Here is a 112,346-nt window from a genome sequence, read left to right as displayed (position 1 = left end):
TGGCCGCGCGCCGCCAGGAGGACGTCGAGGAGCTCGCGGCGTCGCGGGGTGATGCGGGCACCCCGTCGACGCCAGGTCGCCGCGATCCGCTCGGCGTCGGCGGCGTGGTCCTCCGACGGGATCGTCACGGCCGCCCGTCGGGCGCGACGTGCTCCCGGTGAACCGCGCGGAGGACCTCGCCGCGGGTGACGCCGCCGAGGCGGGCGACCTCCTCGAGCAGGATGCCGGCGAGCGAGACCTGGGCGAACAGCAGTCGTGCCATCGCCAGGCGGGGTCGGTCGGCCTCGGCGACGTCCCCGAGCACCCGGTCCATGGCGGCCACGAACTCCGAGGCGTCGCCGGGGGCCTCGGGCGTCCCCTCGGCGAGGTCCCACGCCGTCATGACCTCGATCGCGGTCGGCAGGACACCCCTCAGCAGGTCGTCGCGTCCCGTCTCGTTCATCAGTCGCCGCCCGTCCCATCGGAGGGGTGTGCCGCGTCACTCCATGCCGCACAGTCCCTGTTGCAGATCGCTGGCAACTACGACTCTTGTGCACAGCGACTCCGATCCGCAAGGAGGCGACATGGCCATCGAGCCGAACCAGATCTGGGACGCGCCGATCAAGGAGTTCCACCCGTTCCCGCGAGCCCTGCTGGGGGTGGGCGGCCACGAGATGGTCGGTGTCGAGGCCAAGGCCCTGGGCATGAGCCGGGTCCTGCTCGTCACGACCGGCCTGCGCGGCTCGGGCATCGTCGAGACGATGAAGGGGGTCATCGAGTACCAGGGTCTCGACTGCGTCGTCTACGACCAGGTCGAGTCGAACCCCAAGGACTACAACTGCATGGACGCCGCCGCTCTGTACCAGAGCGAGCGCTGCGACGGCATCGTCTCCGTCGGCGGCGGCTCCTCGCACGACGCCGCCAAGGGCGCCCGCGTGGTGATCGCCCACGACGGACGCAACATCAACGAGTTCGAGGGCTTCTCGAAGTCGACGAACAAGCAGAACCCGCCGCACATCGCGGTCTCGACGACGGCGGGCACCGGCTCCGAGACGTCGTGGGCCTACGTCATCACCGACACCTCGGACATGGACAACCCGCACAAGTGGGTCGGCTTCGACGACCCGGTGGTGACCAGCCTCGCCGTCGACGACCCGATCCTGTACTACAACTGCCCGCAGCACTTCACGGCCTACTGCGGGTTCGACGTGCTGGCGCACGGCTCCGAGCCGTTCGTCTCGCGCCTGGACTTCACGCCGTCGATGGGCAACGCGCGGGAGTCGATCCGCCTCGTCGCGGAGAGCCTGCGGGAGGCGACGTTCGAGCCCCGCAACTACGAGGCGCGCTCGAAGATGATGCACGCGCAGTACATCGCGGCGCAGGCGTTCAACTCCGGTGGTCTCGGCCTGATCCACTCGATGTCGCACGCGATCAGCGCGTTCTACGACTCCCACCACGGCCTGAACAACGCGATCGCGCTGCCCCGGGTCTGGGAGTACAACCTGCCCTCGCGCTACAAGCAGTACGCCGAGATCGCGCAGCTCATGGGCGTGGACACCCGGAACATGACGACGGTGCAGGCCGCGGACGCCGCGGTCGAGGCGGCGATCCGGCTCGCGCAGGACGTCGGCATCCCGGCCAACTTCGGCTCGGTCACCACCGACACCTACGACAAGAACCGGATGAACACCGGCAAGTACGCCGGGGCCGGCAACACCATCCCGGGCGACGAGAAGACGGTCCGCCGCATCTCCGAGCACATGATGGGCGACTGGTGCACCCCCGGTAACCCGCGGGAGGCGACGGTCGAGTCCCTGATCCCGGTCGTGTCGCACGCGATCAACGAGTCGTACTGATCCACCCTCCTCGGCGGTCCCGGGCTCCTCGCCCGGGGCCGCCGAGCCCGTTCGACAAGGAGCTCCGTGCCCGCGATCGAGTCGTTCCCCGACGCCGAGCAGGTCCGCGCCACCCTCGAGACCGTCGACTACGTCGTCGACCCCGACCTCGCCGTCGTCGTCCTGCTCGCCACCCGCCTGGACCGGCCACTGCTGCTCGAGGGTCCGGCCGGCGTCGGCAAGACCGAGCTCGCGAAGTCCCTCGCCGCCTCGACCGGGCGGACCCTGGTCCGCCTGCAGTGCTACGAGGGGCTCGACGACGGGCGCGTGCTCTACGAGTGGGACTACGGCAAGCAGCTGCTCCACGTGCAGATGCTCCGGGACCGGATCGGCGCGCTGGTGGCGGACGCCCCCGACCTGAACGCCGCGGCCGCGATCCTGCGCGAGCAGGACGCCGGGCTCTACACCGAGCACTTCCTCGCGGTGCGGCCGCTGCTCGAGGCGATCCTGTCCGAGGAGCCCGTCGTCCTGCTGGTCGACGAGGTCGACCGCACCGACGAGTCCGTCGAGGCGCTGCTGCTCGAGATCCTCGCCGAGGGCCAGGTGACGATCCCCGAGATCGGCACCTTCGTCGCGCGCAGCCGCCCCTGGGTCGTCCTCACCTCCAACGACACCCGCGAACTCACGCCCGCGCTCAAGCGGCGCTGCCTGCACCACCACCTCGACTTCCCGACGGCGGAGCGCGAGGCCGAGATCGTCGGTCGGCGGGCCCCGGAGGTCGATGCGACGACCGCGGCCGAGGTCGTCGACCTCGCGAACCGGCTGCGGGCGATGCCGCTGCGCAAGGCGCCGTCGATCTCCGAGGTCGTCGACGCGGCCCGCGCGGCGCTGGTGCTCGGCGGCGTGCCTGCGGCCGAGGACACCGACAGTCCGCTGCTCGCGACGCTGCTCAAGTACGGAACCGACCGGGAGGTGGCCCGGGACCGGCTGGGTGCACCTGCCGAGGACCCCGTTCCCGACGACGGGTCGGCGCCCGCGGAGCGCGCCCGGGTCGCCACCGCGCCCCGCAACACCACGACCGCCGCCTTCCGTGGGCACGGCGGGCGCGACCGGGGCCGCAGCGACAACGGCACGGGCGGGCCGGGGCGCGGGCCCGGCAGCGGCATCGCCGGGCTCCGGCGCCCGTGACCGCGCCGATCGCGAGCCCGGACGGGCGGGTGGGGCCGGTCGACGTGCTCGCGACCGTCTTCGCGGGCCTCCTGCGGCGCTGTCGGGTCGCGGTCTCGCCGGCGGAGACGATCGAGATCCGGCGGGTCCTGCTCATGCTCGGGGCGCACGACCTCGACGCCCTGCGTGCCGGACTCCGGGCCGTGAGCGCGAAGTACGGCCACGAGCGGGCCGGCTTCGAGCGGGCGTTCGCCGTGTTCTTCGAGGGGCGGACCTCCGAGGGCGCGGCGGACGGCGACCAGGCGCGGCCCGACGCCGACATCCCGGACGGTCGGCTTCCGGAGAACCTCGACCTGCTCGACGAGGGCGAGGACGACCCGCTCTCGCGGTTCACCGACTACAACCCGCGGGCCGCCGAGGTCGGCGACCTCATCGACGCCGACGAGGCGGAGAAGGGGTTCAACCCGCACTCCGACGACGACGACCTGTCGCTGTCGACCAGCGACTCGGACCTCTCGGTGCGCGACGGCGACGCCGGGCGGCGCGGGGTCACCTATACCGTCGAGCTGGAGCGGGCCGGGTCGGCCGTGGCGGGCGAGCTGACCTCGGGGGCGGCCGCGGCCTCGTCGGGAAGCCTGGACTGGGACGACCCGGCGGCGGTGCTGGCCTGGCTCGAGGCGGTGGACGCACGCAGCGTGTACCTCGACGGCGCGCCGGGCGACCGGGAGCACCTCACCGAGTCACAGCTCGGCAGCCTGGTCGCGGCCATCGACGCGTTCGTGGATGCGCTGGCGGCGCGGGCCGTGCAGGCGCCGGACGACGTGGACGGGGAGCCGGGGGACGCCGGCGAGTCCGCCCGGGACGAGCGGACCACCCTGCGGCGGGCCTGCCACGACCTGCTCCGGCGGATGCGCGGCGCCCCGCGCCGGGTGCCGGTCGAGCACGGACGGGGGCGGCTCGACGTCCGGCGGACCGTGCACGCCGGCCTGCGGACCGACGGGGTGCCGTTCCGGCTCATCACCCGCACCCCGCGCCCGGACCGGCTCCGCATCGTCATCGCCGTCGACGTGTCCCTGTCCGTCCGGTCGGTGACGGCGTTCGTGCTGCGGCTCGCGCAGGCCCTGCACGCGGACGCGCACACCTGCCACGTCGTGGCGTTCGTCGACACGCCGATCGAGGTCACCGACGTGCTCCTGCGTTCGTCCGGCGATCACGCCCTCGCCTCGGTGCTGTCGGCCCCCGGTCTCGATCTCGACGCGACCAGCGACTACGGCCGGGTGCTCGGCGAGCTCGCGGAGGGGCGGGGACGGGCGGGCGCCGTGCTCGACGCCCGCACGACCCTGCTCGTGGTCGGCGACGGCCGCTGCAACGGGCTGCCGCCGGGGGTGGAGCACCTGGAGGCACTCCGCCGCCGGGTGCACCGCATCGGATGGATCACCCCGGAACCGCGGCGGTACTGGCACCAGGCGTCCTGTGCGATGCCCTCCTACGAGGAGGTCGTCGACGGCGTCGTCGTGGCCCGCGACGGCGAGGAGTTCGCGGAACGGGCGGGCGCGCTCGGGCACGCCCTCGCGTAGGCCTCAGACCGCTCCATCGGTGGCCGAGCGGGCGCCCTGCGCGCGCAGCCAGGCGACGAGGTCGTCGGCGCCCTCCTCCTGCGCGGCGTCGAGCGGGGTGAGGTCCGACCACGGCGGGATCCGGTTCGGATCGGCGCCGGCGGAGAGGAGCAGCTCCGCGGTGCTGCGGCGGCCGCCGTGGCAGGCACCCCAGAACGCGGTGGTGATGTCCTCCAGCGTCGCCCCGTCCGCCAGTGCGGCCCGGACGCGGTCGTCGAGCCCCAGCGTCGCGGCGTCGATCAGCGTCGTCGTCGCACCGCGCTCCAGCAGGCGTCGGGCCGCCGCCCACTGCTTGAACCCGCGGGCGTCGGCGATCGGGGTGCCGCCGCCCAGCACCGCACCGGGCGCCTCGATGTCCGCACCCGCGTCGAGCAGGGCGTCGACCGCCTCGACGTCGTCGCAGCTCGCCGCCCAGTGCAGCGGGGTCTCCTCGTGCGGCCCGGCGAAGCGGGCGTCGACGTCCGCGCCGCGATCGACGAGCAGGGCGATGACCTTGGCGACCCGCGGGTGGTGCCCGGGCCAGTCGGTCGCCACGTGCAGCAGGGTGCGCGACATGGCTCCCGGGTCCGCCGAGCCGATCCGGGTCGCGGCGAGCCCGGGGTGCTCGTCCAACAGCCGGCGGAGCGCGCTCAGGTCGCCCTGCTGGACGGCCTCGGTCGCCGCGACCGCCGCCGGGTCGTCGGACGGGATCGTCGTCACGCGGTCAGCGTGGCACGCGGAGGCGCTCGCCGACCCTGCGGCCGCGGCGCGCCGTCGCGTTCTCGACGGCGGGTGCCGGCTCGCCCCGGCGGGCCGCGTCGGTGGCGGCGAGTTCGTCGGGATCGCCGAACGCCGCCATCACCGCGTCGAACGCGGCCTCGGCGGACGCGTCCCACGTGTGCGCGCGTCCCAGGGCGTCGCGCCTGGGGTGCGGCGGGAACACCGAGGCGACCGGGACCTCGCCGTCCGGGATCGGGTCGGTCGCGGCGTGGGTGCGGCGGTGGGCGAGCAGGTCGGGCAGCAGGTGCGTGTGGGGCCCGAGCGGGCTCTCGCCGTCGGGCGCCGGGATCGGGGTGGCGACCTCGATGCGGGCGATCGCGGTGCGGAACACCCGTGTGGCGCCGCGCGCGACGATGGCGCCGACCAGGTCGCCGTCGAGCCCGGAGGCGCGCGCACACCGGTCGAGCAGGGCCCGGTCCGTCGTCCGGATGCACGCCTCGAGGTGGCTCACCCCCAGGCCGAGGTCGACGAGGACACCGGGACCGACGAGCGGGTCGGGGTCGTCGCCGAGCACGGTCACCGCGGTCCGCCCCGGGCCTGCGGCGCGATCGGTTGGCAGGCAGAGGGCGACGGCGTGGGTCCAGTCGTCGGTGCCGATCGGACGCCGCCAGGTCCGCGGGGTCAGCGTGCCCTCGTGCAGGTCGAGCCGGAGCGCACCCTCGTCGCAGACCGCGGTGTGCCGGCCGGGGGAGTGCTCGACGGTCACGGTGGCCCCGGGCGGGTGCAGGAACTCCGCGATCGCACCGAAGGTCCCGACGGCGAACCCGGCGAGCGCGTCGTCGACCCACCCCGTGACGAACTCGTCCAGCAGACTCAGCACGTCCCAGGTCTACCAGGCCGATCACTGATACTTCACCACCTGCTGAGATGATGTCGTCTCGTGAGAGTCCTGGCACCCCTCGTCGTCGTGCTCGCCCTGCTGCTGTCCGCCTGTGGGGGAGCGGCGCCCGCCGGCGACGGCACCGTGTCCGTCGCCCTCCAGTTCCCGCCGCGCGCCGGGTACGCCTTCGACGCCGACGACGGCGGGCTGCTGACGAAGCTCGGGGTGGCCGAGCCGCTGGTGGCGCTCGACCGGCAGGGGAACCCCGTGCCGGGTCTCGCCACCGCCTGGGTGCAGGACGGCACCTCGTGGCGCTTCACGCTGCGCGAGGGCGTGACCTTCCAGGACGGCGCCCGGCTGGACGCGAACGCCGTGGTCACCGCGCTGACCTACGTCCTCGGTCGGCCGGCCCCGCCCCGCGCGATCACCGACATCGGCCTGCAGGTCGCGGCCGAGGGGCCGATGACCGTCCGGGCCACGACCACCGCCCCGGACCCGGTCCTGCCCCTCCGGCTGAGCTCGGGGTCCACCTCGGTCCTGTCACCCGCCGCCTATGCCACGGGTCAGCAGCCCTCGCCGGTGAACACGGCGACCGGGCCGCTGCGGATGACCGAGATCCGGGGGACGGAGGGCGCCACCCTGGAGCGCAACGACACCTACTACGGCGAGCGGGCGAAGGCCGCCCGGGTCGACGTCCGGTACGTCGCCGATCCGCAGACCCGCGAACTGGCGCTGCGCTCCGGCGACGTCGGGTTCACCGAGGGGCTGCCGGAGACCTCGCGGGCCTGGCTGCAGGCCGACCCCTCGGTCTCCTTCTCCGAGTTCCCCTCGGCCCGCACGATCCTGCTGCAGCTCAACCAGTCGGCCCCGCCCTTCGCCGACGTGCGCGTCCGGAGGGCCGTGACGGCGGCGCTCGACCGGAACGTCCTCGCGCAGGTGCTCGGCGGCTCCGCCCTGCCGGCATCGGACCTGTTCGGCCCGGCCGTGTCCTACGGGGCCACCCAGGCCCCGCCCGCGGCCGACGTCCCGGGCGCGCAGGCCCTGCTCGCCCAGGCCGGGTACGGCCCGGCGAACCCGCTGCGGGTGCGGTTGTGGACCTTCCCCAACCGCCCGGAGCTGCCGGTCCTCGCCCAGGCGATCGCCGCGCAGCTGCAGGCCGCGGGCGTCGCCACCGACATCACCGTCGGCGAGTACGACGCGCAGGAGCCCGAGGTGCTCGCCGGCCGCTACGACATGTTCCTGAACTCGCGCAGCTACCTCTCCGACTACCCGGACGCGGCGAGCACGCTGACCTCGGACTACACCTCCGGCGGCTCGTACGCGATCGACCAGTACCGCTCGCCCGCCTTCGACGCGCTCGTGGCGCAGCTGGGTACGGTGACCGACACCGCGGCGCGGGCGCAGATCTACCGGCAGGCCGCGGCGATGCTGGTCACCGACGCCGTCGGCGTGCCGATCGTGCACCCGCGCAACACGGCGGCCGAGCAGGGCGTGACCGGATTCGTCCCCGACCCGCTCGACCTCCGGCCGGTGCTCCCGGCCCTCGCCCCGGCCGGGTGACCGGACTCCTCCTCCGGCGCCTGGCGCTCATCCCGCCGGTCCTGCTGGTGGCCTCGGCGGTCGTGTTCTGCCTGCCCCGGCTGCTCGGCGGGAACGTGACGCGCTCGGTGATCCGGTCGCGCAGCCTCGCCTCGGCCCCCGACCCGGCGGCCGAGGCCCGGCTCGCGGCCGAGCTCGGCCTGGACCGACCGTTGCGCGACCAGTACCTCGCCTGGCTCGCCGGGGCGCTGCGCGGCGACCTCGGACGGTCTTTCACGACGAGGGCGCCGGTCGCCCCGGACGTCCTCGGCGCGACCGGGGTCTCGGCCACCCTCGCGCTCCTCGCGCTCGCGGTGGCCCTGGCGATCGGGCTCCCGGCCGGTGTCCTAGCGGCCGACCGGCCGGGGCGGCTCGCGGACCGCGCCGTCGACCGGGTGGGCGCGGTGGCGCTGGCCGTGCCCGAGTTCGTGGTCGGGCCGGCCCTCGTGCTGCTCGTCGCGGTGTGGGCCGGGTGGTTGCCCGCGCTGGGCTGGGGCACGGCGGACCGCGCGGTCCTGCCCGTGCTCACGCTCGCACTCTTCCCGGCGACCCTCGCCGCCCGCCTGGTCCGCGCCGAGACCCGCACCGCGCTCGCGCACCCCTCGACGGTCACCGCCGTCGCCAAGGGCCTGTCCCGACGACGGGTCCTCGGGGCCCACGTCCTGCCACGCTCCCTCACCGCGGTGCTCGCGGAGGCCGGGCCGTTCCTCGCCGGGACCCTGGGCGGGGCCGTGGTGGTCGAGGTGGTGTTCGACGTCCCCGGGCTCGGGCGGACGCTCGCCGAGGCCATCGGCTCCCGGGACCTGCCGACGATCCAGGCGGGGCTCGTCGTCGTGATCGCCGTGGCGATGCTGCTGACCCTGGCGACCGAGCTCGCGAGCCGGGCGCTGGATCCGAGGCTGCGGTGAAGCTCCTCGCGCTCGCCGTGGTGGTCGCCGTCGTCGGCGCGATCGAGTGGCCCGCGGAGGCGACCGACTTCGCGAACCGGCTCGACCCGCCGTCGGGACGGCACCTGCTGGGGACCGACCAGCTCGGCCGGGACGTGCTGGCGCGCGTGCTGGGCGGCATCCGGTGGACGCTCGGGCTCGGGCTGGGCGCGGTCGTCGTCAGCCTGGTGGTGGGGGTCGGGGTCGGTCTGGTGACCGGGTGGCTCGACGGGACCCGGGCGCGGATCGTGGCGACGCTCGTGCAGTCGGTGGTCGACCTCGTCGTCGCGGTGCCGACCCTGCTGGTCGGTCTGCTCGTGGCGGCGGTGCTGGGGCCGGGGCTGACGCCGGCGGTGCTCGCGATCGTGCTCCTGGGGTGGGCGCCGTTCGCGCGGCTGGCGCACCGGATGACCGTTGCCGCGCGGACCGAGGGCTGGGTGCTGGCGGCCCGCTCGCTCGGGGCCGGCCCGGGGAGGATCCTGCGCGTGCACGTACTGCCCGCGATCGCCGACCCGCTCCGTGCGGCGGTCACCGCCCGCTTCGTGGGCGCGATGCTGACCCTGGCGGGACTGTCGTTCCTCGGGCTCGGGGTGCAGCCGCCGACCCCGGAGTGGGGCGCGATGCTCGCCGAGGGGCGCACCTTCGCGTTCGTCGCGCCCTGGCTCGTGCTCGCGCCCGCCGGTGCGGTGGTGCTGGTGGCCGGACTGGTCGCGCGCGTCGGACGGACCCGCGCGTGACGACGGCGCGGGCGCGCCGCCGTCACGGTCGGGTCGGCCGGCTCGGATCAGGAGTTCCTGGCCTCCACCGCCGCCTCGACCAAGGCCCTCAGCGTCGGCTCGACCTCGGCGTAGCCACGCGTCTTCAGCCCGCAGTCCGGGTTGATCCACAGCCGGTCGTCGGGCACGGCGCGCCGGGCCTCGGCGATCAGCGCGGCGATCTCGTCCCGGGTCGGGACCCGCGGCGAGTGGATGTCGTAGACGCCGGGCCCGACCCCGCGGGAGTAGCCGACCTCCTCCAGGTCGGCGAGGATCTCCATCCGCGAGCGGGCGGCCTCGATGGTCGTCACGTCGGCGTCGAGGCCGTCGATCGCGTCGATGACGTCCCCGAACTCCGAGTAGCACAGATGCGTGTGGATCTGCGTCTCGTCGGCGGCGCCACCCGTCGCGAGCCGGAAGGATCCGACGGCCCAGTCCAGGTAGGCGCCCCGGTCGGCCCGGCGCGGTGGGAGCAGCTCCCGCAGCGCGGCCTCGTCGACCTGGATGATCCGGATCCCGGCGTCCTCCAGGTCGGCGATCTCGTCGCGCAGGGCGAGCGCGACCTGGTCGGCGGTGACACCGAGCGGTTGGTCGTCGCGGACGAACGACCACGCCAGGATCGTCACCGGGCCGGTCAGCATGCCCTTCATCGGCTTCGGCGTCAGCGACTGTGCGTACTGCGCCCACTCCACCGTGATCGGCTCCGGGCGCGACACGTCGCCGTGCAGGATCGGCGGCCGCACGCAGCGCGAGCCGTAGGACTGGACCCAGCCGAGCTTCGTCGTCGCGAAGCCCGGCAGGGTGTCCGCGAAGTACTGGACCATGTCGTTGCGCTCGGGCTCGCCGTGCACGAGGACGTCGAGCCCGAGGTCGGACTGCAGCCGGACGACGCGCTCGATCTCGTCCTGCATGCGCTTCGTGTAGTCGGTCGCGTCGAGCCGGCCGGCCGCGAAGTCGGCGCGGGCCTTGCGCACGTCGGGGGTCTGCGGGAACGAGCCGATCGTCGTCGTCGCGAGGTCCGGCAGGCCGAGCTCGGCCGCCTGGGCCTTGCGGCGCACGTCGTAGGCGCTGCGGGTGCGGTCGGCCGCCTCGACGGCGGCCACCCGGTCGCGGACGGTCTCGTCGGCCGCGGCGCGCCGGTTCGTGGACGCGTCGGCGACCGCCTGCCGGAGATCCTCGGTGCCCTCCTGGGTGAGCGCACGACCCAGCAGCGCGACCTCGGCGACCTTCTCGCGGGCGAACGCGAGCCGCGCGGTCACCGTCGGCTCCAGCGCGTCCTCGACCGAGACGTCGTAGGGCACGTGCAGCAGCGAGCAGGAGCTGGAGACGGCGAGCTCGCCGACGCCGCCGAGCACGGTCGCGGCCCGGGAGAGCACTCTCGGGAGGTCGGTGCGCCACACGTTACGGCCGTCGACCACCCCGGCCACCAGGGTCTTGTCGCGCAGGCCCGTGGTGGAGGGGATGCGGTCGACGAGGCCCGGGGCGGTCACGAGGTCCAGCGCCACGCCCTCGACGTCGGTCCGGGCGATCACGTCGAGCGCCTCGGCGGGGTCGCCGTAGGAGAACACCGTGAGGATGCTCGGGCGGGGGGACACCGAGGTCAGCCGCTCGTAGGCGCGCCGGAGCGCGTCGAGCTCGGCTTCGGAGCGGTCCTGGACGAACGCGGACTCGTCGAGCTGCACCCACCCGGCTCCCGCGGCGGCGAGCTCACCGAGCAGTTCGGCGTAGACGGCGACGACGTCGTCGAGCCGGCGAAGCGGATCGAAGCCCGCGGGCGCGCCGGCGGCCGCCTTGGCCAGCAGCAGGTAGCTGACCGGACCGACGAGTGCCGGGCGACCGTTGCGGACCCCGCCCTCGACGGCCTCGCGGTAGAGGTCGACCGGGGTCCTCTCGGCGAGGCGGAAGGTGGTGTCCGGGCCGATCTCCGGGACGAGGTAGTGGTAGTTCGTGTCGAACCACTTCGTCATCTCCATGGGCGGCGCGGACTCGGTGCCGCGTGCCATGGCGAAGTACTCGTCGAGGGCCGAGCCGCTGCGTCGCCCGTCGGGGCGGAAACGCGGGGGCACGGCCTCGAGCAGGGCCGTCACGTCCGCGACCTGGTCGTAGAACGAGAACGTGCCGGTGGGCTGCGAGTCGAGCGCGGCGAGGTCCGTGCGCGTCCCCGCGCGGATCTCCGATGCCACCGCCTGCAGGTCCTCGGCGGAGGACGTCCCGGCCCAGTAGGACTCCAGGGCCTTCTTGAGCTCACGGCGGGGTCCGATGCGCGGATATCCCAGGACGGTCGAGCCGATGGGGGCTGACACTCGCTCTCCTCCTCGTCGAGACGATGTCGGCCGGGAGGCACGGGGAGGTCACGACGACGGCGAGCAGTGGCAACCGACGCACCGTCGACCGCGACCTCCCCACGAGGCCACCGGCCACACGCGCCGGATCTCGGTGCGCGTACCGGTGGCAGGTCTTCGGACTCGTGGGCGTGGTCCTCGCTCCTACTGGCCGTCGCTTCCCGGACCGGGGTCCAGTGCTTCGTGACGGCGCTCGTTCCCACTCACCGCTGCGGGGCAGTCCCGGACTCGCACCGGGTTCCCTGTTGCCACGACCTCGGCTGGTGCGCCGAGGTCGAACCACCAGCGCCACGGACGCTAGCGACCCGTCGTCGCCCACGCATGTGTCCCAGCTCATGCCTTCCCGACGACAGGTGCGGTGACCTGCGATGCCACATCCGGCCACGTCGGGTGCGCCGGCTGCCAATAGTGCGAAGTCTCATCGTCTGGTGAGATGAAGCGATGGCGAAGACCTTCGCCGGTGCCCGTCTGCGTCGGCTCCGGGAGGAGCGACGACTCTCCCAGGTCGAGCTCGCCCGGCTCCTGGAACTCTCGCCCAGCTATCTCAACCAGATCGAGCACGACGCGCGCCCGCTCACCGTGCCCGTCCTGCTGCGCCTCACCGAGGCGTTCGGGGTGGACGCCTCCTTCTTCGCGGCGCGCGACACCGCGCGGCTGACCGCCGAGCTCCGGGAGGCGGTGGTCGACGAGATCGAGGCCGGCACGGTGAACGCCTCGGAGGTCGCCGACCTGGCCGAGCGGATGCCGGGGATGGCCCGCACCCTCGTCGAGCTCCGGGCGCGGCTGGAGCGGCTGTCGACGGGAGACGGAGCGCAGCGGAGCTCGACCACGGGGTCCGCGGTGGGGCGCGGGGACGACACCGTGCGCGATCCGACCTCCCACGAGCAGGTCCGCGACTTCTTCTACCGCCACCGCAACCACATCCCCGCGCTCGACGAGGCGGCGGAGCGGCTCGCCGGAGAGATCGGCGTCCGGGCCGGGGAGACCCGGGCCGCCCTCGTGCGTCGGCTCACCGAGCGGCACGGCATCCGTGTGCAGATCGGGGAGCTCGGCCAGGAGCTGCACCGTTACGACGCCGAGCGCGACGTCCTGCGGCTCGCCCCGCACCTGCGCCCCGGGCAGCGGGCGTTCCGGGTCGCCACGGTGATCGCCCAGCTGGAGTTCGCGGACCTCGTCGAGGCCGAGGTGGCGGACGCCGCCGAACTGGCCGATGCCGACACGCGGGCCCTGGCCCGGATCGGGCTCGCCCACTACGCGGCGGCGGCGCTGGTGCTGCCCTATCGCGCCTTCCACGGCACCGCCGAGCGGGTGGGGTACGACCTGGAGCGGCTGGCCGACCACTTCGGGGTGGGGTTCGAGACGGTCGCGCACCGCTGCTCGACGCTGCAGCGCCCGTCGCTGCCCGGCGTGCCCTTCGCCTTCGTCCGGGTCGACCGGGCCGGCAACATGTCCAAGCGGCAGTCGGCGACCGCGTTCCACTTCTCCCGTGCCGGCGGGACCTGCCCGCTGTGGAACGTCTACGAGGCGTTCGCCTCCCCCGGCAGGGTGCTCACCCAGATCGCGGAGATGCCCGACGGCCAGCGCTACTTCTGGATCGCCCGGACGGTCTCACGACGGCGGGGCGGCTGGCACACGCCGACCAAGACCTTCGCGGTCGGGCTGGGCTGCGAGCTGCGCCATGCCGAGCGCCTCGTCTACTCCGCAGGCCTCGACCTCGCCGACCGCTCGGTCGTGGAGCTCATCGGCAGCGGGTGCCGGACCTGCGAGCGGCTGGAGTGCCCGCAACGCGCCTTCCCGCCCCTCGGGCGCTCGCTCGACGTCGATCCGGACCGGTCGACCTTCGCGCCCTACCCGGTCCGACCGTGACCCCGCCTACGTGATCTCGCCGCGACGGCGCGCGCGGATCAGCAGAGCCAGGAGGAGCGGGGCCCCGCAGACGGCGGTGACCACGCCGACCGGGGTCTCGGCGGGGGCGGCGAGGCGGCGCGCGGCGAGGTCGGACAGCCCGAGGAGGGCGGCCCCGACGACGGCCGGGTCGATCAGTTCGACGCGCCGCCCGGCTCCGACGGTGCGAGTCCGGCCGACCACCTCTCCTCGATCCGGCCGAGACGCCAGACCGCGATCGCCACGATCCAGGTGAGGACGAACAGCCCGACGACCACGAAGCCGACGTCGTCGAGGTCCAGATCCGCGATCGCGGCGAGCGGCCCGGAGTCGATGCCGAGCTGGTCGGTGAGGATGGAGTCGAGTTCGATCACGCCGATCACCAGGGCGACGACGACCGAGAGCCCGGTGATGGTGATGTTGTAGAAGACCTTGCGGACCGGCTTCATGAAGGCCCAGTCGTAGGCGAAGCTCATGAAGACCCCGTCGAGGGTGTCGAACAGGGTCATGCCGGCGGCGAACAGGACCGGCAGGACGAGGATGGCGTACCAGGGCAGGGCACTGGCGGCCGCGCCGCCGGCGATCACCAGCAGGGCGACCTCCGTGGCCGTGTCGAAACCCAGCCCGAAGAGCAGGCCCACCGGGAACATGTGGACCGGCCTACGGACGGCCTTCGTGACGCCGCCGAGGAAGCGGTTGAGGAAGCCGCGATTGTTGAGCTGGTCCTCGAGGGTGGCCTCGTCGTACTCGCCCGAGCGCATCCGACGGAAGACCCGGACGACACCGACCAGCACGACCAGGTTGAGCAGCCCGATGAGGATCAGGAAGAGCCCGGACACGCTCGTGCCGATGAGCCCGCCGATCTGCTTGAGCGGTGATGCGTCATCGCCGATCTCGCCGGAGATCGCCCGGACGCCTGCGGCCAGGAGTGCCACCAGCACGAACACGACGGTCGAGTGCCCGAGCGCGAACCAGAAGCCGACGCTCACCGGCTTGCGGCCCTCCGGGGCCTCGGAGAGCAGCTTGCGGGTGGTGTTGTCGATCGCGGCGATGTGGTCGGCGTCGAAGGCGTGCCGCATCCCGAGCAGGTACGACGTCAGCCCCAGACCGAGGCCGAGGGTGCCGGAAGCGCCCAGGTCGTAGTGGGCCGGGGCGACGAGGAAGGCGAGCGTCGCCCAACCGACCGCCGTGATCACGACGATGACCGCCGCCATCCAGATCATCGAGGACGCTTCGTGGCGCGACACCCGTCGTCGGGGAGAAGTCGTCACACGGGCGTTGTCGGTGCTCACGGAGGAGCACTGTCGGGGTCGCGGCCACATATTTCAATGGTGCGAAATCTTCGCAACTGCTGAAGCGATGCGATTGGGCGACGGTGCGTCGAATGTCCGCTCGCCGGGTTGGTCACAGTCGACCGCGTGCTGCTCCGATCGGGTGCCGCCCGCCTGAGCCCACGTGCCCCGGGGCCACCCGCGGGATGGGGTCGGCGCACGGTGATGGCCCGGCGCACGACCGGCTCGACCCACCCCGACCCGGCGTCGTGCACCGGGGCCGTCACTCCCCGAGCGCGTCGACCGGTCGCCGCGGCGCGAGGTGTTCGAGTCCGTGGCGCCGGAGCAGGGCGCGGACGGCGGGTGCCCAGGCGGGGCCGAGCCGGGCGGAGGCGAGCAGCTCGAGGTCGACGAGCGTCTCGTCGGGGTCCCCACTGCGGAACGTGCCGTCGGTGACCACCGCGATCTCGTCCGCCCAGCGGTGCGCGAGGTCGACGTCGTGGGTCGAGAGCACGATCGTGGTGCCCGCGGCGTGCAGGTCGCCGAGCATCGCCACCGTGTCCTCGACCGCGGCGGGGTCCAGGCCCGCCGTGGGCTCGTCGAGCACGAGCAGCCGAGGGCGCATCGCGACGGCGCCCGCGATGGTGACCCGCTTCTTCTGGCCGGCGGAGAGCAGGTGGGGCGGACGGTCGGCCAGGTCGCCGATCTGCAGGGCGTCGAGCGCGGCGGCGACGCGGGCACGGACCTCGTCACGGTCCAGCCCGAGATTGATCGGCCCGAACGACACGTCCTGGGACACGGTCGCGGCGAACAACTGGTCGTCCGGGTCCTGGAGGACGAGCTGGACCTGCCGTCGGAGTCCGGTCAGCGCCCGCCGGGACCGGGACACCGGGCGGCCGAGCACCTCGACCAGCCCCCGGTCCGGCGTCAGCGCCCCGGCGAGCAGGCGGAACGCGGTCGTCTTGCCGCCGCCGTTGGGTCCGAGGACCGCGAGGCGGACGCCCCGGCGCACGGCGAGATCGGCTCCCCGCAGGACGGGGCGGCCGGGCTCGTAGGCGAAGTGCACGTCGGTCAACCGGCCGAGGACGTCGTCGCTCACGTGATCAGGGTGCGCAGCGCGAGGCTGGCCGTGATCACGGCTGCCAGCGTGGCGACCGTCGCGGCGAGGAACCGTGCCGAGACCGGCGTCGGGCCGACGTCCACCAGGAGGTGCCCGTCGTAACCGCGCAGGGCGAGTCCCTCGTCGAGGCGGCGGGCCCGGTCGAAGGCGCGGACGAAGACGGTGGCGGCCTGGCCGGCGGCGGAACGCATCGCCGCTCGCCACGAGACGAAACCGAGGCGCATGGCCTGCGCCTCCCGCATGGTCGCCGCGGTGTCGAGCAGGCCGAACACCAGGCGGTACATCAGGGCCGCGACCTCGGTGACCGCGGGTGGGACCCCGAGGCGCGTCAGGCGCGGGAGGACGTCGGCGAGCGGAGTGGTGGCCGCGAAGAGCAGGAGGCACAGCGTCGCCGCGATCGACCGCCCGGCGAGTTCGGCCGCCCGCGGCAGGCCCTCGGGCGCCCATCGCACGACGTCGGGCCCCCCGATCGACACCAGCAGCGGCAGCGAGCCGACCGTGATGAAGGCCGCCGGACCGGCCGCGAGTCCGAGGACCTGACCGGGGCCGACGCGGGCGGGTCCGAGGAGCAGGGCGAGGGCCACGATCCCGACGACGAGGGCCCCGGGCCACGGCGGGAGCCCGACCGCGCAGCCGAGCAGCCCGAGCCCGAGCAGTGCCTTCTCCCCGGGATGGCGACCTCGCCAGGGTCCGACCGCGGCGAGGGTGTCCAGGCGGCTCATGCGGCCCGGTCGGACTCCGGTGGCGTCGGGTCGTCGAGTCCGGGCCGCTCACCCTGCAGGCGCCGGCGCGTCCGGACGACGCCGAAGCAGTAGCCGAGCACCCCCGCCCCGAGGGCGGCCTGGAGCGCGAACAGGCCCGATTCGACCTCGCCCGACGGCGGCTCGAACACCGAGGAGAACCACGGCTCGTATCCGGGATCGACCTCGGAGATGCCGGACTCGGCCTGGGCGTCCGCCCCGGAGAACGGTTCCTCCCCGCGACCCAGCCCGAGCACCAGCGGCGCGGCGGCGATGATCACCACGAGGAGGACCAGCACGAGATTGACGCGACTGGAGCGACTCACGGACGGCTCTCCTGCGGGCTCGGGGGCGTGATGGTCTGGTCGCGGCGGCGCAGGACACCGAGCCGCAGCAGATCCTTGGGGCTGTTGCGGACGAGCAGGCGCACGACGAGGACGGTGAGCAGGCCCTCGGCCACGGCCAGGGGGACCTGGGTGAACGCGAAGATGCCGCCGAACTTCGCGACCGATCCCAGCACGCCGGAGACCGGGTCGGGGAACGCGAGGGCGAGCTGGAGGCTGGTGACGCAGTAGGTCGACAGGTCGGCCAGCATCGCGGCGAGGAACACCGAGACCGCCAGCCCGAACCTCCGGGTCAGCCGGTAGACCCCGTAGCCGATCCACGGGCCGGCGATCGCCATGGAGAAGGCGTTCGCGCCCAGCGTCGTCAACCCGCCGTGGGCGAGCAGCAGCGCCTGGAAGAGCAGCACGATCGTCCCGAGGACGGCCATGATCGGTGGTCGGAAGAGCACTGTCCCGAGGCCCGTACCGGTGGGGTGCGAGGACGACCCGGTCACCGAGGGGATCTTCAGGGCGGACAGCACGAAGGTGAACGCCCCTGCGGCTCCGAGGAGCAGCTTCGAGTCGGGGTCCTCCCGTACCTGCCGCACCAGGGCGCGCGCCCCGTGGACGACGAACGGCGCGGCGACGACGGTCCACGCCGCCGCGTGCACCGGTGGCAGGTAACCCTCGGCGATGTGCACCGGACTGACCTCCTGGGATCGGACGGGCGGGAGGACTGTAGGAACGACCACCCGGCAATCGCAAGTCTGATCAGACGATGAGATGTTCGGCGCACGACGGACGACGAAACACGGCGTCATCCGGACGCAGCCACCGCGAAACACCTGCTTGCCAGGGTCGGCGACGTGCCCGAACTCCCCGTGGTCGACGCCCACCGCCATCTCGGCGTGCTGCCCTCCTACCCGTTCTACGGCGGGCCGCCGGTCAACCCGGACATCGGCGCGCGGGAGACGATCGACCAGCTGCGCGAGGACCTCGACGAGGAGGGGACCGAGCTCGCGGTCGTGATCCCGAACTACGGCGTGCCCGACCCCGCGCCGTCGTTCGCGCTGAACGAGCTGGTGCTCGAGGCCGCGGCGAAGGACGAGCGGATCCGGGCCGGCATCTGGGCCTCACCCCGCCCGCAGGACGCCGCCGAGACCGCTAAGGCGCTCGAGCTGGCGGCCGAGGACCCGGTGCGGGTCATCAAGATCAGTTTCCTGCTCGGCGGCTCCGCGACCGATCCGGAGTGCCGCCCGCAGCTCGACGCGATCTTCGAGACCGCCCGCCGCCACGACCGCGTGGTGCACGTCCACACCTCGCCCGGCGCGGCCTCCGACATCGACCAGGTCGGCGAACTGGTCGAGCGCTACGCCGACGACGTCAAGCTCCACCTGGTGCACCTCGGCGGCGGCATGAGCGGACACATCAAGCTGGTGGGCGGCCGGTTCTTCGACTGGATCGCGGCCGGCAAGCAGGTCTACACCGACACCAGCTGGGCCATCGGGTTCGCGCCGCGGTGGCTCGCCGCCGAGATCGAGCGTCGGGGGGTCGGGCACGACCGCGTCCTGTTCGCCAGCGACGAGCCCTGGGGCGACCGGATCGGTGAGTTGGTGCGCCTGCAGGCGGCCATGGGCGACGGGGAGCTCGGCCGGCTCACGCTCGCGGAGAACGCTCGGGCGTTGTACGCGTAGGCACCCCGAGGACGGGCAGCTCGCCCGACCAGTGGAAGGCCGCGTCCCGCGCCTCCCACCCGCAGCGGCAGTGCCCGCGGGGGTCGATCCGGTGGCCCGGGGCCTCCTCGTGCACGTCCGCCGTCACGAGTGCCAGTACAGCGCTGTTGCCAGAAATGGGCAACTGGTCGGACGGTCAGGCCGCGTGCCGCCGGCCGGCGTCCTCGGAGAGAGGCTCCCGGCCGCCCGGGGCACGCGACGGCGGCCGGCCCGCCGACGGACGTGGGGCCGGGGCGGGCTGCCGGCCCAGGTAGAGCGCCAGCGCGAACCCGACGACGACGAGGCCGTGCGCGAGGATGCGGGCCGGCTCGACCCGGCCGGCGAGCAGGTCGACGACGCTGAGCGTGCCGAGCACGAGGATGAACGCGCCGAGCACCGGCAGGAGCCCGGCCACGTGCCGGACCCACCGGGCGCCGGCGAGGAAGGCGACGCCGAGGGCGAGGTTCCACGCCGCGGACTCGTGACCCATGTGCGCCATGTCCGCGCCCAGCATCGCGGCGTCCCCGTGGCCGGTGGTCCCGGTGAGGGCGAGGACCCCGAGCACGAGCTGCACGACCCCGACGACCGCGAGGCCGACCCGCGCCGCCCGCGGCCCGACGCGGCGCCGCGGTGCGGCCGGGAGGACGAGGGCGACGAGGTCGGGACCCGGGTCGGCCGGTGCGGTGCGCACCGCGCGGGTGACGACGACGGCGCCCTCCCGCCAGGCCCGGCACCCGGGACAGGTCCCGAGGTGGTCCTCGACGGCGGCGCGCCCGTCCGCGTCGCTCTCGCCGTCGAGGTCGGCCGAGATCTCCTCGCGGCAGTCCTCGCAGGTCATGACCGGGTCTCCCGCACGTCCGCGCCCGGGGCGGCGCCGAGCGCCTCGACGAGGTCGGCCCGGGCCCGGGCGACCCGCGACCGGATCGTGCCGATCGGGCAGTCGCACACCGCGGCGGCCTCCGCGTACCCGAGTCCCACGACCTGGGTGAGGACGAAGGCCTCGCGCCGGTCGGGGTCGAGGGCGTCCACCGCGGCGCGCAGCACCACGCCCTCGGCGACGTCGCCGTACCGCGCGCGGCCCAGCGGTTCGTCGGCGTCGTGCAGTTCGGTCGGCGTGGCGGGCCGGCGGGCGGCGCGCCGCAGGTGGTCGGCCGCGACCCGGCGGGCGATCGAGAGCAGCCAGGTCCGCGCCGGGGCCTCGCCGCGGTAGCCGGGCAGGGAGCGGAACGCCCGCTCGTAGGTCTCCTGCGCGAGGTCCTGGGCGACGCCGCGGTCGGAGAGGTGGGTGAGCAGCCGCCAGACCTGCTGCTGGGTGAGCTCCACGAACCGCGCGGCGGCCGCCCGGTCGCCGTCCCGGGCGAGCTCGGCGGCCCGGGTCACGGCGGCGTCGTCCACGACCTGCACGGTAGCCGGGCGCTCTCCGACCCCCTCACATCACCAGCAGCATGAGGGCCATGCCCGCGCTCATCACGAGGTGACAGCCGGCGTCGAGGCGCGGCCCGACCGCGGCGCGCACCGTGGCACGCACCGTGGCGACCGACGGGCGGGTCGCCACCGCGACCGGCCCCGACCCGGCGTCGGACCGGGCCTGCGGCGCGCGACCGCAGCCCCCGCCGGGGACCGGACGCACCACCCGGACCGACCAGAACGCCAGGGCCGCGAGCGCGACGACGGCGAGCACCTCGGTCACCCCCGTGACCCAGGCCGGGGTGCCGGCGGCGGTCGCGTCGCCGCCGTGGTGGTGGCCACCCGAGCCGCCCGGGGAACCGCTGGACGAGCCGCCCATCAGGGCGGGCATCGCCGCGACCATCCACGCCATCGCGGCGCACATCGCCGCGTGGTAGCCCTCGACCCAGCGCTCGTGTCCGGCAGGCGGCCGCACGACCCGGCGCACGAACCAGGCCGTGAGCACCGTGAACACGACGATCTGCAGTGCGCCGTCCGGGCTCGACGGCGCGCCGGTGAGGCCCCGCGTCATCGCGAGCATCGCGAGGCTCATCAGCAGGTGTGCCAGCTCGCCCACCCGGCTGCCGTCGCGGTCACCGGTGGAGAGCAGCGCGACCAGGCGCACGAGGGCGTAGCCCGCGGTCGCGACGAACGCGACCGTGAACAGCAGGGTCAGGGCGGGGGAGAACACGACAGGAGAGTCGTCGCGCCGGTCCCGGCGGTTCCCGGGAACTCCGGCGGTCCCGACGACGACCTGACGGTCGTGGACTGCGAGCGGTGTCGTACGGCGATCTCCGCCGGCCTGGATGGCGAGGCGGGCGCGCGGGAGACGGCGCGCGCCGAGGCGCACCTCGCCGGGTGCGCGGCCTGCCGGACCTGGGCCGAGCTGGCCGCCGTGGTCACCCGTCGCGTGCGCACCGGGCCCGCCGACCCGGCGCCCGACCTGGCGGCCGCCCTGCTCGGAGGGACCTGTGACTGCGCCGCGACCTGTGGCTGCGGGTGCCGGCAGGGGCTCCGGTGCCGGTGCTCCGCACAGGTCGCCTGACATCGCACGTGTCGGTCGGACGCACGGGCGGGTAGCACCGCCGACGGGTCGAGATGTCGGCCTGCCGATGTCTTCTGTTTCGGTTCACCGAAACCAGGGTGTCCTCACTTCGAAATCCCTGTTTAGGATGACCCGCGACCACTTCCGACGGACGGAGTCCACGTGACCGAGCGCCTCACGCGGGGAGCCCACCCCGGCGCGGGATCGGGAACCTGTCTCATGGAGCAGGTCGCCCTGACGGCGGGCGAGCCGTTCTCCGACCGCCCCCGGTGCACGTCGCCGGTCCTCGCCGCGCTCGCGCAGCAGGTCAACGACCGCGTCTCCGACGCCGCCCGGAACCGCCTCCTGCCGCTGGTCCCCGCCCTGGCGGCCGCGGGCGGTCGCGACCCCCGTGTCGCGTGGGAGCTCGTCGCCGTGTGCGCCCGGGCCGCCCTCGCCGTGGCGCCCGACGACGTGCTGTCGACCCGGCTGCTCGCGCGCGCCGGCCGCGCGCAGCGCCGCTGGACCCGGGTGCGCCTCGACGGGCTCGCCGGAACCGTCGTCGGCCTCCGCGTCCTGCCGCACCTCACGGCCGCGTTCCACCGGGCCGCGGTGCTCGCCGGCCCGGCCGGCTCACCCGAGCGGGACGACCGGCTCGTCGCCCTGCTCCACGACGCCGTCGGCGTCCCGCAGCGCGAGGTTGCCGCCGTCGCCTGATCAGGGGTCGGTCCGACCCGTCGTCAGGTGCTCGACGTGGAAGACGGCCTCGTCGAGCAGCTGGGCCACGTGGTCGTCGTGCAACCGGTAGCGGATCTGCCGCCCGACACGCTCGCCGACGACGAGCCCCAGGTGCCGCAGCACCCGGAGCTGGTGCGACACCGCCGACTGCTCCATGCCCACGTCGGCGACCAGCTCGCCGACCGTGCGCGGCGCACTGCGCAGCCGCAGCAGCAGATGGACCCGGCTCGGCGTCGACAGCGCGTGCATGGTGCGGGCCACCGCGTCGACCGCGTCGTCCGACAGCGTCCCGGTGCTGCCGTCGGTCCCGTGCCCCATGGCCGGAGCCTACTCACCTCAGCGGTTGGTCAGACATGAAAGTATGAACGCTCGTTCATTCGTGTGTACCGTGCGCGGACGTGACCGCTCTCGACGTCCGTCCCGTCACGCAGCCGACCCGCCCGCCGCGCCGCGCGCTCCTGTTGCGCCTGCCCGAGGCGCGCTGGGCCGCGCTCGCCCTCGCCGCGTTCGCCGTCGGCGCTCTGCTCGTGCTCCTCGGCGCGCCGGCCTGGGTGTGGGGGCCGGTCCTCGCGCTCTGCTACGCGGCCGGGGGCTGGGAGCCCGCCCTCGAGGGACTGCGGGCGCTGCGCGAGCGCCGGCTCGACGTGGACCTGCTCATGGTCGTCGCCGCCCTCGGTGCGGCGGCGATCGGCCAGGTCGTCGACGGCGCGCTGCTCATCGTCATCTTCGCGACGTCGGGCGCGCTCGAGGCCTGGGCCACGGCCAGGACCGAGGAGTCGGTCGGCGGGCTGCTCGACCTCGCCCCCGCCCGGGCGACCCGGCTCGTCGGGGACGGGACCGGCGGCGAGGAGGAGGTGCGCGCCGAGGACCTCGCGGTCGACGACGTCGTCCTGGTCCGGCCGGGCGACGGGATCCCCGCCGACGGCGTCGTCGTCGACGGGGCCGCCGAGGTGGACCGGTCGAGCATCACGGGGGAGCCGCTGCCCGTGCCCGCCCGGGCCGGGAGCGAGGTGTACGCCGGGACGCCGGTGTCCGGCGGCGCGCTCCGGGTGCGGGTCACCCGCCCGGCGGCCGAGTCCGTCGTGGCCCGGATCGCGGAGCTCGTGGAGGAGGCCTCGCGGACGAAGGCGCACACGCAGCTGTTCATCGAGAAGGTGGAGCAGCGCTACTCGATCGGCCTCGTCGTCGCGACCCTCGCGATCTTCGCGGTCCCGCTCGCTCTCGGCGCGACCCTCGACGACGCCCTGCTCCGCGCGATGACGTTCATGATCGTCGCGTCGCCCTGCGCCCTCGTGCTGGCGACGATGCCGCCCCTGCTGGCCGCGGTGGCCAACGCGGGGCGGCGCGGCCTGCTGGTGCGCTCGGCGCAGGTGATGGAGCGCCTCGGTGCGGTCGACGCGGTGGTGCTGGACAAGACCGGGACCGTCACGGTCGGCGCCCCGAGGGTCGTCGGGCCGGTGGCCGACGACGTGCTCGCCCTCGCGGCCGCCGTCGAGGTTCGCAGCGAGCACCCGCTCGGGCGGGCCGTCGTCGCGGCGGCACGGGGCCGTGGGCTCGCCGTCGCGGAGGTCGTCGACTTCGTCGCCGAGCCCGGCGTGGGCGTGCGCGGCACGGTGGGCGGCCGGCGGATCGGGGTGGGGCGGGCCGCCCCCGACCCGCGTGAGGGGAACATCCGCCCTGCCCGGCCGCAAGAGGGGTCCCCTCACGAGGGTGGGGCGGGCGAATCCTCCCCTCACGAGCACGCCCACGACGACGCCGCGATCACGTGGGTGGACGTCACCGACCTCGACACCGGCCGCGTGCTGGGCACCCTCGGGATCGCCGACGCCCTCCGGGACGACGCCGCCGCGACCGTCGCCGACCTCACCGCCCGCACCGCCGTCCCGCCGGTCCTCGCCACCGGCGACCGGGCGCACGCCGCCGGGGTCGTGGCCGGGCGGCTCGGGGTGACCGACGTCCGGGCCGACCTGCTGCCCGAGGACAAGGTGACCGTCGTGGAGGAGCTGCGGGCCGACGGGCGCACCGTCGCGGTGGTCGGGGACGGCGTCAACGACGCCCCGGCGCTCGCCCGCGCCGACGTCGGGGTGGCGATGGGGAGCCGCGAACTGACGGTGCGGGCCGCCGACGTCGTGGTGCTCGGCGACGACCTGCGGCGCCTGCCCTGGCTGCTCGACCTGGGCCGGCGCGCCCGACGGACCGTGGTCGCGAACCTGGTCGTCGCGGGGACGATCGTCGTGGGCCTGGTGACGTGGGACCTCGTCGGGCACCTGCCGCTGGCCCTCGGGGTGGCCGGCCACGAGGGGTCGACGATCCTCGTGGCGCTGAACGGCCTGCGGCTGCTCCGGGGGCCGCGTCGTCCCTGACGTTCTTCATGAGCGGGACGCGCCGTGTCGCGTCTGTAGTCTGTGATACAGATCCCTGCCCGATTCCTCCCGATACTGCGCGTGACAGCACGCTTGACCGGGAGGGACCCGTTGACCACTTCGGACCACACGTCATCACCGAGCGCACCACCGATGCGCCGCATCGCGCTCGCGAGCATGACGGGCACCGTCATCGAGTTCTACGACTTCTTCATCTACGGCACGGCCGCCGCGCTCGTCTTCAACAAGGTGTTCTTCCCGGAGCTCGGAGCGGCCGCCGGGACGGCGCTCGCCCTCGCGACCTTCGGCGTCGCGTTCGTCGCACGGCCCTTCGGCTCGGTCCTGTTCGGTCACTACGGTGACAAGCTCGGCCGCAAGCGCACGCTGGTCACCACGCTGCTGCTCATGGGTCTCTCGACCCTCGCGATCGGCCTGCTGCCCTCGACGGGCGTCATCGGCTGGGTGGCCCCCGCGCTGCTCGTGCTGCTGCGCATCCTGCAGGGCCTCGCGGTCGGCGGCGAGTGGGCCGGCGCCACGCTGCTCACCGCCGAGAACGCCCCGGCGAAGGTCCGCGGCAAGTACGCGCTCTACCCGCAGCTCGGCCCGTCGGTCGCGTTCGCCCTCGCCAGCGCCACCTTCCTGACGACCGCGCTGACGATGTCGAACGAGGCCTTCCTCGCCTGGGGCTGGCGCATCCCGTTCATCGGCAGCGTCGTCCTCGTCGCCCTCGGCCTCTACGTGCGCCTGGCGATCACCGAGACCGCCGCGTTCGCGAAGCGCAACGAGGCCCAGGTCGCGAAGAAGCTGCCGGTGGCCGACGTGCTCACCCGCCAGCCGAAGGAGGTCCTCCTCGGGGCCGGCTCGACGATGGCCGTGTTCGCCTTCTTCTACATCGGCGTCACCTACCTGACGAGCTACGGCACCCAGCAGCTCGGCCTGCCCCGCCCGACCGTCCTGGCCATGGGCATCGTCGGCGGCCTCGTGTTCGCCGGGACCACGATCGCCGGCGCGATCCTGTCCGACCGGGTCGGCCGCCGGAAGATGGTGATCATCGGCAACGCCGTGTCGGTGGTCGGCGGTCTCATCGCGTTCCCGATCATCGACCTGGGCACCGCGGCCTCGTTCGGCCTCGGCCTCGCGATCGTGCTCGGCGTCGTCGGCATCGCCTACGGCCCGATCGGCGCCCAGCTGCCGGAGCTCTTCCCGACCCGCTACCGCTACACCGGCGCCGGGATGGCCTACAACCTGGCCGGCGTCCTGGGCGGCGGCGTCGTCCCGCTGATCGCCACCGCCCTCGTCGCGACCTACGCGTCGAGCATGGCGATCGGGTTCCTGCTCGCCGGTCTCTCGGTGATCAGCCTGGCGTGCACGCTGCTGCTGCCCGACTCGGCCGACGAGACCATCAGCGCCGAGGCCCCCGCCCCGGTCGCGGCGGCCTGAACCTGGAAAGCGGTGGTCGTGCACGACTAATCTCCGTCCCGACCCGGGATCTCCGGGTCGGGACGGAGGTGCTCGTGGCGCAGTCGCTCGCCCGCGCGGTGCCCCGGGAGACCCCCGAGCTCGCCGTGTCCCCGTTCCTGCTCGCCGAGACCGGGCCCGTCGCGGTTCGGCTCGCCGCCCTCGGCGTGCCCCGGCGCCTGCGCGCCGGCGACCTCGTCATGCGACAGGGCGAGATCTCCGGCTCGCTCTACATCGTGGCGTCGGGCCGGCTGCGGCTCTCGCTGCTGCGTCCCGATGGCGGGGAGCGCGTCCTCGGGTACGCCGAGCCCGGCGCGAGCGTGGGGGAGACCGCCTGCGTCGACCGGGCCGCCCGGGCCGCGACGGCCGTCGCCGTGATCGACTCCGAGGTGCTCGCCGTCTCCCGCGAGGTCCTCCTCGCCGCCGCGCGCACCGACCCGGAGCTGCTCCTCGAGGTCGCGCGCCGCGTCGCGCACAAGCAGCACGTGCTGCACCTGCACCTCGCCCTGGACGCGTTGTCCGCCCGCGAGCGCATGGTCCTGCTGCTCACCCACCTCGCCGACGCCCACGGCGAGCCCGGCCCCGACGGCCTCGTCCGCCTGCGTCTGCAGCTCGGCGTCGACGACCTCGCGGCCATCGTCGGGCTCACCCGCGTCACCGCGTCGCGCGAGCTCTCCCGCCTGGTCGCCGAGGGCGTGCTGCTCAAGCAGCGGCGCTCGTTCGTCGTGCGCGACCGCCCGGCGCTGCGGCGGCTCACCGCCGCCGTCGCGGTGTAGGGGTCGCTCCGCGAGGTCCACACCGGGCGGCTCGATGGGCCTGCCGGTCTGCCTGGTGTGCGTCTCGCGAGCCGGTCGTTTGCCGACCGTCGCCCGCCGGGCTCCCCATCGGACGATCGCGCCCCCCGCGGAGCCGCCGCCGTCGGTGAGGTTTCGACGCCACCGGTTCGGGGTTGCCTGCATCTGTCAGCTGCAGCAAGATCGCAACAAGACTCGATCACCGAGGAGACGTGCGAGCGATGGCGGAGTACTCCCTGCCCGACCTGCCCTACGACTACGGCGCTCTCGAGCCCCACATCTCGGGCAAGATCATGGAGCTGCACCACGACAAGCACCACAACACCTACGTCACCGGTCTGAACACCGCGATCGACGCCCTCGCCGAGGCCCGCGAGAAGGACACGATCGGCACGACGGCGCTGCTGTGGGAGAAGAACCTCGCCTTCAACTACGGCGGGCACATCAACCACACCGTCTTCTGGCAGAACCTCTCCCCGGACGGCGGCGACAAGCCCACCGGTGAGCTCGCGTCGGCGATCGACCGCGACTTCGGCTCCTTCGAGCTGTTCCAGAAGCACTTCACGTCGGTCGCGACGACGATCCAGGGCTCCGGCTGGTCGATCCTCGGGTTCGACACGCTCGCCCAGAAGCTGCGCATCTTCCAGCTCTACGACCAGCAGGCGAACGTGCCGCTCGGGATCATCCCCGTGGTCATGCTCGACATGTGGGAGCACGCCTTCTACCTGGACTACCTCAACGTGAAGCCGGACTACGTGAAGGCCTGGTGGAACGTCGTGAACTGGGCCGACGCCGCCAAGCGCTTCGAGTCGGCGCAGGGCACCCAGCTCGTCTGACCCCCTGACCCGCGGTGGTCGTTCCGACCAACTCGATCCACCGCGCCGGCGACGGCCCCCGTGGGACTCCCGCGGGGGCCGTCGTGCATCTAGCGCAGCTCGCATGCAGAAGCTAGATCTTGTTCCTGCCACGAAGTGGTGATTACTGTCCCGCCCCGTGATCGCCGCCCGTTTCGTCCCGGTCGTCCTCGCGGCCGCGCTGGCCCTGCTGGTCGGCGCCTGCGCCGCGCCGACGTCCGGCCCCGCCGCCGATCCCACCAGCATGGTGCTGGCCGACGGCTACGAGCCCGACGACCTCAACCCGCTGATGGGCTACGGCGAGGAGGGCGCGTCGAAGATCTACGACGGGCTGACCGCGCTGGACGCGCAGCGGCAGCCGCAGCCCGCGCTGGCCGCGGGCGCGCCCGTCGCCGCCCCGGACGGCCTGTCGTGGACCGTGCCGCTGCGCCAGGGCGTGACGTTCCACGACGGCACCGCGTTCGACGCCGCCGACGTCGTGGCCACGTACCGGGCCGTGCTCGACCCGGCCAAGGCCGCCACCGTCGCCTCCGGTCTCTCGATGGTGCGCGACGTGGTCGCCGTCGACCCCGGCACCGTCCGGTTCGACCTCGTCCGGCCGTTCCTGCTCTTCCCGGGTCGGCTCACGCTGCCGATCGTCCCGTCGGAGGCGGTGGCCGCCCCCGGCCCGGCGTCGGACATGCCGCTGGGCACGAAGCCGGTCGGCACCGGCCCGTACCGCATGGTCGAGTGGCGGCAGGGCTCGTCGATGGTGCTCGAGGCGAACCCGGCGTACTTCGGGGGCGCACCCGCCGTCCGGAGGATCACCGTCGTCTTCGCGACCGACGACAACACCCGCGCGCAGCGGGTGGCCGCCGGGGAGTTCGACGGGACCGTCCTGCCGCCCGCCCTCGCGAAGGGCATCGCCGGTCAGGCGCAGGGCATGGTGCTGCGGGAGCACGACAGCGCGGACTACCGCACGATCACGATGCCGTTCGGCAACCCGGTCACGGCCGACCCGGCGATCCGGCAGGCCCTCAACCGCGCGGTCAACCGCCAGGGGATGATCGACGCGCTGCTCGCCGGCCAGGGCCGGCCCGCCAGCACCCCGATCCCGGAGGTGCTGCCCGAGGAGGTCGAGCCGAGCGCGCAGTTCGCGTTCGACCCGGCGCAGGCGAACGCGATCCTCGACGCCGCCGGCTGGGTGCGCGGTCCGGACGGCGTCCGGGCCAGGAACGGCCTGCCGGCGCGCTTCACCCTGATGTACGGCGCGAACGACACCGTGCGCCGCGACCTCGCGCAGGCCTTCGCCTCGGACGCGCGGGCGATCGGCGTCGACGTCCGGCTCGAGGGCCTCGGCTGGGACGCGATCGACCCGCGGATGGGCACCGACGCGGTGGTCCTCGGCGGCGGCAACCCCTTCGACACCGCCTTCAAGTCCTGGCAGCTGCTCTCGTCCGCCAACGCGGCCGACGGCTACAACAACCCGGGCTCGTACCGGAACGCGGCGGTCGACCAGGCCCTGGACGCGGCCCTCGCCGCCCCGGACCGCGCGACGCGGGCCGCCGAGCTCCGTCGCTTCCAGCAGGCCTACGCCGCCGACCCGGGCATGGTCTTCCTGACCTTCCTCGGCCACAGCTACCTCACCCGCGACCGCTTCGACGGCTACCAGCCCGTCGTCGAGCCGCACACCCACGGCACGACGTGGGGCCCGTGGTGGAACGTCGAGCGCTGGACGCCGCGCACGTGAGGGAGACGCAGCGGAGCGGAGCTCGACCATGAACCCGGCAGTCCTGCCGACGCCCGCCCGCCGCCGGGGCCGCGAGATCGGCATCCTGGTCGCCTGGCGCCTCGGGGTCGCCGTCCCGGTGGTCGCGGTGGTGGCCACCGGGGTGTTCCTGCTCGCCGCGTGGTCGCCGTTCGACCCGATCTACCAGTACTTCGGCGCGGGCGTGTTCTCCGCGAGCGACGCCACGATCGCGAACGCCCGCGAGCAGCTGGGGCTGAACGACTCGGTGTGGAGCCAGCTGGGCCGGTGGGCGGGCGGTCTGTTCGCCGGCGACCTCGGCCGGAGCCTGTCGTTCCGGCAGCCGGTGTCCACCGTGATCGCCCAGCGCCTGCCGTGGACGTTGCTGCTGGTGACGCTGGGCCTCGTCGTCGCCGTCGTGCTCTCCCTGGTCGCCGGGGTGATCGCGGCGTGGCGGCAGGGCGGCTGGGTCGACCGGGCGGTCACCGCGGTCGGCCACACCCTCGAGGGGCTGCCGCCGTTCGTCCTCGCGCTGGGGGCGATCGCGGTGTTCGCGGTCGCCTGGCCGGTGCTGCCCGTCGCCGGGCTGACCGACGCCGGAGCCGCACCGACCGTCGACCAGGTCGCCCGGCACGTGGTGCTGCCCGCCGTCGTGCTCGGGATCTCGCAGATGCCGTGGCTGGTGCTGCACGTGCGGTCGTCGCTGCTCGGCGCGCTCGACGAGGACCACGTGACCGGGGCGCGGGCCCGCGGGATGCCGGAACGGACCGTGGTGCTCCGCCACGCCCTGCCGACCGCCCTGCTGCCCTTCGTGACGGTGCTCGGCAACCGGCTCCCCGAGGTCGTCACCGGCGCCGTGCTCGTCGAGACCGTGTTCTCCTGGCCCGGCATCGCGGCCGCGGTCGTCACCGCGGCGCTCTCGGTCGACTTCCCGCTGCTCGCGGCCCTGACCCTGCTCACCACCGCCGCCGTGCTGCTCGGCGCCCTGCTCGCCGACGTCGTGGTGCTGCTGCTCGACCCGAGGGTGACCGCGGATGGCTGAGCTGACGACGACCCCGGCCCCGCCCGTCGTCGGGGACGCGTGGCGCCCGGCCGGGCGGCGGCGGCCGGGGACGCTGCGCGCGCGGGCCTCGTGGACGGGACGGGGACGCCTCGTCGCCGGGCTGGCCGGCCTCGCCGTCCTCGTGCTCGGCGCCGTGCTGATCCCGTGGCTCGGCGGTCTGGACCAGGGCGCGGTGGACTACACCGCGGTCCGGCAGCCACCCTCGCTCGCCCACCCGTTCGGCACCGACGCCGTCGGCCGGGACCTCTTCCTGCGCTCGTTCGCCGGGCTCGGGGTGTCGCTGACCGTCGCGGCCTCGTGCGCGGTGATCTCCACCGTGATCGGCACGCTCTACGGCGCCCTGTCGGGCCTGCTCGGCGGGTGGCCGGACCGGATCCTGATGCGTGCCGTCGACGGCGTGAACGCGGTGCCGCACCTGCTGCTCGGCATCGTCATCGTGGCGCTCTACCGCGGCAGCGTCCTCGCGGTCGTCGCCTCGATCGGGCTGACCCACTGGACGACGGTGGCCCGCGTGGTGCGCTCGGAGGTGCTCTCGCTGCGCGGCCGGCCCTACATCGACGCCGCGATCAGCGGGGGCGCGTCCCGACGACGGGTTCTCGGGCGCCACCTGCTCCCGGCGGTGGTGCCGCCGGCCGTGCTCTCCAGCGTGCTGATCCTGCCGCACGCGGTGTCGCCGGCGCGGGCGGCGAGCGCTGACCAGCTACCGGCGAGCTCGTCGTAGATCGTGGCGGCGGGGCGGGCGCGCTCGTCGAGGTCGGTGAGTTCGGCGAGGAACTGTGCTTGGAGGCGGCGGAACAGGCCGCCGCCGGTTCCGGCTTTCTCGATGAACACGGCGAGGGTGATCAGGGCGGTGTGCAGGTCCTGCTCGGATGTCTCCGCGGTGCGGGCGAGGACGTCGGGCCAGGCCTCGAGGTCGGCGAGGAAGGTGGCGACGCCGTCGAGTCCGTGGCCGGCGGCGTGCGCGCCGGGGGTCGTGACGGTGTCGTCGTCGGCGGGGGTGGTCATGGACTGTGCGGCCTGCGCGCAGGCGCTCGCGGCCGCGACGCGCTGGTCGGGCAGGGAGTCGGGGAAGCGCATCGGGTAGCAGGTGTGTCGGGTCGGGGTGGGGAAGCCGGTGGAGCTGCGGGCGGCAGCCAGGGCCGCGGCGGGGATGATCTGCGGTTCGGCGCGGTCGTTGTCGATCACGCGGACCTGGTGGCCGTCGGGTTCGTAGCCGGTGACGACGATGTCGTGGCGGCTCATCTGCATGCGGACCCGCAGGTAGGGCAGCTCGCTCATGTCCGCCCAGCACAGCAGGGGTCGGCCGGCGTCGAGTTCGCGATGCAGCCAGGCGCGGCCCTCGTCGGGGTCGTCGGTGTCCTGGGCGGCCCCGGCGATGCCCAGGCGCGCAGTCAGGGACTCGGTGAGCCCGCTGCCGCGGCCGACGAGGTAGAACGGGGAGCCGAGTCCTGGTCCCCGCAGGTAGCTGAAGCTCAGGGAGCCGCCGAGCCCGAAGACGGTGCCTTCGCTGAGTGGTTCGCCGCTCCAGGAAAGACCGGCCCACTCGAGCAGGTCGCGCAGCGCCCCGGAGCCGCAGTGCCCGGCCATGCGGTGCGGGTAGCCCTCGACCCCGATCCAGCTGTGCGCGTCCGTCGTCGTCATGGAGGGGGCTGACCTTTCACGGGGTCGGGTTCGTTGCTGTCCGCAGCCGGTGCGGGCGAGGCGTTGGCGAAGACGTGGGTGATCGACTCGGGGGAGCCGTAGCGCTGGAAGTGGGCGAGCGGGACGACGATGAACACGGCGCGGGCCTCGAAGCAGAGCCGGTCGCTGGGGTCGGTGCCGGTGGCGTGCATGTGCAGGCGTCGGCCGTCGCGGCGCTCGAGTCGGGCCCGGATGCGGTAGGTGGTGCCGAGGACGGCGGGGGAGTGGTAGTCGACCTGCAGGGAGCCGGTGACGGCCGGCTCGCCGACCACGTAGAGCAGGAACCCGAACAGGTCGTCGCAGGCGGTCGCGACCGCCCCGCCGTGCGCGAGCCCGGGTGCGCCGACGTGCCGGTCGGCGAAGGCGACGTCGCAGTAGACGGCGTCGTCCTCACGGAAGACGCGCATGGCGATCCCGGCCGGGTTGCCGGGGCCGCAGCCCAGGCATTGGTCGCTGTGCGGGGTCAACTCCCGGGCCCCCGCCGCCGGCGGCGATCCGTGGTCGGGATCGGTCTCGGTCGCTGAGCGCGCCATGCCCGGCCTCCGTCGAGGTGTGCTCGTGGTTCGCGGTTCGGTCATCCCAGCAGAGTCAGCGCGGCGGTGGGACACACCGCCGCGGCCGACTTGATCTGCTCGCGGTGCTCCTCGCCGGGGTGGTCGGTCTGGACGTGCACCACGCCGTCGCTGCCGACTTCGAAGACGTCCTCGGCCTCCAGCTCGCAGAGTCCGTGCCCGGTGCAGCGGTTGTAGTCGACCCGAACTTCGAGCATCGTGTCCTTCTCTCGCCGGTTCCTGGCTTAGTACCGGATGAGGCCGCGGATGTTTCGGCCTTCTCGCATGTCCTCGTAGCCCTGATTGATGTCTTCGAGGGTGTATTCCTGGGTGATGAGTTCGTCGAGTTTGAGCAGGCCGGTGTTGTAGAGCTCCAGCAGTCGCGGGACGTCGTGCTGGGCGTTGGACGACCCGTAGAGGGCGCCGCGGATTTGCTTCTCGTAGAGGGTCAGCTCGAGCAGGGACCCGGTCATGGTCTCCTCCTCCGGGTGGCCGATGGCGGTGACGACGACCCGCCCGCCCTTCCCGACCAGCGCCAGGGCCGGCGCGATGTAGGAGCCTTCGGCGACGTCGGTGGCGATGATGCAGGCCTCGGCGAGCTGCCCCCGGGTCAGTCTGCTGACGACCTCCCAGGCGGCGTCGGCCGACTCGGCGACGTGGGTGGCGCCGAACTCCATGGCGCGGTCCCGCTTGTAGGGCACCGGGTCGACCGCGACGACGTAGCGGGCCCCGGCGATGCGGGCGCCCTGGACGGCGTTCATGCCGATCCCGCCGGCGCCCAGCACCACCACGGTGTCTCCGGCCCGAACCTCCGCGGTGCGCACGGCGCTGCCGTAGCCGGTGGGGATACCGCATCCGACGACGGCGGCTTTGTCCAGGGCGGTGCCCTGGTCGACCTTCACCACCGACGCGGTGGGGACCACGGTGTACTCGGAGAACGTCCCGAGCAGGCACATCTGGCCCAGGTCCTCACCGCGGGCGTGGAATCGGTGGGTCCCGTCGAGTTGGGGTCCCATCATCAGCGCGGCCCCGAGGTCGCAGAGGTTGGTCTTGCCTCGCACGCAGTAGGAGCACCGTCCGCACGAGGGCAGGAAGGTGAGGACGACCGAGTCGCCGGGCTCGATGTCGAGGACCCCGCTGCCGACCTCGACGACCGTGCCCGCACCCTCGTGGCCGCCGACGACCGGCAGCGGGAACGGCAGGTCGCCGGTGACGAGGTGCTCATCGGAGTGGCACAAGCCGCTGGCGGCGAGTTTCACCAGCACCTCCCCGGCGCCGGGAGGGTCGAGATCGACCTCTTCGACCTCCCACTTGCCTCCGAGCTCCCAGAGCACTGCGGCCTTGGTCTTCACGGGTTCCCCTCTGCGTCTTGGGTGTCAGGCTTCGAGAAGGTCGTGGCGGCCGCGTTCGGCGACCATCGCGCGATACTCGGGAAACAGCTCCTTGGCGGTCGGGATGAGCTTGAGCAGCTTCGGGACCGGTCCCTTGGCCCGCACGGTGCCCTTCGCCATCGCCATCGCCAGGTTGACCTTGCCCAGCCAGAAGCGGTTGCCGGTGTCCGCGGTCATGTGCAGCTCCACCGTCGGGGTCGCCGTGGACGCGGACCCGGTCTCCACCGACCGCGACTCCATGTCCACGGTCACCACGGCCTCCGGATCGGTGTAATACACCCGCAGCACGACACCGGACGCGGCCAGCTTGTCGGCCAACCCGTCCTTCTTCGTCGCGACCTCGAAGATGCCGCCCAGGTACTCGTAGACCTCGGCTTCGTCAGCGAAAACACCCATAACGACAGAACCCCTCGGTCGAACCGTCGGAACTCGGAAAGCATGGTGGGAAGAGCGGTCCCATCGCCCGAACGGGAGAGGGGCACGGGACCGCCTCCTCCCCTCTCCCCCTCGAGACATCCCCTCCCTCCAGGGAGGTGGCCCTCTCTCGAAAAGGGGGGATCGGGAGACGATCAGCCCTGGCGCCAGCAGGGCAGGCGCTTGACGACGTTGAAGAAGTTGCCCGGGGTCAGTTCGGGCTCCCCGACGACGAGGTCGGGCACGCGGGTGAGCAGCTCGGTGAACAGCGCCTTGAGCTGGAACCGCGCGAGCTGGTTGCCCAGGCAGTGGTGGATGCCGCCGCCGCCGAAGCTGATGTGCGGGTTCGGGTGGCGGGAGAGATCGAACTCGTGGGGGCGCTCGATCCGGGTCTCGTCCCGGTTGGCCGAGCTGTAGAACATGACCACCTTGTCGCCCGCGGTGATCTGCTGGCCGGCCAGCTCGCAGTCGCGGGCCGCAGTGCGCCGGAAGGTCATGATCGGCGTCGCCCAGCGCACCATCTCCTCGACCGCGTCGGGCATCCGCCCCTCGAGGTCGGCCAACAACCACGAACGCTGCTCGGGGAACTCGGTCAGCCCGAGCAACCCGTGGCTGGTCGATTGCCGAGTGGTGTCGTTGCCGGCGATGGTGAGCAGCACGAAGAACGCGCCGATCTCGTGGTCGGTGAGCTGCTCCCCGTCGATCTCGGCCTGCGCGAGGGCTGTGATCAGGTCCTCGGTGGGGTGTTCCCGCCGCTGGCCGGTCAGCTCCGCGGCCAGGGTGTGCATGTAGGCCATCGCCTGGAACAGCGCGGTGAAGACCTCTTCGCGGGTCTCGCCGACGAGCTCGGGGTCGTTCCAGCTGGTCCCGACCTTCATGTGGTGGGCGGCTTCCTGCCGCTGCCCGTCGGGCACACCCATGATGTCGTTGATGTTGTGCATCGGCAGGAGCTCGGCGCACTCGGCGACGAAATCGGTCCGGCCGCCGTCGCGCTCCAACGCCTCGATCAGGTTGTCGACGACCTTCACCGCATTGGCCTGGATGCGGTCGTTGATCCGGCGCATCTGCTTGGGAGTGAAGGCGGCCGCCACCAGGCGACGCAGCTTGGTGTGCCGGGGCGGGTCCATCCCGATGATCGACTGGCCGGCTTCGACGAACTCGGCCGGCAGGTTCTCCATGAGAATGCCCGGCCCGGACAGGAAGTCCTGGTGCCGCTTGGTCACCTCCACGAGATCGTCGTAGCGGGTGACTGCCCAGAACCCGAAGTCCTGCTCGTCCTCGAGCAGCTGCTCCTGGAACGGCGGGTGCCAGGTGACCGTGCCCCGCTCGCGCAGCAGCGCGAACGTCTTCTCCCGCACGTCGGCCGAGGTCGACCAGAACGCTCGGGAGGAGATGTCCACGTCGTCGTAGGCACGGTCGGGATTGCCGCTGGCTGAGCGGGTGACGTGTTCGGTCATCGCTGACTCCCTCGTCGCGCGAACCTCGGTCGAGAGTACGACTGTCGAACAAGAATACTGGACGTGAACGGGGTCAACGTCAAGACGCAGATGCTAGGCGTGTCCATTTCTGCTTGCGCGAGTCTGGCTCGGGTGCGAGGCCGGGCAGCCCCGTGAGCGCCCTACATCCCGTGCATCGTGGCGATGACGCGCAGCATCACCTCGTCGGCGCCGCCGCCGATGGAGGTGATCCGCATGTCACGGAGGAAGCGGGCGGTCCACGTCTCCTCCATGTAGCCGATCCCGCCGTGGTACTGCAGGCAGGTGCGCGCGACGTCCTCGCAGAGCCGCCCGACGGCGAGCTTGGCGATCGTCGCGAACCGGGAGGTGTCCTCGCCCCGCTCGTAGGCCTCGGCGCAGGCGTAGTTGTAGTGCCGGCACAGGTCGACGCGGGCGTAGAGCTCGGCGAGCTGGTAGGCGAGGTACTGGTTGTCCATCAGTGTGCCGCCGAAGGCGCGGCGCTGCTTCAGGTAGTCGCGCGTGCGGTCGAGGGCGCGCTCGCAGGCCCCGACGCGGCCGTAGCAGGCGACCATCCGCTCGTTCTGGAACTGGGCCATCTGCTGCTGGAAGCCGCGACCGATCGTGCCGATCGTGTTCGCCACCGGCACCCGGACGCCGTCGAAGGCGAGCTCGGCGGTGTCCGAGCAGCGGTTGCCGAGCTTGTCGAGCGTGCGGGACACGCGCAGGCCCGGCGTGTCGGTGGGCACCACGATCTGGCTCATCCCGCGCGCCCCGCCCTCGTCGGAGGTGCGGGCGAGCAGGCACAGCCAGTCGGCCTGGACGCCGTTGGTGATGTAGAGCTTGGCGCCGTCGATGACCCAGTCGTCCCCGTCGCGGGTGGCGCGGGTGCGCAGGCCGGCGACGTCGGACCCGGCGTCGGGCTCGGTCACCGCGATCGCCGCGACCATCTCGCCGCGGATCGCCGGCGCGAGGTAGCGCGCCTTGAGGTCCTCGGAGCCGAAGCGGTGCAGCGACGGCGTCGCCATGTCGGTCTGCACCGCGATCGCCATGCCGACCCCGGCCGCGTCGCAGCGCCCGATCTCCTCGGCGAGGACCACCGCGAACCGGTGGTCGGCGCCCTGGCCGCCGTAGGCCTCGTCGTACTCGAGGCCCAGCCAGCCGAGCGCGCCGAGCTTGCCGAACAGCTCGTGGGTGGGCATTCGGCCGTCGCGTTCCCAGGCGTCGACGTACGGGTCGATCTCCCGTTCGACGAACGCCCGGACGGACTTCCGGAACGCGGTGTGCTCCTCGGTGAAGGTGACCATCAGCCGTCCAGCCCCAGTCGCGACGCGATGACCTCGTCCATGATCTCGTTCGTCCCGCCGCCGATGCCCAGGATGCGGGCGTCGCGGTAGTGCCGCTCGACCTCGACCCCGTGCAGGTAGCCCGCACCGCCGTGGAGCTGGACGGCCTGGTCGACCACCCAGTCGCACGCCTCGACGGCCTGGTTCTTGGCCATCGCGAGCTCGGTGACGACGTCGTCGCCGGCCTCCCAGCGCAGGAACACGTCACGCACGTAGACCCGGGCGACCGTCGCCCGGCGCGCCATCTGAGCGATCCGGTGCCGGACGACCTGCCGCGTCGCCAGCGGCGCCCCGAACGTCTCGCGCTGCCGCGCCCAGGCGATCGTCAGGTCGACGCAGCGCTGGGCGGTGGCGGCCGCCTGGACCGCGAGCGAGAGCCGCTCGGACCCGAACCGCTCCATGATCTGGCGGAAGCCGCTGCCCTCCGCCCCGACGAGGTTCGACGCCGGGACCCGGACCTCGTCGAGCGAGATCGTGGCGGTGTCGGAGCAGTGCCAGCCCATCTTGCGCAGCGCGGTGCGGTGCACGCCGGGGCGGGCGGTCTCGATGACCAGCAGCGAGATCCCGCGGTGGCCGGGGCCGCCGGTGCGCACCGCCGTCGTCACGAAGTCCGCGCGGGTACCGGAGGTGATGAAGGTCTTCGCTCCGGTCACCACGTAGTCGTCGCCGTCGCGCACGGCGCGGGTGGTGACGGCGGCGACGTCCGAACCGGTGCCCGGCTCGGTGATGCCGAGCGAGCCGATGAGCTCGCCGCGCAGGGTCGGGCGCACGAAGCGGTCGACCAGCTCCGGCGAGCCGTGCAGCGCGATGTGCGGTGCGGCGATGCCGTGGGTGAACAGGCTCGCGACCACCCCGCTCGACCCGCCCGCGAGGATCAGCTCCTCGGTGGCGATCGCCGAGTCGAGGTGCCCGCCCTCCCCGCCTGCGCCCTCCGGGAAGCCGAGCGCCAGCAGGCCCAGCTCCCCGGCCCGCCGGTGCAGCTCCCGCGGCATCGCGCCGGCGTCCTCCCACTCCGGCAGCGACGGGACGATCTCCCGCTCGGTGAAGCGGCGGACCAGGGCCCGCAGCTCGCGGCGTTCCTCGGTGTCCCACACGGAGTGGGTGAGCGTCGCGGTCACCGCGCCACCGCCGCCGCGGGCGAGTCAAGCGATCCGCGGCCGGGATCTTCGCGTCCTGGGCGCAGCGGAAGCTGGTCGAGTCCACGGAAGGACAGGGCGCGTCGCCATCGCGGCGGCCCTGCGGGAGTCAGGTGGGGGAAGCGGGACAGGAGCCGGGGGAACAACTCGGCGGCTTCCAGCCGGGCCAATGAGGCGCCCAGGCAGAAATGGAGGCCGCCCCCGAACGAGAGCGGTGGGGCCTCCCGCCGGCCCACGTCCAGCTCGGACGGTCGAGTGAAGACCGCAGGGTCATGATTGGCGGCGCCGAGCAGGAGCAGCACCACCTGCCCGGCGGGGATGTCCAGATCGCCGATACGGGTGTCGGCGAGAGCGGTGCGACCGTCGGTTTGCACCGGGGCGTCGAATCGCAGCAGCTCATCGACCGCGGTCGCGACCAGACCGGGGTCTCCGGCGAGGCGGTGACGTTGCTCGGGTGCCGCGAGCAGCGCGGCCAAGCCGTTGCCCACCAGGTTGGTGGTCGTCTCGAAACCGGCGGCGAAGAGCAGGATCGCCGTACCGACCATCTCGTCGTCGTCGAGGCGGTCGTCGCCGTGAGCGGTCGCGAGCCGGCTGAGCAGGTCGTCATCCGGGCGTCGTCGTTTCACCTCGAGCAGGTCGGCGAAGTAGGCCGCCAGCTCGTCCTCGGCCTCGGCGGCCTCGCGGACGGCATCGACGTCGGCGCTGGGCTCCAGCGGTGCCACCAGAGCGCGCACCCGCGGTGCGGTCGCCACCAGGTCCGATCCCGGCACGCCCAGCAGATCGCCGATCACGCCCACTGGCAGCGGCAATGCGAGGTCGGCGACCGCATCGACCTCGTCGCGACCCGCCCAGCCGTCGAGCAGCTCGTCGATGCGCGCGACGACCGACGGGCGGAGCTCCTCGACGTGGCGGGGGGTGAATACCTGCGCCACGAGGCGGCGCAGACGTCCGTGATCGGGGGGATTGCGGAACAGCATGGTGCGCCGGAAGCGCCGCAGCGCCCGGCGCTGCAGCTGCTCGGGCACGGCCGCGAGGGCGAAGCCCAGCGACTCGTCGGCCTTGCCCAGCGCACGATCCCGCAACGCCGCCGCGCAGTCCTCGTAACCGGAGAGGACGACCAGCCCGGACCCGGTCCGCAACCGCGGCGCCCGCTCCCGCAGCCACCGATACGCCTCGTAGGGCCCGGCCGCACCGTGATCGCTGAGGAGGACCTCGAGCAACCCCTGCTCCAACGCGGCGTCGGCTTCTCGGGCTGCCCCAGCGGCCGAGCTCACCGGGCGACCCAACTCTCGGCGGTGCGGTAGCCAGGGACCTGAACTCGGACGGCCCACCAGTGGACATCAGCCATAGGCGCACCATGGGCGCAGCGCCGCCACGTGTCAAGACGCACAGTCGCCTCGTGTCCAGTTCTGGACGAGATCAGTAGACTCCACAGATGTGAGGGCTCCGGACGACAGCGGACGACGACAGACCATCGAGGCCGCCTTGTCCGCTGCCGCCGAGGAAGTGGCCGCCCACGGGTGGGACGGCCTCCAGATGCAGACCGTCGCCGCTCGCGTCGGCGTCAGCCGCCAGACCCTCTACAACGCGTTCACCAACAAGCACGGACTCGCCCAGGCCCTCGTCCTACGACTCACCGAACAGTTCCTCGCCGGTGTCGAGGACGCCCTCACCCAAGCCGACGACGTCATCGGGCAATGGCGCGCGGCCGTGCTCTACACCCTCGAAACAGCCGCAGCCGACCCACTGCTCAAGGCCGTCCTCACCGCCGAAGGCCGCGACGAACTGCTACCCCTGCTCACCAGCGACGCCGGCCCGGTCATCAACGCCGCCCGCCAACGACTCGCCGGAGCAATCCTGACCGCGCGCCCCGACGTCGACCCGGACACCGCCCGCCACGCGGCCGAGACGGCCACACGACTGGCCATCAGCCACATCGTCCTCCCGCTCCACCCCAACGACGAGGTCGCCACACTCATCGCGACCATCGTCGACCGCTTCATCGGATCGCCAACAACGCTCGAGTAGGCAGATGAAGTATCGAACCGCAAATATCCAGAGGCTGCGTGCGTGGCGAGTCCAGAAGCGGCCGCAAGAAGGCTTGAGCAGCTCATGGCCCCCGCGAACACCGCGATTCTGAGGGCGACTCCGAGGACAGGACGGTCCTCCTCTATCACCGCCCGGAGCCGCCAGGACACCGGGCAGTGCACCTGACTCCGCGAATTAGTGCAGTCGTCTTCAGCAAGTGACAGCGCCCACCCGGGCGGCGCACCGCACCCCGGCGTCGAGCAGCCGCTGCGGGTCGCCCGGGATCGACACGATCGCCGACCCGGTCTCCGGCAGGTCGAGGCCGGCCCGCAGCCGCGCCGCGAGCCCGACCCCGTGGGCGTGCACGGCGGTCCGGTCCAGCCCGGCGAGCCAGGGGAGCGCGACGGCCGCACCGGCGAACGACGACCAGGCGGGGGAGACGTCCAGCCGCCGGGCGGTGCCGGCGAGCCGCAGCGGCAGGCCGTACACGGCGCTCCACCGGTCCTCGCCCGCGTACCAGCCGGCCGCGCTCGGCGTCACCCGGTCCACCGCCCGGTCGGAGAACGCGCCCCACGCGCACCCGCGCGGCGAGAGCAGCCACTTGTACCCACCCGCGACGACGACGTCGGCCCACGACAGGTCCGCCGGCAGCCACCCCAGCGACTGCGTCGCGTCGAGGACGACGAACGCGCCCGACGCCCGCACGGCGTCGAGGTCGACCAGCGCGCCGTCGGCGGACTGGGCGACGCTCACCGCCACCACGTCGTGCTCGGCCGCCCGCGCCCCGACGGTGTCGACCGGGACCTCGGTGACGTCGTGCCCGCACGCGGCGAACGGGAAGCTCACGCTGGTGAACTCCCCGGTCGCGGTGAGCACCCGGGTCCCGGCCGGGAACGACGCCGCGACCGGTCCCAGCAGCCCGGAGACGACGGACCCGACCGCGACGGCCGTCGTCGGGAAGCCGGTGAGGGCCGCGAAGGCAGCGCGCGTGACGTCCACCGGCCCGTCCATGGCGGGCGCGGAGATGCCGCCGGTGGCCCAGTCGTCGGTCCACGCGCGGACCGCGTCGACGACGTGGCGGGGCGGGACGCCGACCGACGGCGTGTTCAGGTACCCGGGCCCGACGTCGAACCGGGCGCCGAAGGCGGTGATCACGCACGCGACGCTAGCCCGACGACGGTCCCCGGGCGCCTGGCACCCGCGCGGCATTGGCAGGTCCCGGCGCCACCGCCTGCAGGGTGTAGCTCAGCGGGAGCCGCTCGGGGTGCTCGACGAGCCGGAACTCGCCGTCGTCGTCGCGGCGCATCCGCCCCGGCAGCGCCTCCCAGGGCACGCTGCGGTGCTCCTCGAAGCCGGTGATGCGCAGGCCGCGGGTGAGCAGCGCCGTCATCAGCTCGCCGAGCCCGTGCGCCCACTCGTGCGTGGTCGTGGCGGTGAGCCTGCCCTCGGCGGCGACGTAGGTGGTGTCGTCGTCGAACACGAGCGGCTCGGGCGTCTCGAACCACGGGTAGCCGACGACGAGGGGCCCCGGCACGGTCTCGTCGATCGCCCCGAGGGCCGGGTGCATCTCGCGCAGGAGGAGTCGCCCGCCGGGCGCGAGCAGGGCGGTGACGACGTCGGCCCACCGCTCGATGCTCGGCAGCCAGTTCAGCGCCCCGATCCCGGTGTAGACGAGGTCGAACGTGCGGCCCGACAGGGCCTCCGGGGCGGTGTACACGTCGCTGACCAGGTACTCGATCGGCACGCCGGCCCGGTCGGCGATGGTTCGGGCGTGCTCCACGGACACGGGGGAGAGGTCCACCCCGACGACGTCCGCCCCGAGCCGGGCGAGCGAGAGCGTGTCGGTGCCGATGTGGCACTGCAGATGCACGCCGCGCAGGCCGGTGAGGTCGCCGAGCCGCGAGCGGTCGAAGGCGACCACGTCGGAGATCGCCGTGGGGTCGGCGACGAGCCGGTCCACCGCGTAGTCGGGGCTCGTGACGTGCAGGGCCGCGCGCTCGTCCCAGTTGGCGCGGTTCAGGGTCAGATGGTCGTCCACGGGCGGTGACGATGTGGCTTTCCTGCCACTGGATGCAAGCAACGACGCTTCGCTGTCACACAGCAGGAACGAGAGCGAGCGCCACCGACCCCACGACCGACACCACCGCCAGCGTCACCGCCACCACCCGGGCGCGCGGCGCCACCGGGTCGCGCAGCACCGGGTCGCCGGCGGAGAACACGGGCGCGACCCAGCGCAGGTAGTACACGAGGCTCGCGACGGAGTTGAGCACCACGACGACGCCGAGCCACGCGGCGCCGCCGTCGAGGGCTGCGGTCAGCACGCCGAGCTTGCCGGCGAAGACGACGGTGGGCGGGGTCCCGACGAGGCCGAGCAGCCCGACCGCGAGCGCCACGGCCAGGCCGGGGTGCCGGCGGGCCAGGCCGCGCTGCTCGCCGATCTCGAGGGCCTGCGGGCGGGCGGCGAGCACCGCGAACACGGCCAGGTTGGTGACGGTGTACGCCGCGAGGTAGCCGAGCAGGGTCGGCAGCGCCAGCGCGGTCTCCCGCGCCACCGCGACCGGCACGAGCAGGTACCCGACCTGGCTGATCGTCGAGTACGCCAGCAGCCGCCGCAGCGAGGTCTGGGCGAACGCGGCGAGGTTGCCCAGCGTCATCGACGCGACGGCGAGGATCGCGACGAGCAGTGGGGTCGGGAGGCCCGGGACGGCCGTCGTCAGGCGCCACACGGCCACGAGCGCGCCGATCTTGGCGGTCGTGGTGAGCACCGCGCCGGTCACCGGGGAGGTGCCGTCGACCGCGTCCGGCACCCAGAAGTGCGCGGGGACCGCGCCGGCCGCCATCAGCAGCCCGGCCAGGACCAGGATCATCCCGACGGCGGAGGCCGGTCCGGTCAGGCCCGCCAGCGCCGGGTAGGCCGTGGCTCCCGCGAGCCCGAGCAGCAGCGTCGTGCCGGTCAGGGCGAGCAGGCCGAACAGCGCGGAGGTCAGGAAGTACTTGAGCGCCGCCTCGGTGGCGCGGCCGTCCCGCCCGAGTCCGGCCAGGGCGGCCAGCGGGAGCCCGGCGAGCAGGACCGCCGCGGCGAGCAGCAGCAGGTCGGTCGCCCCGCCCAGCAGCATCGCGCCGACGGCGGAGAGCTGGAGCAGGACGGCGAACGCGGTGTCGACGCGGGCCGTCAGCGGTGGCCCGCCGTCCTCACCGGTCGTCGGCCGTGGCCCACCGCCGACGTCCGGGTGGTCGCCGGCCAGCACGAGCGTCACGACCACGGCGCCCGCCACGACCACCCGCACGACGGTGGTCGCGAGGTCGACCAGGTACGTGCCGTCGAACGACGGCCCCTGCGGACCCACCAGGGCGGCTGCGATCGCGGCCAGCGCGAACAGCACCCCGATGCCCCGGACCGCGCCCTCCCGCCCGGGCGGCAACCACGTCCCGACGGCGAGGCCCAGCACCGCGCCCAGAGCCAGGAGGGCCTCCGGCGCGAGCACCAGGACGTCGGCGGTCACCGCGACACCAGGTCCACCACCGTCGACGCGGCGGGCGCGATCGTCGCTGTCACGAGCCCGGGCGCCAGCCCGATCACCAGCGAGGCGGCCAGGAGCAGGCCGACCGCGGCGGTCTGCGACACGCGCAGGTCGGGCGACACCGGTCGCCGGAACGCCCCGGTCCGCGGGGGCACCCGCTCGGCGGCGCGCGGGAGGTGCCGGTCGCCCAGGAGCATCGACTGCAGGGCCCGCACGAACAGCGCCGCGGTCACGGCGAGGCCGAGGGCCGCCACCGCCGCCGCGACCGGCACCGCGGCCAGCGACCCGGCGAGGATCGAGAACTCGGCGACGAACCCGGACAGCCCGGGCAGGCCCAGCGAGGCGAACGCCGCCACCGCGAACGTCCAGGAGAACCGCGGCATCGGGCCGGCGACGCCCGACCACGCCGCGATCTCCGAGGTCCCGCCCCGCTCCCGCAGCACACCGGCCAGCAGGAACAGCGCCCCGGTGATCAGGCCGTGGCTCACCATCTGCACCGTCGCGCCGGTGACCGCGAGGCCCCGGGCCTCGGGACCGGTCGTCAGGAACCCGGCGGCCCCCAGCGCGAGCAGGACGTAGCCCATGTGGTTCACCGAGGTGTAGGCGACCATGCGCTTGAGGTCGCGCTGCGCGAGGGCGACGAGCGCGCCCCAGAGCACCGAGACCACGCCGAGCACCACCGCGACCAGCGCCACCGACCGCCACGGTCCGGGCAGCAGCGGCAGCGCGATCCGGACGAAGCCGTAGGTCCCCATCTTCAGGAGCACGGCGGCCAGCACCGCCGAGCCCGCGGCGGGCGCGTCGGTGTGCGCGGGCGGCAGCCACGTGTGCACCGGCCACACCGGGGTCTTGATCGCGAGGCCGACCCCGATCGCGACGACGGCCAGGATCCCGGCGGTCCCGCCCAGGGGGCTCGCCGCGAGCGTCGGCACGTCGAACGTCAGCCGCGGACCGGACACCGCCAGCGCGAGGAAGCCGAGCAGCATGACCAGCGAGCCGACGAACGTGTAGAGGAAGAACTGCAGCGCCGACCGCGCCCGCCCGCCGGTGCCCCACCCCGCGATGACGAAGTACATCAGCACGATGGACACGTCGAAGAACACGAAGAACAGCACGAGGTCGAGCGCGACGAAGACCCCGATCGACACCGCCTCGAGCCCCAGGAACAGCAGCACGAACCCGCGGGTGCGGCGCGGGTCGGTATCCCCGTCCTGGGCCGGGTCGACGCGCAGCGAGTACAGCGCGACGGCGAGGAACACCAGCGCGGTCATCGCCACGAGCGGCGCGGACAGCCCGTCGAGCCCCACGTGGTAGCCGACCCCGAACGCCGGGATCCAGGGCACCGCGACCTCGTGCGCGTAGCCCGACCCGGTCACCGCGCCCCACGCCAGGCCCGCGAGCACCACCTCGAGCAGGGCCAGCGCGATCCACGCCCCGAGCAGCACCTCACGGCGCGTCACCGGGACGAGCAGCAGCGCCACCACCAGCGGCGCGACCCACATCGCGGTGAGCATCAGCGCACCCCCGCCGACACCACGACCACCGCCACGGCCGCCAGCACGCCGATCGCGATCACCCCCTGCGCGTAGTACTGGTGCTGCTGTCCGGTCTGCGGCCGGCGGGCCAGGTCGCCGAGCCGCCGGACACCGGCGGCGAACCGGTCGACCGCGGCGGCGATCCGGCGCTCGCCGTGCCGCTCGACCCCACGGGCGACCACCAGGACGGTCGCCACCGCCCGCGGCACCGCCGCCCCGAGCGCCGCGTCGGCCCGGTCGAGCAGCCCGGCCAGCGCCAGGACGGGCCTCTCGACGACGGCTCCGGTCAGTGCCTCGAGCCCGAGCCACCCCCGCACCCGGGCGGCGGCCCGACCCCACAGGGACGACCGCAGCCGGACCGGGCGGCTGTGCAGCGCCCAGGTGGCCGCGGCGGCGAAGAGCACGATCACCCCGGTGGTCAGGAGTTCGCCCGGGTCGGCGCCGGGGACGAGCCCGACGGCCACCCCGACGGCGCCCAGGGCCGCCGCCGGCACGGCGAGCACCGCGAGGGCGGCGGTGATGGCCACGGGCACGTGGCGCCGGGCGCGACCGGGACGCTCCGCACCGCGCCGGATCGACGGCGAGCGCACCGGCCGCCAGACGAACCACGCGGCCCGGGTCGCGGAGACCGCCGAGAGCGTCGTCGCGAGCAGCGCGGCCACGGTCAGTCCGCCGTCCCCGAACGGGATGCCGGTGAGCACCGCGTCCTTGGTCCACCACAGCGACAGCGGCGGGACCCCGGCCAGCGCGACCGCGCCGATCGTGAACGGCACCCCCACGGCCGGGTGGCGCCGGGCGGCGCCGCGCAGCGCCGGGAGGGCGCGCGTGCGCAGCACCGCGAGCCAGCCCCCGGCGGCGAGGAAGAGCAGCGCCTTGACCGCGGCGTGGGCGACGAGCAGCCCGGCCGCGCCGGCCAATGCGCCGACCCCGGCGCCCAGCACCATGAGCCCGACCTGCGAGCACGTCGAGGCCGCGAGGAGCTGCTTGAGGTCCCGCTGGCAGCACGCGATCAGCCCGAGCAGCACGGCGGTCAGCGCCCCGACCCACGCGACGGTGGTCGCGGCCCAGCCGGTCGTGGCCAGCAGCGGCGCGGAGCGCAGGAGCAGCACGGCGCCCGCGGCGACCATGGTGGCCGAGTGCAGCAGGGCCGACACCGGGCTCGGCCCGATCATCGCCCCGGACAGCCACCCGGAGAACGGGAGCTGGGCCGACTTGCCCAGGGCGGCGACGACGAGCCCGGCCGCGATCAGTGACGTCCACGCCGGGTCGGCGGTCGCGAGATCGGCGAAGGCCAGACCCGGCACGCCCGCGGCGAGCGCGGCCCCGGTGGCGACGTAGAGACCGACGTCGGCCGATCTCGTCGTCAGGAAGGCCCGTCCGGCCGCGGGACCGACCGCCGGGTCACGCCGGTCGTGGGCGATCAGCGCCCAGCTCGCGGCGCCCATCACCTCCCACGGCGCGAGCAGGGCGGGCAGCGTCGCAGCGGTGACGGTGGCCAGCATGGCGCCGAGGAACACCAGCACCGTCCCGACGAAGCGGCCCCGGCGCAGGCGTTCCTCCCCGGCGGCCGCGAGCAGGACGAGCGCGCCGACGACGGCGACCGTCACCGCCAGCACGGCGCCCAGGCCGTCGACGGCGTAGGTGAAGGTGATGCCGGGCACGAGCGGGACCACGAACAGCGCCGTCCCGACGACCGGCCGGGCGGTCGCCAGCTCCACCGCGAGGACGGCGGTTACGACGGTGGCCACGCCGCCGGCCGCGACGACGGGGGCGCCGGTCGCGCGGGGGAACGCGGTGAGCAGGACGAGGCCCGCGAGGACGGGGACGGCGAGGAGCAGCGCCAGCAGGAGGGTCATCCGGCGAGCTCCGCGGCGTCGTCGGTGAGGTCGACCTGGCGGGCCCGGTACAGCGCGAGCGCCACGGCGAAGCCCATCGCCATCTCCACGGCCATCACGGTCACGAGGACGACGATCAGCACGCTCGCGACGACCGGGGCGCCGCCGGCCCACCAGAACGCCCCCGCGGCCAGGAGCAGGCCGTTCACCACGAGCTCCAGCCCCATCATGATCATGACGACGGACTGCTGGGAGAGCGCGCCGTACAGTCCGGTGGCCACCAGGGCGGCGGCCGCGGTGAGGGCGATCCGGAGCACGAGCTCGGTCGTCGTCACCGGCGGCTCACCGCCACCGCGACCGTCCCGACGATGGTGGCCAGCAGCGCGAGCCCGAGCGCCATCATCGTCAGCATCTGCCCGCCCATGAGCGCGTCGCCGAGGGCGAGGGTCGGATCCCCGGCCGCGGCAGGACCCCTCGTCGGGAAGGGCGTTAGCCAGACCCCCGCGACGAGGAGGCCGAACACGACGAGCGCGACGGCCCAGGAGCCCCGGCGGTTGTGGACCATCGTCATCGGCATCAGACCGGCCGGGTTCATCATCAGCATGACCATGAAGACGACCATGATCATCATCTCGATGGTCATCATCAGGATCACCACGGTCCCCAGGTAGCCCAGGCCGAACCCGATGAGCACGACGGCGACGGCGACGAACGACGCGAGCAGCAGGAACGTCGCGCGCGCCATCGAGTTCACGGTGAACACCAGCAGCCCGGTGACCACGGCGACGACCCCCAGGGCGGCGACCAGCGCGATCACGCCAGCACCACCAGCGTCACGACGAGCGCCTGGGCGACGGCGAGCGGGGTGAGGACGACCCAGGCGAGGGTCGCGAACCGGGACATCCGCAGCATCGGCACGGCGCGGCGCAGGGCCAGGAGCAGTCCGAGCACGACGACGAGCTTCACCGCGAACCACAGCGCGGGCAGCCCGGGGAACGGGTCGGGGCCGGTGATCGGCGGCGGTGCGCCCCCGCCGAGGAACAGCGGCACGGCCATCGCCGCGGCCGCCGTGAGCAGCATCCAGCGGCCCGCGAGCAGGAGCAGGCGGTCGAGCCCGGCGTGCTCGGCGGCGGCGCCCCCGGCGAGGTCCCGCCCGAGTGGCGCCGCGAACGGTCCCCAGAAGGCCATCGCGGCCACCGAGAGCAGGTAGAGCAGGAAGGCCGCCGGCATCCACACGGCGTACCAGAGGTCGTGCTGGGCGGCGGCGATCGCCACGGGTGACAGCGAGCCGGCCGCGATCGCCGGGGTGATGATCGCCAGCATGTGCGGGATTTCGTAGGCGAGCCCGAGCGGTAGCACGCGGTAGCCCCCGGCGAGGCTCGTCACCGCGTTCGGGCCCCACCCGGCCACCCACACCGCGAACCAGGCCACGACCTCCATCGCGTTGAACCAGACGACGCCGACGTCGAGGTCGACCGGTGCGAGGTCGCCGAGCGGCACGACGGCGAGGGCGAGCACCGCCGCGACCGGGAGGACGGCGAGCCCGATCCGGGCGAGGCCCGGGTCGTCGGCCGGGGTGCGGCGACGCTGTTTGGCGAGCAGGCGCAGGGTCTCGACGAGCGGGGTCGCGGGCGACTCGCCGGCGGTCACGGCCTTGGCGCCCGCCGCGAGTCCGGCGACGGCGACGAGGCCGGGCGCGAGGACCGCCAGGACGACCAGCTCAGTGGTGGTGATGGGTCACCTCCGGCGGCGCGAAGGCGGCGACCGGTCCGGCGCCGAGGGTCGTGTCGGGGTCGAGCGCGGCGAGCACGAGCCGGGCGGCGCCCAGCTCGAGACCGATCACGGCCTGTACGGCCTTCTCCGCCGTGGGACGGACCGGGGGTGGGAGGCTGCCGCCGAGGGCCCCGGCGAGGTGGGCGACCCGGTCGGACAGCGTCCGCTCCTCGACCGCGCCGCCGACGAGCGGCACGTCCCGGACGGCCCACCGCAGCGGGCGGTGGCGCTGCAGGCGACGGCCGAACGCGGTGAGCTCGCCGGGTTCCGGGTCGTGGTCGCGGAGGTGGCGGGCGCGGGCGGCGAGGTGGTCGGCACCGAGGAGGCCCAGGACGCGGGTGAGGACGTCGAGCCGCGTGCGGTCGGGCCCGAGCGGCGAGCGGCCGCGGCTGCCCGGGCCGACGCTCGCCGGCACGTCCAGCACCTCGGCGCGGGCGTCGGTGACGAGGTCGCCCGCGAGGGTCAGGTGCGCCACGAGCCCGGCCGGCCAGTGGGGGAGGACCGGCCCGAGCGCCACATGCAGGGCGTCCAGGGCGAGGCCGTCGCGGTCGTAGAAGGCGAGGTCGGCCATCTGGGGCTCGGGAGGCACGTCCCGTGCCAGCAATGCGTCACTGCTTGCACTGGACGCCAGGAACTCCACATCGTCGGGCTCAGCGCGTCCCGGCTCCGACGGTGCGGCGTTGCTGTCACTGGGTGCCAGCAGTGACGCATTGCTGGCACCGGAGGTGCCCCGGCCCGCCAACCGGGCCGCCGCGTCGTCGAGCACCGACCGGAGCGCAGCGCTCGTCGGGACCGCCGCCAGCACCCGCGGCGTCGGGACGCCCGCCCACACCGAGCGCACCACCGCCGCGAGCCGCGGACCGGGCGACCCGAGCACCAGCACCACGTCGGTGTCGGCGGGCGACGACGCCGCGGGCCAGCGACGGCGGGCGAGCTCGGCCTCCACGGCGAGCCGCAGCCCGGCCTCGACGGTCGCAGGCGTGATCGTCAGGACGTGCGGGCGGCGGGCGATCAGGGACCTCAGGACCACCGGAAGGCGCCCTCCCGCCACGCGTACCCGACGCCCACCAGCAGGATTCCGAGGAACACGAACATCTCGACCGCCGCGCCCGCCCCGGACCGCGCCACGACGAGCGTCCACGGGTACATGAAGAGCATCTCCATGTCGAAGGCGAGGAAGACGAGCGCGAGGGTCGTCCACCGCACGTGCCAGCGTGACACCGCGTGCTCCACGACGGGCATCCCGCCGGCGTGCGGCGCGGCGACCAGCGGCCGCCGGACCCCGTTCGCGGTCCGGAGCACCCACGACACCGCGACGACGAGGCCGACCCCGAGCAGGGCCACCCCGCCGACGACGGCCAGGGCGAGGAAGCCGCTCACCGGAACCGTCGCAGGCGCAGGCTGTTGCCCACCACGAACACGCTGGAGAACGCCATCGCCGCCCCCGCGACCATCGGGTTGAGCAGGCCCACCGCCGCCAAGGGGATCGCGGCGACGTTGTAGGCGAAGGCCCAGAACAGGTTGCCCCTGATCGTCGCGAGCGTGCGGCGGGCGAGCCGCAGCGCGTCCGGCACCGCACGCAGGTCCTCGCGGACCAGGGTCACGTCGCCCGCCTCGATCGCGACGTCGGTGCCGGTGCCCATCGCCAACCCGAGGTCGGCCCGGGCGAGGGCCGCGGCGTCGTTCACGCCGTCGCCGACCATGGCGACCGCGTGCCCCTGCGCCTGCAACGCGGCCACGACGTCGGCCTTCTCCTCGGGCAGCACGCCGGCCCGGACGTCGTCGATGCCCACGCCCGCCGCCACCGCCCGGGCGGCGGCCTCGTGGTCGCCGGTCAGCAGGACCGGGCGCACGCCCAACGCGCGGAGCTCGCGCACCGCGTCGGCGGAGGTCTCGCGGACGGTGTCGGCCACGGCGAGGACGGCGCGCGCCGCGCCGTCCCACCCGACGACGACGGCCGTGGCCCCGTCGGCCTGCGCGGCCTCGAACTCCGCGGTCAGCGCGGGGGAGAGCGGCATCCCGCGCTCGGCGAGCAGCGCGGGCCGGCCGACGAGCACCTCGGTACCGTCCACCGTCCCGCTCACCCCCAGCCCGTCGATCGTCCGTGCGTCGGTCGCCGTCGGGAGCGCGCCGCGGGCCCGGCCCGCGTCCGCGATCGCCCGGGCGATCGGGTGTGTGGATCCGTCCTCGACCGCCGCGGCGTACCGCAGGGCGGTGTCCGGAGCGTCCCCCACCAGCCGCATCCGTCCGGTGGTCAGGGTGCCGGTCTTGTCGAGCACCACGGTGTCGACGCGCCGGGTGGACTCCAACACCTCCGGGCCACGCAGCAGGATGCCGAGCTGGGCACCGCGGCCGGTGCCGACCATCAGTGCGGTGGGCGTGGCCAGCCCGAGGGCACACGGGCAGGCGATGATGAGCACGGCGACGGCGGCGGTGAAGGCGCCGCTCAGGTCGCCCGCGAGCAGGAGCCAGGCCACGAAGGTGAGCACGGCGACCGCGACCACGACGGGCACGAACACGCCCGACACCCGGTCGGCCAGCCGCTGGACGTCGGCCTTGCCGTTCTGCGCCTCGGCCACCCGGCGGGCGATCCGGGCGAGCTGGGTGTCCGCGCCGACCTTCGTCGCCCGCACCACCAGCCGCGAGCCGACGGCGACGCAGCCGCCGACCACCTCGGACGCGGGGGACACCTCGACCGGCACCGACTCGCCGGTCACCGTGCTCGCGTCGACCGCGCCGACCCCGGAGACGACGACCCCGTCGGTCGCGACGCGCTCCCCGGGCCGGACCACGAACTCGTCGCCCACGACGAGCCGCTCCACCGGGACGCGGGTCTCCGTCCCGTCGACGAGCAGGGCGGCGTCCTTCGCGCCGAGGTCGAGCAGGGCCCGCAGCGCAGCGCCCGCCCGGCGCTTGGCGCGGGCCTCGAAGAAGCGGCCGGCGAGCACGAACGTCGTCACGGCGGCCGCGGTCTCGAGGTAGATCGCGTCGCCGGGATCGGCGGTGAAGGAGAACTCGTGGGTCATGCCCGGCATGCCGGCGTCGCCGAACAGCAGGGCCCAGACCGACCACAGCAGGGCGGCGAGCGTGCCCAGCGAGATGAGCGTGTCCATCGTCGCGGTGCCGTGGCGCAGGTTGACCGCGGCCGCCCGGTGGAAGCGCCAGCCTCCCCACACGACGACGGGCGCGGCGAGGACCAGCGAGATCCACTGCCAGTCGACGAACTGCCACGCCGGGACCATCGCGAGGGCGACGACCGGCACGGTGAGCGCGGCGCTGACGAGCACGCGGTGGCGGAGCTCGTCGGCCTCGGTGTCCCCGTCCTCGTCGTCCGGGGTCGACGCCGGCGGTGCCGCGCCGTAGCCGAGCTTCTCGACCGTCTCGACCAGCGTCTCCGTCGTGACCCTTGGGGGGTGTTCGACGTGCGCGTTCCCGGTCGCGTAATTGACGCTGGCGGTGACGTCCCCGAGCCGGTTGAGCTTCTTCTCGATCCGCATCGCGCACGACGCACAGGTCATGCCGGAGATGGCGAGCTCGGTGCTCGTGCGCGGGTCGGTCGTGGTCGCCATGGTCGTAGTGATACCCCCGAGGGGTATGGACGTCAAACGGGAGCGGCATACCCCGCCCGGGTATCATCGCACTCGTGAGCGAGCACCAGCACGGCTACTCCCCGCACAAGGACGCGCACCTGCGGCGCCTGAAGCGCGTCGAGGGTCAGGTCCGCGGCATCGCGCGCATGGTCGAGGAGGACAAGTACTGCATCGACGTCCTCACGCAGGTCAGCGCGGTCACCGGGGCGCTGCAGAACCTGGCGCTCGCGTTGCTCGAGGAGCACATGGGCTCCTGCGTCGTGGACGCCGCCAAGGCGGGGGACGCGGAGGCCAAGGAGAAGGTGGCCGAGGCCTCGGCCGCGATCGCGCGGCTCGTGCGTTCCTGACGACGGCGCGGGTCCCGGAGGCGGGAGACCCCGCCGCCCCGGGGGGAGGGGCGACGGGGTCGGTCCGGTCACCTCGGGGGGCAAGGGACCGGCGACGAGACTGTCCCATCTTCATCTAGTTGCGCGCAATGTGACCGAGCCCGCCGACGACGACGACCGGCCCACCCGGGCATGACCGAGGCCACGCCCCGCTGCGGCCTCGCCGCGGATGCTCCCCGGCTATCGCGACGTTGACCCTGATGCCGCTCCGACATCGTCCCGGGACCGGGACGCGAGGCGGCGGATCCGGGCAACGGCGCCCGGGGAGGAGGACGTCGTGGGACGTCGTCAGGCACCCGTACTCATCACCGACGCGGCGGTCTCGTTCGAGCAGGAGTTCGCCGCCCGTCGTCGTCGCTACTCGCTGATCATGGCCATGCGCATCCCCTGCCTCGTGCTCGCCGGCGTCCTCGGCATCGCGTTCGGCTGGACCTGGGTGGCGGTGGCGCTGATCGTGGCCTCGGTACCGCTGCCGTGGGTCGCCGTGCTCGTCGCCAACGACGCACCGCCGCGCAGGGCGGAGAAGCCGGCCCGCTTCCACGCCGACCACCGGCAGCACCAGCTGGAGGCCTCGACGCACGAGGTCATCGAGCCGACCGAGGTGCTCGGGGCACCGGTCGACGACGAGGACCGGCGCGCAGCCTGAGCCCGCGTCCGTCCGGGGTCGGGATCCGAGGTGATTCCTCCGACCCCGGACGGGTACCGGTGGACCCATGAGCGACGCGACCGACGACCGGCTCGTCATCGCCCTGCGCGGCGCCGCCACCGAGCTGCTCGGGCATCGGAGCATCCGGGACCTCGAGAACCTGCTGGGCCAGGTGATCGCGTCCGCCGTGGAGACGATCCCGGCGGTCGACGCGGGCAGCATCTCGATGGTCGAGCAGGGCCGCGTCGAGACCCGCCACCCCACCAGCGAGCTCATCGGGCAGCTCGACGACACCCAGAGCGAGCTCGGGGAGGGGCCGTGCCTGAGCGCGATCCTCGACCCGCCGGAGAGCGGGGTCGTCGTGGCCCAGGACCTCGCGGGCGACGACGCCCCGCGGTGGCCGCGGTTCTCCGAGGCCGTCGTCCGTGCCGGCTTCCGCGGCCTGCTCTCGGTCCAGCTCACCACGCAGGGCGGCGTGCGCGGCGCGCTACACCTCTACGCGGAGCGGCCGAACGCGTTCGACGAGCACTCCCGCACGCTCGCGGGCCTGTTCGGGGTGCAGGCCGCGGTCCTGCTCTACGGCGCCAACCAGGCCCACCACCTGCAGCGTGCGATCGACTCGCGTGACCTCATCGGCCGCGCGAAGGGCATCCTCGCCGAACGCTTCGCCATCGACGACGAGACGGCGTTCCAGATGCTGGTGAAGTCCTCGCAGGACACCAACCTCAAGCTCACCGCCGTGGCCCGGTGGGTCGCCGAGAGCGCATCCGCACGCCAGGTGAAGCCGTCCTGACGAGGAGTCAGCCCAGCGCCGCCACCCGGGAGCGGAGCTCCGCGGCGAGGTTCTCCACCCCGCCGAAGCGGCGGTCGACCACGAGCTGGCCCAGGCAGGACAGCAGCACGGCGGGCCACTCGACGAGGCCGAGGATTCCGGCGCCGAGGAAGAGTCCGTACATCAGCAGGCTCTCGGGCTCCGGGACGTGCGCCGCGATCCAGGCGCGCACGGCGGCGTCGTCGCCGCGGTCGAGCGCGGCCAGCAGGTCCGGGGCGTGCAGCGGGTCCCCGTGCTTCTCCGGCGGCAGCGCGGGCGCCGCCTCGGGACCCGTCGGGACGCTGGTTAGCACGCGGTCGGCCATGCGACCCGACGCTACCCGTCGTTCATCACCCTGTCGCCGGATCGCCGCGTGACGTCCCGATGACGGTCCACCGGGACGGTCACGCCCACCGTCGGTCGGGGGACACGCCGTCGGGAACCCGCGTCGACGACCGGGGGTGGTGGACGGCGGAGCGTGATCAGTAAGACTGCCTATGTGAGCGGTGAAGCAGTGGGCCCCGGTGAGACGGGGCAGATCGACCGGCTCCGGACGATCGCCTCGCAGGTCCTGGCCGAGGTCGAGACCTGGGTCGGCGGCGGGCTCGGCCACGACGTCGCGCTCGCCCTCGTGCAGAACGCCCTGCCCCTGGTCGAGGGCTCCCTCGACGCCCTCCCGCAGCTGCAGCGCCGGTCGCACGCGCAGGTCCTCACGGGCCTGCTCCTGCTCCTCGACGACCCGGTCGCGGGGGCGCTCGGGACCGGGATCGTCGAGGTCCTCCGGGACGACGTGCCGCAGGACCGCGTGCTCGCCGGCTAGGTCACCCCCAGAGCGCGCGCAGCGCTGCGCGCCGCTCCCCGCGGTCGAGCCCGCGCAGGTCGGCCACCCCGTGCTCGGTCACCACGACGTCGACGTCGTGGCTCGCGGTCGTCACGGGCCGCGAGAGCCGCTCGACCATCGTCGGCTGCCCGCGGTGGGTGGAGGCGAGGGCGATGACCGACAGGCCCCGGCGCGACCGCGTGGCGGCCGCGGCGTAGTCCGGGTGCCCGCCGATCCCGCCGACGATCGCCGACGCCGGACCCTCGACGTTGACCTGACCGTCCGGGTCGACCTCGACGGCGGTGTTCACCGCGACCAGCGGCGGGTCGGCGGCCAGCCGGTTCGGGTCGTGCGTCACCTCGACGCCGTGCAGCACCGGGCGGCCCGCACGCCCGTGCGCGTCGGCCCACCCGTAGAGGCGCGGGGTCCCGACGAGGTAGGTCGCCGTGGGGGTCGACGCGAGCAGGCCGGCCTCGTCGAGGTCGACCACCGGGTCGCCGAGGAGCCCGGAGTCGGCGTGGACCGGTCGTCCGCGCTCGAGGAGCCCGCGCACCACCGCCTGGCCGAGCTGCCCCGGGGCCCACTGGACCCGGGCGTCGTCGGGAAGGAGCCCGGCGACGAGTTCACCGATCCGCCGGTGCTCCGGGCTCGGCTCGGGGGCGACGGGCACGACCGCCGGCCCCGTCGAGGCGTGTCCGACGACGAACGTCCGGTCCTCGGGCAGGGGTGGGCCTGCCGCGGCACGGGGGAGCGCGTCGTCGAGGACCACCGCGAGCGGCACGCCCGCGTCGATCACCGCCCGGACCCAGGACACCTCGCTGCCCAGCACCGGCCCGGTGGGTCCCGGCGCCGCCGCCACCACGAGCAGGTCGGGGCGCAACGGCCCCGCGAGCAGCGCGGGCGTCGCGGAGAGCCGGGCCGGGACGGCGTGCACGTGTCCGGCCGAGACCCCCGCCCGCAGGCCCCAGCCCGGCATCACGGTGCGGGCGTCGGCGAACGCGGCGAGGTCCAGCCCGTCGACCGGGGCGGGCATCCACCCGAGGACCAGACGGACGTCACCGCGCTCGCGGGCGAGGTCGGAGAGGGCGGCGAAGGCCGCCTGCGGGGCGCCGCACCCGTCGGCGACGGCGATCCGCGCCCCCGGCCGGACCAGGGACGCGAGGGCTCGGGTGTCGATCTCCGCGCTCACGATCGGTACTCCTCGGACGGGTGGTCGGTGGCCGTGTGGTGATCATGCCGGACGGGTCGGCCGACCCCCGGGTGGTCATCGGGACACCTGTGGGTGACGGGGTGTTTCGCGACCCGGCCGCGCCCCGCCCGCTTCCTAGCGTTCGCCGCCATGGAGCACGCACGCCGGCGGCGGACCCTCGCCGCGCTGACCGCGGGTCTGGTCGCCCTCGTCGGGTTCACCGTGGGGACCGCGGCGGTCGCCGCGCCGGCGGAGACCGGGTCCTGGGCGGTGCAGCGCGCGGCCACGACGAAGATCGCCGACCTCATCGGCGCCGGGTCGATGAACGACACGGGCGCACGCTACGGGGTCGAGGGCACCGACCTCGGACACATGTTCATGGTCGGGCCGCGGATGGCCATGACCTTCGGCGACACCTTCGGGGCGCCGGCGGCGAAGGACTTCTTCTCGGTGGCGCACACCGACTGGCGCTCCAACGTCATCGCCTCGATCGACCCCCCGGCCTCCCCGGCGCAGGGGCTCGCGTTCAAGGGCATGATCACCGACCGCGACAAGCACGCCAAGGAACTGATCCCCTCGCAGAAGAAGAAGGGGATCGAGGAGACGGTGATCCCGACCTACGGCATCGCGACCGGGGCGAAGAACACCACCATGAACCTGCAGTACATGTCGGTGAAGAGCTTCGACGAGCCCGGGCACTGGCGCCTGACCGGCTCCGGGATCGTCACCTCCACCGACGGCGGCACCACCTGGAAGGACTCCGGCGCGCGCTGGCCCGCGGACTCGAAGTTCGGGCAGGTCGCCTACGTGCGCCCCGGCGGTCCCGACGACCCCGCGTCCCCCGTCGCCGCGGGCGTCGCGCCCGGATCCGAGATCTACGTCTACGGCATCCCCGGCGGTCGCTACGGCGACCTGTCGCTCGCGAAGGTCCCGGCCGACCGGCTGACCGACACGTCCGCCTACCGGTACTGGAACGGGACGACCTGGGTGGCCGGCGAGGCGAACGCGGTGGCCGTGATCAAGGGTCCGGTCGGCGAGCTCTCGGTCCGCTGGAACAGCTTCTACCAGCGGTGGATCATGATGTACCTGGTCGACGACACCGGCGAGATCGTGCTGCGGACCGCCACGGCCCCGACCGGCCCGTGGACCCCGGCGCAGGTCGTCACCACGACGAAGGACTTCCCCCAGGCCTACGCGCCGTACCTGACGCCGCGCTGGAACGACGGCCCCGACGTCTGGTTCACCATGTCGCAGTTCACCACCTACCGCGTCGAGCTGATGAAGACCCGGCTTGCGCCGCTGGCCGCCGGGGCCGCGTTGCCGGCCGCCGTGGTCCCGCAGTCCGGGCCCGCCCGGCAGGCCTCGCTCACCGCCCCCGCCTTCCGGACGCCGGGTCCTGCCGCGCCAGGGGCGACCACCTCGGCGCCGTCCCCCGCGACGACCCCGACGACCCCGACGACCCCGACGACCCCGACGAGCACCGCGGCTCCCGGTCCGGCAGCGGCGACGACGACCGCGCCGTCCACGATCGACACAGCGTCGCCGGAGCCCGAACCCGCTACGACATCGTCGCCCTCGGGTTGAGCCGACCGAGGGAACCTCGACCACTGACCGTCGCAACTTCCTGCCGTCCGCTCGAACACCCGTGCTAGTCCTCGTAGCGGGACTTACGGAACGGGGGGGACGACGGTGATCGAGTCGTGGATGGTGATCGCAGCGGGCGGAGGGTTCGTCGGCTTCTTCGTCGGGCGCTGGACGGCGGAGATCCGGCGGGCCCGGTACGACGGTCGGCGCCTGTGGGCGCAGCGCAAGAACTACCGGTTGTAGGCCCCGACTTCCCGTCGGACCGGTGATCGCGACAGGATCGTCGCGAACCGAGCACGCCGGAGGACGGGATGCGCTACGACGACGACGCCCAGCTCAACGCGTCCGAGGTCACCGACCAGCGGGGCCGCTCCGGCGGCTCCGGCGGGCTCGGCGGCCTCGGCGGCGGGGGAGGCGGCGGGGGCGGGCTGATCGGCCTGGTCCTCGGGCTGCTGCTGCGCGGCCGGGGTGGCAAGGCGAGCCTCGGGGTCATCGTCGTCGCCGTGATCGGCTTCCTCGCCGTGCAGTTCCTCGGCGGCGGCGCCGGCACGACGACGGGGGTGGCCGGCGGGTTCGGCGAGCCCGGCGGTCCGGCGCAGGTCGGCACGAACGACCTCGCGAGCGAGTGCCGCACGGGGGCCGACGCGAACTCCAAGCTGGACTGCGCGATCGTCGCCGACATCAACTCCATCCAGGGCTACTGGGCGGGCGGCGGGTACGCGCGGGCGGCGTCGGCGGTGCGCGGCGCGCAACCGACGTACGAGCGCGTCGACACGGTGTTCTTCACCGGCGGGGTGCGCACGGCGTGCGGGTCGGCCGACTCCAGCGCCGGGCCCTTCTACTGCCCGGGCGACAACCTCGTCTACATCGACCTCAGCTTCTACGACCAGCTGCAGCAGCAGTTCGGGGCGCAGGGCGGGCCGCTGGTCAACGCCTACGTCCTCGCCCACGAGTACGGCCACCACGTCCAGGCGCAGCTCGGCACCGAGGCGAAGGTCCGCTCCCGGCAGGGCGCGACGTCGGACTCGGTGCGCCTCGAGCTGCAGGCCGACTGCTACGCGGGGGTGTGGATGAACCACGCGACCCAGCCGGTCGGCGGTCGGCCCGGGCTGATCCAGGACATCACCCCGGCCGACCTGAACTCCGCCGTCGACGCCGCGCAGCGGATCGGGGACGACTACATCCAGGGCAAGCTCGGCGGCGGGACGGTCAATCCCGACACCTTCACCCACGGCTCGTCCGACCAGCGCAAGCGCTGGCTGACCACCGGGTACCAGTCGGGCGACCCGACGCGCTGCGACACGTTCGCGACGAACGCGCTGTGACCTCCGGCCCGCCCGGCCCGCGAGGGTGACGCCAGGCATCCTCCGCGGGCCGGTGGCCTGCGTGGTGTCACCCTCGCGCGGGGAGCGCCGGGTCCGGCGTTCGCGAGGGCGACGCCAGGCATCGTCGCGAATCCCGCGTCCTGCCTGCCGTCACCCTCGCGGAGCTCGCCGGGCAGAGGGCAGCGTCAGCGCACCCCGCGCATCGCGCGGCGCACCCACGGCGCCAGGGCGAGCAGGACGCCGCCGAGCACGAGGGCCGCGATGCCGATGACGGAGAAGTACGTGCCCTCCGTCGACGGGTCGTAGTAGCCGGCCATGGTGCCCGCGAGGGTCGAGCCGAGGGAGACCGAGAGGTAGAACAGCGCCACCGACTGCGAGCGGAACGCCTCCGGCCCGATGCGGGTGGACAGCGAGAGCCCGACCGGCGACAGGTTCATCTCGGCCAGCGCGAACACCAGCATGATCAGCACGATCGCCAGCACCGGCGTGGTGTTGCCGGTGCCGCCGGCCCAGGGCAGGAAGAGCAGGAACGCCACGCCCATGCCGCCCGCGCCGATCGCGAACTTCACCGGGGTCGACGGCGCCCGCTCGCCCAGCTTCGTCCACAGCACGGCGAACAACGGCGCCAGGATGATCACGAAGAACGGCTCGAGCGAGTTCACCCACGCGATCGGCATCTCCCAGCCGCCCAACATCCGGTCGAGGCGCTGGTCGGTGTAGAGGGTGACCACCGTGAACTGCTGCTGGAACAGCGACCAGAAGACCACGCTCGCGAGCCACATCGGGATGAACGAACGCACACGCGACCGCTCGTCGGCGGTCACCTTCGGGCTCGTCAGCAGCAGCGTGAACAACGCGATCGCGATCACCGCCACCACGATCGCCACCGCGGTGGACAGGTTCTCCGCGGTCAGCACGCCGAGCACGAACAGCAGCACGACGACGACCACCGCAGCCACGACGATCCCGATCGGACGCTGCCAGGCGCCCGGCGTCAGGGGCGTGGGCACCACGTTCGCGGAGGCAGGGAGGTTCTTGCGGCCGGTGACGTAGATACCGAGACCGAGCGCCATGCCGATTGCGGCGAGGCCGAAGGCCCAGTGGAAGCTGACCTCCTGCTGCACCAGTCCGGTCAGCAGCGGCCCGACCAGCGCGCCGATGTTGACGCCCATGTAGAAGATCGAGAACCCGGCGTCCGCCCGCGGGTCGTCGCGCCGGTACAGCGAGCCGACCACGGCCGTGGCGGAGGTCTTCACGCCGCCGGAGCCGAGCGCCACCAGGATCAGGCCGACGACGACGCCGGGCAGGCCCGGGATCAGCGCCAGCGCGACGTGGCCGAGCATCACCGTGCACGCGGAGAAGAACAGCGTCCGCTCCGCGCCGAGCACCCGGTCGGCGATCCACGCGCCGCCGACGCAGGCCAGGTACACCATCCCGCCGTAGGCGCCGATGATGCTCGTGGCCGCTTGTTCAGGCAGGCCGAGTCCGCCCTCGGCGACCTGGGTGTAGAGGTAGTAGGCCATGACGGCCTGCATGCCGTAGAAGCTGAACCGCTCCCACAGCTCGACGGAGAACAGGTTCGCCAGCGCGAGCGGATGGCCGAAGAAGCGTCGGTCGCCGGAGAAGTCCTGGCCGGGATCGGGTGTGTCGGCCGTCGTCACCGCTCCGTCAGCGGGATCGACCGCCTTCGGGTCGTCGGGGTTACCAGGGGTCGTGGTCACGAACCGACACTGTGACAAACCTGAGAGGTCCGCACCAGTAGGTGACCAACATTCCGTCACGTGAATTCCGCGTGGAGTGTTCGGTCCCGAACGGGGTACTACGCGTGGCAACTCGGATACCTCGCCGACGAGGAGCAATCGCCCATGTACGTACAGCAGTACGCCCCGGTGCTCGGCTCCCTGGCCTGGAGCTCGCTGGTCGCCGCCCTCCCGCTCCTGGTCCTGTTCGTGCTGCTCGGCGGGCTGCGCGTCCGGGCCTGGCTGGCCTCGATCGTCGCCCTGGTGATCTCGTTGCTCGTCGCTGTGCTCGTCTACGCGATGCCGGTCGGCCAGGCCCTGCTCGCCGGCACCGAGGGTGCGGTGTTCGGGTTCTTCCCGATCCTCTGGATCGTCATCAACGCGCTGTGGATCTACCGGATGACCGTGCGCACCGGGCACTTCGACGTGCTGCGGCGCTCGTTCTCCTCGGTCTCCGACGACCAGCGCGTGCAGGCGATCATCATCGCGTTCGCCTTCGGGGCGCTGCTCGAGGCCCTCGCCGGCTTCGGCGCCCCGGTGGCCATCTGCACCGTCATGCTCATGGCGGTCAACTTCCCGCCGCTCAAGGCCGCCGTGGTGGCCCTCGTCGCGAACACCGCCCCCGTCGCCTTCGGGGCGATCGCGGTGCCGATCACGACCCTCGCCCAGGTGACCGGCCTCCCCGAGGACGTCCTGGGCGCCGTCGTCGGTCGGCAGACCCCCGTGCTCGCGATCTTCGTGCCGTTCGTCCTCGTGGCCCTGGTCGACGGGATGCGCGGCCTGCGCGAGACGTGGGGCGTCGCCCTCGTGGGCGGCGTCGTCTTCGCCGTCGCGCAGTTCCTGACGTCGAACTTCCTGTCGGTCCCGCTGACCGACATCGTGGCCTCGCTGCTCTGCGCGGGCGCCGTCGTCCTCGCGGTCCGGGCCCGTCGCGGCTCGGCCGACCGGGTCCCGGTGGCGGCCGGGGGAGGGGACGTTCCCGACGGTCCCGCCGCCGGGTCGGCGCCGGTCCCCGAGCGCGACACGACCCGGGACTCGACCCGCGACACCGTCCTGGCCTACCTGCCCTACGTGATCATCATCGCGCTGTTCTCGATCCAGCAGATCCCGCCCATCAAGGCTGCGCTGGACGCGACGACGGTCAAGTTCCGGTGGCCGGGGCTGGACGTGCGCTCGCCGTCGGGCAGCCAGGTGTCCTCGACGAGCTTCACGCTGAACTGGCTGGCCTCGGCGGGCTCGATCCTGCTCATCGCGGGCCTGATCACGATGCTCGTGCTGCGGGTCGCCCCGCGGACGGCCGTGAGCTCCTACGGCCAGACGCTCACCGAGCTGCGCACCGCGATCGTCACGGTGATGGCGGTCCTCGCCCTCGCCTACGTCATGAACCTGTCCGGGCAGACGATCACGATCGGCCAGTGGCTCGCCGCGACGGGCGGGTTCTTCGCCGTCCTCTCGCCGGTGCTGGGGTGGCTCGGCGTCGCCGTGACCGGGTCGGACACGTCGTCGAACTCGCTGTTCGGTGCCCTGCAGGTGGCCGCCGCCGAACGGAGCGGCCTCGACCCGGTCCTGCTCGCCGCCGCCAACACCTCGGGCGGCGTGCTCGGCAAGATGATCTCGCCGCAGAACCTGGCCATCGCTGCCTCCGCGGTCGGCATGGCCGGGCGGGAGGGCGAGATCTTCCGGCGGGTCCTGCCCTGGAGCCTGGTCTTCCTCGTCGGGATGGCGGCGCTGGTCTACCTGCAGTCCACGCCGGTGCTGGGCTGGATGCTGCCCTGACCGGCCGCTCGGCGGACGTCGGTGAACGCCGTGACGGCCGGAGCGTCGAGCACCTTCTCGACCTCCACCAGCACCGTCTGCGCCACCGGTGCCTGTCCCAGCCGCGAGGACCCGGAGTCGGCGGTGACCACGTTCGGCGTCCCGTGCTTGTCGGGCGTCCCCGGCACGGCGGGATCGGCGGGGTCGTACCAGGCGCCGGTGGCGATCGACAGGACACCGGGCACGAGGTCGTCGGTCACCCGGGCGCCGGCGTGGAAGGCGCCGCGGGCGTTCCACACCCGCACGGTGTCGCCGTCGGCGATCCCGCGCGCCGCCGCGTCGGCCCGCGCGATCCGCAGCGGCTCGCGCCCGTCGATCTTCGTCGCCCGGCTCCCCGACGACGGATCGAGCTGGCTGTGCAGCCGGGCGGCGGGCTGGTGGGAGAGGAGGTGCAGGGCCCCCGGAGCGGCGTTGCCGAGCCACTCGTCGGGCTCGGACCACGTCGGGTGTCCCGGCTGGTCGTCGTACCTGAATCCCGCGACCGTCGGCGACGTGATCTGGATGCGCCCGGACGGGGTGTCCAGCGGGTGGGCTTCGGGGTCGGCGCGGAAGGCGGCGAACAGCGGTGGCGCCGCCGGTGCGGGGAAGTCGCACCGGCCGGTGGTCCAGAACTCGTCGAAGTCGACCGGGGCGTAACCCTCGGCCCGGGCCCGGTCGGCGGCGACGTCGTAGAGGTGGCGTAGCCAGCCCATCTCGTCGCGGCCCTCGTGGTATGCGGCGCCGAACCCCTGCCGGTCGGCCAGCTCCGCGAACACGTCGAGGTCGTTGCGGGCCTGCGCGTACGGGGGCAGCACCCGGTACATCGCCCGCCACTCCGGGGCGAACTCGGTGGCCAGCACGTCGTTGCGCTCGAGCGTGGTGGTGGCCGGGAGCACGATGTCGGCGAGCCGGGCGGGCGGGTTCCAGAACTGCTCGTGCACCACGACGGTCTCGAGGCGCCGCCACCCGGTGAGCAGCCGGTTGAGGTTGGCGTTGTGGTGGAACGGGTTGCCGCCCGCGGAGTACACGAGGCGCACGTCGGGCAGGGTCATCCGGCCGCCCGCGTAGTCCAGCTCCTCGCCGGGGTGCAGCAGCAGGTCGGCGAAGCGCCCGACGGGGACCGCGACGTCCACGGGGTTGTGGCCCAGCGGCAGCGTGGGCCGCGGGACCGGCACGGTGCGCGGGAGGACGTTGCCGCGGATGCTGCCGAACCCGAGACCGAACCCCTGCCCGGGCAACCCGATCCCGCCGAGCATCGCCGCGAGCACCACCGTCATCCACGGCGGCTGCTCGCCGTGCTGGGCGCGCTGCACCGACCAGCTCGTGGTGACCAGCGTCCGGTGGGCCGCCATCCGCCGGGCGAGGTCGCGGATCCGGTCGGCCGGGACGCCGGTGACGCCCGCGGCCCAGCTAGCGTCGTGCCCCGCGAGGGCGCGCTCGAACGTCTCGTACCCGTCGCAGTACCGGGCGAGGAACGCCCGGTCGACCGACCCGTCGTCGTGCAGGGTGTGCGCGAGCCCGAGCATGAGCGCGACGTCGGTGCCCGGCCGGACCGGGATCCACTCCGGGTCGACGGCGGCCGTGAGGTCGTCCCGCGCGGGGCTGACGTTGACGAACCGGACCCCCGCGGCGTGCGCCCGGTCGAACCAGTCGGCCCCGGAGTGCCCGAGCGCCCCGCCCGGGTCGACCGCACTGTTCTTGAGGTGTGCTCCGCCGAACATCACGACCAGCTCGGTGTGCTCGACCACCTCCGGCCAGGTGGGCGTCAGGTTCGGCACGTCGGCGCGCCCGAGCACGTGCGGGAGCACCGCCAGCGCGGCACCGAAGCTGTGGTTGCCGACCTTGTCGACGTAGCCGCAGTCGAGCGCGAGGAACCGCTTGAGCGTGCTCGGGGCGTGGTGGAGCCGCCCGGCGCTCGCCCAGCCGTAGCAGCCGCCGTAGACCGCCTCGTCGCCGTGCTCGGACCGCACGCGGGTCAGCTCGTCGGCCACCAGCTCCAGGGCGGTGTCCCAGTCCACCGGCACGAACGCCTCGGCGCCGCGGTGCTCGCGGTCCCGCCGGCGCAACCACCCCTCGCGCACGTGCGGCCGGTCGATCCGCAGCGGGGAGTGCACCAGCTCCGGCAGGCCGTCGACGAGCGCCGACGGGTGCGGGTCGGTCGGGTCCCCGTGCACCCCGGTGACGCGCCCGGCCTCGGTGTCGACGTCGTAGACGCCCCAGTGGGACGCGGTCCTGCTCATGGCCGGGACCGTAACCCGGGGGTCCGACGGTGTCAGGGCTCGCCGACGCGGTGCAGGGCGAGGACCCCGTCCGCGGCCCCCGTCTGCGTCCAGGTGCCCGAGGCCGCCGTCCAGGTGCGCCCGTCGTAGGTCACGCGGTCGACGGCGAGGCGCGTCGAGTGCCCGACCAGCCACGACGCGATCGCCCACCCGTTCTCCGCGCTCTGCGGCCCGGACAGGCGGGCGCTGCCGAGCTCGTCACGGGCGAGGCTCGCGACGGCGTCCGCCGGGGGCTCCGACAGGTCGAGGTCGGTGCAGGTCAGGCCGCCCGGGTTCTGGCCGAGGAAGGCCACCGCGAGGGTGCGCGCCTCGGGTTCGTGGTCGGCGTAGGCCTCGGGGAACCCGCTGCGCTGCACCCGCTGCGCGGCCTCGGTGACGTCCATGCCGGCCCAGCCCGGGGTCGCGAGCAGCGCGTCGTAGAACTTCGTCGACGACGTCACGGTGTCGAGCAGCTGGGGCACCGTGCCCCAGCCCTGGGACGGCCGCTGCTGGAACAGACCCACCGAGTCCCGGTCGCCGCCGCGCAGGTTCGCGAGGGTCGACTCCTGGATGGCGGTGGCGAGCGCGATCGTGATCGCCCGGTCCGGGGCGCCGAGCTTGCGCCCGACCGCCGCGATCGTGGCCGCGTTGTCCATCTGCTCGGGCGACCCGCTCCAGCTCGACCGCAGGCCGGGGGAGTTCGGCGGCGCGGTCACGGTGCAGGTCGGTCGCGCCGCCGGACCGTTCTGCGCCACCACGATCACCAGCACCACGAGCGCGAGGAGCACCGCGGTGCCCAGGGCCGCCGGCACGAGCCAGCGCGGCCGTTCCTGCGAGAACTGCGCCACATCGACCAGCATCCCATCCACGCCGGTTTCGTCCGGGTGACGCCCGGGAAGAATGTCTTGGTGACCAAGACATCGGATGCCGTCCGCGCCATTGCGGTGCTGGTGACGGCCATTGCCCAGTTCGTCCTCGGATCCATCGGCGGGTCGGGTGCCCTCGGGCGGCCGATAGGAGAGGTGTCCGCCTCGCTCGAGACCCCGATCGTCCCCGCGGGCGGGGCCTTCGCCATCTGGGGCCTCATCTACCTCGGCGTCCTCGTGCTGGCGATCCGCCAGGTGCTGCCCTCGCAGTGGGCCCGCCCGGTCCACCGCGCCACCGGCTGGTGGCTCGTGGGCGCCGCGATCGCCAACATGGCGTGGATCGTGCTGTTCTCCCAGCCGCTGCCCGGCTGGGCGGAGGTCGTGATCATCGCGCTCCTCGTCAGCCTCGCCGTCGTCCTCGCGCGCCTCGCCACCTTCCCGACGACCGGGGCCGACTTCTGGCTCCTCGCCGTGCCGGTCGCGTTCTACGCCGGCTGGGTCAGCGTCGCGACCGTCGTCGGGACGGCCGCCACCGGCGTGTGGGCCGGCCTGCCCGGGACCGGCGGCGTCGCGATCGTGCTCGGCGTGGTGATGCTCGTCGTCACCGGCCTGATCGCGGCCGCGGTGGCGACGGCGGGCCCGGCCCCGGTGGCGTACGCGGCCTCGGTGCTCTGGGCGCTCGGCGGCATCGTCGTGGCCGGGCGGCCGGTGGCGGTGGTGATCGCCGCGCTCGTGGCGGCCGTCATCGTGATCGCCGCCGTGGTGCGCCGCCTCGCCGTCGGTGGCACGTCCCGCGCGCGCGAGCGTCGACCGTCGCGGGTGGCCTGACCCTCCGGCCACGAGCGTGATCGCGACGCGCCGAGCGATATGCTCGCTCAGCGAGCAGATTGCTCGGCGCATCCCGATCGTGAGCCGCGCCCGGCCGCCCGCGCCCGGCCGCCCGCGGTGACGATGGCGCGCTGCTCCCGCCGGACGCGTGCAGCGGGACATCGTCGACCAGCACGGCCGTCCGCCTTGCGCACAGGCGCCGCACAGGGACCGCCCAGCGGACGGCGAGGAACCGGGGTGATCGTCAGCGCCCGTGACCGCCACCCTCGCGCGCCCGGCCGAGCCCACCCGTCGTCGGGAACGGACCTGGTTCCGACCCGCCTTCGCGGGCCTGCTCGTCCTCACCGCGCTGATCGACCTCTGGGACCTCGGCGCCCAGGGCGACGCCAACCCGTTCTACGCGGCGGCCGTGCAGGCCTCGACGCGCAACCCCGTCGCGTGGTTGTTCGCGGCGGTCGACGCGCCCGGGTTCATCACGGTCGACAAGCCGCCGGCCGACAACTGGTGGATGGGGCTCTGGGCGAACCTGTTCGGGTTCTCGCCCTGGTCGATGCTGATCCCGCAGGCGCTGCTCGGGATCGGGTCGGTGGCGCTGCTCGTGCTCGCCGTGCGCCGGTGGAGCGGGGACGTGGCGGCGATCGGGGCGGGCGCCGTGCTCGCGGTGACGCCGGTCGTCGTGATCATGTCCCGCTTCGACGACCCCGACCCGATGCTGACGTTCCTGCTGGTCGCCGCCGCCTACACGCTGGTCCGCGCGGTCGACGCGGGCACCCGCGCCGCCACCGCGTGGATGGTCGCGACCGGTCTGCTGATCGGGCTCGGGTTCCTGGCCAAGATGGGCGTCGCGCTGCTGGTGCTCCCCGCGTTCACCGTGGTGGTCCTGGTCGCGGCGTCCGGATCGTGGGCGCGGCGGGTGGGGCAGCTCCTGCTCGGCGGGGTCGGGATCGTGGTGGGCGCCGGGTGGTTCCTCGCGCTCGTCGCGCTCTGGCCGGCCTCGCAGCGGCCCTGGATCGGGGGGTCGGACGACGACTCGCTGCTGCAGCTCGCCGTCGGCTACAACGGGCTGTCCCGCCTGCAGGGCCACGGGGGCGGCGGCCGTCCGGGCGGCTTCGGCGGTGGTGACGCGGCCGGCCTGTCGCGGTTGTTCGGCGGCCAGTTCGCCGGTCAGATCGCCTGGTTGCTCCCCGCCGCGCTCGTGGCGCTCGTGGCGCTGCTCTGGGTGACCCGCGCGGCCCCGCGCACCGACCGGCTGCGCGCCGCGACCCTGCTCTGGGGCGGCTGGCTGCTCGTCAGCGGGGCGGTCTTCTCGTTCATGGCCGGGACCGTGCACTCGTACTACACGATCGTCATGGCGCCGGCCGTCGCGGCGCTCGTCGCGATCGGCGCCCACGTGGGGTGGCAGCGACGGGAGACGACCGGCGCACGGGTGCTGCTCGCGGTCGGCGTGCTGCTCACCGCCGCGTGGTCGTTCGTCCTGCTCGACCGCGCGCCGACGTTCGTCCCCTGGGTGCGCTGGCTCGTGCTGGTCGCGGGTCTGGTCGCGGCGGTGGTGCTGCTCCTCCCGACCGGGCTCGCCCGCCGGGGTGGCGTGGTGGCCGCCGTGACGCTCGGCCTGGTGGGTGCCCTCGGCGGGACGACGGCGTGGGCGGTCGACACGGTCGTCAAGCCGCACACCAGCGCCGACTCCCCGGGCCCGACGGTCCACGACGCGCGCAGCGACCGCGCCGCGGCGGCCCGACACGGGGCGCCGGGCGGCGGCGCCGGCTTCGGCGGCCGCACCGACCCGCAGGTGGCGGCCCTGCTGCGCACCGCGACGACCCAGTGGTCCGCCGCGACCCCGACGACGATGGCGGCCTCGAGCCTCGAACTCGCCAGCGGTACCTCGGTGATGGGCCTCGGCGGCTTCTCCGGCAACGACCCGACGCCGACGCTCGCCGCCTTCGAGTCCGACGTCGACCACGGCCTGATCCGGTACTACGTCGTCCCCACGGCGCTCGAGCACGGCGACGTCTCGCGGCAGGGCGGCTTCGGCCGGGGCAAGGCGATCGCGCCGATCCAGCAGTGGGTGACGTCCCACTACGCGGGCCGGCAGGTCGGCGGCGAGACCGTCTACGACCTGACGGGGTCGCGACACTGATCACCCGCACCGGCCGGGGCCGACGGGCGAAGATCGCAGCGTGACGATCGCCCGTGTCGCCCTCGGCCTGGTCGGGGTCGCGGCCGCCCTGGCCCTCGCCGTCGTCGTGGTGGGCACCTTCCTGCCGCGGCTGCCGGTGCTCGGGTTCCTGGGGTCGTTCGTCTCCGGCCAGTACCCGCTGCACGCGGCCCTGGGGGCGGTCACGACGACGGCGGTCGGGCTCGGGCTGCTCGCACTCGGAGCGCCCCGCCTCGGCGGGGTCGTGACGACGGTGGGCGCGCTCGCCGTCGTCGGGACCCTCGTCGTCCTCGCCACCCAGGCGGCGTCGGCCCGGGCGGCCGGGGTGCGGATCGACTGGGCACTGGCGCTCACCGCGGTCGACCAGCGCGGCGCCCCGCCCGACCTCACCGTCGAGTACCGCCCGGGACTCGACCTCGCCGTGCACCTGCCGCCGGGGCCCGGCCCGCACCCGGTGCTGGTGTGGGTGCACGGCGGCAGCTGGGTCCGCGGCACCGCGGCCGACCGGGCGCGGGCGAACCGCTGGTACGCCGACCAGGGGGTCGCCGTCGTCGCCGTGCGGTACCGCCTACCCGGTGACCCGCCGTGGCCCGGCGCGACCCTCGGCGAGGCGCAGCGCGGCGACGTCGCCGCGGCCCTGGCCTGGGTCCGCGGCCCCGGGGCGGCGCACGGGCTCGACCCGGAGGCGGTGGTCCTCGGCGGCCAGTCCGCCGGCGCCACGCTCGCCCTCACGACGACGGCGGCCCTGGCCGGGGTGCCGCGCGCGTCCCTGCCGGGCGGCGCCACCACGCCCCCGCCGCGCGCGACCGTGGCGTTCTACCCCGTGGTCGACATGACACAGATCGCGCCGGGCCTGCAGGACGCGGTGTTCGGCGGGCCCGCCTCGGCGCGCCCCGCCCTCACCCGCGCCGCGTCACCCGGCGACCTCGTCGACCCGCGCCTCCCGCCGACGCTGCTGGTGCTCGGGAGGGCCGACAACTTCATCCGCGCCGACCTCGTGCGCGGGTACGACGCCGAGCTCCGCGCCGCCGGGGTCCCCGGACGACTGGTCCAGGTGCCCTACGCCGACCACGTCTTCGATCACCCGTACGGCTCACCCGGCGCCCAGATCACGCGGCCGGCGGTCCTCGACTTCGTCCGCGAGCGGATCTCCGACCCGTCCGGCCGCTGACGCCGGCGCGCGTGACGCGTTGCATGGGTCCCGTGACGGAGCGTGGACAGGACGTGCACCGGGTGTTCCACGACGTGGAGCGGGCCGCCTCCGCCCGGCCGGCCGTGGAGTTCCTCCGGTCGGTGGAGGCGGCGCCGACGACGCTGGCCTACCGGACGCGGCTCGCCGAGCACCTCGCCCCGGCGGCGGGGGAGACGGTGCTCGACGTCGGGTGCGGCACGGGGCACCACGCCGCCGCCATCGCGGCCGCGCGGGCGGCGGCGGACGCGCCCGGACCCGTCGTCGGGATCGACCGGCCCCGGATGCTCGAGGAGGCGGCCGCCGCGCACGGGGACGCCGTCCGCTGGCTGCCCGGTGCGGGGGAGGCGCTGCCGCTCGACGACGACAGCGTGGACGCGGTCTACGCCGAGCGGGTGCTGATGTACGTCGACGACGCCGCGGCCGTGGTCGCCGAGATCGCCCGGGTGCGGCGGCCGGGCGGGCGGGTCGCGCTGTTCGAGCTGGACTACGCGTCGATGGCGCTCGGCGGGGACGCGAAGACGGCCGAGGCGGTGCTCGAGGTCGTGTGCGGCACCGTCCGCTGCGACCGGATGGGGCGCACGCTGGGTCGGCTGCTCACCGACGCGGGCGTGGTCGTGGTGGACCAGACGCCGTACGCGCTGCCGATCCCGCCGCCGGTGTGGGCGTCGGCGGTGCGCGCCCCGGTCGAGGAGGCGGTCGCAGACGGGCGGCTCGACCCCGAGCGGGTCGCGGACTGGTTCGCCGAGCTCGCCGCGCCCGGCGCCTGGCCGGGGTCGGTGACGGGGGTCCTGGCCTGCGGGCGGTGACCGGACGGCTGGGACGATGATCGGGTGCGCCGATCCCTGCCCGCCGTCCTCGGCGCCGTGGCCGGCCTCGTCGTCGCCCTCGCGGTGCTCCTGCCCGGGTACGTCGGGCTGGACCGCATCACCCCGTTCGTCCAGCTCGCCGCCCTGACCCCGCTGCTACTCGTGGTGGTGATGGCCTCGGCCGTCGTCGGCCGGTTCGCCGGGGTGCTCGTCCGCCGGAAGGGACCCCCGCTCGCCGAGCGCCGACCCCGGCTGTTCGCCGCCGGCTTCGCCGCGCTGGTCGCGGCCGCGCTGGTGGCGCTGACCGCCGCGGGCGTCGTCGGGAGCCGGCTGCTCGCCGACGACGCGCCCGTCGGGTCCCGCGGCCCCGTCGTCCTCACGCTGAACACCGACGCGGGCCGCGCCGACGTGGGCGCTCTGGCCGCGCTCGTGCGCGAGCGGGCCGCCGACGTCGTCGTCCTGCCGGAGGCGGGGAACCTGTACCGGGCGCGGCTCACGGCCCTGCTGCCCGACTACCGCGGGTGGAGCGCGGATACCCCCTCGCCCGACGACGTCGCCTCGACGTCGCTCCTGCTCGGCCCCCGCGTGCCGGCCCCGCAGATCCGGTCGGTCCCCGGTCGGCTGTTCGGCACCCTGGACGCCACGGTGTCCGGGGTGCGGGTCGTCGCCGTCCACGCCGCCGCACCCGTCCCGCCGAGCCAGGTGGGGCTGTGGCGCGACGACCTGGCGCGGCTCGTCGCACCGGTGTGCGGGGCGCGGCCGGCGGGCCCGACGATCGTCGCGGGCGACCTCAACGCCACCGCCGACCACAGCGTGTTCAGGGCCGCGACGGCCGGCTGCACCGACGCCCTGCCGTCCGTGGGGTCGGGCACGGTGGCGACCTGGCCGACCGACCTCCCGCGGTGGTTCGGCCTCCAGATCGACCACGTGCTCGTCGGCGGCGGGCTGGGCGTGGCCGACGCGGAGGTCCTCGACGTCCCCGGCACCGACCACCGGGCGGTGCTGGCCCGCCTCGTGGTGGGCTGACCGCGGGAGCAGAGTGGGGTCATGACCGTCCTCGTCACCGGCGCCCGCGGCGCCGTCGGGTCCTCCGTCCGCGCCGGCCTGCTCGCCGCCGGGGTCGACGTCCGCGCCGCCGGGCGGGATCCCCAGGTCCTTCCCGACGACGCCTCGGCGCGGGTCCGGCTCGACCTCGCCGCCCCGTCGTCGTTCGGACCCGCCCTCGAGGGCGTCGACCGCGCCTTCGTCTACGTCACCGGGGACCTGCGGGCGTTCGCCGACGCGGCGGTCGCCGCCGGGGTGCGGCACGCGGTCCTGTTGTCCTCGGAGGCGGTCGCGGCCGACGCCGATCCCGAACCGGGCGGGATCGCGGCGCACCACGCCGAGGCCGAGGCCGCCCTCCGCGAGGCGGGGATCCCGACGACGGCGCTGCGCCCCGGCGCCTTCGCCGGCAACACCGCGCAGTGGTCGCGGGGGATCGCGGCGGGCGTCGTCGAGCTGCCCTACCCGAACTCCGCGACCAGCCCGATCGACGAGCGCGACATCGCCGACGTCGCGGTCGCCGCGCTGCTCGCCGAGCCGGCCGACGAGTCCCCGCGGCTCTCGGGGCCGGAGTCGCTCACCCTGGCCGAGCAGGTCGGTCTCGTCGCCGAGCGCGTCGGCCGGCCGATCGAGGTCCGCGCCGTCGACCCGGAGCGGGCGCGCGAGCAGATGGCCCGGTTCGCGCCGGCCGGGGTGGTCGACTCCCTGTTCCGCTACTGGCGCGAGGGCGACGGCGTGCCGGCGACGGTCACCGACGAGGTCGAGCGCCGCACCGGCCACCCGGCGCGGAGCTACCGGACCTGGCTGCAGGAGTGCTTCACGGCACCGTGAGCAGCGTCGGGGCGAACGGGAGCAGCCCCGTCGTCGGAACGCAGTTGACGTACTCGAAGCGGGCGCTGCGGGGGAGCACCACGACCTCGTGCCAGGTGACGACCGACCGCGCGTCGCCCCAGTGCCGCTTGGCCTCGATCGCATGCTCGTAGATCGCGAGGTGCGTGTGGTGGCTCGCGGCCCACTCCTCGAGCTCGCCGAGGGAGTGGAAGTACCCGAGGACCGAGGTCTCGCGGCGCGGGGCGAGGGAGGCCGCGTCGAGCGAGGTGAGGATGCGCAGCGAGAGCGTGCCGGTGTCGGTCGGGTGCTCGCGCAGGTGGTCCATGCCGGTCAGCAGCTTCGACTGCAGGTTGTGCTCGTAGTCGACCAGCTGTTCGCCGTCCGCAGGCTCCCAGAACTGTCCGGAGCGGATCACCGTCGTGTGGTGCGAGGTCTCTGCCCGCAGCCGCCGTCCCCGGGAGACCACGTCGGTGCGCCGGACCTGCTTGCCGACCGCCTCCAACGGGTCGATCGCTGACACCGGGAACCGGTCGCGGGCCGCCCCGAAGTAGCCGTTGGTCGTCATGGGCTCGCGCGCGGTCCCGGCGCACCCGCCGAAGCCGAACGTCCAGCGCGGGTCGGAGTAGATCGTCTCGAAGCGGTCGGGGTGGACCTGGAGCACCTCGTGCCACGCGCCGACGGTGGCCGCCGCCGGGTCGAGCCGGTCGAACCACGCGGGCAACGGGGCGTCGTGCAGCCAGCGCTCGTGGGCGGTCGGGTCGAGGAAGTACGCCAGGTGGATCAGCTCGATCGTGCCCTCGGGGCCGGTGGCGACGAGCAGTTCGGTCGAGTCCGCACCGTCCGCGCTCGCCCGGGCCAGCGCCAGGAACTCCTCCTCGGCCGGCCCGCCGCGCTCCGGCAGCTGCACGGCGAGGTAGTCCGCGGTGAGCAACGACGTCGGGGTGTCCAGCACGAGGGTCCAGCGCGGTGCGCGCGGCTCGTGGCCGGGCGGACGACGCTCGGGCAGGACGCGGGGGTAGTCGACCGTCCAACTCACCCGACGACCTTCGCAATCGTGGGTCCACCCGACAAGGTGGTCCTCGATCGGTCCCGACACCCGGGGTCCGTGCTCGCCGGTGGCTGCTCCCGTCCGCCGAGGCGGCGTCAAGTGCCCGACCAGGGAGAACATGCATGTGGGTGACCGACGGTGCGTGAACGACGCCCGAACGGCGGGCGAACGACGTCGTTGACAGGGCCCGCGGGCGGAGTACCTTCGGAGGGGTCGATGTGGTCCCGATCACAGGGTACAGAGCAACCGACGAGCGCCCCGTGGATCGACCTACAGCGGCACGACCGTAGTTCCGAGTGGAGGCAGGTGATCGTCTGATCGCAGGGACCATCCCGCACCGGACCGGCTCGTGCCGCTCAACGGACACCGGCCGCCCGTAGCCCCCGAGGCACGGCGCGGCGACGCCGAGAGAGCGCAGACCCACGAGCGGTGAGCCGCGACCAGGACGTGAGTCCGAGGCGGGTCCCGATACCGAACGTTCCTCCGAAGCCCACGGCGGCGTCCCTCCCGAACTCACGGGGGTGGCGCCGCCGCGGCACGTCCGGCGTCAGTGGTGGCCTCAGTAGTGCACGACCCCCGGCTGACCACCGCCGGCCCCGAGCGAGTCGCCCGTCACCGCCACCGCGCGGGGCGAGGCCAGGAACGTCACGACGTCGGCGACCTCGGCCGCCGTGATGACCCGGCGCAGGCTCGTCGTCGCCTCGAGGCCCTCCCGAGCCTGGGCCTCGGTGATCCCGCGCTTCTCCGCGATGTCGGCCAGCATCCCCGGCGTGCGCTCCGTGTCGGTGATGCCGGGGTGCACGCAGGTGACGTTGACGCCGTGCGGCCCGAGTTCGTCGGCGAGGTTCGCGGTCAGGGCGGCGACCGCGACGTTCCGGATGGTCCCCGCGATCGACCCGGTCCTCCGCGCGTTCAGCCCGCTGATGTTGACGATCCGGCCCGCGCCCTGGGCGATCATCGACGGTGCCACCGCGCGGGCCGTGCGCAGGTAGCCCATGACCTTCGTGTCGAACTCGACCTGGACGGCGTCGTCGGTGAGGTCGGTGAGCCTCGGGATCGGTGCGCCACCCGCGGGTCGTGCGGCGGCGTTGACGAGGACGTCGACCCCGCCCCAGGCGTCGACGACCTGCTGCACCGCCGCTCGCACGGCGGCGTCGTCGGTGGTGTCGGCAGTCAGCCGGAGGGTCTCGCCGTCCACCTGCCGGGCGGCCGTCGCGAGGTCCGCCGCCGTCCGTGCCACGAGCGCCACCCGGGCGCCCTCCGCCGCCAGCGCCTGTGCGCACGCCAGCCCGATGCCGCGCGACGCCCCGGTGACGATCGCGCGTGCTCCACCCAGTCCGAGGTCCATGGGCGCTGCCTTCCCCGCCGCCCGGGCTTCCATCCCTTCCCGACGATCGGCGTGGTCGCCGACCCGTCGTGAGGGGAGGATTCGAGCGCCCCAGCAGCATGAGGGTTCCCCTCACGCGGGTGGGGACTCGGCGGTCGGGAGCAGCAGGGTGATCGTCGTCGGGGAGGCCGAGCGCAGGCGGAGCCGCCCGCCGTGGTCCTCGGCGAGGCGCCGGGCCAGGGCGAGACCGATCCCGTGGCCCGCGGTGGGGGAGCGGGTCGCGAACAGGGCCGACCCGTCGTCCGCCAGCGACCCGGCGTCCGCCACGTCCACGGCGACCGCGGGGCCGGCGTCGCGCACGGTCACCGTCACGGGCGCCTCGCCGTGCACGCGGGCGTTCTCCAGCAGCACGGCGAGCACCTGGCGGACCGCCGCCTCCGAGCCCGAGATGAACGAGCGGTCGTCGGGAACCTCCAGCTCCACCGCCATCCCGTCCGCGCGCACCTCCTCGACCACGCGCCGCGTCAGGGTCGCCACGTCCACGCGCGAGCGCCGCGCACCGGCGGGCTCGCGGGCGAGGGCGAGCAGCTCGCTCACCGTGCGGTCGAGCCGGTCGGCCGACTCCAGCGACCCCTCCACGGCCTCGGCCACCCCCGGCGCGCCGGGCGGCAGCGACGCGGCCTCCTCGAGCCGGAGCCGCAGCCCGGCGAGCGGGGTGCGCAGCTGGTGCGACGCCTCGGCGGAGAACGCCCGCTCCCGGGCGAGCAGGTCGGCCAGGCGGGTGGCGGTGAGCGAGAGCGAGCGGTGGACGGCGGCGACCTCGGGGACGGCGTCGTCGGCGGTGTCGGCGGAGACGGTGAAGTCGCCCTCGCCGAGGCGGCGGGCATCGTCGGCGAGGACCTCGAGCGGGGCGGCGAGCCGGGTCGCGAGCCGCCCCGCCACCAGGCGCGTGCCCGCCACCGCGGCCACGCCCAGCACGAGCATCACGGCCCACGTGATCGCCGTGCGCTCCACGGCCTCGCCCTGCGGGCGCTCGGCGCGCAGGACGCCGACGCGGCGGTCGCCGTCGAGGACCGGGACCGCCACCAGGAAGGCCCCGTCGCGTGAGGTGCGCACGACCCGTCCGGAGAGCGCCCCGGTCAGGGGCGGGGCGAGCAGGTCGGGGCCGTCGCCGGTGATCCGTCGGCCGTCGAGCGCGTACACGGCGGCCGGGCTGTCGGCGGAGACGGGGGAGACGGCGGTCGGGACGTCGCCGGCGGCGAGGACGGGGCCGATCCCGTCGGCGGCGACCTCGGCGTCGCCCTCGAGGTCGGACTGCTCGTCGACGACGTAGTAGCGGGCGGCGCCGACGGCCATCGGCAGCCCGAACACGGTGATCGCCACCATCGACACGATCACCGCGAAGCGGACGATGCGGGCGCGCATCAGGCCTTCTCGAGGCGGTACCCGTGGCCGCGGACGGTCGCGATCGCGGGCTCGGCGCCCAGCTTGCGACGCAGCGCGGCGATGTGGACGTCCAGGGTCTTGGTGGAGCCCGACCAGTGCTCGTCCCACACGTCGCTCATCAGCGCCTCGCGGGTGACCACGATTCCGGGCTCGGCGGCGAGCCGCGCCAGCAGGTCGAACTCCTTGGCGCGCAGGGGGAGGTCCGCGCCGTCCCGGGTCACGCGCCGCGCCGCCAGGTCGATCGCGAGGGTCCCGACGACGAGGCGTGCCCCCCGGTCCTCGGGCACGGCGGCCCCCGCGCGGCGCAGGTGGGCGCGCACCCGTGCGGCCAGCTCGGTGAAGCGCACCGGCTTCGTCAGGTAGTCGTCCGCACCCGCCTCGAGGGCGACCACCACGTCCATCTCGTCGTCGCGCGCGGTGACCACGACCAGCACCGCATCCGGGTGGGTGACGCGCAGCCGGCGGCACACCTCGGTGCCCTCGAGGTCGGGCAGGCCGAGGTCGAGCAGCACGAGGTCGGGCGCGGGGAGCGCCCGGACCAGCGCCGACCCGCCGTCGGGAAGGGCCCGGACCTGGTGTCCCTCCGCCTGCAGACGGGAGCTCAGCACCCCGCGAATCGTGTCGTCGTCCTCGACGACCCACAGCTGCGCCACAGCCGATCACCGTACGGTCCGCGCCGTCGGGTCTCCGCCTGCGCGTCGTCTTGCCGACCGTTAACCCGACCGCGCGCACGATCGTGCGTGTGACCGACAGGCTGCCGCCGCGTGCCCGACTGGCCGTCGCCGCCGCGCGGAGCGTGAGCGGGATGGCGCGCCGGACGGGGCGCAACGGGTCGGTGATCGGCGGCCGCGTGGCCACGGTGCTCGACCGTCGCGTGCTGGCACGGCTCGCGGTCGGGCGCACGGTCGTCCTGGTCACCGGCACCAACGGCAAGACCACGACGACCTCGATGATCGCGCGGGCGCTGGGCGGCGACGGCGAGGTCGCGACCAACCACCTCGGCGCCAACATGCCCGACGGGATCACCACGGCCCTGCTCGACGCCCCGGACCGGCGCCTGGCGGTGATGGAGGTCGACGAGTCCTACCTCGGCGAGGTCGCCGCGGCCACCGACCCGGCCGTGGTCGTCCTGCTCAACTTCAGCCGCGACCAGCTCGACCGGGTCGGCGAGGTCCGCACCGTCGCCCGCCGGGTCGGTGACGCCGTGGCCGCCCATCCCCGCGCCCGGGTGGTCGCCTTCGCCGACGACGTGCTGTGCGCGGGCGCGGGGCTCCGCTCGGCCGCGCCGCTCTGGGTGTCCTCGCCGTCGTCCTGGACCGGCGACGCCGGCGTCTGCCCGCGCTGCGACGGCCCCGTGACCCACGCGGGGCTGCGCTGGTCGTGCGGCGGGTGCGGGCTGGAGCGTCCGCCGGGGAACTGGGCCCTCGTCTGCGACGACGGCTGGTCCGCGCGGGGCCCGGACGGGGTCGAGGTGCCGCTCGAGATCGCGTTGCCGGGGCACGCGAACCGGCTGAACGCGACGTTCGCGATCGCGGTCGCCGCCGAGCTCGGGGTCGCGCCGGCCGTGGCCGCGGCCCGGCTGCGGGGCCTGGAGCAGGTCGAGGGCCGGTACCGGACGGTGACCCGCCCGGGCGGGACGACGCGCCTGCTGCTCGCGAAGAACCCGGCGGGCTGGGCCCAGGTGCTCGACCTGCTCGACGAGGGCCCGGGCCGACCGGTCGTCGTCGCGGTGAACTCCCGCGAGGCGGACGGCCGGGACGTGTCCTGGCTGTGGGACGTGCCGTTCGAGCGGTTGGCGGGCCACCCCGTGGTCGCGGCCGGCGACCGGGTGGCCGAGCTGTCGGTGCGCCTGGCCTACGCCGGGCTCCCGCACCGCATCGCCGACGACGCCGTGGGCGCGACCCGCGACACCCTGGGCGCGGTCGACCTCGTCGGGAACTACACCGCCTTCCACGACGCGGCCCGGGTGCTCGCATGAGCGCGCAGGTGGTCCTGCTCCTGCCCGAGGTGCTCGGGACCTACGGGGACGCCGGCAACGCGGCGGTCCTCGCGACGCGGCTGCGCTGGCGCGGGATCGACGCGCACGTGCACACGGTGGGCTGGGACGACGCCGTCCCCGAGGGCGGCGACGTCTACGTCCTCGGCGGCGGGGAGGACGCCGCGCAGCTGCTCGCCGTCGACCGGCTGCGGGACTCGGTCGGGCTGCGGCGCGCCCTGGAACGCGGCGCGCCGACCCTCGCGGTGTGCGCCGGGCTGCAGATCCTGGGCCGGTCGTTCACGGTCGCCGACGGCACGTGCGTCGCGGGACTCGGGGTGCTCGACGTCGAGACGGTCCCAGGCCGGGGCGCCCGGCGCATCGGGGACGTGTCGGCGGACCCGCTGCTCCCGGGGCTCACCGAACCGCTCGTGGGCTTCGAGAACCACGGCGGGGTCACCACGCTCGGTCCCGACGCGGCCCCGCTGGCGCGCGTCCGCGGCAACGGCGCCGGGAACGGCACGGGTGACCGGCTCGAGGGGGCGGTGGGCGGCAGTGGCGACAGCGTCGTCGGGACCTACTTCCACGGGCCCGTGCTCGCGCGGAACCCGGCGCTGGCCGACCTCCTGCTCACCCGAGCCGTCGGGGAGCTGCCGCCGCTCGAGGTGCCGGAGGGCCTGCCGTCATCGACCGCGCGGCGCCTCGGTGCCCGATTTCCCGGCGCGCTCACCGCAGCCGTCCGGCGACGTGCGGGGGCATGAGGACCGCCCGACGGGCGAGCAGCGCGACGAAGCGTGAGGTCAGGGCGTCGGGTTCCGGGCCCGTCGTCGCGGCCAGTTCCCGCGTGAGCGCCGGTACGGGCCGTGCGATCCGTCCGGCGAACGACGCCGGGACGATGCCGGCGGGCACGAGCGCCGGCCCGAGTCCGGCCTCGACGAGCAGGGGCGCCATCGCGGTCTGTTCGGTCCGCACGGCGGCGCGCGGCCGGAACCCGGCGTCGCGCGCCGCGCGGTCCAGCTCCTCGGCGAGCCCGTGGCTCGGCGCGTACTGCACCCACGCGGCGTCGGCCAGGCGCTCGATCGCCACCTCGCCGTGCCGGACGTCCGGCGGTCCCTCCGCGGGCAGCAGGACGACCAGTTCCTCGGTGCCGAGCACCCGGACCCGCCCGCGCCACCCGGGCGGCGTCGGCCCGACCGCGACGTCGGCCTGCCCGGCCTGCATCGCCGTCGTCATCGCCTCGGTGGTGCGGTGCTCGAGCAGGCGGACCGTGACGTCCGGATGCTCGGCACGCCACCGCGTCAGCACGGCCGGGAGGACGCCGAGCCCGGTCGAGTAGACCGTCGCGATCCGCAGCTCCCCGGCGTCCGTCCCGACGACCGCGCGGGCCGCGGTGGTGCCACGCGCTGCGGCGTCGACGGCCGCCCGGGCGTGGGGGAGCAGCGCGCGTCCGGTGGGCGTCAGCGTCACGGTCCTCGGCAGCCGGCTGAACAGCGCGGAGCCCAGTTCGCCCTCCAGCGCGGCGATCTGCTGGGACAGCCCGGGCTGCGAGACGCCCAGCAACCCGGCCGCGCGTGTGAACGAGCCCTCGTCGACGACCGTGAGGAAGGACTCCAGCTGGCGCAGCGTCGGCATCTGACCAGTATGGACAAGCTGAGCTTATCGACTCCCACGTGTCGGTTCTTCGACTTATGGCGCGGACCTGCCAACCCTGGATCGCGTCGTTGCTGGATCGATCCCGTTGGAGAACCCGCCGTGATCCGTCGTCCCACCGCAGGGCTCGCGCTCTTCGCCCTCGCCGTCGGCACCTTCGGCATCGGCACCACCGAGTTCGTGATCATGGGCCTGTTGCCCGAGGTCGCGGCCGGGCTCGGGGTGTCCGTGTCCGAGGCCGGCCACCTGATCTCGGCCTACGCGCTCGGCGTGGTGGTCGGGGCCCCGTTGCTCGCCGGAGCGGGGGTGAGCTTCTCCCGCCGCCAGGTGTTGATGGCGCTGATGGGCACGTTCGCCGTCGGCAACCTGCTCTCCGCGCTGGCGCCCGAGATGGGCTCGCTCCTGGTGATCCGGTTCCTCACCGGTCTCCCGCACGGCGCGTTCTTCGGTGCCGCCTCGGTGGCCGCGGCCTCCATGGTCGCCCGGGACCGCCGCGCCACCGCCGTCGCGCGGGTGTTCCTCGGCCTGACGATCGCCAACGTCGCCGGCGTGCCGCTCGGCACGCTGCTCGGACAGGCGCTCGGGTGGCGCGCCACGTTCGCCGCGGTCGGCGTGATCGGCGTGGCCGCCGTCGCCGCGGTGTGGGCGTTCGTGCCCGAGGCCGCTCCGACCGGCGGGGGCCGGGCCGCACTGAAGACCGAGGTCTCGGCGCTGCGCCACCCGCAGGTGCTGCTCTCGCTCGGCGCCGTGGTGTTCGGCTTCGGCGCGATGTTCGCCTGCTACTCCTACGTGACGCCGATGCTGACCGACGTCGGCGGGTTCGCCCCGACGACCGTCACGCTGCTGCTCGCCGTGGTGGGGCTGGGCATGACGGCCGGCTCGGTGGTCGGCGGCCGCCTCGCCGACCGGGCCCCGCTGAAGACCCTGTGCGGCTGCCTCGTCGCCCTGGCCGTGGTGCTCGCGACCTTCCCGCTGACCGTGGGGACCCCGCTGCTCGCCGTGGTCTCGCTGTTCGGGGCCGGGATGTTCTCGCTGGCCCTGGGCCCGGCCATCCAGACCCGCATCATGGACATCGTCGGCGACGCCCCCACCATGGCGTCGGCTGCGATCCAGTCCGCGTCGAACGTGGCGAACTCCCTCGGCGCCTGGCTCGGCGGCATCGTCATCGCGGCCGGGTTCGGGCTGCTCGCCCCGGCCCTCGTCGGCGCGGTGCTGGCCGTGGCCGGACTGGCCGTGCTGCTGGTGAGCGGTGGTCTGCAGGTGCAGGCGCGCCGGGAGGCTCGTCGGGTCGAGGGTGCGTTGGTGCCGGCCTGACGGTCGTGTCGCCCCGGTGCTGAGCGAGGGGCCCGTCGGTCGGTCACCCCGACCGGCGGGGCCCTGTGCGTCGCCCTACCGGCGCGCCTGCGTTGCGGGGAGCACACGGTGGGGCCGGGTCGTCCTGCGGGCCGGGCGTGTTGCGGGGCGCACCCGGTCGGCCCGGGTCGTCCTGCCGGCCGCGCGTGTTGCGGCGCGCACCCGGTCGGCCTGGGCCGTCCTGCCGGCCGCGCGTGTTGCGGCGCGCACCCGGTCGGCCCGGGTCGGGCCCGTGATCGCCAGGTCGGGAGCGACACGCCCGACCACGGCGGCGACACGCTCACGACGTCCACGCAGCCGACCTGACCCCCCGCCCACCGTGTGCGCCCCGCAACACTGCGGAACAGCAGGGTCCTTCGCTCCAACCGTGTGCGGCACGCAACGCGAGAGCGGGACAGGGCCGGCGGTCACCACTGTGTGCGCGCCACACATCGGGCCGATCGACGATGTGGCGTTCCTGCCGCTGGATGTAAGCAACGACGCTTCGCTGCCACCCGGGGGAGGGGGCTCAGGACGCGGTCCAGCCGGACCACCGCGTCACCGCCACCTCGATGACCGGCCCCTCCGGTGGGTCCGCCGCGTGCTGCGGATACCGCGCCGCGAGGGCGGCCCGCGCCTCGTCGAGCACGTCCCACCGCACGGAGGCCTCCCCGTCGGCGCGGACCCACCAGAGGGTCGACCAGTCGTCGGAGTACTCGTCGGCGAGCAGGGACACGGCGGGGTTCGCCTCGATGTTCCGCAGCCGCGCGAGGTCCCGGGTCCGTTTCGGCTTCTGGTCGATCGCGATCAGCACCCGCGCGTCGACCGCGGCGAACACCACGGGCACCAGGTGCGGCGCCCCGGAGGGCGTCACCGTCCCGAGCCGGGCGACGCGCGCGGCGGCGAACCGGGCGCGCGCGTCGTCGGGCCCGAGCGTGGGCATCAGTGCTGCTGCACCAGGGGCGCGAGCGCGTCGAGCTCCTTGAGCACCGTGTCGCGGTCGGCGCTGGACACGCCGTAGATCGCGCGGTCGAGCCCGGCGCGGTGGTAGCCGTCGAGCGCGGCCTGCGTGGTCTCGGCGCCGAACAGCGACATCGGGATCCGACCGCGACCGGCGTCGGCGGCGCGCTGCTGGAGCTTCTCGGCGCGCTCGATGAACTCCTCGAGGTTGTCCGGCCCGACGCGCTGCGGGAGCCACTCGTCGCCGAACTCCAGGATGCGGTCCTCGACGGTCGGACCCATGCCACCGACGATCACCGGCGGGTGCGGCGAGGTGACCGGCTTGGGCCAGGCCCACGACGTCTCGAAGCGGACGAACTCGCCGTCGTAGGAGGCCTCCTCCTGCGTCCAGAGCGCCTTCATGGCCGTCACCTGCTCGCCGAGGCGGCGCATGCGGGTCTTCGGATCGGTCCCGTGGTCGGCCATCTCCTCGCGGTTCCACCCGCCGCCGATCCCGAACAGGAAGCGCCCGCCGGAGAGCCGGTCGAGCGAGGCGACCTCCTTGGCGGTGTGGATCGGGTCGCGCTGGATGAGCAGGCAGATGCCGGTCGCGACCTTCAGCGTCGTCGTCGCGGCGGCGGCGAAGGACAACGCGACGAACGGGTCGTAGGTGTGGACGTACATCCGCGGCAGGTCCCCGCCGCCGGGGTAGGGCGACTGCCGGGACACCGGGATGTGGGAGTGCTCGGGGAACCACAGCGAGTCGAACCCGCGGTCCTCGACCTCCTTCGCCAGGGTCGCCGGGTCGATCGCGTAGTCCGTCGGGAACATCATGATGCCGTGCTGCACGCCCACGGGTTCCCCACCGTGACGATCAGCCATGCCGCACGTCATCATGCGCGTCGTGTCGTGGGAAGAGACGCTCACCGAGCAGGAGAAGCGGCGTGCCCGGGAGCAGCTCGAGCAGCTGCTGGAACGGCAGGCCCGGATGGGGCACGCCGACGTCGTGACCTACTACCCGCCGGAGGCGATCGCCCAGCGCGACCTGTTCGCCCTCGCGGGCACGCACGTCGACGGGACGCAGTGGGCGGTGGGCGACTGCGACCACCGCTTCCCGCTGCAGTCGATCTCGAAGGTCTTCACCTACGCGCTGGCGTTGGAGGACAACGGGCGCGAGACGACCTTGACCCGGGTCGGCGTCGAGCCCAGCGGCGACCCGTTCAACGCCCTCGAGTTCGACTGGAACAACCGCCGGCCGCACAACCCGATGGTCAACGCGGGCGCCCTCGTGGCCGCCGACATCCTGGGCGGCTCCGACGTCGACGAGAAGATCGGCCGGCTCCTGGAGCGGATGAGGATCTACGCCGGGAACCCGAACCTCGAGGTCGACGAGGACCTGCTCGAGTCGATGCTCGCCGAGGCGGACCGCAACCTCGGCATCAGCTACTACATGCGCTCGCTCGGCATGCTCGTCGGGGAGGTCGACGAGATCCTGCGGGTGTACCTCGCCGCGTGCTCCGTGCACGTCAGCACCGCCGAGCTCTCGGAGATGGGCTCCACGCTCGCCAACGGCGGCGTCAACCCGCGCACCGGGGAGCGGGCGATGCCGCGCACCTACGTCCGCGACGTGATCGGCGTGATGTTCACCTGCGGCATGTACGACGCGGCCGGGCAGTGGGCGAACGACGTCGGGATCCCGGCCAAGAGCGGGGTGTCCGGCGGGATCATGGCCGCCATCCCGAACCAGGTCGGCCTGTCGGTCTTCTCGCCCGGCCTGGACATGCACGGCAACTCGGTGCGGGGCATCAACGTGTTCCGCGAGCTGTCCGACCGCTTCGGCCTGCACATCTTCGCCGACCCGGAGGAGACCCAGCTCGGCCGCCTCGGCGGCCGCGTCTGGCCCGAGCCGGCGCCGGAGCCGGAGCCGGGCGCGCTCGACCCCGAGCCGCGGGAGGAGATCGCGGACGACGGCGCGGCGCCGGCGGCGATCGAGAACGCCCGGGTGTAGTCCGCGCCCGGAACTGGCTACGGTGCCCGCCGTGGGCATCCTCGATCGTTTCCGTCTCGACGACCGCGTCGCCGTGGTCACCGGCGCCTCCTCCGGGCTCGGCGCGGTGTTCGCCCGGACCCTGGCGGAGGCCGGCGCCGACGTGGTGCTCGGCGCCCGCCGGGTCGACCGGCTCGACGAGACCCGTGCCGCCGTCGAGAAGGCCGGGCGGCGTGCGCTCGCCGTCCGCACCGACGTGGCCTCGCCGGAGGACTGCCAGGGCCTGATCGACGCCGCGACGGCCGAGTTCGGCCGGGTGGACGTGCTCGTCAACAACGCCGGCATCGGCACCGCGGTCCCGGCCACGAAGGAGACCCCGGAGCAGTTCCGCGAGGTGATCGACGTCAACCTCAACGGCTGCTACTGGATGGCCCAGGCCGCCGCGAAGGTGATGGGCGAGGGGAGCTCGATCGTCAACGTCTCGTCGGTCCTCGGGCTCACGACGGCGGGACTGCCCCAGGCCGCGTACTCGGCGTCCAAGGCGGGCCTGATCGGCCTGACCCGGGACCTCGCCCAGCAGTGGACGCCCCGCAAGGGCATCCGGGTCAACGCCCTGGCGCCCGGGTTCTTCACCTCGGAGATGACCGACTCCTACCAGGACGGCTACCTCGACGCCCAGCTGCCGCGCGTGCTCGCCGGTCGCATCGGCGACCCCGAGGAGCTGGCCGCGGCGCTGATCTTCCTGGTCTCCGACGCCGGGTCCTACTGCACCGGCATCACCCTGCCGGTCGAGGGCGGCCTGCTCACCAGCTGAGGGACCCAGGTCCCTCGACGGGCCCGGGGGACGGGGTGTGGGATCGCCCGGTGAGCTGGGACCCCGAGCTGGCCGCGGCCCTGCCGGCGCTGCCCGACCTGCACATCGCCGACCTCGACACCGCCCGCGCCCGCGTGCGCGACCTCACCGCCCGCGCCCCGGCCCCACCGCCGGGGACCGTCGTCGAGGAGTCGGCGCCGGGCCCCGACGGTCCGGTCCGCGTCCTGGTGGCGCGTCCACCCGGCCCCGCGACGACGAACGTCCCGGGCCTGCTCGTGTTGCACGGCGGCGGGTTCGTCATGGGCTCCGCCGACATGGCGGCGGCGCTCGCGGCCGACCTCGCCGCGCAGCTGGGCGCCCTCGTCGTCGTGCCGGACTACCGGCTCGCCCCGGAACACCCCTACCCGGCCGCGCTCGACGACTGCGCCGCCGCGCTCGACTGGTTGGCCGCGCGCCCGGAGGTCGACCCCGCACGGATCGCCCTGCACGGCATGAGCGCCGGCGGCGGGCTCGCGGCGGCGTTGACCCTGCGCGTCCGCGACCACGGCGGCCCGCGCGTGTGCTTCCAGGTCCTCGACGCGCCGGAGGTCGACGACCGGCTGGACACCCCGTCGATGCGGGCGTTCACCGACACCCCGCTGTGGAGCCGGCCCGATGCCGAGCTCAGCTGGCGGCACTACCTGCGCGGGACCGACGGGGAGGCGCCGGTGTACGCCGCGCCCGCCCGGGCCGCCGACCTGACGGGCCTGCCCCCGGCCTACGTCGTCGTCTACGAGAACGACCCGCTGCGCGACGAGGGCCTCGCCTACGCGTCCGGGCTGCTCGCGGCCGGGGTGGGCGTGGAGCTGCACCTGTTCCCGGGGACGTTCCACCGCTCGGTGATCCTCGCCGGGGCGGCCGTCTCGCGGCGCCAGGCCGCGGAGACGGTCACCGTCCTGACCCGCGCGCTCAGGTCGTGAGCACCCGCAGCGCGCCCGGCAGCGTCGTCGCCGCCTCGAGCAGGCTCGGGCCGTACCAGGTCAGCAGCCGGCCGCTGACGAGGGCGGCGGGCACGTCGAAGGCCTCGGGCCCGTCCTCGGCGGTGAACCGGTAGGGCTCGTCGGGCAGCACGACGAGGTCGTGGGCCGGGAGGTCCGCGGGGTCGAAGCGGGGGTAGCGCTCCGCGGTCGGCCCGCCGTCGGCGAGCACGTTGTCGACGCCGAGCCGGTCGAGAAGGGCCCCGGTGAACGTGTCGCAGCCGACCGCCATCCACGGCTTGCGCCAGATCGGCACGACCGCGTTGCGCCGCTCGTCGTCGGGGACCCGCTCGATCTCGCTCCACGCCTTCTCCGCGCCCTCCAGCCAGGCCGGCCGCTCGAGACCGCAGGCGGCGAGCATGCCGTCGAGGCTGGTGAACGCCCCGTCGACGGTGCGGATGTCGGTGACGTACACGGCGAGGCCGCGGGCGCGCAGCTCGGCGACGTGCTCGGGCTTGTTCTCCTCGTCGTTCGCGACGACGAGGTCGGGCTCGAGGGCGACGATCGCATCGAGGTCGGGGTTCTTGGTGCCGCGGATGCGGGCGGGCGGGGTGACGACGAGCTCGTCGAGGTCGGTGGGGTGGGTGCACCAGTCGGTGACGCCGACGAGCAGGTGCGGGTCGGAGACCCCGATCGCCTCGGTGAGGGAGGGGACCAGGCTGACGACACGACGCACCTTGTCGGGCACCGGCACGGTCGTCCCCTGGTCGTCGATCGGCGTGGCGCTCATGGTCACCAGTCTGCCGGGTGCGGCCGTGCTGCGACTCCGCTCACCCGGTACCGTGCGTACCTCACACTTCCGGAGGGGTGCGATGGACCGCTGGGCGTCCGGGATCGACACGGCGTGGTTGCAGCTCGAGCAGGAGACCAACCGGATGGTCGTGCACGGGGTGCTGTTCTGCGACGGGACGGTCGACCTCGACGACCTGCGCACCCGCATCCGGGAGCGCTGGGTCGACGTCTACCCGGGGTTCCGGCAGCGCCCGACCTGGCCGACCGGCCCGATCGGGCCCGCCTGCTGGGTCGACGCGCCGCCGGACCTCACGGTGCACGTCACGACGATGGCGCTGCCCGCCCCCGGGGACGACCGCCGGCTGGCCCGGCGGATCGGCGAGCTGATGTCGACGCCGCTGCCCACCGACCGGCCCTGGTGGCGGGTGGAGGCGATCACCGGCTACACCGGCACCGCGGTGCACGTCGCGATCCACCACGGGATGGCCGACGGCGTGGCGCTGAACCACCTGTTCCACGCCCTCGCCGACCCGGTGTCCGACCCGCGCACGCCCGCCGCCTACGTCGAGCCGCCGCGCCGCGCCCGTCCGGTGCACGACGTCCGGCTGTTCCGCCGCGAGGTGCGCGAGCGGGCGTCCGCGCTGTGGTCGACCGTGAAGCGCGCCCGCACGCCCGAGGGCGCGGCCGAGCTCGGCGCGACCGGGCGCGCGGTCAAGAACTCCGCGTGGCTGCTGGCGAGCCCGCCGCGCGAGGCGCCGTCGCCGCTGCAGGGCCGGCCCGGCGTCGCGAAGGGGGCGCGGTGGACCCGGGACGTGGAGCTCGACGTCGTCAAGGCGGCGGGGAAGGACGCGGGCGGCAGCGTCAACGACGTGCTGTGCGCGGCCATCGCCGGGGCGCTGCGCACGCACCTGGGTCCGGACGTGCCGCGGCTGCGGGCGGTGATGCCGACCAACCTGCGCCCGCTCGACCGGCCCGTCTCCGACGACCTCGGCAACGAGTTCGGGCTGGTGCTGCCGCCGCTGCCCACCGACGAGCCCGACCGGGCCCGGCGCGTCGAGCGGATGCACGCCTCGATGGCCACCATCAAGCGCACCAACCAGGCCCTGGCGAGCTTCACCGGGATCGCCGCGGCCGGGCTGGGGACGCCGGCGCACACGCAGGCGCTGGTCGCCCGCTACGCCCGCGCCGGGTCGCTGATCATCTCCAACGTGCCGGGGCCGCTGGAGGAGCTGACGATCGGGTCGGTGCGCGTCCGCGACGTCATGTTCTGGGTGCCGTGCTCGGCGCGGCTCGGGCTCGGGGTCTCGGTGCTGTCCTACGCGGGCCGCGTGCGCCTCGGCATCGACGCGGACCTCGGCCTGAGCGGCGGCCACGAGGGCCTCGACCGGTTCACCGAGGCCCTGGACGCGGAGCTGGACGCACTCGGCGGCTAGTCCGGACGGAGTCCATCCGATCGCGGGCAACTCTCGCTATCCTGGCGGTCACTGCCAGGAACGAGAGAGGAGCGATCCCCGTGTCCCGGGCCGCGCACCGCCGCCCGTCCGCCGTCCTCGACGGCGCCCCGTGCCCGCTGCTGCCGGGTGTCGTCCCCACCGAGCTCGTGCCCGCGCGTCGCGCCTGGGCCACCGCCGGGCTCGCCGTCGCCCCCGACGGTCGGCTGTGGGCCGCGCACCCCCTCGCGGGCGCCGTCACGGCCCTCGATCCCGCGACCGGCGACGTCGAGGTGGTCCTCGACCCCGACGGCCCGCTCACCGCCCCGGTCGCGCTCGCGCTCGCCCCCGACGGCGCCTGCCACGTCGTCGACGGCCCGCCCGGGCTCGTCTGGCGCCGGGGGCCGGGCGGGACGTCGTGCCTGGTCGCCGACGGGCTCGTCGAGCCCGCCGGGATCGCCGTGTGCGGCGCGCGCGTCGTCGTGGCCGAGGCCGGCCCGTCCGGCCGGCTGCTCGAGATCCGGCACGACGGCGGGTGCCGCGAGATCGCGGCCGGGCTCGACGTCGGCGGGCCCCCGGGCGTCGGCCCGGACGGACGTCTGCTGGTCCCCGGCCTCGCGGGCGGGGTGTGGGCGGTCGCCCTCGACGGCGTCGTCGAGCGGATCCTCGACGGCCCCGGGCACCCGGTCGCGGTCCGCGTCGACCGGAGCGGTCGGCTGATCGTGCTGACGGCCGACGGCGCGGTGGTGACGGACGAGGAGGTGGTCGCGACCGGGCTCGCCGGCACGGCCGACCTCGCGGTCGGGCCCGACGGCACCTGGTTCGTGGCGGGCCGCGGCACCGGCGAGCTGGTCGCGCTCGCCCCGGACGGCTCGCGACGCCGGGTCCTCCCGCCCGGGCTGTCCGGTCCCGGCGGGCTCGCCGCGCTCGACGGCCGCCTCTACGCCGCCGACCACCGCACCCTCGTCGAGCTGGTCGACGGCGGGTTCCGGCTGCTCGGGGACGGCGCGTCCACCTGGCGGGGACTCGCGGCCGTGGGGTCGGAGCTGCTGGCGACGACCGTGGAGGGGGAACTGCACGCCATGACCCCGGGCGTGACCAGCCGCCGACTCGTGGCGGGCCTGGACCGGCCGGCCGGGCTGGTGGCGGCCGCGGGGGAGGTGCTGGTCGCCGAGGCGGGGGCGGCCCGGGTCGTGCGGGCCGGTCGGGCGGGCGAGATCGATCCGGTCGCCTCGGACTTCGGGCGCCCGACGGACCTCGCCGTGGCGGACGGCGAGGTGTGGGTGTCCGACGCGGACCGCGGCCAGGTCGTCCGGCTCTCCGACGGGCTCGTGGTCGCGGCGGGGCTCGCCCGGCCCGAGGGCCTCGTCGCCCACGGGGCGGCGCTGTACGTGGTGGAGGCGGCGGCCGGACGTCTCACGCGGGTTGACCCGCGCACCCGGACCGCGACCCCCGTCGTCGGGCTGCCGCCGGCCGGGCTGCCGCCGCACGTCCCGGAGCGGGGGTACGCGGCGCGCCCCGAGCCGTACGCGGGGCTGGCCGTGCACGACGGCGGGCTCGTCGTCGGGGTCCCGGGGACCGGTGCCGTGCTGCGCGTGGCCACCTCCTAGAACTCCGTGACCCCCGCGTCCGGGGCGAGCTCGTGGGCCGTGACGTAGCGGGACTCGTCGGAGGCCAGGAACAGCACGGTCTGCGCGATGTCCTCGGGCATCGTCACGTCGACCGGCAGCAGGTTGGTGAACATGCCGGCGGGCCGCGGGTTCTCGGCCATCGCGCCGGCGAGCGCGGACTGCATCGCCTCGCCGGTCATGCCCGTGACGACGCCGGTCGGGTGCACGCTGTTCACCCGGATCGAGTGCTGCGCGAGCTCGGCGGCGAACGCCTTGGCCATGCCGCGGACGGCCCACTTGCTCGTGGTGTACGCGACCATGTACGGCTGCACCTTCAGGCCCGCCGCGGAGCTGATGACGATGACCGACCCGCCGCCGGCGGTGACGAGGTGCGGTGCGCCGACCATGATCGTGTTCCAGACGCCCGTCACGTTGACGTCGAGCGTGTCGCGGAAGATCTCGGGCGTGACGCGGTGCCAGGGCCGCGGGATGCAGATGCCGGCGTTCGCGACGACGACGTCGAGCCGGCCGAGCCGCGTCACCGCGTCGTCGACGACCGCGCGCAGACCCTCGAGGTCGCGGACGTCGACCTGCCCGGCGACGGCCCGCCGACCGGTCTTCTCCACCAGCGCCACCGTCTCGTCGAGCTCCGCCGGGGTGGCCGAGGCGTAGTCGACGCCGGGCAGCGGACCGCAGACGTCGACGACGATCACGTCGGCGCCCTCCTCGGCCAGCCGGACCGCGTCCGCCCGCCCCTGCCCGCGCGCCGCGCCGGTGACCAGTGCGACCTTCCCCTCGACCCGTCCGGTCATGTGCGACTCCTCCGCGTTGTGGCCGATCGCGCAATTGATGGCGCTCAGTGCCATCAAAGATATCCTGACCGGGAGTCGACCGGAAGGAGCACGCGTGACGGTGCACCAGGAGGAGGCCGTCGACCTGCCGGCCCTGCGCGCCCGCTACCGGGCCGAGCGCGACCGCCGCCTGCGGCCCGACGGGAACGACCAGTACACGCCGCTCGCCGCCGAGCGCGGCGCGGGCGACCCGTGGGTCACCGACGAGGACCGGCGCGCACCGGTGTGCGACGCGGTGGACGCGCTCGTCGTGGGAGGGGGCTTCGGGGGACTCGTCGCAGCGGCCCGGCTGCGCGACGCCGGGCTGGGGCGCATCCGGATCGTCGACGCGGCCGGCGACCTCGGCGGCACCTGGTACTGGAACCGCTACCCGGGCGTGGCCTGCGACGTCGAGTCCTACATCTACCTGCCGCTGCTCGAGGAGGTCGGCGTGATGCCGACCCGCAAGTACGCGCCCGGCGAGGAGATCCGCCGGCACGCGCAGGCGATCGGGCACCGGTTCGACCTCTACCGGGACGCGCTGTTCCGCACCGAGGTCACGGCCCTGCACTGGGACGACGAGGCCGCGCGCTGGACCGTGCGCACCGACCGCGGCGACGTGGTGTCGGCCCGGTACGTCGTCGTCTCCAGCGGCCCGTTCAACCGGCCGAAGCTGCCCGGGATCCCGGGCCTGGCGGACTTCCGCGGCCACACCTTCCACACCAGCCGGTGGGACTACGGGCACACCGGGGGCGGGCCCGACGGCGGGCTCGACCGGCTCGCGGACCGCCGGGTCGCGATCATCGGCACCGGCGCGACCGCGATCCAGGCCGTCCCGCACCTCGCCGAGGGCGCGCGGCACCTCTACGTCGTGCAGCGCACGCCCTCCTCGGTGGACGAGCGCGGCGACCGCCCGACCGACCCGGCCTGGTGGGACGCCCTGGAACCGGGCTGGCAGCGGACGCGGCGGGAGAACTTCCTCGCCCTCGTCGACGGGCGGCCCGCCGACGTCGATCTCGTCGACGACCGCTGGACCGACACCGCCCCGGTCCGGGGCACCCGCCGTCGGGCCGCGGGCCGGGAGGACCCGGCGCTCGCGACCGAGCTCGCCGACGCCGAGAAGATGGCCGAGATCCGCGCGCGGGTGGACGAGGTCGTCGCCGACCGGGCCGTCGCCGAGGCGCTCAAGCCCTGGTACCGCCAGATGTGCAAGCGCCCGACGTTCTCCGACCGCTATCTGCAGACCTTCAACCGCCCGGACGTCACGCTGCTCGACACCCACGGCGCCGGCGTGGAGCGGGTGAGCGCCGACGGCATCGTCGTGGACGGGGTCGAGTACCCGGTCGACACCATCGTGCTGGCGACCGGCTTCGAGCTCGGGGCGGACCCCGCCACCCGCGCCGGGGCCGACATCCGTGGCCGCGGAGGGCTGCCGCTGGCCGAGTACTGGGCGGACGGCCTGCGGACGTTCCACGGCTGGGTCAGCCGCGGCTTCCCCAACCTGTTCCACCTCGGCTCCACCCAGAACGCCGCCTCGCCCAACTTCGCGCACGTCCTCGAGGTGCAGGCCGAGCACGTGGCCGGGGTGGTCGCCGAGGCGGAGGCCCGGGGCGACGTGCTCGTGGAGCCGACGACCGGGGCCGAGGACCGGTGGGTCGCGACGATCCGCGAGCGCGCCGTCGACCTGCAGGCGTTCCAGGCCGAGTGCACGCCGGGGTACTACAACTTCGAGGGCCGCCCGCGCCGACGCTCCGAGCAGTTCGGCGGCGGCCCCGTCGAGTTCCACGCGGTCCTCGCCGACTGGCGCGCGCACGGCGACCGCGACGAGGTGTTCACGCCGCGATGAGCGCCCGCCCCTTCGTCGGCGTCGGAGGCACCCCGCGCGCGCTCGCCCCCGGGGTCGAGCTGTCCGAGGTGGTGGCCCCGAACCCGCTCTGGGCGTCCAACGGGCTCGCGTTCGGGCCCGACGGCCGGCTCTGGATCGCCCAGTTCCTCGGCGGGACCGTCTCCGCGTTCGACGTCGACACCGGGGAGCTCGAGCCCGTCCTGGGCCCCGGGGGTCCGCTGACCGCCCCCGACGACCTCGCGTTCGCCGACGACGGCTCCTGCCTCGTCGTCGACCTCCCGCCCGGCCTCGTCTGGCGCCGCGCGCCCGACGGGACGCTCGCGGTGCTCGCCGACGGGATCATCGCGCCGGACGGGATCGCCACGTGGCGGGGCCGGCTCTTCGTCAACGAGCTCGCCCCGGACGGGCGGCTGCTCGAGATCCTGGCCGAGGGCCGGTGGCGCGAGCTGGCGGGTGGACTCGCCCTCGGCAACGCCATGGCCGTCGGCCCCGACGGGCGGCTGGTGTACCCGCACCTCATGGGCGGTGAGGTGTGGGCCGTCGACCCCGACGGCGGGTCGCCGGAACGGCTCCTCGAGGGTCTCGACCGCCCCGTCGCCGTCCGGTTCGACACCGCGGGACGGATGCTGGTGCTGTCCAACGCGGACGGGTCGGTGCTGGTGGACGGCGCGGAGCGGGTCGGGACCGGGGTGGTCGGCGCGGACAACCTCGCCGTCGGTCCGGACGGCACGTGGTGGATCACGGGTGCGTTCACCGGCGGTCTCGTGGCGCTGCACCCGGACGGAGCCCGGCGGCAGGTCCTGCCGCCCGGGCTGTGCGGACCGTTCGGCCTGGCGTCGCCGGACGGCCGGCTCGTCGCGGCCGACCACCACACGCTCGCCGAGCTGGTGGACGGGGCGGTGCGCGCGCACGAGGTGGGGGTGCACGGGCTGCGGGGACTGGCGGCGGTGGGGTCGGAGCTGGTGGCGACCACCGAGGCCGGGGAGGTGCGCTGCGGTTCGGTCGGCGGCCGGTGGGGACGGCGGGCGGCCGGGCTGGACCGTCCCTGCGGACTGGTCGCTGCCGGGGGAGAGGTGCTCGTCGCGGAGTCGGGATCGGGTCGCGTGGTGCGGGTGGGCCACGCCGGGGAGGTCGACCCCGTCGTGTCGGGTCTCGGGCAGCCGACGGATCTCGCGGTGACCGACGGCGAGGTGTGGGTGTCCGACGCCGGACGTGGGCAGGTGCTCCGGGCCTCCGACGGCCTGGTGGCGGCGGCCGGGCTGGCGCGCCCCGAGGGCCTCGTCGCCCATCGGGGCGCGCTGTACGTCGTCGAGGCGGCCGCCGGCCGGCTGACGCGGGTGGATCCGCGCACCCGGACGACCCGACCCGTCGTCGGGGACCTGCCGTTGGCCTCGCTCCCGGCGCACGTGCCCGCGCACGGGTCGGGGACGGGCGCGATGGCCCAGCGCCCGGCGCCGTACGCCGCCCTGACCGTGCACGACGACGGGCTCGTGGTGGGCCTGACGGGCACCGGAGGTGCGCTTCGCGCCCGTGAGTAGACATCCGTGCTGGAGCACGGATTTCTACTCACAGGGGCTTCGCCCACCTACGCCAGCGGTCGCCGCCCGCGGTGCTTGAGCCGGTCCTTGCCGATCACGACGAGCCCGCCGAGCACGAGGACGAGCGCGACGTCCTCGGCGAGGCGCTGCAGCCCCTGCAGCGCGAGCTCCGGGTCGAGGGCCGCGACGCCCATGCCGAGCACGCCGCCCGCCGGGACGAGCGCGAGCGCGATGAGGGCACCGGCGAGAACGGCCTGCCGGAAGGACGTGATGATCAGCAGTCCGGCGACGGCCCCGCCCGCGGCGACCAGCCAGTCGGCGGCGGTCGGGTCGATCACGAGGTGCATGCCCTCGCTGCTCGCGAGGGTCTTCGGCGACGCGAGGCCCAGGGCCCGCAGGACGAGGAACGCGAGCCCGCCGCCGACGGCGAGCAGGAGGTAGCCGACCAGCATCGAGACGAGTCCCCGGCGGATCGCGTAACCGCTGCGGCGGACGAGGGCCACCGCCAGCTCACCGACGGGTTCGAAGGCCGGGGTGAGCACGGCGGCCGCGGCGAGGGCGAGCGCCTGGGGGACCGGGGGCGAGAGCAGGCCGGCGACGGCGATCGCCCCGCCGATCGTCATGAGGAGCACGTAGTTCAGCGAGAGTCGCCCGTGGTGGCGCAGCCGCCGCTCGAACTCCTCCCACGGGGACTCGTCGGCGTCGTCGTCGATCGCGCCCTGCGCCCCGGTCGCGACCATGCTCTCCGCCCCGCCGGTCACCACCGCGATCGGACCGTGGCGCTCGGCCTCGGCGACGACCGCGAGGACGTCGTCCACGGAGCGGTTGAGGGTGTGGGCGGTGATGACGTCGCCCTCGGGCTTCACGCCCACCCCGCGCTCGATGTACAGGGAGAGCACGCCGTCGATCTTCTCCAGCGCGCGCAGCGTCTCGTCCGCCGCCGCGCTCGGCACCGACATCTCGACCGTGTGGTGCATCGACGCCTCCGCCTCGTGGATGCCACCGACCACCCGGCCGGGGCGGACCGCGATACCCGGAACCGGACGAACGGCACACACGGAACTCACGCCGACGTCAGGCGGTGCAGCCCCCGTCCTCGAGGTCCCGGGCGACCTGACACGCGGAGGGCTGGTCGGGGTCGGCGGTGGCGAGGCGGGCGAGCAGCTCGCGCAGGGTGTCGCGCTCGTCGGGCCCCAACGGGGCGAGCACGTGGTCCTCGGCGTCCCGGAGCCGGCGCTCGAGCTCGCAGAGGCGGGCACGGCCGGCCTCGGTGAGCTCGACGCGGCGGGCGCGCCGGTCGGCCGGGTCCGGACGGCGCTCGACGAGCCCCTCGGCCTGGATCTCGTCGAGCAGGTACGTCATGACCGTCCGGTCGACGCCGAGCTTGCGGGCGAGCGCGAGCTGCGTGCTCGGTTCGCCGCGGGCCACGGCGGCCAGCACCTGGTAACCGCGCGGGCCGCCGGGCAGGCCACCCATGACCCCCTGGGCGGCACGGAGGTGGGCGCGCGCGACGCGTCCCAGGGCCCAGCCCAGGTCGGACTCCACCTGCCGCGGCGTGCTCACCGTCTCAGGATACGCGGTTGCGCAGGAAATCTTCCGAGGAGATAGTCTGTTGCGCAGAACATCTCCGCACGAGCACATCGGAAGGTCGACATGAGCCTGCTCCGCATCGACAGCAGCATCCGCACGCAGGGCTCGGTGAGCCGCGAGGTGCTGGACAGCCTCGAGCGCTCCTACCTCGAGTCCGACCCCGGCGCCGACGTCGTGCGCCGGGACCTCGGCCGCGACCCGATCTCGCCCGCCACCTGGGCGGCCGCCGTCGCCGCCGGGATGACGCCCGAGGGCGAGCGCACCGACGAGCAGCACGCGGCCGTGGCCACCGCCTCCGCGCTGGCCGACGAGCTGGCGGAGGCGTCCGCCGTGGTGATCGGCTCGCCGCTGTACAACTTCGGTGTCCCGGCGCACCTGAAGAGCTGGGTCGACCTGCTCATCACCGACCCGCGCTTCGCGCCCGGCACGTCGCCCCTGGCCGGCACCTCCGTGGTGCTCGTGGTCTCCCGCGGCGGCGGGTACGGCCCGGGCACGCCGCGCGAGGGCTGGGACCACGGCACCGGCTGGATCACCCGCATCCTGCGCGACGTGTGGGGCGCCGACGTCACCGTCGTCGAGGCCGAGTTGACCCTCGCCGAGGTCGTCCCGGCCATGGCCGAGCTCCGCCCGCTCGCCGCGCAGAAGCGGGCCGAGGCCCACGAGGCGGCGGCGAAGCTGGGGGTGGCGCTGCGCGCCTCGTGAGCACTTTCCGTGCCTGGGGGCACGGAAAGTGCTCACATGAGCGAAGCTCACATGGAACGCCGGTACTGCCCGCCCACCTCGAAGAACGCCTCGGTGAGCTGACCGAGCGAGCACACCCGGGCGGCGCGCATCAGCTCGTCGAACACGTTCTCCCCGGCGGTCGCCGCCGCCTGCAGCCGCGCGATGGCCTCGGCGGACTCGCTCTGGTGGCGGGCCTGGAAGTCGTCCAGGCGCGCCAGCTGCGAGGACTTCTCCTCCTCGGTGGCGCGGGAGAGCTCCAGCTCGGGCTCCTCCTGCTCGGCGTCCGCCGGGGGCAGGAACGTGTTCACGCCGATGATCGGCAGGGTGCCGTCGTGCTTGCGGCCCTCGTAGAGCATCGACTCGTCCTGGATCTTGCCACGCTGGTAGCCGGTCTCCATGGCGCCCAGCACGCCTCCGCGCTCGGCGATCCGGTCGAACTCGGCGAGCACGGCCTCCTCGACGAGGTCGGTCAGCTCCTCGATCACGAACGAGCCCTGCAGGGGGTTCTCGTTGAGCGAGAGGCCCCACTCGCGGTTGATGATCAGCTGGATCGCGAGCGCCCGGCGCACCGACTCCTGCGACGGGGTCGTCACGGCCTCGTCGTAGGCGTTGGTGTGCAGCGAGTTGGCGTTGTCGTAGAGCGCGCAGAGCGCCTGCAGCGTCGTCCGGATGTCGTTGAACTGCATCTCCTGCGCGTGCAGCGACCGCCCCGACGTCTGGACGTGGTACTTGAGCTTCTGCGAGCGCTCGTTGGCGCCGTAGCGCTCCCGCATCGCCACGGCCCAGATCCGCCGGGCCACCCGGCCGATGACCGAGTACTCGGCGTCCATGCCGTTGGAGAAGAAGAACGACAGGTTGGGCGCGAAGTCGTCGATGTCCATCCCGCGCGCGAGGTAGGACTCGACGTAGGTGAACCCGTTGGACAGCGTGAACGCCAGCTGCGAGATGGGGTTCGCCCCGGCCTCGGCGATGTGGTAACCGGAGATCGACACCGAGTAGAAGTTGCGCACCTTGTGCGCGATGAACCACTCCTGGATGTCGGCCATCATCCGCAGCGAGAACTCGGTCGAGAAGATGCAGGTGTTCTGGCCCTGGTCCTCCTTGAGGATGTCGGCCTGCACCGTGCCGCGGACGCTCGAGACGGCGTGCGTGACCAGCTCGGCCCGCTTCTCCTCCGACGGCTCCTCGCCGTGCTCCTCGCGGTACGCGTCCACCACCTGGTCGATCGCGGTGTTGAGGAAGAACGCGAGCATGGTCGGGGCGGGACCGTTGATGGTCATCGACACCGACGTGGTCGGCGAGGTCAGGTCGAACCCGCCGTAGAGCACCTTCATGTCGTCGAGCGTCGCGATCGAGACGCCGGAGGTGCCGACCTTGCCGTAGACGTCCGGGGGAGTGGCCGGGTCGCGGCCGTAGAGGGTCACCGAGTCGAACGCCGTCGAGAGGCGCTTGGCGGGGGAGTCCTCGGAGAGGTAGTGGAAGCGGCGGTTGGTGCGGAACGGGTCGCCCTCACCGGCGAACATGCGGGCGGGGTCCTCGCCGTCGCGCTTGAACGCGAACACGCCGGCGGTGAACGGGAAGGACCCGGGGAGGTTCTCCGTGCGCAGGAACCGCACGACCTCCTCGTCGGCGGTGAAGGGCGGCAGCGAGACGCGGTTGACCTTCGACCCGGACAGCGTCTCCCGCGTCAGCTGGACCCGGTTCTCCTTGTCGCGGACGGTGTAGACGAACTCGTCGCCCGCGTAGTCCTCCTTCGTCTGCTCCCACCCGGTGAGCAGCGCGTCCGCCTCGCTCGGCAGGTCGCGCTCGGCCTCCTCCAGCACGGCCGGCAGCTCGCCCGCGTCGCGGTCGCCGAGCAGCTCCGCCGCCTGCCGCAGCGCCGAGCGCCGCCGCGTCGCGACGACCATCGCGTCGGTGTCGGCGTGGTAGCGCCGCACGGTGGCGGCGATGTCGGCGAGGTACCGCTCGCGCTCGGCCGGGATCGCCGAGCCGGCGAACGTGGACACCGCGGTGTCCGGGATCTCGAGGTGCCCGGCGCCCTCCACGAGGCCCTTCTCGGACAGCAGCGAGACGAGCTTGCCGTAGAGCGCGGTGACGCCCTCGTCGTGGAAGGTCGCGGCGCTGGTGCCGAAGACCGGCATCTCCTCCCAGCTCGCGCCCCATGCGTCGCGGTTGCGCAGCAGCTGGCGGGCCACGTCGCGACGCGCGTCGTCGCCGCCGCGGCGCTCGAACTTGTTGATCGCGACGACGTCGGCGAAGTCCAGCATGTCGATCTTCTCGAGCTGGGAGGCCGCGCCGAACTCCGGCGTCATGACGTAGAGCGAGACGTCGGCGAACTCGACGATGCCCGCGTCGCCCTGTCCGATGCCCGGGGTCTCGACGATGACCAGGTCGGCCCCGGAGGCGCGCAGCACGGCGATGACGTCGGCGAGCCGCTCCGGCAGCGCGGTGCCCGAGCCGCGGTTGGCCATCGAGCGGAACGCCACCGGCCCGCCCAGGGAGTTCATCCGGATGCGGTCGCCGAGCAGCGCGCCGCCACCCCGACGACGGGTCGGGTCGACCGCGAGGACGGCCACCTTGAGCTTGTCCTCGCGGTCCATCCGGGTGCGGCGCACCAGCTCGTCGGTGAGCGAGGACTTGCCCGACCCGCCGGTGCCGGTGATGCCGAGGACCGGCACGTGCCGCTCGGCGATCGCGGCCTCGACGCGCTCGCGGACGTCGTCGGGCAGGGAGCCCGACTCGGCCATGGTCACGGCGCGGGCCACCACGGCCCGCTCGCCGGTGAACAGGCCGTCCCACGACGACGGGGCCTGCGCCGACAGGTCCTCGTCGCACTCGCGGATGATCATGTTGATCATCCCGGGCAGGCCGAGCTGCTGGCCGTCCTGCGGCGAGAAGATCCGGGACACCCCGTGGGCGTGCAGCTGGTCGATCTCGCGCTGCACGATGACGCCGCCCCCGCCGCCGTACACGCGGACGTGGCCCGCGCCGCGCTCGCGCAGCAGGTCGACCAGGTAGGTGAAGTACTCGACGTGCCCGCCCTGGTAGGAGCTGATCGCGACGGCGTGCGCGTCCTCCTCGACCGCGGCGGAGACGACGTCGTCGACCGAGCGGTCGTGTCCGAGGTGGATCACCTCGGCGCCCTGGCGCTGCAGGATGCGCCGCATGATGTTGATCGCCGCGTCGTGGCCGTCGAACAGGCTGGCGGCGGTCACCACCCGGATCGGGTTGCTCGGCACGTACAGCTCTGATTCGGCCATGGTCGCGTCGTCCTCGGTCGCCGGGTGTGGAGGGAGTACCCGGGCGACGATAGTAGGACGTCCTAGTATTTGCGAGGACCGGTCGGTCACACCCGCCGTTCCGCGACGTACTGCAGGAGTCCGACGAGGGTGCCCGAGCCGAGGAGCTCCCCGGCGGCGGCGAGACGCACCACGTCGGCGACGGGAAGCCACTGCGCCAGGCCCGGCTCGTGCCGGTCGAGGGGGGCGTCGCTGCGCTGCGCGTCGGTCCAGAGGTGGACGTGGACCGTGGAGACGACGCCGCCCGGGAGCGGCTGGAAGGTGATCAGCGGTCGTCCGGGGCCGACCGGAACCCACCCGGTCTCCTCCGCCGTCTCCCGGGCGGCCGCGACGGCCGGGTCCTCGCCCGGGTCCACCCCGCCGCCGGGCAGCTCGTAGCCGTAGCGGCCGACCGGGTAGCGGTAGGTGCGCAGGACCAGGACCTGCTCGTCACGGACCACCACGGCGACCGCGACCGACGGCAGGTGCACCACCGGGTAGTCGAACCGGTCGCCCTCGGGGGCCGTGACGTCGTGCAGGTCGACGCGCATCGTGGCGTCGTCGTCGTCCGTGGTGACGGTCAGCGGCGCACTCCACACGGTCGTCACGTCGTGGGTGGCCCAGGCATCCGCAGGAGTCACACACGCACCTTCTGTCTCACGAAGCGACGAGCGGTCAGAATGTCGGTCACTCGGGGGAGTGATGTGTGGACCTTGTGTGTGTACGCCGTGACGCTCGGGTACTTCGCTGACCCCGGCCGACCGGCCGGTCCTACACGAGGGAGCGTCATGATCATCCTCGGCATCATCCTGCTGATCGTCGGGTACATCGTCCCGATCGCCGTCCTGACCTACATCGGGTGGATCCTGGTGGTCGTCGGCCTGATCCTCACCATCCTCGGCGCCGTCGGCCGCGGGGTGGGCGGACGCAAGACCTTCTTCTAGGTCGCCACGTCCCGGGGAGCGGGGGCTACCCGGGGCCGCTGTCGCGAACGCCCGTTCCCGGCGAGGGGAGCGGGCGCGCGCGACCCTTCGTCGTCGTCAGCCCAGCGCGCGGTCCAGGTTCACCGCCGCGCTGATCAGGCCGAGGTGGGTCAGGGCCTGGGGGAAGTTGCCCAGCTGCTCACCCGAGGCGGAGAGCTCCTCGGCGAACAACCCCAGGTGGTTGGCGTAGGTGAACGCCTTCTCCAGCACGTTGCGGGCCTCCTCGAGCCCGCCCGCCCGGGTGAGCGCCTCGACGTACCAGAACGAGCACAGATTGAACGTGCCCTCCTCGCCGTCGAGCCCGTCGGAGCCGTCCGGCGGGTAGCGCTGCACCAGGGAGTCGACGACGAGGTCGTCCTCGATCCGCGCGAGGGTCGAGAGGAACCGCGGGTCGGTGGGCCCGGAGAACTTCACCAGCGGCAGGATCAACAGCCCGGCCTCGACCTGGTCGGTGCCGGGGAACTGGGTGTACGAGCCCAGGTCGTCGTCCCAGCAGTCGCGCTGGACCTCCTCGTAGGCCTCGGCGGCCGCCTTCTCCCACGCCTCGACGGGCGCCGGCAGACCGCGCTGGCGGGCCAGGCGCAGCGCGCGCTCGAACGCCACCCACACCATCACCCGCGAGTAGGTGTGGAACTGCGGCTCGCCGCGGGACTCCCACAGCCCCTGGTCGGGCAGGTGCCGGTTGCGGTCCAGCCAGTCGAGCGAGCCGCGGACCCGGGTCCACAGGTCGTAGGAGATCGGGGTCTCCTTGTTGGCGATGTAGACCGAGTCCATCACCTCGCCGTAGGTGTCGAGCTGGCGCTGCGCCCCCGCGGCGTTCCCGATCCGCACCGGCCGCGACCCCCGGTACCCCGTCAGGTGGGTCAGCTCGACCTCCTCGGGCGGCGGCGCCCCGTGCACGGTGTAGACCGGCAGCAGCCCGGACGTGTCGTCGGCCTCGGCCATCCGCTGCTCGAGCCAGGCCAGGAACGCGCGACCCTCCTCGACGAAGCCCAGCCGCATCAGGGCGTACGAGGTGAACGCGGCGTCGCGCAGCCACGCGTAGCGGTAGTCCCAGTTGCGCTCCCCGCCGATCTCCTCGGGCAGCCCCGCGGTCGGCGCCGCGATCAGCGCCCCGGTCGGCCGGTGCACCATGAGCTTGAGCAGCAGCGCGGAGCGGTGGACCATCTCCCGCCAACGCCCCGCGTACGTCGAGCGGGCGAGCCAGCGCTGCCAGTACGTGAGCACCGCATCGCGGCGCCGGTCCGCCTCGTGCTCGCCGAGGACGTCGACGTCGTTGCGGTGCGGGGCCTCGTCGTGCCAGGTCAGCAGGAAGTCCGCCGCCTCGCCGGCGCCGAGGTCGATCTCCGCGACCACGGCGGGTCCGGTCGCGTCGGGATCGTCGGCCACCCGCAGCTCGGCCGAGGTCCTGAGCACCAGGGCTCCGCTCCGGTCGTCGGGGAGGAAGACCGCGCCGACCCCGTCCAGCAGCTCCACGGAGTGCCGCACGCGCGCCCAGTCGAAGGCCGGCGCGCAACGCACGGTGAAGCGCTGCCGACCCCGCACGACGCGCACGGTGCGGACGAGCGGGCGCGTGCCGTCGCCGTCGTCGTCCCTCGGGTCCATGAGGTCGACCACCTCGGCCACCGAGTCCGCGTCGAGGAAGCGGGTCATCAGGACGTTGGAGTCGGGCAGGTAGAGCTGCTTGGTGCGTGTGCACGAGCCGGGCGTCACGGTGAACGCGCTCCGGCCGGACCCGGCGCCCTCCTCGGTGAGGAGGGCGGAGAACACGGCGGGGGAGTCGAAGTCGGGCAGACAGGCGAAGTCGATGCTGCCGTCGGTGCCCACCAGGGCGACCGTCCGCAGGTCGCCGATCACGCCGTGGTCCTCGATGGCCAGCATGATCGCTGCGTACCCCGTGGCGGCCCGGCTCACCGGGACGTCCGAGCCCGGCGGGGTCACGAGACCCCGCCGGGACCGGCGTCAGCGCTTGCGGGCGTTCTTCGCCGAGCGCTTCGCCTCGGCGACCTCCAGCGCCTCGGCCTTGGCGGCCGCGGCCTCCCGCTCGGCCTCGACGGCCTCGGACTCCGCCTCGACGCGGGTGCGGCGCGCCTCGTGGGCGTGGGAGTCGGCCACCTCCTGCGCACGCTGCTCGTCGCGGCGCGCGGCCTGCTTGCGCTGCTGCTCGCGCTCGCGTTCCTGCTGCGCGCGCTGCTGCTTCTCCTGCTCCAGCCGCTGGTGCTGCTGCTGTTCGGCCTCGCGGGCCTTCCGCCGGGTCTGCTGGTCGCGCTCGCGTCGCTGCTGGAGCCGCTCGTCGGCCACGCCGCGGCGGGCCTGCGCGGCCTCGTCGCGCTCGGCGGCCTCCGTGCGCTGCTGCACGCGGGCGTCGGTGACGTGGCCCTGGCGGGCGAGGTCGGGGTCGCCCAGCAGCGACCCGAGCACCTGGCGCACGCCGCCCTCGACGGCGTCGACCGCCAGGGACGGACCCCACTCCTTGTTGCCGCCGTTGCCGGTGACCTGGGCCAGGAGCCCCACGGGCAGGCGCACGACGCCGAACCCCAGCGAGATCACCGGCCCCGCCACCGCCGACACCGGGTTGCTCATCGGTCCTCCTCGGACTCTTCGACCGCCTCGAGCGTGCGCGCGGACCGGCGGGCCTGCTCGGCCCGCTCCTCCTCGTCGCGCACGCGTGCCTCCGCCTCGCCGCGCTCGCGCACGGCTTCCGCCTCGTCGCGCTGCGCCGCCCGCTCCTGGGCCTGCGCCGTCTGCGAGACCACCCGCTCCCGCTGCGCGGTCTCGGCCTCGATCCGCTGCTCGCGGGCCTGGCGCTCGGCCTCGGCCCGGTCCTCGCGCTCGCTGCGGGCGTCCTGCGCCGCCAGCCGTTCGCGCTCGAGGCGCAGCTCCTCCGCGCGGGCCTCGGCCTCGGCCTCCTCGCGCTTCTGCCGGGCCTCCGCCTCGGCGCGCTGCGCCTCCTTCTCGGCGTCGGCCCGCTCGGTCTGCAACTCGCCCTCGGCGCGCAGCGTGTCGTTGCCCGTGACCGCTCCGGCCGCCTTCTTCACGGCGCCCGCGAGCCGGTGGCCCGCGCGCTCGGTCATACTGGTGTCGGTGGGTTCGGCACCGTCGGACATGGGTCCTCCTCCCGTTCGGCGGGTCGTGGTACCCGAACGACCGAGGGCAGACGCGTCCGATCAGAGCAGGGCGCGCACCACCTCGGCGGCCGGTCCGTCGGTCGCGCGGCGGAAGTGCACGCCGGCCCAGAGGTGCAGCCGCTCGGTGTCGCCGGCCTTCGCGGCGGCGGTGCGCACCGGCCGCGTCAGGTGGTGCAGCTCCGGGTAGGCGGCCGGGGCGGCCGGCCCGTGCTCGACGGCGAAGCGGTTGGTCAGCGCCCGCGCGGCGCGGCCCGTGAAGGCGCGGGTGACGGTGGTGCCGGAGAAGGCGGGGTCGGCGAGCGCGTCGCGGTGGGTCGCGGACGTCCCGGCCTCGTCGGTGCGCAGGAACGCGGTGCCGAGCTGGACCTGCTCCGCGCCGGCGTCCAGTGCGCGGCGCACCCCGGCGGCGTCCGCGATCCCGCCCGCGGCCACCAGCGGCAGGGCCGTGTGCGGCCGGAGCGCCCGGACCAGGTCGATCGTGTCGACGTCGTTCGGCTCGACCGCGACCGCGTGCGTCCCACGGTGCCCACCCGCGTCGGTGCCCTGCACGACGAGGCCGTCGAAACCGGCGTCCGCGGCGGCCCGGGCCTCCTCGGGGCTCGTCACGGTGGCCAGCAGCCGTGCCCCGGTGGCCCGCAGCGCGGCGAGGCGGTCCGCGTCCGGCAGGGCGAAGGTGACGCTGATCGTGTCGGGCGGGTCCGCGGCCAGGACCCGGATCTTGGCGTCCAGGCCCGGGCCGTCGTCGGGATCGGTGGCGGGGTGCGGGTCGCCGAGCTCGACGAGCACCGCGCGGGCCTCCCCGGTGATGCGTCTCGCGTAGGCCGCCACGGCCCGGTCCCGACGACGGGTGCGCGGGCTCGGGTCGGGCAGGAACAGGTTCACCCCGAACGGCTCCTCGGAGCGCTGGCGCAGCTCGGCGAGCTGGGCGGCGAGAGCGTCGGCGGTGAGGTAGCCCGCGGCCAGATAGCCGAAGCCGCCGGCCCGCGCGACGGCCGCCACCAGCGCCGGCGTGGACGGCCCCCCGGCCATCGGCGCCGCGACGACCGGGTTCACCGGACGTCCCCGCTCACCCGTCGGTCTCGCCGAACCTGAAGTCCCCCGCCGCCTCCCACGGGCCGCCACGGTAGTGCCAGAGGGCGAGGGCATCGACGTCGGTGTCGTACGGGACGTGCGTTTCCCGGACGGTCTCGAGCGTGCGGCGGGCCTCCTCGGGCGTCACCTTGTTCTGGATCGTCACGTGCGGGCGCCAGCGGCGGGCGTCCTGGTCGGTGAGGTCGGCCTCGAAGCGCCGGGCGATCGCGGCCCGGATCCCCTCGAGCGCCGAGGACGCCAGCCGCAGGCCCACCCCGCGGCCCAGCTTGAACGGCTCGCCGACGTGGATCGCCGGCCGCTCCCCGGCGGTGAGCCGGCGCAGCTGCGTCCGCACCTCGTCGAGCCGCTCCCCGGGCAGCGCGTGGAACAGCGTGATGTGCGCGCCGACGTGCAGGCGGTCCGCCGGGAACCAGCGTCGGCGCTGTGCGTCCAGGTCGGCCTGGGCGTCGGGGGCGAGGACGGCGGAGACGATCAGCGGGTCGGGCACCGGGGGGTCATACCCGCTGGGCCCGCGAGCCAGCCCGCCGCGTCGTCCCACGCCAGCAGCGTCCGTCGCGAGTGCACCGTGACGGCCTCGCCCGAGGCGGGGTCGGGCCACGAGAGCGTCCGGGCCAGCAGTTGCAGCGGCGCGCGGAGGTCGTCGAGCGGCACGTCGCGGAGCTCGGGATAGAACGGGTCGCCGAGGATCGGGACGCCGAGCGAGGTCAGGTGCAGGCGCAGCTGGTGGGTGCGGCCCGTGCGCGGCGTCAGGCGGTACCGCGCGACCGGGCCGAGCACCGGGTCGTCGCGGTGGTCCAGCAGCTCCACGAGCGTCTCGGCGTTCGGCTCGCCGTCGACCTCCCGGGCGGTGACGATGCCGCGCTCCTTGACGATCCGGGACCGGACGACCTGGCTCGTCGGGAGCGTCGGGTCGTAGCGGGTGACCGCCTCGTAGGTCTTGGTCACCCGGCGGTCGCGGAACAGGTTCTGGAACGTCCCCCGGTCCTCGCGGTGGATCACGAACAGCACCAGTCCGGCCGTGACCCGGTCGAGCCGGTGGGCGGGGGAGAGGTCGGGCAGGCCGTGCTCGTCGCGCAGCCGCACGAGCGCGGTCTCCCGGATGTGCCGCCCGCGCGGGATCGTCGCGAGGAAGTGCGGCTTGTCGGCGACCAGGACGCGGCCGTCGGAGAACGCGACGTCGATGCCGAACGGCACCGGAGCCTCGTCGGGAAGGTCCCGGTGGAACCACACCGACCCGCCGCTGACGTAGGGCGCGTCGATCGGCAGCGGGCCCTCGCTGTCGTGGAAGCGCCCGGCGTCGAACATGGCGTCGACCTGCGCGGCCGGGAGAGGCACCCGCGTCACGAGGTGGTCGCGGATCGTCGCCCACTCGTCCGAGACCGGCAGCCGCATCCGCGCCGGGTCGAGCCCGAACCGGGGCGGCAGGGACGGTGGCGGACGCACGGGTCCCATTGTGAGGGGAGGATTCGAGCGCTCTGATGGCACGAGGGTTCCCCTCACGCTGCAGTCAGTCGGCCAGCAGCGCGTCCGACACGATCTTGCGCTGGATCTCCGACGTGCCCTCGAAGATCGTCGTCAGGCGGGCGTCGCGCCAGTACCGCTCGGCGGAGTACTCGGTGGTGTAGCCGTTGCCGCCGAAGATCTGCAGCGCCCGCGAGGTCACCCGCTCCGCGGTCTCGGAGGCGACGAGCTTCGCCTGCGAGGTCTCGACGTCGGCCGGCGCACCCGAGTCCACCAGCCACGCGGCGTGCAGGTAGAGCTGCCGGGCCGCCTCGACGTCGGCGGAGAGGTCGGCCAGCGCGTGCCGGATGACCTGCTGGTCGCCGATCGGGTGCCCGAACTGCACGCGCTGCTTCACGTAGGCGATCGCGTCCTCCACGGCCCCGCGGGCGAGACCCACCGCCCGCGCGGCCGTCTGCACCCGCGCCGGCCCGAGCCAGCGCAGCGACTCCTTGAAGCCCTGGCCCTCGTCCTGCCCGGTGTCCTGCAGCGCGTCCGCCGGGAGCCGCAGGCCGTCGAGCTGCAGCTCCCACGTCGTCAGACCGTAGTAGCCGATCTTGTCGATGGGGGTGCCCGTCACGCCCTCCGGGAACGCCCCGCGCGCCTTCTCGACCAGGAACAGCTCCAGCCCGTCGGAGCGCCCCCGGCCCTCCCGCGGCTCGCGGGTCCGGGCGAGCAGGTGCAGGAAGTCCGCGCGCTTCGCGTGCCCGACCCAGCGCTTCGTCCCGCTGACCACCCACTCCTCGCCGTCGCGTTCGGCGTGGCAGCCGACGTTCGCCAGGTCGGAGCCGGCCGACGGCTCGGAGAACGCGATCCCGCCGATCCACTCGCCGCGGGCCGAGCGCGCGAGCAGGTCCGGCCGCCCGGCGCACCCCGTGCCGTTGCCGCGGGCGATGATGCTCGCGACGCTCATCCACGCCCGCGCGAGCTCCTCGCAGATCAGTGCGTACTCGAGGACGCCGAGGCCGAGCCCGCCGTGCTCGCGGTCGATCATCACCCCGAAGTAGCCGAGCTCCGCCAGCCGCGCCATCAGCTCGTCGGGGATCTCGCCCCGCTGTGGGTCGAGCTCGTCGGCGACCGGGAGGACCTCCTCCATGGCGAACCGCCGCGCGGTCTCCTGGAGCTCACGGCGCTCCGGCGTCAGGTACACGCTCGCCCCGGGCGCCAGCGTCTCGACGCCCTCGAGGTTCTTCCGGCTCCAGCTCATGCGGTGTGTCTTCCCGACGACGGGCCCTCCCGCACCTGTGCGGGCGCAGGTCACCTACCGCACGTGCGGGACGATACGGTCGGCGGCGAGACGGTCGAAGACGGCCGCGAACGCGTCGAGCGTGCGGACGTATCCGGTGAACCCCGCCAGGCGCGAGCGCGACATGTCCGTCAGGCACTCGATGTCGCGGCCCAGGTCGCCGTCGGTGTGCCAGAACGAGGCGACGCGGCCCAGGTCGGACTCGACGAGGTGCTCGCGCTCGGCGATCCGGGCCCAGACGTCGTCCATGTCGGCCGTCTGCTCCTCGAGCGGGCGCACCGTGCCGTCGAACCCCTCGGCCTTCACCCCGAGCAGCTCGGCGAGCCGCGGCCACATCCACCGCCAGCGGAAGACGTCGCCGTTGACGACGTTGTGCGCCTGGTCGTGCGCCGCCGGCGAGCCGGTCGCCCAGATCATGTGCTCGGCGGCCTGCCCGGCGTCGGTCATGTCGGTGAGCCCGTCCCACTGCTGCTGCGAGCCGGGGAAGGTGAACGGCCGCCCGGTCTCGCGGCACAGGGCAGCGTAGGCGGCGAGCGTGGACGCGATGTTCATGGCGTTGCCAACCGCGTAACCGACGACCGTGTGCGCCCGGTGCACGCTCCACGAGAACCGGTGCTCCGCCGCCGCGGCGAAGAGCTCGTCCTCCTGGGCGTAGTAGAAGTTCGGGTGGTCGAGGCGCGGTTCGGTCTCCACGAACGGCGTCTCCGGCATGTCGCCCTGGCCGTAGGCCTCGAACGGCCCGAGGTAGTGCTTCAGACCCGTCATCAGCGCGACGTGCTGCACCGTGCCCTCGGCGCCCGCGGCCGCGAGGACGTCGCGCACCATCCCGCCGTTGACCCGGATGTTCTCCTCCTCGCTGTCCTGGCGGGCCCAGGCGGTGAGGAAGACCGAGGTCGGGCGGGTGCCGGCGATCGCCTCGCGCAGCGCGGCGGGGTCGGTGAGATCGGCGTGCAGGCCCTCGACCTCACGGACGGTCGACGACGACCGCCGCGACAGGCCCAGGACGTGGCCACCGCGGACGGTCAGCCGCTCGGCGAGGGCGTGACCGACGATCCCGGTGACGCCGACGATCAGGGGGCGGGAGAGCGCGTGCATGCCCGGCGGGTGCCCGGTCCGCCGCGGTCGAATCTCCGGGCGCTCGGCCTAGACCCGGTCCGCACCCGCGCGCAGGGCCCGGAACTTCTCCCACACCACCGTCGGGTGCACCTCGGGCTGGTAGCTCGCCCGCGAGGAGAACCCGCAGTCGGCGCCGGCGATCACCTGCTCGCGGCCCACCGCATCGACGTAGTGGCGCAGCATCTCGGCGATCAGGTCCGGGTGCTCGACGTAGTTCTGCGCGTGCCCGAGCAGGCCGGGGACGAGAATCGCGTCGCCGAGCCGGCGCTTCAGGTCGGCGTCGCCCCAGATCGTCCACTCGTGCATGTGCCGCGGGTTCGCGACCTCGAACGAGTACGCCCCTGCCCGGATCGCCAGCATCGGTCCGGCCACCTCGGCCATCGTGATGTCGTGGATGCGCGGCCCGTGGTTGAGGCCGTAGCAGGTGTGGAGGCGGATCCGCTCGGTCGGGATGTCGCGCAGCGCGTGGTTGACGATCTCGGCGTGCTCGGCCGCGGTGCGCTGCCGCTCCTCGGGCGCGAGCTGCGGGTCGGACAGGATCTCGACGAGCCACGGGTCGTCGATCTGCAGCAGGAACCCGGCGTCGACGATCGCCAGGTACTCCTCGCGCAGCGCCTCGGCGACGGCGGTGTAGTACTCGGTGTCGGTCGCGTAGTACTCGTTGCGCCCGAAGCCCCGGGGTGACGTCGACGGCATGAAGGCCTCGGTGGCGTCGACCCCGACGAGCGCGGCGCGCAGGTTGTCGATATCGGTGCGCAGCTGGTCGTGGCCGGAGTAGGAGACGGGCCCGACGCAGGCGACCGTCACCATCGGCGCCACGGTCTTCGTGTACTTCCCCATGTACTGCTCGTAGTACTCCGGGAACGCGTCGAGCTCGAGGCGCCACGACGGCGGCAGCAGCTTCTCCCCGCTGCTGGGGGAGAAGCCCTCGAGGCGGTCCTGGATGTAGGTCGCGAAGCTGACCTTGCCCATCTCGCCGTCAGTGACGACGTCGAGGCCGACCTCGACCTGCTGGTGCACCACGTCGCGGACGGCCTCGGTGACCTGCTTGGCGAAGCCGGCCTCGTCGTACGGGCGGCCGTGCTCCTTCTCCCGCATGGTGTCGAGCAGCGCCTCCGGGCGGGCGAGGCTGCCGACGTGGGTGGTGAGGATCCGCTCTCCGCTGCGCTGCATGCCCCGACGCTAGGAACGGCTCCGCGTGGGAGACACCGTGACGTTCCCGTGTGCGGCACGCGGGACGTGGTGGAGGCCGCACGAGCCCGCGGGTCCGGCCGAAGATCCCGTCCCGCCGAGCGATGTGCGCGCTGAGCGAGCACATCGCTCGGCGCGTGACGATCTTGCTGCGATGAGGGCCGCACCTCCGTCAACGGCACGCCGGGATCTCAGCCCCGCGCGCCCTCCACGGCCCGGCGGATCGCGATGACGGCCCGGTCCCGTTCGGCGACCAACTCCGCGAACGACCGGTCGGTCGCCGTCCCGGCCACCATCGCGTCCCGCAGCTCGGGCGTCAGCTCCGGGGCGTCCAGGCGCGTCCACGGGGCCTGCAGCGACGGGCCGAAGTGGTCGAGCATGTGCGCCATCCCGCCCTCCCCACCGGCGAGGTGGAACGTGCGGCACGGCCCGTGCACCGGCCAGCGCAGTCCGGGTCCCTCGGTGATCGACGCGTCGATCTGCTCGACCGTCGCCTCCCCGTTGGCCACCATGTGCAGCGCCTCCCGCCACAGCGCCTCCTGCAGCCGGTTCGCGACGAAGCCCGGCACCTCCCGGTCCATCTCGATCACCGACTTGCCGAGCTGCCGGTAGAAGGCCGCGGCCCGCTGCACGACGGCGGGTGCGGTCGCCGCGCCGCCGACCACCTCGACCAGCGGGATCAGGTACGGCGGGTTGAACGGGTGCCCGACGACGAGCCGCGACGGGTCCGCCGCGCGCACCGCCATGTCGGTCATCGGGAACCCCGAGGTCGACGACGCGACGATCGTGTCCGGCCCCGTCGCGGCCGCGAGGTCGGCGAGCAGGGACCGCTTCAGCTCGAGGTCCTCGGGCGCCGACTCCTGCACGAACTCGGCGTCCCGCACGGCCTCGGCGAGCGAACCGGCGACGGTCAACGTGCCCCACGCGTCGTCGGGAAGGCCCAGGGAGTTCAGAGCGGGACGGGCCGCCTCGACGACCGTGCGCAGCCGCGCCTCGGCGTCGGGCGCCGGGTCCCAGGCGACGACGTCGTGGCCGCGCGCCAGGAAGTACGCCGCCCAGCCGCCGCCGATGACACCGGCGCCGATGCAGGCGATCACCGCTGCAGTCCGAAGATCTCGCGCGCCTCGTCGGGCGTGGCGACGGTCGAGCCGAGCGACTCGACGATCGTCACCGCGCGGTCCACGAGCTGCGCGTTCGTCGCTTTGACGCCACGGGAGAGGTAGAGGTTGTCCTCCAGCCCGACGCGGGCGTGGCCGCCGAGCAGGACCGACTGCGCGACCCACGGCAGCTGGTCGCGGCCGAGGGCGAACGAGGTGAACTCGGCGTCGTCGGGAAGCTGGTTGACCATCGCCATCAGCAGGCCGGGGTCGGCCGGGGCGCCGTAGGGCACGCCCATGCAGAGCTGGAACAGGCCGGGGGCGTCGATGAGGCCCTCCTCACGCAGCACCTTCGCGAACCACAGCTGGCCCGAGTCGAACACCTCCAGCTCCGGCTTCACGCCGAGCTCCTGGAACCGCTTCGCGCCCTCGCGCAGCATCGCGGTCGTCGAGACGTAGAGCGCCTGGCCGTCGCCGAAGTTGTAGGACCCGCAGTCGAGGGTCGCGATGTCGGGGAGGAGCTCCTCGACGTGCGGCATCCGGTCGCGCTGGCTGACCAGGTCGGTGCCGTCGACGGGCTTCAGCGGGTCCTCGTCGTCGACCACGAGGTCGCCGCCCATGCCCGCGGTGAGGTTGAGGACGACATCGACGTCGCTCGCCCGGATGAGCCCGGCGGCCTCCCGGTAGAGCGCGACGTCGCGGGACCGGATGCCGGTCTCGGGGTGCCGGACGTGCACGTGGACGACCGCGGCGCCCGCGCGGGCGGCGGCGATGGCGTCGTCGGCGATCTGCTGCGGGGTGACGGGGACGTGCGGGCTCTTCGCGGGGGAGTCGGCGGCGCCGGTGAGCGCGGCGGTGATGACCACCCGGCGGGTTCGGGGACGGCTCATGCGGGGTCCTTCCGGACGACGGACGTGGTGAAGTCGTGCAGCGCGGCGCGCATCTGCGCCGGGGTCGAGGCGCCGGTCATGACGCCGACGCCCAGCCCGTCGACGAGCGCGGTGAGCTGGCGGGCCCGCAGCTCCTGGTCGCCGGCAGTGAACACCCCGGCCTCGGCGCCGGCC

At 74.2% G+C, this 112,346-nt stretch carries 108 protein-coding genes, 1 pseudogene and 1 riboswitch (2 of these 110 running past the window's edge); of the genes and pseudogenes, 44 read left to right on the top strand and 65 right to left on the bottom strand.

Annotation, left to right across the window (positions count from 1 at the left end; translation table 11 throughout):
• Together ACQPYX_RS20130 and ACQPYX_RS20125 are read right to left on the bottom strand one after the other, a co-directional pair.
• On the bottom strand, window positions 1-128 hold the start of the coding sequence (locus ACQPYX_RS20130) for a Fur family transcriptional regulator (protein WP_433799059.1). The gene continues 346 nt to the left of window position 1, outside the view; 128 of the gene's 474 nt are visible here — the first part of the coding sequence; its start codon is at window positions 126-128; the stop codon falls past the left edge of the window.
• Window positions 125-442, bottom strand: coding sequence for a hypothetical protein (locus tag ACQPYX_RS20125; protein WP_433799058.1), 318 nt, complete (start codon window positions 440-442; stop codon window positions 125-127). The genes ACQPYX_RS20130 and ACQPYX_RS20125 overlap by 4 nt, the downstream gene beginning before the upstream one ends.
• A gap of 121 nt (window positions 443-563) precedes the next feature.
• Between ACQPYX_RS20125 and mdo the strand changes: the two genes are divergently transcribed.
• From mdo to madC, 3 genes are all read left to right on the top strand, one after another.
• Window positions 564-1,835: an NDMA-dependent methanol dehydrogenase gene (mdo, locus tag ACQPYX_RS20120; protein WP_433799057.1), complete on the top strand. Its 1,272-nt coding sequence runs from the start codon at window positions 564-566 to the stop codon at window positions 1,833-1,835.
• A 66-nt stretch (window positions 1,836-1,901) separates the two neighbouring features.
• Window positions 1,902-3,002, top strand: a complete 1,101-nt coding sequence (locus ACQPYX_RS20115) for a MadB family AAA-type ATPase (RefSeq protein ID WP_433799056.1) — start codon at window positions 1,902-1,904, stop codon at window positions 3,000-3,002.
• Window positions 2,999-4,558, top strand: coding sequence for a MadC family VWA domain-containing protein (gene madC, locus ACQPYX_RS20110; RefSeq protein ID WP_433799055.1), 1,560 nt, complete (start codon window positions 2,999-3,001; stop codon window positions 4,556-4,558). Before ACQPYX_RS20115 ends, madC begins: the two co-directional genes overlap by 4 nt.
• Before the next feature lie 3 nt (window positions 4,559-4,561).
• Here madC and ACQPYX_RS20105 read toward each other — a convergent pair whose 3' ends face one another.
• Together ACQPYX_RS20105 and ACQPYX_RS20100 are read right to left on the bottom strand one after the other, a co-directional pair.
• Window positions 4,562-5,296, bottom strand: a complete 735-nt coding sequence (locus ACQPYX_RS20105; protein WP_433799054.1) for an ankyrin repeat domain-containing protein — start codon at window positions 5,294-5,296, stop codon at window positions 4,562-4,564.
• 4 nt (window positions 5,297-5,300) lie between these two features.
• The gene (locus tag ACQPYX_RS20100) at window positions 5,301-6,176 is read right to left on the bottom strand and encodes a DUF6925 family protein (protein WP_433799053.1); all 876 of its coding nucleotides are present in this window, start codon (window positions 6,174-6,176) and stop codon (window positions 5,301-5,303) included.
• Between the two features lie 60 nt (window positions 6,177-6,236).
• On the opposite strand from ACQPYX_RS20100, the gene ACQPYX_RS20095 reads away from it, so the two are divergent.
• The 3 genes from ACQPYX_RS20095 to ACQPYX_RS20085 are packed head-to-tail and all read left to right on the top strand — an operon-like array spanning window position 6,237 to window position 9,417.
• Window positions 6,237-7,736 carry an ABC transporter substrate-binding protein gene (locus ACQPYX_RS20095; RefSeq protein ID WP_433799052.1) on the top strand — a complete coding sequence of 500 codons (1,500 nt, stop codon included), beginning with the start codon at window positions 6,237-6,239 and terminating at the stop codon, window positions 7,734-7,736.
• Entirely contained in the window at window positions 7,733-8,662 is a 930-nt protein-coding gene (locus ACQPYX_RS20090; protein ID WP_433799051.1) for an ABC transporter permease, read from the top strand. Before ACQPYX_RS20095 ends, ACQPYX_RS20090 begins: the two co-directional genes overlap by 4 nt.
• Window positions 8,659-9,417: an ABC transporter permease gene (locus ACQPYX_RS20085; RefSeq protein WP_433799050.1), complete on the top strand. Its 759-nt coding sequence runs from the start codon at window positions 8,659-8,661 to the stop codon at window positions 9,415-9,417. Before ACQPYX_RS20090 ends, ACQPYX_RS20085 begins: the two co-directional genes overlap by 4 nt.
• A 47-nt stretch (window positions 9,418-9,464) precedes the next feature.
• On the opposite strand, the gene metE is transcribed toward ACQPYX_RS20085, so the two are convergent.
• Window positions 9,465-11,738, bottom strand: coding sequence for a 5-methyltetrahydropteroyltriglutamate--homocysteine S-methyltransferase (gene metE, locus ACQPYX_RS20080; protein ID WP_433799049.1), 2,274 nt, complete (start codon window positions 11,736-11,738; stop codon window positions 9,465-9,467).
• A gap of 130 nt (window positions 11,739-11,868) precedes the next feature.
• Window positions 11,869-12,076, bottom strand: a riboswitch (cobalamin riboswitch).
• Between the two features lie 142 nt (window positions 12,077-12,218).
• Here metE and ACQPYX_RS20075 point away from each other — a divergent pair.
• On the top strand, window positions 12,219-13,643 hold the full coding sequence (locus tag ACQPYX_RS20075; protein ID WP_433799048.1) for a short-chain fatty acyl-CoA regulator family protein: 1,425 nt from the start codon (window positions 12,219-12,221) through the stop codon (window positions 13,641-13,643).
• 6 nt (window positions 13,644-13,649) lie between these two features.
• Here ACQPYX_RS20075 and ACQPYX_RS20070 read toward each other — a convergent pair whose 3' ends face one another.
• From ACQPYX_RS20070 to ACQPYX_RS20045, 6 genes are all read right to left on the bottom strand, one after another.
• Window positions 13,650-13,865 (bottom strand): iron chelate uptake ABC transporter family permease subunit, encoded by a 216-nt coding sequence (locus ACQPYX_RS20070; RefSeq protein WP_433799047.1) that lies wholly within the window; start codon window positions 13,863-13,865, stop codon window positions 13,650-13,652.
• Window positions 13,817-14,884 carry a HoxN/HupN/NixA family nickel/cobalt transporter gene (locus ACQPYX_RS20065; protein ID WP_433803768.1) on the bottom strand — a complete coding sequence of 356 codons (1,068 nt, stop codon included), beginning with the start codon at window positions 14,882-14,884 and terminating at the stop codon, window positions 13,817-13,819. The genes ACQPYX_RS20070 and ACQPYX_RS20065 overlap by 49 nt, the downstream gene beginning before the upstream one ends.
• A gap of 331 nt (window positions 14,885-15,215) precedes the next feature.
• Entirely contained in the window at window positions 15,216-16,031 is an 816-nt protein-coding gene (locus ACQPYX_RS20060) for an energy-coupling factor ABC transporter ATP-binding protein (RefSeq protein ID WP_433799046.1), read from the bottom strand.
• Window positions 16,028-16,774, bottom strand: coding sequence for a cobalt ECF transporter T component CbiQ (cbiQ, locus tag ACQPYX_RS20055; protein WP_433799045.1), 747 nt, complete (start codon window positions 16,772-16,774; stop codon window positions 16,028-16,030). The genes ACQPYX_RS20060 and cbiQ overlap by 4 nt, the downstream gene beginning before the upstream one ends.
• Window positions 16,771-17,118, bottom strand: a complete 348-nt coding sequence (locus ACQPYX_RS20050; RefSeq protein ID WP_433799044.1) for an energy-coupling factor ABC transporter substrate-binding protein — start codon at window positions 17,116-17,118, stop codon at window positions 16,771-16,773. Before ACQPYX_RS20050 ends, cbiQ begins: the two co-directional genes overlap by 4 nt.
• Window positions 17,115-17,816 (bottom strand): energy-coupling factor ABC transporter permease, encoded by a 702-nt coding sequence (locus ACQPYX_RS20045; protein ID WP_433799043.1) that lies wholly within the window; start codon window positions 17,814-17,816, stop codon window positions 17,115-17,117. Before ACQPYX_RS20045 ends, ACQPYX_RS20050 begins: the two co-directional genes overlap by 4 nt.
• 165 nt (window positions 17,817-17,981) lie before the next feature.
• Here ACQPYX_RS20045 and ACQPYX_RS20040 point away from each other — a divergent pair, with 165 nt between their 5' ends.
• Window positions 17,982-18,809 carry an amidohydrolase family protein gene (locus ACQPYX_RS20040; protein WP_433799042.1) on the top strand — a complete coding sequence of 276 codons (828 nt, stop codon included), beginning with the start codon at window positions 17,982-17,984 and terminating at the stop codon, window positions 18,807-18,809.
• A 175-nt stretch (window positions 18,810-18,984) separates the two neighbouring features.
• Here ACQPYX_RS20040 and ACQPYX_RS20035 read toward each other — a convergent pair whose 3' ends face one another.
• The 3 genes from ACQPYX_RS20035 to ACQPYX_RS20025 are packed head-to-tail and all read right to left on the bottom strand — an operon-like array spanning window position 18,985 to window position 20,964.
• Window positions 18,985-19,665, bottom strand: coding sequence for a zf-HC2 domain-containing protein (locus ACQPYX_RS20035; RefSeq protein ID WP_433799041.1), 681 nt, complete (start codon window positions 19,663-19,665; stop codon window positions 18,985-18,987).
• The gene (locus tag ACQPYX_RS20030) at window positions 19,662-20,222 is read right to left on the bottom strand and encodes a sigma-70 family RNA polymerase sigma factor (protein WP_433799040.1); all 561 of its coding nucleotides are present in this window, start codon (window positions 20,220-20,222) and stop codon (window positions 19,662-19,664) included. Before ACQPYX_RS20030 ends, ACQPYX_RS20035 begins: the two co-directional genes overlap by 4 nt.
• A 34-nt stretch (window positions 20,223-20,256) precedes the next feature.
• Complete coding sequence (locus ACQPYX_RS20025; protein WP_433799039.1) at window positions 20,257-20,964, bottom strand: DUF5134 domain-containing protein; 708 nt, start codon at window positions 20,962-20,964, stop codon at window positions 20,257-20,259.
• 72 nt (window positions 20,965-21,036) lie between these two features.
• Between ACQPYX_RS20025 and ACQPYX_RS20020 the strand changes: the two genes are divergently transcribed.
• Entirely contained in the window at window positions 21,037-21,318 is a 282-nt protein-coding gene (locus ACQPYX_RS20020; RefSeq protein WP_433799038.1) for a zf-HC2 domain-containing protein, read from the top strand.
• A 162-nt stretch (window positions 21,319-21,480) separates the two neighbouring features.
• Entirely contained in the window at window positions 21,481-22,014 is a 534-nt protein-coding gene (locus ACQPYX_RS20015) for a hypothetical protein (RefSeq protein WP_433799037.1), read from the top strand.
• On the opposite strand, the gene ACQPYX_RS20010 is transcribed toward ACQPYX_RS20015, so the two are convergent.
• Window positions 22,015-22,353, bottom strand: coding sequence for an ArsR/SmtB family transcription factor (locus ACQPYX_RS20010; RefSeq protein WP_433799036.1), 339 nt, complete (start codon window positions 22,351-22,353; stop codon window positions 22,015-22,017).
• A gap of 80 nt (window positions 22,354-22,433) precedes the next feature.
• On the opposite strand from ACQPYX_RS20010, the gene ACQPYX_RS20005 reads away from it, so the two are divergent.
• From ACQPYX_RS20005 to ACQPYX_RS19975, 7 genes and pseudogenes are all read left to right on the top strand, one after another.
• Window positions 22,434-24,398 carry a heavy metal translocating P-type ATPase gene (locus ACQPYX_RS20005; RefSeq protein WP_433799035.1) on the top strand — a complete coding sequence of 655 codons (1,965 nt, stop codon included), beginning with the start codon at window positions 22,434-22,436 and terminating at the stop codon, window positions 24,396-24,398.
• 177 nt (window positions 24,399-24,575) lie between these two features.
• Window positions 24,576-25,838, top strand: a complete 1,263-nt coding sequence (locus ACQPYX_RS20000) for an MFS transporter (protein WP_230756948.1) — start codon at window positions 24,576-24,578, stop codon at window positions 25,836-25,838.
• A gap of 74 nt (window positions 25,839-25,912) precedes the next feature.
• On the top strand, window positions 25,913-26,632 hold the full coding sequence (locus ACQPYX_RS19995; protein WP_230756954.1) for a Crp/Fnr family transcriptional regulator: 720 nt from the start codon (window positions 25,913-25,915) through the stop codon (window positions 26,630-26,632).
• Between the two features lie 239 nt (window positions 26,633-26,871).
• Window positions 26,872-27,486 carry a superoxide dismutase gene (locus ACQPYX_RS19990; RefSeq protein ID WP_230756956.1) on the top strand — a complete coding sequence of 205 codons (615 nt, stop codon included), beginning with the start codon at window positions 26,872-26,874 and terminating at the stop codon, window positions 27,484-27,486.
• Window positions 27,487-27,643: 157 nt separating this feature from the next.
• The gene (locus tag ACQPYX_RS19985; protein WP_433799034.1) at window positions 27,644-29,233 is read left to right on the top strand and encodes an ABC transporter substrate-binding protein; all 1,590 of its coding nucleotides are present in this window, start codon (window positions 27,644-27,646) and stop codon (window positions 29,231-29,233) included.
• Window positions 29,234-29,261: 28 nt separating this feature from the next.
• A complete protein-coding gene (locus ACQPYX_RS19980; protein WP_433799033.1) occupies window positions 29,262-30,272 on the top strand; it encodes an ABC transporter permease in 1,011 nt (336 codons plus the stop codon).
• Window positions 30,265-30,903, top strand: a pseudogene (locus ACQPYX_RS19975) (ABC transporter permease); the annotation flags it as partial. The gene ACQPYX_RS19980 and the pseudogene ACQPYX_RS19975, both read left to right, overlap by 8 nt.
• On the opposite strand, the gene ACQPYX_RS19970 reads toward ACQPYX_RS19975, so the two are convergent.
• The 9 genes from ACQPYX_RS19970 to ACQPYX_RS19930 all read right to left on the bottom strand — a co-directional run bounded on the left by ACQPYX_RS19970 (window position 30,843) and on the right by ACQPYX_RS19930 (window position 39,485).
• Complete coding sequence (locus ACQPYX_RS19970) at window positions 30,843-31,880, bottom strand: BtrH N-terminal domain-containing protein (protein WP_433803767.1); 1,038 nt, start codon at window positions 31,878-31,880, stop codon at window positions 30,843-30,845. The pseudogene ACQPYX_RS19975 and the gene ACQPYX_RS19970 sit on opposite strands and share 61 nt — an antisense overlap.
• 50 nt (window positions 31,881-31,930) lie before the next feature.
• Window positions 31,931-32,506 carry a PaaI family thioesterase gene (locus ACQPYX_RS19965; protein ID WP_230760754.1) on the bottom strand — a complete coding sequence of 192 codons (576 nt, stop codon included), beginning with the start codon at window positions 32,504-32,506 and terminating at the stop codon, window positions 31,931-31,933.
• A 41-nt stretch (window positions 32,507-32,547) separates the two neighbouring features.
• Window positions 32,548-32,742, bottom strand: coding sequence for a ferredoxin (locus tag ACQPYX_RS19960; protein WP_230760752.1), 195 nt, complete (start codon window positions 32,740-32,742; stop codon window positions 32,548-32,550).
• 27 nt (window positions 32,743-32,769) lie between these two features.
• Complete coding sequence (locus ACQPYX_RS19955; protein ID WP_286057056.1) at window positions 32,770-33,876, bottom strand: NDMA-dependent alcohol dehydrogenase; 1,107 nt, start codon at window positions 33,874-33,876, stop codon at window positions 32,770-32,772.
• A 24-nt stretch (window positions 33,877-33,900) separates the two neighbouring features.
• On the bottom strand, window positions 33,901-34,311 hold the full coding sequence (locus ACQPYX_RS19950; protein WP_230760749.1) for an SCP2 sterol-binding domain-containing protein: 411 nt from the start codon (window positions 34,309-34,311) through the stop codon (window positions 33,901-33,903).
• A gap of 173 nt (window positions 34,312-34,484) precedes the next feature.
• Window positions 34,485-35,786 (bottom strand): cytochrome P450, encoded by a 1,302-nt coding sequence (locus ACQPYX_RS19945; protein WP_230760746.1) that lies wholly within the window; start codon window positions 35,784-35,786, stop codon window positions 34,485-34,487.
• A gap of 161 nt (window positions 35,787-35,947) precedes the next feature.
• Window positions 35,948-37,090 (bottom strand): acyl-CoA dehydrogenase family protein, encoded by a 1,143-nt coding sequence (locus ACQPYX_RS19940; RefSeq protein WP_433799032.1) that lies wholly within the window; start codon window positions 37,088-37,090, stop codon window positions 35,948-35,950.
• A complete protein-coding gene (locus tag ACQPYX_RS19935) occupies window positions 37,090-38,247 on the bottom strand; it encodes an acyl-CoA dehydrogenase family protein (RefSeq protein ID WP_433799031.1) in 1,158 nt (385 codons plus the stop codon). Before ACQPYX_RS19935 ends, ACQPYX_RS19940 begins: the two co-directional genes overlap by 1 nt.
• Complete coding sequence (locus tag ACQPYX_RS19930; protein WP_433799030.1) at window positions 38,244-39,485, bottom strand: cytochrome P450; 1,242 nt, start codon at window positions 39,483-39,485, stop codon at window positions 38,244-38,246. Before ACQPYX_RS19930 ends, ACQPYX_RS19935 begins: the two co-directional genes overlap by 4 nt.
• Window positions 39,486-39,702: 217 nt before the next feature.
• Here ACQPYX_RS19930 and ACQPYX_RS19925 point away from each other — a divergent pair, with 217 nt between their 5' ends.
• Window positions 39,703-40,293 (top strand): TetR family transcriptional regulator, encoded by a 591-nt coding sequence (locus ACQPYX_RS19925; RefSeq protein ID WP_230760738.1) that lies wholly within the window; start codon window positions 39,703-39,705, stop codon window positions 40,291-40,293.
• Window positions 40,294-40,503: 210 nt separating this feature from the next.
• Here ACQPYX_RS19925 and ACQPYX_RS19920 read toward each other — a convergent pair whose 3' ends face one another.
• The 11 genes from ACQPYX_RS19920 to ACQPYX_RS19870 form a co-directional block, all read right to left on the bottom strand.
• Window positions 40,504-41,448, bottom strand: coding sequence for an aminotransferase class V-fold PLP-dependent enzyme (locus ACQPYX_RS19920; protein ID WP_433799029.1), 945 nt, complete (start codon window positions 41,446-41,448; stop codon window positions 40,504-40,506).
• 10 nt (window positions 41,449-41,458) lie between these two features.
• Window positions 41,459-42,331 carry a class I SAM-dependent methyltransferase gene (locus ACQPYX_RS19915; protein ID WP_433799028.1) on the bottom strand — a complete coding sequence of 291 codons (873 nt, stop codon included), beginning with the start codon at window positions 42,329-42,331 and terminating at the stop codon, window positions 41,459-41,461.
• A gap of 55 nt (window positions 42,332-42,386) precedes the next feature.
• The gene (locus ACQPYX_RS19910; protein ID WP_433799027.1) at window positions 42,387-43,796 is read right to left on the bottom strand and encodes an NADH-quinone oxidoreductase subunit N; all 1,410 of its coding nucleotides are present in this window, start codon (window positions 43,794-43,796) and stop codon (window positions 42,387-42,389) included.
• The gene (locus tag ACQPYX_RS19905) at window positions 43,793-45,328 is read right to left on the bottom strand and encodes a complex I subunit 4 family protein (protein ID WP_433799026.1); all 1,536 of its coding nucleotides are present in this window, start codon (window positions 45,326-45,328) and stop codon (window positions 43,793-43,795) included. The genes ACQPYX_RS19910 and ACQPYX_RS19905 overlap by 4 nt, the downstream gene beginning before the upstream one ends.
• Window positions 45,328-47,205, bottom strand: a complete 1,878-nt coding sequence (locus ACQPYX_RS19900) for a proton-conducting transporter transmembrane domain-containing protein (protein ID WP_433799025.1) — start codon at window positions 47,203-47,205, stop codon at window positions 45,328-45,330. The genes ACQPYX_RS19905 and ACQPYX_RS19900 overlap by 1 nt, the downstream gene beginning before the upstream one ends.
• On the bottom strand, window positions 47,202-47,519 hold the full coding sequence (locus tag ACQPYX_RS19895) for an NADH-quinone oxidoreductase subunit NuoK (RefSeq protein ID WP_433799024.1): 318 nt from the start codon (window positions 47,517-47,519) through the stop codon (window positions 47,202-47,204). Before ACQPYX_RS19895 ends, ACQPYX_RS19900 begins: the two co-directional genes overlap by 4 nt.
• Window positions 47,516-48,001 carry an NADH-quinone oxidoreductase subunit J gene (locus ACQPYX_RS19890; RefSeq protein ID WP_433799023.1) on the bottom strand — a complete coding sequence of 162 codons (486 nt, stop codon included), beginning with the start codon at window positions 47,999-48,001 and terminating at the stop codon, window positions 47,516-47,518. Before ACQPYX_RS19890 ends, ACQPYX_RS19895 begins: the two co-directional genes overlap by 4 nt.
• The gene (locus ACQPYX_RS19885) at window positions 47,998-48,834 is read right to left on the bottom strand and encodes an NADH-quinone oxidoreductase subunit H (protein WP_433799022.1); all 837 of its coding nucleotides are present in this window, start codon (window positions 48,832-48,834) and stop codon (window positions 47,998-48,000) included. The genes ACQPYX_RS19890 and ACQPYX_RS19885 overlap by 4 nt, the downstream gene beginning before the upstream one ends.
• Window positions 48,835-48,904: 70 nt before the next feature.
• Window positions 48,905-49,987, bottom strand: a complete 1,083-nt coding sequence (locus ACQPYX_RS19880; protein WP_433799021.1) for a hypothetical protein — start codon at window positions 49,985-49,987, stop codon at window positions 48,905-48,907.
• Window positions 49,978-50,337, bottom strand: coding sequence for an NADH-quinone oxidoreductase subunit A (locus tag ACQPYX_RS19875; RefSeq protein WP_433799020.1), 360 nt, complete (start codon window positions 50,335-50,337; stop codon window positions 49,978-49,980). The genes ACQPYX_RS19880 and ACQPYX_RS19875 overlap by 10 nt, the downstream gene beginning before the upstream one ends.
• Complete coding sequence (locus ACQPYX_RS19870) at window positions 50,334-52,526, bottom strand: heavy metal translocating P-type ATPase (RefSeq protein ID WP_433799019.1); 2,193 nt, start codon at window positions 52,524-52,526, stop codon at window positions 50,334-50,336. The genes ACQPYX_RS19875 and ACQPYX_RS19870 overlap by 4 nt, the downstream gene beginning before the upstream one ends.
• Window positions 52,527-52,600: 74 nt before the next feature.
• Here ACQPYX_RS19870 and ACQPYX_RS19865 point away from each other — a divergent pair, with 74 nt between their 5' ends.
• The 3 genes from ACQPYX_RS19865 to ACQPYX_RS19855 all read left to right on the top strand — a co-directional run bounded on the left by ACQPYX_RS19865 (window position 52,601) and on the right by ACQPYX_RS19855 (window position 54,372).
• Complete coding sequence (locus ACQPYX_RS19865; RefSeq protein WP_018331607.1) at window positions 52,601-52,894, top strand: metal-sensitive transcriptional regulator; 294 nt, start codon at window positions 52,601-52,603, stop codon at window positions 52,892-52,894.
• Between the two features lie 316 nt (window positions 52,895-53,210).
• A complete protein-coding gene (locus ACQPYX_RS19860) occupies window positions 53,211-53,579 on the top strand; it encodes a DUF3099 domain-containing protein (protein ID WP_433799018.1) in 369 nt (122 codons plus the stop codon).
• Window positions 53,580-53,646: 67 nt separating this feature from the next.
• Window positions 53,647-54,372, top strand: coding sequence for an ANTAR domain-containing protein (locus ACQPYX_RS19855; protein WP_433799017.1), 726 nt, complete (start codon window positions 53,647-53,649; stop codon window positions 54,370-54,372).
• 7 nt (window positions 54,373-54,379) lie between these two features.
• Here ACQPYX_RS19855 and ACQPYX_RS19850 read toward each other — a convergent pair whose 3' ends face one another.
• Complete coding sequence (locus ACQPYX_RS19850; protein ID WP_433799016.1) at window positions 54,380-54,715, bottom strand: hypothetical protein; 336 nt, start codon at window positions 54,713-54,715, stop codon at window positions 54,380-54,382.
• Between the two features lie 189 nt (window positions 54,716-54,904).
• On the opposite strand from ACQPYX_RS19850, the gene ACQPYX_RS19845 reads away from it, so the two are divergent.
• Window positions 54,905-55,210, top strand: a complete 306-nt coding sequence (locus ACQPYX_RS19845; protein ID WP_433799015.1) for a hypothetical protein — start codon at window positions 54,905-54,907, stop codon at window positions 55,208-55,210.
• A gap of 1 nt (window position 55,211) precedes the next feature.
• Here ACQPYX_RS19845 and ACQPYX_RS19840 read toward each other — a convergent pair whose 3' ends face one another.
• A complete protein-coding gene (locus ACQPYX_RS19840; RefSeq protein ID WP_433799014.1) occupies window positions 55,212-56,399 on the bottom strand; it encodes an acetyl-CoA hydrolase/transferase C-terminal domain-containing protein in 1,188 nt (395 codons plus the stop codon).
• A 150-nt stretch (window positions 56,400-56,549) separates the two neighbouring features.
• Here ACQPYX_RS19840 and ACQPYX_RS19835 point away from each other — a divergent pair, with 150 nt between their 5' ends.
• The 3 genes from ACQPYX_RS19835 to ypfJ all read left to right on the top strand — a co-directional run bounded on the left by ACQPYX_RS19835 (window position 56,550) and on the right by ypfJ (window position 59,308).
• Complete coding sequence (locus tag ACQPYX_RS19835) at window positions 56,550-57,983, top strand: DUF4185 domain-containing protein (RefSeq protein WP_433799013.1); 1,434 nt, start codon at window positions 56,550-56,552, stop codon at window positions 57,981-57,983.
• 120 nt (window positions 57,984-58,103) lie between these two features.
• Complete coding sequence (locus tag ACQPYX_RS19830) at window positions 58,104-58,226, top strand: hypothetical protein (protein WP_433799012.1); 123 nt, start codon at window positions 58,104-58,106, stop codon at window positions 58,224-58,226.
• Window positions 58,227-58,294: 68 nt separating this feature from the next.
• The gene (gene ypfJ / locus ACQPYX_RS19825; protein WP_433799011.1) at window positions 58,295-59,308 is read left to right on the top strand and encodes a KPN_02809 family neutral zinc metallopeptidase; all 1,014 of its coding nucleotides are present in this window, start codon (window positions 58,295-58,297) and stop codon (window positions 59,306-59,308) included.
• A 185-nt stretch (window positions 59,309-59,493) separates the two neighbouring features.
• On the opposite strand, the gene ACQPYX_RS19820 is transcribed toward ypfJ, so the two are convergent.
• The gene (locus ACQPYX_RS19820) at window positions 59,494-60,969 is read right to left on the bottom strand and encodes a peptide MFS transporter (protein WP_433803766.1); all 1,476 of its coding nucleotides are present in this window, start codon (window positions 60,967-60,969) and stop codon (window positions 59,494-59,496) included.
• Between the two features lie 204 nt (window positions 60,970-61,173).
• Here ACQPYX_RS19820 and ACQPYX_RS19815 point away from each other — a divergent pair, with 204 nt between their 5' ends.
• Complete coding sequence (locus tag ACQPYX_RS19815; protein ID WP_433799010.1) at window positions 61,174-62,823, top strand: L-lactate permease; 1,650 nt, start codon at window positions 61,174-61,176, stop codon at window positions 62,821-62,823.
• Here ACQPYX_RS19815 and ACQPYX_RS19810 read toward each other — a convergent pair.
• Window positions 62,781-65,081: a molybdopterin-dependent oxidoreductase gene (locus ACQPYX_RS19810; protein ID WP_433799009.1), complete on the bottom strand. Its 2,301-nt coding sequence runs from the start codon at window positions 65,079-65,081 to the stop codon at window positions 62,781-62,783. The genes ACQPYX_RS19815 and ACQPYX_RS19810 overlap by 43 nt on opposite strands.
• A 32-nt stretch (window positions 65,082-65,113) precedes the next feature.
• Complete coding sequence (locus ACQPYX_RS19805) at window positions 65,114-65,959, bottom strand: hypothetical protein (protein ID WP_433799008.1); 846 nt, start codon at window positions 65,957-65,959, stop codon at window positions 65,114-65,116.
• A 162-nt stretch (window positions 65,960-66,121) separates the two neighbouring features.
• Between ACQPYX_RS19805 and ACQPYX_RS19800 the strand changes: the two genes are divergently transcribed.
• The 6 genes from ACQPYX_RS19800 (at window position 66,122) to ACQPYX_RS19775 (ending at window position 72,818) form a co-directional block, all read left to right on the top strand.
• Window positions 66,122-66,793 carry a hypothetical protein gene (locus ACQPYX_RS19800; protein ID WP_433799007.1) on the top strand — a complete coding sequence of 224 codons (672 nt, stop codon included), beginning with the start codon at window positions 66,122-66,124 and terminating at the stop codon, window positions 66,791-66,793.
• A 253-nt stretch (window positions 66,794-67,046) separates the two neighbouring features.
• The gene (locus ACQPYX_RS19795) at window positions 67,047-68,930 is read left to right on the top strand and encodes an ArnT family glycosyltransferase (RefSeq protein WP_433799006.1); all 1,884 of its coding nucleotides are present in this window, start codon (window positions 67,047-67,049) and stop codon (window positions 68,928-68,930) included.
• 40 nt (window positions 68,931-68,970) lie between these two features.
• Window positions 68,971-70,119: an alpha/beta hydrolase gene (locus ACQPYX_RS19790; protein WP_433799005.1), complete on the top strand. Its 1,149-nt coding sequence runs from the start codon at window positions 68,971-68,973 to the stop codon at window positions 70,117-70,119.
• Window positions 70,120-70,151: 32 nt separating this feature from the next.
• Window positions 70,152-70,946, top strand: coding sequence for a methyltransferase domain-containing protein (locus ACQPYX_RS19785; protein WP_433799004.1), 795 nt, complete (start codon window positions 70,152-70,154; stop codon window positions 70,944-70,946).
• Between the two features lie 24 nt (window positions 70,947-70,970).
• Window positions 70,971-71,972: an endonuclease/exonuclease/phosphatase family protein gene (locus tag ACQPYX_RS19780; RefSeq protein WP_433799003.1), complete on the top strand. Its 1,002-nt coding sequence runs from the start codon at window positions 70,971-70,973 to the stop codon at window positions 71,970-71,972.
• Window positions 71,973-71,993: 21 nt separating this feature from the next.
• On the top strand, window positions 71,994-72,818 hold the full coding sequence (locus tag ACQPYX_RS19775) for an NAD(P)H-binding protein (protein ID WP_433799002.1): 825 nt from the start codon (window positions 71,994-71,996) through the stop codon (window positions 72,816-72,818).
• Here the strand turns inward: ACQPYX_RS19775 and ACQPYX_RS19770 are convergent.
• The 4 genes from ACQPYX_RS19770 to ACQPYX_RS19755 all read right to left on the bottom strand — a co-directional run bounded on the left by ACQPYX_RS19770 (window position 72,805) and on the right by ACQPYX_RS19755 (window position 77,292).
• Window positions 72,805-73,854 carry a phenylacetaldoxime dehydratase family protein gene (locus ACQPYX_RS19770; protein WP_433799001.1) on the bottom strand — a complete coding sequence of 350 codons (1,050 nt, stop codon included), beginning with the start codon at window positions 73,852-73,854 and terminating at the stop codon, window positions 72,805-72,807. The two genes, ACQPYX_RS19775 and ACQPYX_RS19770, sit on opposite strands and share 14 nt — an antisense overlap.
• A 571-nt stretch (window positions 73,855-74,425) precedes the next feature.
• Window positions 74,426-75,214, bottom strand: coding sequence for an SDR family NAD(P)-dependent oxidoreductase (locus tag ACQPYX_RS19765; RefSeq protein WP_433799000.1), 789 nt, complete (start codon window positions 75,212-75,214; stop codon window positions 74,426-74,428).
• Between the two features lie 111 nt (window positions 75,215-75,325).
• The gene (locus tag ACQPYX_RS19760) at window positions 75,326-76,618 is read right to left on the bottom strand and encodes a sensor histidine kinase (protein WP_433798999.1); all 1,293 of its coding nucleotides are present in this window, start codon (window positions 76,616-76,618) and stop codon (window positions 75,326-75,328) included.
• Window positions 76,618-77,292 carry a response regulator transcription factor gene (locus ACQPYX_RS19755; protein WP_433798998.1) on the bottom strand — a complete coding sequence of 225 codons (675 nt, stop codon included), beginning with the start codon at window positions 77,290-77,292 and terminating at the stop codon, window positions 76,618-76,620. The genes ACQPYX_RS19760 and ACQPYX_RS19755 overlap by 1 nt, the downstream gene beginning before the upstream one ends.
• Before the next feature lie 89 nt (window positions 77,293-77,381).
• Between ACQPYX_RS19755 and ACQPYX_RS19750 the strand changes: the two genes are divergently transcribed.
• Window positions 77,382-78,617, top strand: a complete 1,236-nt coding sequence (locus ACQPYX_RS19750; RefSeq protein WP_433798997.1) for a MurT ligase domain-containing protein — start codon at window positions 77,382-77,384, stop codon at window positions 78,615-78,617.
• Entirely contained in the window at window positions 78,614-79,375 is a 762-nt protein-coding gene (locus ACQPYX_RS19745; protein WP_433798996.1) for a type 1 glutamine amidotransferase, read from the top strand. The genes ACQPYX_RS19750 and ACQPYX_RS19745 overlap by 4 nt, the downstream gene beginning before the upstream one ends.
• Here ACQPYX_RS19745 and ACQPYX_RS19740 read toward each other — a convergent pair.
• Window positions 79,341-80,246 carry a LysR family transcriptional regulator gene (locus ACQPYX_RS19740; protein ID WP_433798995.1) on the bottom strand — a complete coding sequence of 302 codons (906 nt, stop codon included), beginning with the start codon at window positions 80,244-80,246 and terminating at the stop codon, window positions 79,341-79,343. The genes ACQPYX_RS19745 and ACQPYX_RS19740 overlap by 35 nt on opposite strands.
• 120 nt (window positions 80,247-80,366) lie before the next feature.
• On the opposite strand from ACQPYX_RS19740, the gene ACQPYX_RS19735 reads away from it, so the two are divergent.
• Window positions 80,367-81,578, top strand: coding sequence for an MFS transporter (locus ACQPYX_RS19735; RefSeq protein WP_433798994.1), 1,212 nt, complete (start codon window positions 80,367-80,369; stop codon window positions 81,576-81,578).
• A gap of 547 nt (window positions 81,579-82,125) precedes the next feature.
• Here ACQPYX_RS19735 and ACQPYX_RS19730 read toward each other — a convergent pair.
• Entirely contained in the window at window positions 82,126-82,539 is a 414-nt protein-coding gene (locus ACQPYX_RS19730) for a TIGR03668 family PPOX class F420-dependent oxidoreductase (RefSeq protein ID WP_433798993.1), read from the bottom strand.
• Window positions 82,539-83,417, bottom strand: a complete 879-nt coding sequence (locus ACQPYX_RS19725; RefSeq protein WP_433798992.1) for an LLM class F420-dependent oxidoreductase — start codon at window positions 83,415-83,417, stop codon at window positions 82,539-82,541. Before ACQPYX_RS19725 ends, ACQPYX_RS19730 begins: the two co-directional genes overlap by 1 nt.
• A gap of 13 nt (window positions 83,418-83,430) precedes the next feature.
• On the opposite strand from ACQPYX_RS19725, the gene glsA reads away from it, so the two are divergent.
• Genes glsA through ACQPYX_RS19710 form a run of 3 tightly spaced genes read left to right on the top strand, consistent with a single transcriptional unit; the run spans window position 83,431 to window position 86,295 of the window.
• A complete protein-coding gene (gene glsA, locus ACQPYX_RS19720) occupies window positions 83,431-84,543 on the top strand; it encodes a glutaminase A (RefSeq protein WP_433803765.1) in 1,113 nt (370 codons plus the stop codon).
• 31 nt (window positions 84,544-84,574) lie between these two features.
• Window positions 84,575-85,336: an SDR family NAD(P)-dependent oxidoreductase gene (locus ACQPYX_RS19715; RefSeq protein ID WP_433798991.1), complete on the top strand. Its 762-nt coding sequence runs from the start codon at window positions 84,575-84,577 to the stop codon at window positions 85,334-85,336.
• Between the two features lie 50 nt (window positions 85,337-85,386).
• Window positions 85,387-86,295: an alpha/beta hydrolase gene (locus ACQPYX_RS19710; protein ID WP_433798990.1), complete on the top strand. Its 909-nt coding sequence runs from the start codon at window positions 85,387-85,389 to the stop codon at window positions 86,293-86,295.
• On the opposite strand, the gene ACQPYX_RS19705 is transcribed toward ACQPYX_RS19710, so the two are convergent.
• Window positions 86,285-87,082, bottom strand: coding sequence for a helical backbone metal receptor (locus tag ACQPYX_RS19705; protein ID WP_433798989.1), 798 nt, complete (start codon window positions 87,080-87,082; stop codon window positions 86,285-86,287). The two genes, ACQPYX_RS19710 and ACQPYX_RS19705, sit on opposite strands and share 11 nt — an antisense overlap.
• An 82-nt stretch (window positions 87,083-87,164) precedes the next feature.
• On the opposite strand from ACQPYX_RS19705, the gene ACQPYX_RS19700 reads away from it, so the two are divergent.
• Both ACQPYX_RS19700 and ACQPYX_RS19695 read left to right on the top strand, forming a co-directional pair.
• Window positions 87,165-88,517, top strand: a complete 1,353-nt coding sequence (locus ACQPYX_RS19700; RefSeq protein ID WP_433798988.1) for a wax ester/triacylglycerol synthase domain-containing protein — start codon at window positions 87,165-87,167, stop codon at window positions 88,515-88,517.
• Between the two features lie 80 nt (window positions 88,518-88,597).
• On the top strand, window positions 88,598-90,124 hold the full coding sequence (locus tag ACQPYX_RS19695) for a hypothetical protein (protein ID WP_433798987.1): 1,527 nt from the start codon (window positions 88,598-88,600) through the stop codon (window positions 90,122-90,124).
• On the opposite strand, the gene ACQPYX_RS19690 is transcribed toward ACQPYX_RS19695, so the two are convergent.
• Window positions 90,121-90,936, bottom strand: a complete 816-nt coding sequence (locus ACQPYX_RS19690; protein WP_433803764.1) for a mycofactocin-coupled SDR family oxidoreductase — start codon at window positions 90,934-90,936, stop codon at window positions 90,121-90,123. The genes ACQPYX_RS19695 and ACQPYX_RS19690 overlap by 4 nt on opposite strands.
• Window positions 90,937-91,030: 94 nt before the next feature.
• Between ACQPYX_RS19690 and ACQPYX_RS19685 the strand changes: the two genes are divergently transcribed.
• The gene (locus ACQPYX_RS19685; RefSeq protein ID WP_433798986.1) at window positions 91,031-92,800 is read left to right on the top strand and encodes a flavin-containing monooxygenase; all 1,770 of its coding nucleotides are present in this window, start codon (window positions 91,031-91,033) and stop codon (window positions 92,798-92,800) included.
• The gene (locus tag ACQPYX_RS19680; protein ID WP_433798985.1) at window positions 92,797-94,338 is read left to right on the top strand and encodes a hypothetical protein; all 1,542 of its coding nucleotides are present in this window, start codon (window positions 92,797-92,799) and stop codon (window positions 94,336-94,338) included. Before ACQPYX_RS19685 ends, ACQPYX_RS19680 begins: the two co-directional genes overlap by 4 nt.
• Window positions 94,339-94,385: 47 nt before the next feature.
• Here ACQPYX_RS19680 and ACQPYX_RS19675 read toward each other — a convergent pair whose 3' ends face one another.
• Window positions 94,386-95,315, bottom strand: coding sequence for a DUF389 domain-containing protein (locus ACQPYX_RS19675; RefSeq protein WP_433798984.1), 930 nt, complete (start codon window positions 95,313-95,315; stop codon window positions 94,386-94,388).
• A gap of 97 nt (window positions 95,316-95,412) precedes the next feature.
• The gene (locus tag ACQPYX_RS19670) at window positions 95,413-95,901 is read right to left on the bottom strand and encodes a MarR family winged helix-turn-helix transcriptional regulator (protein WP_433798983.1); all 489 of its coding nucleotides are present in this window, start codon (window positions 95,899-95,901) and stop codon (window positions 95,413-95,415) included.
• A gap of 90 nt (window positions 95,902-95,991) precedes the next feature.
• Between ACQPYX_RS19670 and ACQPYX_RS19665 the strand changes: the two genes are divergently transcribed.
• The gene (locus ACQPYX_RS19665; RefSeq protein ID WP_433798982.1) at window positions 95,992-96,630 is read left to right on the top strand and encodes an FMN-dependent NADH-azoreductase; all 639 of its coding nucleotides are present in this window, start codon (window positions 95,992-95,994) and stop codon (window positions 96,628-96,630) included.
• 47 nt (window positions 96,631-96,677) lie between these two features.
• Here ACQPYX_RS19665 and icmF read toward each other — a convergent pair whose 3' ends face one another.
• Window positions 96,678-99,911, bottom strand: coding sequence for a fused isobutyryl-CoA mutase/GTPase IcmF (gene icmF, locus ACQPYX_RS19660; RefSeq protein ID WP_433798981.1), 3,234 nt, complete (start codon window positions 99,909-99,911; stop codon window positions 96,678-96,680).
• Window positions 99,912-99,997: 86 nt separating this feature from the next.
• Window positions 99,998-100,570 carry an NUDIX hydrolase gene (locus tag ACQPYX_RS19655; protein WP_433798980.1) on the bottom strand — a complete coding sequence of 191 codons (573 nt, stop codon included), beginning with the start codon at window positions 100,568-100,570 and terminating at the stop codon, window positions 99,998-100,000.
• Between the two features lie 147 nt (window positions 100,571-100,717).
• Here ACQPYX_RS19655 and ACQPYX_RS19650 point away from each other — a divergent pair, with 147 nt between their 5' ends.
• The gene (locus tag ACQPYX_RS19650; protein WP_230748745.1) at window positions 100,718-100,873 is read left to right on the top strand and encodes a hypothetical protein; all 156 of its coding nucleotides are present in this window, start codon (window positions 100,718-100,720) and stop codon (window positions 100,871-100,873) included.
• Window positions 100,874-100,969: 96 nt separating this feature from the next.
• Here ACQPYX_RS19650 and ACQPYX_RS19645 read toward each other — a convergent pair whose 3' ends face one another.
• From ACQPYX_RS19645 to ACQPYX_RS19590, 12 genes are all read right to left on the bottom strand, one after another.
• Window positions 100,970-102,793, bottom strand: a complete 1,824-nt coding sequence (locus ACQPYX_RS19645; protein WP_433798979.1) for a glycoside hydrolase family 15 protein — start codon at window positions 102,791-102,793, stop codon at window positions 100,970-100,972.
• A gap of 81 nt (window positions 102,794-102,874) precedes the next feature.
• Window positions 102,875-103,495: a hypothetical protein gene (locus ACQPYX_RS19640; RefSeq protein ID WP_433798978.1), complete on the bottom strand. Its 621-nt coding sequence runs from the start codon at window positions 103,493-103,495 to the stop codon at window positions 102,875-102,877.
• Window positions 103,492-104,019 (bottom strand): hypothetical protein, encoded by a 528-nt coding sequence (locus ACQPYX_RS19635; RefSeq protein ID WP_433798977.1) that lies wholly within the window; start codon window positions 104,017-104,019, stop codon window positions 103,492-103,494. Before ACQPYX_RS19635 ends, ACQPYX_RS19640 begins: the two co-directional genes overlap by 4 nt.
• A gap of 60 nt (window positions 104,020-104,079) precedes the next feature.
• A complete protein-coding gene (locus ACQPYX_RS19630; RefSeq protein ID WP_433798976.1) occupies window positions 104,080-105,093 on the bottom strand; it encodes a nitronate monooxygenase in 1,014 nt (337 codons plus the stop codon).
• Between the two features lie 13 nt (window positions 105,094-105,106).
• Window positions 105,107-105,619 (bottom strand): 2'-5' RNA ligase family protein, encoded by a 513-nt coding sequence (locus ACQPYX_RS19625; protein ID WP_433798975.1) that lies wholly within the window; start codon window positions 105,617-105,619, stop codon window positions 105,107-105,109.
• Complete coding sequence (locus ACQPYX_RS19620; protein WP_433798974.1) at window positions 105,604-106,584, bottom strand: pseudouridine synthase; 981 nt, start codon at window positions 106,582-106,584, stop codon at window positions 105,604-105,606. The genes ACQPYX_RS19625 and ACQPYX_RS19620 overlap by 16 nt, the downstream gene beginning before the upstream one ends.
• A gap of 55 nt (window positions 106,585-106,639) precedes the next feature.
• Window positions 106,640-107,839, bottom strand: a complete 1,200-nt coding sequence (locus tag ACQPYX_RS19615) for an acyl-CoA dehydrogenase family protein (RefSeq protein WP_433798973.1) — start codon at window positions 107,837-107,839, stop codon at window positions 106,640-106,642.
• A 54-nt stretch (window positions 107,840-107,893) separates the two neighbouring features.
• Window positions 107,894-108,973, bottom strand: a complete 1,080-nt coding sequence (locus tag ACQPYX_RS19610) for an SDR family oxidoreductase (RefSeq protein ID WP_433798972.1) — start codon at window positions 108,971-108,973, stop codon at window positions 107,894-107,896.
• 48 nt (window positions 108,974-109,021) lie between these two features.
• Entirely contained in the window at window positions 109,022-110,167 is a 1,146-nt protein-coding gene (locus ACQPYX_RS19605) for a cobalamin-independent methionine synthase II family protein (RefSeq protein ID WP_433798971.1), read from the bottom strand.
• A 209-nt stretch (window positions 110,168-110,376) separates the two neighbouring features.
• Entirely contained in the window at window positions 110,377-111,282 is a 906-nt protein-coding gene (locus ACQPYX_RS19600) for a 3-hydroxyacyl-CoA dehydrogenase NAD-binding domain-containing protein (RefSeq protein WP_433798970.1), read from the bottom strand.
• Window positions 111,279-112,172 (bottom strand): 3-keto-5-aminohexanoate cleavage protein, encoded by an 894-nt coding sequence (locus ACQPYX_RS19595; protein WP_433798969.1) that lies wholly within the window; start codon window positions 112,170-112,172, stop codon window positions 111,279-111,281. Before ACQPYX_RS19595 ends, ACQPYX_RS19600 begins: the two co-directional genes overlap by 4 nt.
• Window positions 112,169-112,346, bottom strand: the 3' end of a protein-coding gene (locus tag ACQPYX_RS19590; RefSeq protein ID WP_433798968.1) for a TetR family transcriptional regulator C-terminal domain-containing protein. Its footprint extends 650 nt past the window's final position; the window shows 178 of its 828 coding nt (coding positions 651-828); the start codon falls outside the window, past its right edge; the stop codon is at window positions 112,169-112,171. Before ACQPYX_RS19590 ends, ACQPYX_RS19595 begins: the two co-directional genes overlap by 4 nt.

This window comes from Actinomycetospora sp. CA-084318 (genome assembly GCF_050955885.1).
Classification (GTDB): domain Bacteria; phylum Actinomycetota; class Actinomycetes; order Mycobacteriales; family Pseudonocardiaceae; genus Actinomycetospora.
This window is presented reverse-complemented; position numbering and strand designations above follow the sequence as displayed.

What these genes read in the sequence shown, in the direction of transcription:
- ACQPYX_RS19775 (WP_433799002.1), top strand. Translation starts at nt 71,994, where the DNA reads ATGACCGTCCTCGTCACCGGCGCCCGCGGCGCCGTCGGGTCCTCCGTC.
- cbiQ (WP_433799045.1), bottom strand. Translation starts at nt 16,774, where the DNA reads ATGAGCCGCCTGGACACCCTCGCCGCGGTCGGACCCTGGCGAGGTCGC.
- ACQPYX_RS19810 (WP_433799009.1), bottom strand. Translation starts at nt 65,081, where the DNA reads ATGAGCAGGACCGCGTCCCACTGGGGCGTCTACGACGTCGACACCGAG.
- ACQPYX_RS19815 (WP_433799010.1), top strand. Translation starts at nt 61,174, where the DNA reads ATGTACGTACAGCAGTACGCCCCGGTGCTCGGCTCCCTGGCCTGGAGC.
- ACQPYX_RS19645 (WP_433798979.1), bottom strand. Translation starts at nt 102,793, where the DNA reads ATGCTGGCCATCGAGGACCACGGCGTGATCGGCGACCTGCGGACGGTC.
- ACQPYX_RS20065 (WP_433803768.1), bottom strand. Translation starts at nt 14,884, where the DNA reads ATGATCTGGATGGCGGCGGTCATCGTCGTGATCACGGCGGTCGGTTGG.
- ACQPYX_RS19760 (WP_433798999.1), bottom strand. Translation starts at nt 76,618, where the DNA reads ATGCGCGCCCGCATCGTCCGCTTCGCGGTGATCGTGTCGATGGTGGCG.
- ACQPYX_RS19615 (WP_433798973.1), bottom strand. Translation starts at nt 107,839, where the DNA reads ATGAGCTGGAGCCGGAAGAACCTCGAGGGCGTCGAGACGCTGGCGCCC.
- ACQPYX_RS19675 (WP_433798984.1), bottom strand. Translation starts at nt 95,315, where the DNA reads ATGCACCACACGGTCGAGATGTCGGTGCCGAGCGCGGCGGCGGACGAG.
- ACQPYX_RS19970 (WP_433803767.1), bottom strand. Translation starts at nt 31,880, where the DNA reads ATGGCCGGGCACTGCGGCTCCGGGGCGCTGCGCGACCTGCTCGAGTGG.
- ACQPYX_RS19900 (WP_433799025.1), bottom strand. Translation starts at nt 47,205, where the DNA reads ATGACCCTCCTGCTGGCGCTGCTCCTCGCCGTCCCCGTCCTCGCGGGC.
- ACQPYX_RS19980 (WP_433799033.1), top strand. Translation starts at nt 29,262, where the DNA reads ATGAACCCGGCAGTCCTGCCGACGCCCGCCCGCCGCCGGGGCCGCGAG.
- ACQPYX_RS20075 (WP_433799048.1), top strand. Translation starts at nt 12,219, where the DNA reads ATGGCGAAGACCTTCGCCGGTGCCCGTCTGCGTCGGCTCCGGGAGGAG.
- mdo (WP_433799057.1), top strand. Translation starts at nt 564, where the DNA reads ATGGCCATCGAGCCGAACCAGATCTGGGACGCGCCGATCAAGGAGTTC.
- ACQPYX_RS20125 (WP_433799058.1), bottom strand. Translation starts at nt 442, where the DNA reads ATGAACGAGACGGGACGCGACGACCTGCTGAGGGGTGTCCTGCCGACC.
- ACQPYX_RS19605 (WP_433798971.1), bottom strand. Translation starts at nt 110,167, where the DNA reads ATGCAGCGCAGCGGAGAGCGGATCCTCACCACCCACGTCGGCAGCCTC.
- ACQPYX_RS19740 (WP_433798995.1), bottom strand. Translation starts at nt 80,246, where the DNA reads ATGCCGACGCTGCGCCAGCTGGAGTCCTTCCTCACGGTCGTCGACGAG.
- ACQPYX_RS19945 (WP_230760746.1), bottom strand. Translation starts at nt 35,786, where the DNA reads ATGACCGAACACGTCACCCGCTCAGCCAGCGGCAATCCCGACCGTGCC.
- ACQPYX_RS19965 (WP_230760754.1), bottom strand. Translation starts at nt 32,506, where the DNA reads ATGGCGCGCTCAGCGACCGAGACCGATCCCGACCACGGATCGCCGCCG.
- ACQPYX_RS19990 (WP_230756956.1), top strand. Translation starts at nt 26,872, where the DNA reads ATGGCGGAGTACTCCCTGCCCGACCTGCCCTACGACTACGGCGCTCTC.
- ACQPYX_RS19745 (WP_433798996.1), top strand. Translation starts at nt 78,614, where the DNA reads ATGAGCGCGCAGGTGGTCCTGCTCCTGCCCGAGGTGCTCGGGACCTAC.
- icmF (WP_433798981.1), bottom strand. Translation starts at nt 99,911, where the DNA reads ATGGCCGAATCAGAGCTGTACGTGCCGAGCAACCCGATCCGGGTGGTG.
- ACQPYX_RS19940 (WP_433799032.1), bottom strand. Translation starts at nt 37,090, where the DNA reads ATGGTCACCTTCACCGAGGAGCACACCGCGTTCCGGAAGTCCGTCCGG.
- ACQPYX_RS19620 (WP_433798974.1), bottom strand. Translation starts at nt 106,584, where the DNA reads ATGGGACCCGTGCGTCCGCCACCGTCCCTGCCGCCCCGGTTCGGGCTC.
- ACQPYX_RS19730 (WP_433798993.1), bottom strand. Translation starts at nt 82,539, where the DNA reads ATGCCCACGCTCGGGCCCGACGACGCGCGCGCCCGGTTCGCCGCCGCG.
- ACQPYX_RS19595 (WP_433798969.1), bottom strand. Translation starts at nt 112,172, where the DNA reads ATGAGCCGTCCCCGAACCCGCCGGGTGGTCATCACCGCCGCGCTCACC.
- ACQPYX_RS19950 (WP_230760749.1), bottom strand. Translation starts at nt 34,311, where the DNA reads ATGGGTGTTTTCGCTGACGAAGCCGAGGTCTACGAGTACCTGGGCGGC.
- ACQPYX_RS19635 (WP_433798977.1), bottom strand. Translation starts at nt 104,019, where the DNA reads ATGTCCGACGGTGCCGAACCCACCGACACCAGTATGACCGAGCGCGCG.
- ACQPYX_RS19700 (WP_433798988.1), top strand. Translation starts at nt 87,165, where the DNA reads ATGGACCGCTGGGCGTCCGGGATCGACACGGCGTGGTTGCAGCTCGAG.
- ACQPYX_RS19830 (WP_433799012.1), top strand. Translation starts at nt 58,104, where the DNA reads ATGGTGATCGCAGCGGGCGGAGGGTTCGTCGGCTTCTTCGTCGGGCGC.
- ACQPYX_RS19870 (WP_433799019.1), bottom strand. Translation starts at nt 52,526, where the DNA reads ATGGCGACCACGACCGACCCGCGCACGAGCACCGAGCTCGCCATCTCC.
- ACQPYX_RS19855 (WP_433799017.1), top strand. Translation starts at nt 53,647, where the DNA reads ATGAGCGACGCGACCGACGACCGGCTCGTCATCGCCCTGCGCGGCGCC.
- ACQPYX_RS19850 (WP_433799016.1), bottom strand. Translation starts at nt 54,715, where the DNA reads ATGGCCGACCGCGTGCTAACCAGCGTCCCGACGGGTCCCGAGGCGGCG.
- ACQPYX_RS19835 (WP_433799013.1), top strand. Translation starts at nt 56,550, where the DNA reads ATGGAGCACGCACGCCGGCGGCGGACCCTCGCCGCGCTGACCGCGGGT.
- ACQPYX_RS20035 (WP_433799041.1), bottom strand. Translation starts at nt 19,665, where the DNA reads ATGACCTGCGAGGACTGCCGCGAGGAGATCTCGGCCGACCTCGACGGC.
- ACQPYX_RS19765 (WP_433799000.1), bottom strand. Translation starts at nt 75,214, where the DNA reads ATGGACCTCGGACTGGGTGGAGCACGCGCGATCGTCACCGGGGCGTCG.
- ACQPYX_RS20010 (WP_433799036.1), bottom strand. Translation starts at nt 22,353, where the DNA reads ATGGGGCACGGGACCGACGGCAGCACCGGGACGCTGTCGGACGACGCG.
- ACQPYX_RS20000 (WP_230756948.1), top strand. Translation starts at nt 24,576, where the DNA reads ATGACGGGCACCGTCATCGAGTTCTACGACTTCTTCATCTACGGCACG.
- ACQPYX_RS19960 (WP_230760752.1), bottom strand. Translation starts at nt 32,742, where the DNA reads ATGCTCGAAGTTCGGGTCGACTACAACCGCTGCACCGGGCACGGACTC.
- ACQPYX_RS19680 (WP_433798985.1), top strand. Translation starts at nt 92,797, where the DNA reads ATGAGCGCCCGCCCCTTCGTCGGCGTCGGAGGCACCCCGCGCGCGCTC.
- ACQPYX_RS19690 (WP_433803764.1), bottom strand. Translation starts at nt 90,936, where the DNA reads ATGACCGGACGGGTCGAGGGGAAGGTCGCACTGGTCACCGGCGCGGCG.
- ACQPYX_RS19650 (WP_230748745.1), top strand. Translation starts at nt 100,718, where the DNA reads ATGATCATCCTCGGCATCATCCTGCTGATCGTCGGGTACATCGTCCCG.
- ACQPYX_RS19665 (WP_433798982.1), top strand. Translation starts at nt 95,992, where the DNA reads ATGAGCCTGCTCCGCATCGACAGCAGCATCCGCACGCAGGGCTCGGTG.
- ACQPYX_RS19805 (WP_433799008.1), bottom strand. Translation starts at nt 65,959, where the DNA reads ATGCTGGTCGATGTGGCGCAGTTCTCGCAGGAACGGCCGCGCTGGCTC.
- ypfJ (WP_433799011.1), top strand. Translation starts at nt 58,295, where the DNA reads ATGCGCTACGACGACGACGCCCAGCTCAACGCGTCCGAGGTCACCGAC.
- glsA (WP_433803765.1), top strand. Translation starts at nt 83,431, where the DNA reads ATGCGCGTCGTGTCGTGGGAAGAGACGCTCACCGAGCAGGAGAAGCGG.
- ACQPYX_RS19610 (WP_433798972.1), bottom strand. Translation starts at nt 108,973, where the DNA reads ATGCACGCGCTCTCCCGCCCCCTGATCGTCGGCGTCACCGGGATCGTC.
- ACQPYX_RS19705 (WP_433798989.1), bottom strand. Translation starts at nt 87,082, where the DNA reads ATGAGCGCCACGCCGATCGACGACCAGGGGACGACCGTGCCGGTGCCC.
- ACQPYX_RS19905 (WP_433799026.1), bottom strand. Translation starts at nt 45,328, where the DNA reads ATGCTCACCGCGATGTGGGTCGCGCCGCTGGTGGTGGCGCTGCTGCTC.
- ACQPYX_RS19725 (WP_433798992.1), bottom strand. Translation starts at nt 83,417, where the DNA reads ATGGCTGATCGTCACGGTGGGGAACCCGTGGGCGTGCAGCACGGCATC.
- ACQPYX_RS19640 (WP_433798978.1), bottom strand. Translation starts at nt 103,495, where the DNA reads ATGAGCAACCCGGTGTCGGCGGTGGCGGGGCCGGTGATCTCGCTGGGG.